General features: G+C 71.3%; 103 protein-coding genes and 7 tRNA genes (1 of these 110 only partly in view). 79 read left to right on the forward strand and 31 right to left on the reverse strand.

What is annotated here, in order from left to right:
• The 6 genes from STRBO_RS0115655 to STRBO_RS0115680 all read left to right on the forward strand — a co-directional run.
• Positions 1–485, forward strand: the 3' portion of a protein-coding gene (locus STRBO_RS0115655) for a sensor histidine kinase (RefSeq protein WP_020665556.1). Its footprint begins 652 nt before the window's first position; the window shows 485 of its 1,137 coding nt (coding positions 653–1,137); its start codon lies beyond the left edge, outside the window; its stop codon occupies positions 483–485.
• Between the two features lie 129 nt (positions 486–614).
• Entirely contained in the window at positions 615–1,736 is a 1,122-nt protein-coding gene (gene pheS, locus STRBO_RS0115660; protein ID WP_005485310.1) for a phenylalanine--tRNA ligase subunit alpha, read from the forward strand.
• A complete protein-coding gene (gene pheT / locus STRBO_RS0115665) occupies positions 1,736–4,249 on the forward strand; it encodes a phenylalanine--tRNA ligase subunit beta (RefSeq protein ID WP_005485312.1) in 2,514 nt (837 codons plus the stop codon). The genes pheS and pheT overlap by 1 nt, the downstream gene beginning before the upstream one ends.
• A 284-nt stretch (positions 4,250–4,533) precedes the next feature.
• The gene (locus tag STRBO_RS40155; protein ID WP_005485313.1) at positions 4,534–5,457 is read left to right on the forward strand and encodes a PP2C family protein-serine/threonine phosphatase; all 924 of its coding nucleotides are present in this window, start codon (positions 4,534–4,536) and stop codon (positions 5,455–5,457) included.
• Between the two features lie 219 nt (positions 5,458–5,676).
• Positions 5,677–7,017, forward strand: coding sequence for an NsdA family TPR-like regulatory protein (locus tag STRBO_RS0115675; RefSeq protein ID WP_005485315.1), 1,341 nt, complete (start codon positions 5,677–5,679; stop codon positions 7,015–7,017).
• Between the two features lie 98 nt (positions 7,018–7,115).
• The gene (locus STRBO_RS0115680) at positions 7,116–7,661 is read left to right on the forward strand and encodes an NUDIX domain-containing protein (protein ID WP_005485316.1); all 546 of its coding nucleotides are present in this window, start codon (positions 7,116–7,118) and stop codon (positions 7,659–7,661) included.
• Here STRBO_RS0115680 and STRBO_RS0115685 read toward each other — a convergent pair whose 3' ends face one another.
• The gene (locus STRBO_RS0115685) at positions 7,662–7,919 is read right to left on the reverse strand and encodes a hypothetical protein (protein ID WP_020114433.1); all 258 of its coding nucleotides are present in this window, start codon (positions 7,917–7,919) and stop codon (positions 7,662–7,664) included.
• 191 nt (positions 7,920–8,110) lie between these two features.
• Positions 8,111–8,986 carry a 3-hydroxybutyryl-CoA dehydrogenase gene (locus STRBO_RS0115690; protein WP_005485318.1) on the reverse strand — a complete coding sequence of 292 codons (876 nt, stop codon included), beginning with the start codon at positions 8,984–8,986 and terminating at the stop codon, positions 8,111–8,113.
• A gap of 194 nt (positions 8,987–9,180) precedes the next feature.
• Between STRBO_RS0115690 and STRBO_RS0115695 the strand changes: the two genes are divergently transcribed.
• On the forward strand, positions 9,181–10,419 hold the full coding sequence (locus STRBO_RS0115695; RefSeq protein ID WP_005485319.1) for a glycoside hydrolase family 10-like protein: 1,239 nt from the start codon (positions 9,181–9,183) through the stop codon (positions 10,417–10,419).
• Between the two features lie 22 nt (positions 10,420–10,441).
• On the opposite strand, the gene STRBO_RS0115700 is transcribed toward STRBO_RS0115695, so the two are convergent.
• Together STRBO_RS0115700 and STRBO_RS0115705 are read right to left on the reverse strand one after the other, a co-directional pair.
• Positions 10,442–10,639, reverse strand: a complete 198-nt coding sequence (locus STRBO_RS0115700) for a DUF1918 domain-containing protein (protein WP_005485320.1) — start codon at positions 10,637–10,639, stop codon at positions 10,442–10,444.
• A gap of 101 nt (positions 10,640–10,740) precedes the next feature.
• Complete coding sequence (locus STRBO_RS0115705; protein ID WP_005485321.1) at positions 10,741–11,748, reverse strand: DMT family transporter; 1,008 nt, start codon at positions 11,746–11,748, stop codon at positions 10,741–10,743.
• Between STRBO_RS0115705 and STRBO_RS0115710 the strand changes: the two genes are divergently transcribed.
• The 3 genes from STRBO_RS0115710 to STRBO_RS0115720 all read left to right on the forward strand — a co-directional run bounded on the left by STRBO_RS0115710 (position 11,747) and on the right by STRBO_RS0115720 (position 14,327).
• Positions 11,747–13,192, forward strand: coding sequence for an aminotransferase-like domain-containing protein (locus STRBO_RS0115710; RefSeq protein ID WP_005485322.1), 1,446 nt, complete (start codon positions 11,747–11,749; stop codon positions 13,190–13,192). The two genes, STRBO_RS0115705 and STRBO_RS0115710, sit on opposite strands and share 2 nt — an antisense overlap.
• A 17-nt stretch (positions 13,193–13,209) precedes the next feature.
• Positions 13,210–13,647: a GNAT family N-acetyltransferase gene (locus STRBO_RS0115715; protein ID WP_005485323.1), complete on the forward strand. Its 438-nt coding sequence runs from the start codon at positions 13,210–13,212 to the stop codon at positions 13,645–13,647.
• Positions 13,648–13,751: 104 nt separating this feature from the next.
• Positions 13,752–14,327 (forward strand): histidine phosphatase family protein, encoded by a 576-nt coding sequence (locus tag STRBO_RS0115720; protein ID WP_005485324.1) that lies wholly within the window; start codon positions 13,752–13,754, stop codon positions 14,325–14,327.
• 10 nt (positions 14,328–14,337) lie between these two features.
• On the opposite strand, the gene STRBO_RS0115725 is transcribed toward STRBO_RS0115720, so the two are convergent.
• Positions 14,338–14,787, reverse strand: a complete 450-nt coding sequence (locus STRBO_RS0115725; protein ID WP_005485325.1) for a DUF6314 family protein — start codon at positions 14,785–14,787, stop codon at positions 14,338–14,340.
• 152 nt (positions 14,788–14,939) lie between these two features.
• Between STRBO_RS0115725 and STRBO_RS0115730 the strand changes: the two genes are divergently transcribed.
• Positions 14,940–17,423: an alpha-L-arabinofuranosidase C-terminal domain-containing protein gene (locus STRBO_RS0115730; RefSeq protein WP_005485326.1), complete on the forward strand. Its 2,484-nt coding sequence runs from the start codon at positions 14,940–14,942 to the stop codon at positions 17,421–17,423.
• 161 nt (positions 17,424–17,584) lie between these two features.
• Here STRBO_RS0115730 and STRBO_RS0115735 read toward each other — a convergent pair whose 3' ends face one another.
• A complete protein-coding gene (locus STRBO_RS0115735) occupies positions 17,585–18,352 on the reverse strand; it encodes a LysR substrate-binding domain-containing protein (RefSeq protein ID WP_167336824.1) in 768 nt (255 codons plus the stop codon).
• 81 nt (positions 18,353–18,433) lie between these two features.
• Between STRBO_RS0115735 and STRBO_RS0115740 the strand changes: the two genes are divergently transcribed.
• Together STRBO_RS0115740 and STRBO_RS0115745 are read left to right on the forward strand one after the other, a co-directional pair.
• Entirely contained in the window at positions 18,434–18,838 is a 405-nt protein-coding gene (locus tag STRBO_RS0115740) for a DUF5997 family protein (RefSeq protein WP_005485329.1), read from the forward strand.
• A gap of 138 nt (positions 18,839–18,976) precedes the next feature.
• Entirely contained in the window at positions 18,977–20,503 is a 1,527-nt protein-coding gene (locus tag STRBO_RS0115745) for a hypothetical protein (protein WP_005485330.1), read from the forward strand.
• A gap of 23 nt (positions 20,504–20,526) precedes the next feature.
• On the opposite strand, the gene STRBO_RS0115750 is transcribed toward STRBO_RS0115745, so the two are convergent.
• Positions 20,527–21,267 (reverse strand): VOC family protein, encoded by a 741-nt coding sequence (locus STRBO_RS0115750; protein WP_005485332.1) that lies wholly within the window; start codon positions 21,265–21,267, stop codon positions 20,527–20,529.
• A gap of 153 nt (positions 21,268–21,420) precedes the next feature.
• Between STRBO_RS0115750 and argC the strand changes: the two genes are divergently transcribed.
• From argC to STRBO_RS0115775, 5 genes are read left to right on the forward strand one after another with little or no spacing between them, the layout of a single operon-like run.
• A complete protein-coding gene (gene argC / locus STRBO_RS0115755) occupies positions 21,421–22,452 on the forward strand; it encodes an N-acetyl-gamma-glutamyl-phosphate reductase (protein ID WP_005485334.1) in 1,032 nt (343 codons plus the stop codon).
• Positions 22,449–23,603 (forward strand): bifunctional glutamate N-acetyltransferase/amino-acid acetyltransferase ArgJ, encoded by a 1,155-nt coding sequence (gene argJ, locus STRBO_RS0115760; protein ID WP_020114439.1) that lies wholly within the window; start codon positions 22,449–22,451, stop codon positions 23,601–23,603. Before argC ends, argJ begins: the two co-directional genes overlap by 4 nt.
• Positions 23,600–24,508, forward strand: coding sequence for an acetylglutamate kinase (gene argB / locus STRBO_RS0115765; protein WP_005485336.1), 909 nt, complete (start codon positions 23,600–23,602; stop codon positions 24,506–24,508). Before argJ ends, argB begins: the two co-directional genes overlap by 4 nt.
• Positions 24,505–25,722 (forward strand): acetylornithine transaminase, encoded by a 1,218-nt coding sequence (locus tag STRBO_RS0115770; RefSeq protein ID WP_005485337.1) that lies wholly within the window; start codon positions 24,505–24,507, stop codon positions 25,720–25,722. The genes argB and STRBO_RS0115770 overlap by 4 nt, the downstream gene beginning before the upstream one ends.
• A 7-nt stretch (positions 25,723–25,729) precedes the next feature.
• Positions 25,730–26,266: an arginine repressor gene (locus tag STRBO_RS0115775; protein WP_005485338.1), complete on the forward strand. Its 537-nt coding sequence runs from the start codon at positions 25,730–25,732 to the stop codon at positions 26,264–26,266.
• Positions 26,267–26,552: 286 nt separating this feature from the next.
• On the opposite strand, the gene STRBO_RS0115780 is transcribed toward STRBO_RS0115775, so the two are convergent.
• The 5 genes from STRBO_RS0115780 to STRBO_RS0115800 form a co-directional block, all read right to left on the reverse strand.
• Entirely contained in the window at positions 26,553–27,347 is a 795-nt protein-coding gene (locus STRBO_RS0115780; protein WP_005485339.1) for an FAD:protein FMN transferase, read from the reverse strand.
• Between the two features lie 4 nt (positions 27,348–27,351).
• Entirely contained in the window at positions 27,352–28,431 is a 1,080-nt protein-coding gene (locus STRBO_RS0115785) for an FMN-binding protein (protein ID WP_005485340.1), read from the reverse strand.
• A 205-nt stretch (positions 28,432–28,636) separates the two neighbouring features.
• Complete coding sequence (locus STRBO_RS0115790; RefSeq protein WP_046916219.1) at positions 28,637–29,974, reverse strand: ferredoxin reductase family protein; 1,338 nt, start codon at positions 29,972–29,974, stop codon at positions 28,637–28,639.
• Between the two features lie 168 nt (positions 29,975–30,142).
• A complete protein-coding gene (locus tag STRBO_RS0115795; RefSeq protein ID WP_005485344.1) occupies positions 30,143–30,730 on the reverse strand; it encodes a pyridoxamine 5'-phosphate oxidase family protein in 588 nt (195 codons plus the stop codon).
• A gap of 237 nt (positions 30,731–30,967) precedes the next feature.
• Positions 30,968–31,813, reverse strand: a complete 846-nt coding sequence (locus STRBO_RS0115800) for a hypothetical protein (protein WP_020114440.1) — start codon at positions 31,811–31,813, stop codon at positions 30,968–30,970.
• Positions 31,814–32,014: 201 nt separating this feature from the next.
• Here STRBO_RS0115800 and argH point away from each other — a divergent pair, with 201 nt between their 5' ends.
• The 4 genes from argH (at position 32,015) to STRBO_RS0115820 (ending at position 36,772) form a co-directional block, all read left to right on the forward strand.
• Complete coding sequence (argH, locus tag STRBO_RS0115805; protein ID WP_005485346.1) at positions 32,015–33,445, forward strand: argininosuccinate lyase; 1,431 nt, start codon at positions 32,015–32,017, stop codon at positions 33,443–33,445.
• A gap of 187 nt (positions 33,446–33,632) precedes the next feature.
• The gene (locus STRBO_RS0115810; protein WP_005485347.1) at positions 33,633–34,604 is read left to right on the forward strand and encodes an aldo/keto reductase; all 972 of its coding nucleotides are present in this window, start codon (positions 33,633–33,635) and stop codon (positions 34,602–34,604) included.
• 81 nt (positions 34,605–34,685) lie between these two features.
• Complete coding sequence (locus STRBO_RS0115815) at positions 34,686–35,252, forward strand: TetR/AcrR family transcriptional regulator (RefSeq protein ID WP_005485349.1); 567 nt, start codon at positions 34,686–34,688, stop codon at positions 35,250–35,252.
• Positions 35,249–36,772, forward strand: coding sequence for an MFS transporter (locus STRBO_RS0115820; RefSeq protein WP_005485350.1), 1,524 nt, complete (start codon positions 35,249–35,251; stop codon positions 36,770–36,772). Before STRBO_RS0115815 ends, STRBO_RS0115820 begins: the two co-directional genes overlap by 4 nt.
• A 325-nt stretch (positions 36,773–37,097) precedes the next feature.
• Here STRBO_RS0115820 and STRBO_RS0115825 read toward each other — a convergent pair whose 3' ends face one another.
• Positions 37,098–37,772, reverse strand: a complete 675-nt coding sequence (locus STRBO_RS0115825) for a lysophospholipid acyltransferase family protein (protein WP_020114441.1) — start codon at positions 37,770–37,772, stop codon at positions 37,098–37,100.
• A gap of 331 nt (positions 37,773–38,103) precedes the next feature.
• On the opposite strand from STRBO_RS0115825, the gene STRBO_RS0115830 reads away from it, so the two are divergent.
• From STRBO_RS0115830 to STRBO_RS0115840, 3 genes are all read left to right on the forward strand, one after another.
• Positions 38,104–39,294 carry a glycerophosphodiester phosphodiesterase gene (locus STRBO_RS0115830; protein WP_202499977.1) on the forward strand — a complete coding sequence of 397 codons (1,191 nt, stop codon included), beginning with the start codon at positions 38,104–38,106 and terminating at the stop codon, positions 39,292–39,294.
• 107 nt (positions 39,295–39,401) lie between these two features.
• Positions 39,402–39,908: an RNA polymerase sigma factor gene (locus tag STRBO_RS0115835; RefSeq protein WP_005485356.1), complete on the forward strand. Its 507-nt coding sequence runs from the start codon at positions 39,402–39,404 to the stop codon at positions 39,906–39,908.
• Between the two features lie 45 nt (positions 39,909–39,953).
• Complete coding sequence (locus STRBO_RS0115840) at positions 39,954–40,451, forward strand: GNAT family N-acetyltransferase (protein ID WP_005485358.1); 498 nt, start codon at positions 39,954–39,956, stop codon at positions 40,449–40,451.
• Positions 40,452–40,542: 91 nt separating this feature from the next.
• On the opposite strand, the gene STRBO_RS0115845 is transcribed toward STRBO_RS0115840, so the two are convergent.
• Both STRBO_RS0115845 and STRBO_RS0115850 read right to left on the reverse strand, forming a co-directional pair.
• The gene (locus STRBO_RS0115845; RefSeq protein ID WP_005485359.1) at positions 40,543–40,980 is read right to left on the reverse strand and encodes a hypothetical protein; all 438 of its coding nucleotides are present in this window, start codon (positions 40,978–40,980) and stop codon (positions 40,543–40,545) included.
• Position 40,981: 1 nt separating this feature from the next.
• On the reverse strand, positions 40,982–41,341 hold the full coding sequence (locus STRBO_RS0115850) for a hypothetical protein (RefSeq protein WP_005485361.1): 360 nt from the start codon (positions 41,339–41,341) through the stop codon (positions 40,982–40,984).
• A 449-nt stretch (positions 41,342–41,790) separates the two neighbouring features.
• On the opposite strand from STRBO_RS0115850, the gene STRBO_RS0115855 reads away from it, so the two are divergent.
• From STRBO_RS0115855 to STRBO_RS0115890, 8 genes are all read left to right on the forward strand, one after another.
• Positions 41,791–42,834, forward strand: coding sequence for a methionine ABC transporter ATP-binding protein (locus STRBO_RS0115855; RefSeq protein ID WP_020114443.1), 1,044 nt, complete (start codon positions 41,791–41,793; stop codon positions 42,832–42,834).
• Positions 42,831–43,562, forward strand: a complete 732-nt coding sequence (locus STRBO_RS0115860; protein ID WP_005485363.1) for a methionine ABC transporter permease — start codon at positions 42,831–42,833, stop codon at positions 43,560–43,562. The genes STRBO_RS0115855 and STRBO_RS0115860 overlap by 4 nt, the downstream gene beginning before the upstream one ends.
• Positions 43,563–43,648: 86 nt before the next feature.
• Positions 43,649–44,482, forward strand: coding sequence for a MetQ/NlpA family ABC transporter substrate-binding protein (locus STRBO_RS0115865; protein WP_005485364.1), 834 nt, complete (start codon positions 43,649–43,651; stop codon positions 44,480–44,482).
• A 194-nt stretch (positions 44,483–44,676) separates the two neighbouring features.
• A complete protein-coding gene (locus tag STRBO_RS0115870; RefSeq protein WP_005485365.1) occupies positions 44,677–45,315 on the forward strand; it encodes a GNAT family N-acetyltransferase in 639 nt (212 codons plus the stop codon).
• Positions 45,316–45,442: 127 nt separating this feature from the next.
• On the forward strand, positions 45,443–46,654 hold the full coding sequence (cbiE, locus tag STRBO_RS0115875) for a precorrin-6y C5,15-methyltransferase (decarboxylating) subunit CbiE (protein WP_005485366.1): 1,212 nt from the start codon (positions 45,443–45,445) through the stop codon (positions 46,652–46,654).
• A gap of 346 nt (positions 46,655–47,000) precedes the next feature.
• The gene (gene cobT / locus STRBO_RS0115880; RefSeq protein ID WP_005485368.1) at positions 47,001–51,485 is read left to right on the forward strand and encodes a nicotinate-nucleotide--dimethylbenzimidazole phosphoribosyltransferase; all 4,485 of its coding nucleotides are present in this window, start codon (positions 47,001–47,003) and stop codon (positions 51,483–51,485) included.
• Between the two features lie 198 nt (positions 51,486–51,683).
• Positions 51,684–52,916, forward strand: coding sequence for a uroporphyrinogen-III C-methyltransferase (cobA, locus tag STRBO_RS0115885; protein WP_005485370.1), 1,233 nt, complete (start codon positions 51,684–51,686; stop codon positions 52,914–52,916).
• A 105-nt stretch (positions 52,917–53,021) separates the two neighbouring features.
• Positions 53,022–53,840, forward strand: a complete 819-nt coding sequence (locus STRBO_RS0115890; protein ID WP_005485373.1) for a TrmH family RNA methyltransferase — start codon at positions 53,022–53,024, stop codon at positions 53,838–53,840.
• A 16-nt stretch (positions 53,841–53,856) separates the two neighbouring features.
• On the opposite strand, the gene STRBO_RS0115895 is transcribed toward STRBO_RS0115890, so the two are convergent.
• Entirely contained in the window at positions 53,857–55,209 is a 1,353-nt protein-coding gene (locus tag STRBO_RS0115895; protein WP_005485375.1) for a serine/threonine-protein kinase, read from the reverse strand.
• A gap of 196 nt (positions 55,210–55,405) precedes the next feature.
• Here STRBO_RS0115895 and STRBO_RS0115900 point away from each other — a divergent pair, with 196 nt between their 5' ends.
• The 4 genes from STRBO_RS0115900 to STRBO_RS0115915 all read left to right on the forward strand — a co-directional run bounded on the left by STRBO_RS0115900 (position 55,406) and on the right by STRBO_RS0115915 (position 57,727).
• The gene (locus STRBO_RS0115900; RefSeq protein ID WP_028796681.1) at positions 55,406–55,645 is read left to right on the forward strand and encodes a hypothetical protein; all 240 of its coding nucleotides are present in this window, start codon (positions 55,406–55,408) and stop codon (positions 55,643–55,645) included.
• A 254-nt stretch (positions 55,646–55,899) separates the two neighbouring features.
• The gene (locus STRBO_RS0115905) at positions 55,900–56,100 is read left to right on the forward strand and encodes a hypothetical protein (protein ID WP_020114444.1); all 201 of its coding nucleotides are present in this window, start codon (positions 55,900–55,902) and stop codon (positions 56,098–56,100) included.
• A gap of 286 nt (positions 56,101–56,386) precedes the next feature.
• Entirely contained in the window at positions 56,387–57,334 is a 948-nt protein-coding gene (locus tag STRBO_RS0115910; protein WP_005485378.1) for a phosphotransferase family protein, read from the forward strand.
• Between the two features lie 87 nt (positions 57,335–57,421).
• Positions 57,422–57,727 carry a TFIIB-type zinc ribbon-containing protein gene (locus STRBO_RS0115915; protein ID WP_028796682.1) on the forward strand — a complete coding sequence of 102 codons (306 nt, stop codon included), beginning with the start codon at positions 57,422–57,424 and terminating at the stop codon, positions 57,725–57,727.
• Between the two features lie 78 nt (positions 57,728–57,805).
• Here the strand turns inward: STRBO_RS0115915 and STRBO_RS0115920 are convergent.
• From STRBO_RS0115920 to STRBO_RS0115940, 5 genes are all read right to left on the reverse strand, one after another.
• A tRNA-Val gene (locus STRBO_RS0115920) sits at positions 57,806–57,877 on the reverse strand.
• 34 nt (positions 57,878–57,911) lie between these two features.
• Positions 57,912–57,983: transfer RNA gene (locus tag STRBO_RS0115925), tRNA-Val, on the reverse strand.
• Between the two features lie 41 nt (positions 57,984–58,024).
• Positions 58,025–58,096: transfer RNA gene (locus tag STRBO_RS0115930), tRNA-Val, on the reverse strand.
• Position 58,097: 1 nt separating this feature from the next.
• Positions 58,098–58,171: transfer RNA gene (locus STRBO_RS0115935), tRNA-Cys, on the reverse strand.
• Positions 58,172–58,211: 40 nt separating this feature from the next.
• Positions 58,212–58,284: transfer RNA gene (locus tag STRBO_RS0115940), tRNA-Gly, on the reverse strand.
• A 157-nt stretch (positions 58,285–58,441) separates the two neighbouring features.
• Here STRBO_RS0115940 and STRBO_RS0115945 point away from each other — a divergent pair.
• From STRBO_RS0115945 to STRBO_RS0115955, 3 genes are read left to right on the forward strand one after another with little or no spacing between them, the layout of a single operon-like run.
• Positions 58,442–59,485, forward strand: a complete 1,044-nt coding sequence (locus tag STRBO_RS0115945; RefSeq protein WP_005485380.1) for a chorismate-binding protein — start codon at positions 58,442–58,444, stop codon at positions 59,483–59,485.
• Complete coding sequence (locus tag STRBO_RS0115950; protein ID WP_005485382.1) at positions 59,482–60,303, forward strand: aminotransferase class IV; 822 nt, start codon at positions 59,482–59,484, stop codon at positions 60,301–60,303. Before STRBO_RS0115945 ends, STRBO_RS0115950 begins: the two co-directional genes overlap by 4 nt.
• Positions 60,304–60,356: 53 nt before the next feature.
• Positions 60,357–61,181, forward strand: coding sequence for a GNAT family N-acetyltransferase (locus tag STRBO_RS0115955; protein WP_005485386.1), 825 nt, complete (start codon positions 60,357–60,359; stop codon positions 61,179–61,181).
• A gap of 93 nt (positions 61,182–61,274) precedes the next feature.
• Here STRBO_RS0115955 and STRBO_RS0115960 read toward each other — a convergent pair whose 3' ends face one another.
• The gene (locus tag STRBO_RS0115960; RefSeq protein WP_005485387.1) at positions 61,275–61,793 is read right to left on the reverse strand and encodes a DsbA family protein; all 519 of its coding nucleotides are present in this window, start codon (positions 61,791–61,793) and stop codon (positions 61,275–61,277) included.
• Between the two features lie 159 nt (positions 61,794–61,952).
• Between STRBO_RS0115960 and STRBO_RS0115970 the strand changes: the two genes are divergently transcribed.
• Together STRBO_RS0115970 and STRBO_RS43780 are read left to right on the forward strand one after the other, a co-directional pair.
• A complete protein-coding gene (locus tag STRBO_RS0115970) occupies positions 61,953–62,408 on the forward strand; it encodes a hypothetical protein (RefSeq protein ID WP_020114446.1) in 456 nt (151 codons plus the stop codon).
• Positions 62,409–62,607: 199 nt separating this feature from the next.
• Positions 62,608–62,760: a hypothetical protein gene (locus tag STRBO_RS43780; protein ID WP_005485389.1), complete on the forward strand. Its 153-nt coding sequence runs from the start codon at positions 62,608–62,610 to the stop codon at positions 62,758–62,760.
• A 109-nt stretch (positions 62,761–62,869) separates the two neighbouring features.
• Here STRBO_RS43780 and STRBO_RS0115980 read toward each other — a convergent pair whose 3' ends face one another.
• Both STRBO_RS0115980 and STRBO_RS0115985 read right to left on the reverse strand, forming a co-directional pair.
• Positions 62,870–63,439, reverse strand: coding sequence for a CGNR zinc finger domain-containing protein (locus tag STRBO_RS0115980; RefSeq protein ID WP_005485391.1), 570 nt, complete (start codon positions 63,437–63,439; stop codon positions 62,870–62,872).
• A gap of 299 nt (positions 63,440–63,738) precedes the next feature.
• Positions 63,739–64,152: an SsgA family sporulation/cell division regulator gene (locus tag STRBO_RS0115985; RefSeq protein ID WP_004002642.1), complete on the reverse strand. Its 414-nt coding sequence runs from the start codon at positions 64,150–64,152 to the stop codon at positions 63,739–63,741.
• 191 nt (positions 64,153–64,343) lie between these two features.
• Between STRBO_RS0115985 and STRBO_RS0115990 the strand changes: the two genes are divergently transcribed.
• The 7 genes from STRBO_RS0115990 (at position 64,344) to STRBO_RS0116020 (ending at position 72,173) form a co-directional block, all read left to right on the forward strand.
• A complete protein-coding gene (locus tag STRBO_RS0115990; protein WP_005485396.1) occupies positions 64,344–64,823 on the forward strand; it encodes a TIGR02611 family protein in 480 nt (159 codons plus the stop codon).
• 78 nt (positions 64,824–64,901) lie between these two features.
• A tRNA-Val gene (locus STRBO_RS0115995) sits at positions 64,902–64,973 on the forward strand.
• Positions 64,974–65,508: 535 nt separating this feature from the next.
• A complete protein-coding gene (locus STRBO_RS0116000; RefSeq protein ID WP_005485398.1) occupies positions 65,509–66,798 on the forward strand; it encodes an ABC transporter substrate-binding protein in 1,290 nt (429 codons plus the stop codon).
• On the forward strand, positions 66,798–67,796 hold the full coding sequence (locus tag STRBO_RS0116005; RefSeq protein ID WP_020114448.1) for a carbohydrate ABC transporter permease: 999 nt from the start codon (positions 66,798–66,800) through the stop codon (positions 67,794–67,796). The genes STRBO_RS0116000 and STRBO_RS0116005 overlap by 1 nt, the downstream gene beginning before the upstream one ends.
• Entirely contained in the window at positions 67,796–68,695 is a 900-nt protein-coding gene (locus tag STRBO_RS0116010) for a carbohydrate ABC transporter permease (RefSeq protein WP_005485401.1), read from the forward strand. Before STRBO_RS0116005 ends, STRBO_RS0116010 begins: the two co-directional genes overlap by 1 nt.
• Positions 68,696–68,707: 12 nt before the next feature.
• The gene (locus STRBO_RS0116015; protein ID WP_005485403.1) at positions 68,708–69,313 is read left to right on the forward strand and encodes a hypothetical protein; all 606 of its coding nucleotides are present in this window, start codon (positions 68,708–68,710) and stop codon (positions 69,311–69,313) included.
• A gap of 112 nt (positions 69,314–69,425) precedes the next feature.
• Positions 69,426–72,173 carry an exo-rhamnogalacturonan lyase family protein gene (locus tag STRBO_RS0116020; RefSeq protein ID WP_005485404.1) on the forward strand — a complete coding sequence of 916 codons (2,748 nt, stop codon included), beginning with the start codon at positions 69,426–69,428 and terminating at the stop codon, positions 72,171–72,173.
• A gap of 109 nt (positions 72,174–72,282) precedes the next feature.
• Here STRBO_RS0116020 and STRBO_RS0116025 read toward each other — a convergent pair whose 3' ends face one another.
• Positions 72,283–74,727 (reverse strand): SCO7613 C-terminal domain-containing membrane protein, encoded by a 2,445-nt coding sequence (locus STRBO_RS0116025; protein WP_237547660.1) that lies wholly within the window; start codon positions 74,725–74,727, stop codon positions 72,283–72,285.
• A 102-nt stretch (positions 74,728–74,829) separates the two neighbouring features.
• On the opposite strand from STRBO_RS0116025, the gene STRBO_RS0116030 reads away from it, so the two are divergent.
• The gene (locus STRBO_RS0116030) at positions 74,830–75,288 is read left to right on the forward strand and encodes an SRPBCC family protein (protein WP_005485408.1); all 459 of its coding nucleotides are present in this window, start codon (positions 74,830–74,832) and stop codon (positions 75,286–75,288) included.
• Between the two features lie 39 nt (positions 75,289–75,327).
• Positions 75,328–75,399, forward strand: a tRNA-Val gene (locus STRBO_RS0116035).
• Positions 75,400–75,437: 38 nt separating this feature from the next.
• On the opposite strand, the gene STRBO_RS0116040 is transcribed toward STRBO_RS0116035, so the two are convergent.
• On the reverse strand, positions 75,438–76,163 hold the full coding sequence (locus STRBO_RS0116040) for a 3'-5' exonuclease (protein WP_005485410.1): 726 nt from the start codon (positions 76,161–76,163) through the stop codon (positions 75,438–75,440).
• Between the two features lie 168 nt (positions 76,164–76,331).
• Between STRBO_RS0116040 and STRBO_RS0116045 the strand changes: the two genes are divergently transcribed.
• The 3 genes from STRBO_RS0116045 to thrS all read left to right on the forward strand — a co-directional run bounded on the left by STRBO_RS0116045 (position 76,332) and on the right by thrS (position 80,404).
• A complete protein-coding gene (locus STRBO_RS0116045) occupies positions 76,332–76,898 on the forward strand; it encodes a DUF4365 domain-containing protein (RefSeq protein WP_020114449.1) in 567 nt (188 codons plus the stop codon).
• A 215-nt stretch (positions 76,899–77,113) separates the two neighbouring features.
• Positions 77,114–78,325, forward strand: a complete 1,212-nt coding sequence (locus STRBO_RS0116050; RefSeq protein ID WP_209442974.1) for a hypothetical protein — start codon at positions 77,114–77,116, stop codon at positions 78,323–78,325.
• Positions 78,326–78,427: 102 nt separating this feature from the next.
• The gene (gene thrS, locus STRBO_RS0116055) at positions 78,428–80,404 is read left to right on the forward strand and encodes a threonine--tRNA ligase (protein WP_005485414.1); all 1,977 of its coding nucleotides are present in this window, start codon (positions 78,428–78,430) and stop codon (positions 80,402–80,404) included.
• Positions 80,405–80,439: 35 nt separating this feature from the next.
• Here the strand turns inward: thrS and STRBO_RS0116060 are convergent, their stop codons facing one another.
• Positions 80,440–81,096, reverse strand: a complete 657-nt coding sequence (locus STRBO_RS0116060) for a potassium channel family protein (RefSeq protein ID WP_005485415.1) — start codon at positions 81,094–81,096, stop codon at positions 80,440–80,442.
• 67 nt (positions 81,097–81,163) lie between these two features.
• On the opposite strand from STRBO_RS0116060, the gene STRBO_RS0116065 reads away from it, so the two are divergent.
• A complete protein-coding gene (locus STRBO_RS0116065) occupies positions 81,164–81,724 on the forward strand; it encodes an HIT family protein (protein WP_005485416.1) in 561 nt (186 codons plus the stop codon).
• Between the two features lie 97 nt (positions 81,725–81,821).
• Here STRBO_RS0116065 and STRBO_RS0116070 read toward each other — a convergent pair whose 3' ends face one another.
• Together STRBO_RS0116070 and STRBO_RS0116075 are read right to left on the reverse strand one after the other, a co-directional pair.
• Positions 81,822–83,492: a hypothetical protein gene (locus STRBO_RS0116070; RefSeq protein ID WP_005485417.1), complete on the reverse strand. Its 1,671-nt coding sequence runs from the start codon at positions 83,490–83,492 to the stop codon at positions 81,822–81,824.
• 267 nt (positions 83,493–83,759) lie between these two features.
• Entirely contained in the window at positions 83,760–85,967 is a 2,208-nt protein-coding gene (locus STRBO_RS0116075) for an elongation factor G-like protein EF-G2 (RefSeq protein ID WP_005485418.1), read from the reverse strand.
• A gap of 236 nt (positions 85,968–86,203) precedes the next feature.
• Between STRBO_RS0116075 and pgsA the strand changes: the two genes are divergently transcribed.
• The 16 genes from pgsA to STRBO_RS0116155 all read left to right on the forward strand — a co-directional run bounded on the left by pgsA (position 86,204) and on the right by STRBO_RS0116155 (position 102,674).
• Positions 86,204–86,944 carry a phosphatidylinositol phosphate synthase gene (pgsA, locus tag STRBO_RS0116080; RefSeq protein ID WP_020665557.1) on the forward strand — a complete coding sequence of 247 codons (741 nt, stop codon included), beginning with the start codon at positions 86,204–86,206 and terminating at the stop codon, positions 86,942–86,944.
• Positions 86,941–87,954: a phosphatidylinositol mannoside acyltransferase gene (locus STRBO_RS0116085; RefSeq protein WP_005485420.1), complete on the forward strand. Its 1,014-nt coding sequence runs from the start codon at positions 86,941–86,943 to the stop codon at positions 87,952–87,954. Before pgsA ends, STRBO_RS0116085 begins: the two co-directional genes overlap by 4 nt.
• The gene (locus tag STRBO_RS0116090; protein WP_005485421.1) at positions 87,951–89,111 is read left to right on the forward strand and encodes a glycosyltransferase family 4 protein; all 1,161 of its coding nucleotides are present in this window, start codon (positions 87,951–87,953) and stop codon (positions 89,109–89,111) included. The genes STRBO_RS0116085 and STRBO_RS0116090 overlap by 4 nt, the downstream gene beginning before the upstream one ends.
• 82 nt (positions 89,112–89,193) lie before the next feature.
• A complete protein-coding gene (locus tag STRBO_RS0116095; RefSeq protein WP_005485423.1) occupies positions 89,194–89,739 on the forward strand; it encodes a LemA family protein in 546 nt (181 codons plus the stop codon).
• 307 nt (positions 89,740–90,046) lie between these two features.
• Positions 90,047–90,961: a pyridoxal 5'-phosphate synthase lyase subunit PdxS gene (gene pdxS, locus STRBO_RS0116100; protein ID WP_005485424.1), complete on the forward strand. Its 915-nt coding sequence runs from the start codon at positions 90,047–90,049 to the stop codon at positions 90,959–90,961.
• 6 nt (positions 90,962–90,967) lie between these two features.
• Positions 90,968–91,576, forward strand: a complete 609-nt coding sequence (gene pdxT, locus STRBO_RS0116105; RefSeq protein ID WP_005485426.1) for a pyridoxal 5'-phosphate synthase glutaminase subunit PdxT — start codon at positions 90,968–90,970, stop codon at positions 91,574–91,576.
• Between the two features lie 49 nt (positions 91,577–91,625).
• The gene (locus STRBO_RS0116110) at positions 91,626–92,378 is read left to right on the forward strand and encodes a YebC/PmpR family DNA-binding transcriptional regulator (protein ID WP_013005004.1); all 753 of its coding nucleotides are present in this window, start codon (positions 91,626–91,628) and stop codon (positions 92,376–92,378) included.
• A 143-nt stretch (positions 92,379–92,521) separates the two neighbouring features.
• Positions 92,522–93,109, forward strand: coding sequence for a crossover junction endodeoxyribonuclease RuvC (gene ruvC, locus STRBO_RS0116115; protein WP_005485430.1), 588 nt, complete (start codon positions 92,522–92,524; stop codon positions 93,107–93,109).
• Positions 93,106–93,711: a Holliday junction branch migration protein RuvA gene (ruvA, locus tag STRBO_RS0116120; RefSeq protein WP_005485431.1), complete on the forward strand. Its 606-nt coding sequence runs from the start codon at positions 93,106–93,108 to the stop codon at positions 93,709–93,711. Before ruvC ends, ruvA begins: the two co-directional genes overlap by 4 nt.
• A gap of 85 nt (positions 93,712–93,796) precedes the next feature.
• Positions 93,797–94,867, forward strand: coding sequence for a Holliday junction branch migration DNA helicase RuvB (gene ruvB, locus STRBO_RS0116125; protein ID WP_005485433.1), 1,071 nt, complete (start codon positions 93,797–93,799; stop codon positions 94,865–94,867).
• A 174-nt stretch (positions 94,868–95,041) separates the two neighbouring features.
• Positions 95,042–95,551, forward strand: coding sequence for a preprotein translocase subunit YajC (gene yajC, locus STRBO_RS0116130; RefSeq protein ID WP_020114451.1), 510 nt, complete (start codon positions 95,042–95,044; stop codon positions 95,549–95,551).
• Positions 95,552–95,682: 131 nt separating this feature from the next.
• A complete protein-coding gene (gene secD, locus STRBO_RS0116135; protein WP_005485438.1) occupies positions 95,683–97,455 on the forward strand; it encodes a protein translocase subunit SecD in 1,773 nt (590 codons plus the stop codon).
• Position 97,456: 1 nt separating this feature from the next.
• Positions 97,457–98,554 (forward strand): protein translocase subunit SecF, encoded by a 1,098-nt coding sequence (secF, locus tag STRBO_RS0116140; RefSeq protein ID WP_005485440.1) that lies wholly within the window; start codon positions 97,457–97,459, stop codon positions 98,552–98,554.
• Positions 98,551–99,090, forward strand: a complete 540-nt coding sequence (locus STRBO_RS0116145; protein ID WP_005485441.1) for an adenine phosphoribosyltransferase — start codon at positions 98,551–98,553, stop codon at positions 99,088–99,090. Before secF ends, STRBO_RS0116145 begins: the two co-directional genes overlap by 4 nt.
• A 373-nt stretch (positions 99,091–99,463) precedes the next feature.
• Entirely contained in the window at positions 99,464–99,886 is a 423-nt protein-coding gene (locus tag STRBO_RS0116150) for a hypothetical protein (RefSeq protein WP_005485442.1), read from the forward strand.
• A 238-nt stretch (positions 99,887–100,124) separates the two neighbouring features.
• Positions 100,125–102,674 carry a RelA/SpoT family protein gene (locus STRBO_RS0116155; protein WP_005485444.1) on the forward strand — a complete coding sequence of 850 codons (2,550 nt, stop codon included), beginning with the start codon at positions 100,125–100,127 and terminating at the stop codon, positions 102,672–102,674.
• Between the two features lie 72 nt (positions 102,675–102,746).
• Here the strand turns inward: STRBO_RS0116155 and STRBO_RS0116160 are convergent, their stop codons facing one another.
• Together STRBO_RS0116160 and STRBO_RS0116165 are read right to left on the reverse strand one after the other, a co-directional pair.
• Positions 102,747–103,976, reverse strand: a complete 1,230-nt coding sequence (locus STRBO_RS0116160) for a DUF349 domain-containing protein (RefSeq protein WP_005485445.1) — start codon at positions 103,974–103,976, stop codon at positions 102,747–102,749.
• A 135-nt stretch (positions 103,977–104,111) separates the two neighbouring features.
• Complete coding sequence (locus STRBO_RS0116165) at positions 104,112–104,954, reverse strand: peptidylprolyl isomerase (protein ID WP_005485446.1); 843 nt, start codon at positions 104,952–104,954, stop codon at positions 104,112–104,114.
• A 170-nt stretch (positions 104,955–105,124) separates the two neighbouring features.
• On the opposite strand from STRBO_RS0116165, the gene STRBO_RS0116170 reads away from it, so the two are divergent.
• The 8 genes from STRBO_RS0116170 (at position 105,125) to alaS (ending at position 113,968) form a co-directional block, all read left to right on the forward strand.
• Complete coding sequence (locus STRBO_RS0116170) at positions 105,125–105,835, forward strand: MBL fold metallo-hydrolase (protein ID WP_005485447.1); 711 nt, start codon at positions 105,125–105,127, stop codon at positions 105,833–105,835.
• Between the two features lie 13 nt (positions 105,836–105,848).
• Positions 105,849–107,111, forward strand: a complete 1,263-nt coding sequence (gene hisS, locus STRBO_RS0116175; RefSeq protein WP_005485448.1) for a histidine--tRNA ligase — start codon at positions 105,849–105,851, stop codon at positions 107,109–107,111.
• A 146-nt stretch (positions 107,112–107,257) separates the two neighbouring features.
• The gene (locus tag STRBO_RS0116180) at positions 107,258–107,896 is read left to right on the forward strand and encodes a vitamin K epoxide reductase family protein (RefSeq protein WP_020114452.1); all 639 of its coding nucleotides are present in this window, start codon (positions 107,258–107,260) and stop codon (positions 107,894–107,896) included.
• Positions 107,897–107,986: 90 nt separating this feature from the next.
• Positions 107,987–109,342: a replication-associated recombination protein A gene (locus STRBO_RS0116185; protein ID WP_005485451.1), complete on the forward strand. Its 1,356-nt coding sequence runs from the start codon at positions 107,987–107,989 to the stop codon at positions 109,340–109,342.
• A 301-nt stretch (positions 109,343–109,643) separates the two neighbouring features.
• Positions 109,644–110,258 (forward strand): 30S ribosomal protein S4, encoded by a 615-nt coding sequence (rpsD, locus tag STRBO_RS0116190; RefSeq protein ID WP_005485453.1) that lies wholly within the window; start codon positions 109,644–109,646, stop codon positions 110,256–110,258.
• Between the two features lie 206 nt (positions 110,259–110,464).
• A complete protein-coding gene (locus STRBO_RS0116195; protein ID WP_005485454.1) occupies positions 110,465–110,914 on the forward strand; it encodes a DUF948 domain-containing protein in 450 nt (149 codons plus the stop codon).
• 7 nt (positions 110,915–110,921) lie between these two features.
• Entirely contained in the window at positions 110,922–111,296 is a 375-nt protein-coding gene (locus STRBO_RS0116200) for a hypothetical protein (protein WP_005485455.1), read from the forward strand.
• Complete coding sequence (gene alaS, locus STRBO_RS0116205) at positions 111,296–113,968, forward strand: alanine--tRNA ligase (protein WP_005485456.1); 2,673 nt, start codon at positions 111,296–111,298, stop codon at positions 113,966–113,968. The genes STRBO_RS0116200 and alaS overlap by 1 nt, the downstream gene beginning before the upstream one ends.
• Positions 113,969–113,984 lie beyond the last annotated feature (16 nt).

Below are 113,984 nucleotides of genomic sequence, written 5' to 3' on the forward strand. Positions count from 1 at the left end.
TCGAAGTGCGCAGGCAGCCCGTCGACATCGGCGCGGCCGTCGGACGGCACATCCAGGCGTACGTCGCCGCGGGACAGCCCGCCGACCGGTTCCTGCTCCGGATCGGGCAGCCGCTGCCCGATCTGTGGGCCGACCCGGACAAGATCGACCAGGTGCTGAGCAACCTGCTGGAAAATGCGGTGCGGCACGGCGAGGGAACGGTCACGATTGACGTCACGCCCACGGCGTCCCCCCGTGAGGGGGAGGACACCGGTACGTCGGTCACGGTGAGCGACGAGGGCAGTGGCATCCCGGAGGAGTCCATGAACCGCGTCTTCACCCGCTTCTGGCGGGGCAGCAAGCGCGGCGGCACCGGCCTCGGGCTCTACATCGTCAAGGGCATCGTCGAAGCCCACGGCGGCACCATCACCGTCGGACGCGCCCCCCTCGGCGGCGCCGAGTTCCGATTTACGTTGCCCGTGAGCGCTCCGGCCTACCTGGCCTGAGCAGCCTGCGGGCGCATCCGTTCACCTCCACCCCGTTAGACTCGGCCTTTGGCACCTTTGTGTCCTGCACACGGCCCTGAGCGCCGGTCACGGGGACCTTCAGTCAGCCAATCGGAAGCACGGGAAGAGATGTCGGCACCGAATAAGTCGTACGACCCGGTAGAGGTCGAGGCCTTGAAACCGGAAGAGATCGAGCGCATGCGGGACGAGGCGCTCGCCGCCTTCGCCGCCGCGGACTCCCTCGACGCGCTCCAGGAGGCCAAGGTCGCCCACACCGGCGGCACCTCCCCGCTGGCACTCGCCAACCGCGAGATCGGCGCACTGCCCCCGCAGGCCAAGGCCGCCGCAGGCAAGCTGGTCGGCCAGGCGCGGGGCGCGGTCAACAAGGGCCTCGCCGCCCGTCAGAGCGAGCTGGAGGCCGAGCGGGACGCCCGGGTACTGGTCGAGGAGGCGGTGGACGTCACGCTGCCCTACGACCGCGTACCGGCCGGCGCCCGCCACCCCCTCACCACCCTGTCGGAGCGCATCGAGGACGTCTTCGTGGCCATGGGCTACGAGGTCGCCGAGGGCCCCCAGGTCGAGGCCGAGTGGTTCAACTTCGACGCCCTCAACATCGGCCCGGACCACCCGGCCCGCGGCGAGGCCGACACCTTCTTCGTGCAGGGCCCCGAGGGCGGCACCGAGTCCGGTGTCGTGCTGCGCACCCACACCTCGCCCGTACAGATCCGCTCGCTGCTCGACCGTGAGCTGCCGGTGTACGTGATCTGCCCCGGTGTCGTGTACCGCACCGACGAGCTGGACGCCACGCACACCCCGGTCTTCCGCCAGGTCGAGCTGCTGGCCGTCGACGAGGGCCTCACCATGGCCGACCTCAAGGGCACCATGGACCACATGGTCCAGGCGCTGTTCGGCGAGGGCATGAAGACCCGGCTGCGGCCGAACTTCTTCCCGTTCACCGAGCCGTCCGCCGAGATGGACATGGTGTGCTACGTCTGCCGCGGCGAGTCCGTCGGCAACCCCGACCGCCCCTGCCGCACCTGCTCCAGCGAGGGCTGGATCGAGCTGGGCGGCTGCGGCATGGTCAACCCCAAGGTGCTCACCGCCTGCGGCGTCGACCCCGAGAAGTACAGCGGCTTCGCCTTCGGGTTCGGCATCGAGCGGATGCTGATGTTCCGCCACAACGTCGAAGACATGCGAGACATGGTCGAGGGTGACGTCCGGTTCACCCGGCCGTTCGGGATGGAGATCTGATGCGGGTCCCGCTTTCCTGGCTGCGGGAGTACGTCGACCTGCCGGCCACCCAGACCGGCCGTGACGTCCAGGCCAAGCTCGTCTCGGCCGGACTGGAGGTCGAGACGGTCGAGCAGCTCGGCGACGGCCTCAAGGGCCCCCTGGTCGTCGGTCAGGTGCTGAGCATCGAGGAGCTGACGGAGTTCAAGAAGCCCATCCGCTTCTGCACCGTCGACGTCGGCACCGCCAACGGCACCGGCGAGCCGCAGGAGATCGTCTGCGGCGCCCGCAACTTCGCCGTCGGCGACAAGGTCGTGGTCGTCCTTCCCGGCGCCGAACTGCCCGGCGGCTTCGCCATCTCCGCCCGTAAGACCTACGGCCGCAACTCGCACGGCATGATCTGCTCCAGCGACGAGCTGGGCATGGGCGACGACGGCACCAAGGGCATCATCGTGCTGCCGCCGGAGACCGAGGTCGGCAAGGACGCGATCGAGCTGCTGGAACTCGTCGACGAGGTCCTCGACATCGCCGTCACCGCCAACCGCGGCGACTGCCTGTCGATCCGGGGCGTCGCCCGCGAGACCGCCATCGCCTACGGCCTGCCGCTGCGCGACCCGGCGCTCCTCGACGTCCCCGGCCCGAACGCGTTCGGACACCCCGTCCAGGTCTCCGACCCGCTCGGCTGCGACCGCTTCACCGCCCGCACCGTCACCGGTCTCGACCCCGAGGCGCGCTCCCCGATCTGGCTCAAGCGCCGGCTGCAGAAGGTCGGCATGCGCCCGATCTCGCTCGCCGTCGACATCACCAACTACGTGATGATGGAACTGGGCCAGCCGCTGCACGCCTACGACCGCTCCCTGGTCCAGGGCACGATCGGGGTGCGCCGGGCCGAGGAGGGCGAGAAGATCGTCACCCTCGACGGCACCACCCGCACCCTGCACGCCGAGGACCTGGTGATCACCGACGAGCGCGGCCCCATCGGCCTCGCCGGGGTCATGGGCGGCGCCGACACCGAGATCGCCGACCACGACGATCTGGACAACGCCTCCAGCGACGTCGTCATCGAGGCCGCCCACTTCGACCAGGTCGCCATCGCGCGCACGGCCCGCCGGCACAAGCTGTCGTCGGAGGCGTCCCGCCGCTTCGAACGCGGCGTCGACCCGCTGGCCGCGGCGGCCGCCGCCCAGCGCACCGTCGACCTGCTCGTGCTCCTCGCGGGCGGCACCGCCGACGCGGGCGTCACCGAGGTGATCGCCCCGTCCGCGCCGCACACGATCAGCATGCCGGCGAATCACCCCGACCGGGTCGCGGGCGTCGAGTACGGCCGCGAGATCGTCGTACGCCGCCTCCAGGAGGTCGGCTGCGACGTCTACGGCCAGGACGACCTGATCGTCACCGTGCCGTCCTGGCGGCCCGACCTCACCGAGGTCAACGACCTCGCCGAGGAGGTCATCCGCCTGGAGGGCTACGAGAACCTGCCCTCCACCCTCCCCAAGCCCCCCTCGGGCCGGGGCCTGACCCACCGGCAGCGGCTGCACCGCCGCGTGGGCCGCGCGCTGGCCGGCGCCGGGTACGTCGAGGCGCCGAACTACCCGTTCATCGGCGAGCAGGTCTTCGACCAGCTCGGCCTGGACGCCGACGACCCGGCCCGCCGTGTCGTCAGGCTGACCAACCCGCTCAACGACGAGGAGCCCGCGCTCCGCACGTCGCTGTTGCCGGGCCTGCTGGGCGCGCTGCGGCGCAACGACGGCCGGGGCACGCACGACCTGGCCCTGTTCGAGACCGGGCTGGTGTTCCTCCCGCGTGGCGAGCAGCGTGTCGCCGGCGCGCTGCCGGTCGACCGCCGGCCCACCGACGAGGAGATCGCGTCGCTGAACGCCGCGCTGCCGGAGCAGCCGCGCCACGTCGCCGTCGTCGTCGCGGGGGCCCGTGAGCAGGCCGGCTGGTGGGGCCGGGGCCGTCCGGCCGACTGGGCCGACACCGTCGAGGCGGGCCGCGCCGTCGCCCGCGAGGCCGGTGCCGAACTGATCGTCCGCAAGGGCCAGTACGGTCCCTGGCACCCGGGCCGGTGCGCCGAGTTCCTGATCGTGGCGGACGGCGTCGAGCGGGTCGTCGGCCACGCCGGTGAGCTGCATCCGCGGGTGCTCAAGGCGCTCGGACTGCCGGCCCGTACCGCCGCGATGGAGATCGACGTGGACGCCCTGGAGCAGGTGGGGGACAGCACCCCGCAGGCGCCGCGCATCTCCTCGTTCCCGGTCGCCACGCAGGACGTCGCGCTCGTGGTCGACGCGTTCGTGCCGCACGCCGACGTGGAGGCCGCGCTGCGCGAGGGAGCGGGCGAACTGCTGGAGGGCATCCGGCTGTTCGACGTCTACGAGAACGCGGAGCAGCTCGGTGACGGGCGGAAGTCGCTGGCGTACGCGCTGCGGTTCCGTGCCGAGGACCGGACGCTGACCGTGGACGAGGCCTCGGCGGCCCGGGACGCGGCGGTCGCCCTCGCGGGCGAGCGCACCGGCGCGGTGCTGCGGAGCTAGACGCCTTCCCCGCGCCCCTGGACGAGTGCTCGGTCACCCGTCCAGGGGCGCGGAGGGTCACCTCACTCGTTCGGGTGACAATCTCGGGCGGACTCGCCTGACGGGCCGGCTGGTGGACAGAATCGGACCGGCCTCTGTGGGGCCTACGCGCTGTCCGGGCCTGATGGGGGGCCAACGGCATGATTCGAGTCAGGGCTGGGCTTCCTCGTAGGACATGGTCCCGGGGACGCGGGCTGTTCGGTCGGCGGTCCGCCCGTGTCGGGGCCCGGATCGCCGGTGGTGCCGTGTGCCTCGCGGCCGGCACCGGGCTGCTGCTGCACGCCAGGCAGGTGATGCTGCGGGAAGTGCGGCAGGCACGCGAGGCCGCGGGCGCCGCGCGGAGCGTGCTGCTCAGACCCCTGCCCGCGCGGATCGACGGACTGGCCACCGCCGCCGCGCAGCTCCCCGCCGACCGGGGCGCGAGGGTCGGCGGCGACCTGTACGAGGTGATCGCCACCGAGCACGGCGTCCGCGTGGTGATGGGCGACGTACGGGGGCACGGCATCGCCGCGGTCGGCACCGTCGCCGCCGTGCTGGGCAGCTTCCGCGAGGCCGTCCACGACGAGGCCGAACTGGCCGGGGTCCTCGCCCGCCTCGACCGCGCCCTCGCCCGGCACCTGCGCGACCGCGACCGCGCCCGGATCGAGGACACCGAGGACACCGAGGACACCGAGGACTTCGTCACCGTCCTCCTCCTGGAGATCGCCCCGGACGGCGTGCTCCACGCCCTGAACTGCGGCCATCCCTGGCCGTACCTGCTCGGTGTCGGCCGGGCGACACCGGTCGCCCGCGCCGACCCCATGCCCCCGCTCGGGCTCTTCCCCCTGCCCGCCGAACTCCCGCTCACCGCCTGCGGCCGGCTCCTCCCGGGCGAGGCGCTGTTCCTGCACACGGACGGCGTGGAGGACGCGAGGGACGGCCAGGGCCGCTTCTTTCCCCTGGCCGTCGCGCTGACGGAAGCCGTACGAGGCCGCCCGGTCCTCCCCCGGGCGGTACTCCGCGCGGTGTTCACCCAGCTCCTGCGCCACGCGGGGGGACGGCCCAAGGACGACATCGCGATACTGGTCCTTCGCAACGAACGTCCGCTCACCCTCAGGGGCGCGCGGAACGGCGCGACCGGGCAGGGACGACCCGCGGCCGACACCTCGCCCCTCGCTCCCACTCCTTAGCCCGGCGCCTCGAAAGGGGGCGTCCCGGCAGGGCCACCGCACTGTACGAGGGGGAGCCGGCGGCCCGGCCGGCCTCTTGCGAGGCATTTCAGTCAACCGGTCCGGAACTCTCCGCGACAGCGCGCGCACAGCCCGAATCCGGGCATTGCCTTCACACCCCGTGTGAAAGGGGAGGCGCTACGCTGCGATGCGCCGGCACCGAGCCACCGGAGGGCCCCCATGCAGCCCAACACCCTGCTCGACGCGATCCTCGACGAGGCCGGTGTCTCCCACGCCGGTCTCGCCGCGCATGTCAACCAGGCGGGGCGGGCCCGGGGGCTCGCGCTGAGATACGAACACACCGCCGTGGCCCGGTGGTTGAAGGGCCAGCGGCCGCGCGGGCAGGTGCCCGACCTGATCTGCGAGGTGCTCGCCGGGCGGCTGCACCGGACGGTCACCCTCGACGACATCGGGCTCGGCGTGCCCGGCGAGCTGATCTCCCAGCACGGAGCCGGCCTCTCCGGTTTCGTGGAGCGCGCCACCGCTCTGTGGCGCTCCGACGAGCAGCAGCGCCCGCACGTCCTCGGGGCCCCCGCCGTCACCGGCACACCCGCCGTGATGCCGGTCTGGGAGTGGGAGAACCCGCCGGAGGACGTCGACGTCTCCCGCGGCGGACGCCACCGCGTCAGCATGGCCGACATCGAGATGCTGCGCGCGGCGCGGGCGCACTACGAGCAGATGTACCGCAAGGCCGGGGGCGTCGCCACGCGCACCCGGATCGTCGGGTTCCTCAACGCGGAGGCCGCGCCGCTGCTGCGGGGCAGCTACACCGACGCCACCGGGCGTCAACTGCACCGGGCCACCGGGGGGTTGGTGGCGATCGCCGGGATCTGCGCGTACGACTCCGACGCCCACGGGCTGGCCCAGCGGTACTTCCACCAGGCGCTGCGGCTGGCGAAGGCCAGCGGGGACCGGGGGCTCGGCGCCTATGTCATCGCGCTCCTCGTCAACCAGTCGCTGTTCATGCGGGAGCACCGGCAGGCCGTCGCCTTCGCCGAGGCGGCGCTGCGGACCGCGGGCCGGCACATCACCCCGGCGCTCTCCTCCGACCTCTACGCGATGCAGGCGAAGGCGTACGCACACCTGGGCGACGGTACGAGCGCCCTGTCCTGCATCCGGCGGGCCGAGCAGGCCGCCGAGCACATCCGGCCCGGCCACGAACCGGATGAGACCGGCTATGTCCAACCCGGTCTGGTGAACGTACAGGTGGCGGAGGCGCTGCTCAGTCTCGGGGACCTGACGGCCGCGGCGGAGCACGCGACGGCGGCCGTCGACACCCCGGCGCACGACCGGGGCCGGGTGCACCGGCTCGCGATGCTCAGCCAGATCGAGCTGCGGCAGGGCAACGCGGACAAGGCGGTGGCCACCGCCGTGGAAATGGCCGAACGAGCACGGGGAATGGAGTCCATGCGCCTGCGGGACAGACTGCGGGCGGTGCGCGAGCACCTCGTGCGCAACGGCTGCGCGGGGACCTCGGAGGCCGCCGAACTCATCGACGGAGCACTGCGCGTACCGCTCTGACACCGCGCGCGGGGCGCGTCCGTGCACCGCCTGTGCGCCTGCTGTCCCCTAGCTCCTGCTGCGATATTGCCACTTACTCGGCGGAAGGTGGCAGAACCATGCAGTGGACGAAACAGAGCGAACAAACTGTGTACTCGAACCGCTGGTTCAGCGTCAATCTCGCGGATGTCGCGTTGCCGGACGGGCGGCGCCTGGACCACTTCCTGATACGGCTGCGGCCCGTGGCCGTGGCCACCGTGATCAACGAGGCCAACGAGGTGCTGCTGCTGTGGCGGCACCGCTTCATCACCGACAGCTGGGGGTGGGAACTCGCGGCGGGCGTCGTCGAGGACGGCGAGGCCGTGGCCGAGGCCGCCGCCCGTGAACTGGAGGAGGAGACCGGATGGCGGCCGGGACCCCTGCGCCACCTGATGAGCGTCGAGCCCTCCAACGGGCTCACCGACGCGCGGCACCACATCTACTGGGCCGACGAGGGCGCGTACGTCGGTCATCCGGTGGACGACTTCGAGTCGGACCGCAGGGAATGGGTTCCCCTCAAGCTCGTTCCCGACATGGTCGCCCGCGGCGAGGTTCCGGCCGCCAACATGGCGGCCGCCCTGCTCCTGCTGCACCACCTGCGTCTCGGGCAGGACGCCAGGTCCTAGCTAGCGGCCCAGCGCCTGCCAGACGGACACCACCAGGGCGCCCAGGGCCGTGAGAGCCGCCACCGCGGGCAGGGGCCAGCGGGCGTGCTCCAGTGTGACGACCCGGGTGTTCAGGTCGTCCAGTTCCTTGGCGCTCTGTTCGGCGCGGTGGCTCAGCAGGGTCAGCCCTCCTTCGACGCGTGTGTGCGCCACATCCAGGCGGCGGCGTAACTCTGCGAGTTCGCCGTGGTGCACGGGATGCTTTGGGTCGATGGCCACGAGTCCGCTCCTTTCTGTAGTCGTCCTCGTCCCTTGCGTGTGCAACGGAAGTCAACTCGCCAGGTGGGCGCGTGGGGAGAGTGTGCGAACGGCATATGCGTGTCCGCCGCGCACACGGTGTGTGAATACGACGGGCCCGGCACCTTTCCCGGTGCCGGGCCCATCGGAACGAGATGACTGACCGTCCGTAGTCAGGCGTACGAGTAGAAGCCCGACCCCGACTTCCGGCCGAGCCTGCCCGCGTCCACCATGCGCTGGAGCAGCGGGGGAGCGGCGTACAGCGGCTCCTTGTACTCCTCGTACATCGAGTTGGCGATCGAGACGATGGTGTCCAGACCGATCAGGTCGGAGAGCCGCAGCGGCCCCATCGGGTGGGCGCAGCCCAGCTCCATGCCGTTGTCGATGTCCTCACGGCCCGCGATCCCCGACTCGAACATCCGGATCGCGGAGAGCAGATACGGCACGAGCAGCGCGTTGACGACGAAGCCCGAGCGGTCCTGGGCGCGCACGGCGTGCTTGCCGAGCACCTTCTCGGCGAACAGCTGCGCCCGGCTGAGGGTGCCCTCGGAGGTGGTGAGCGCCGGGATCAGCTCGACGAGCTTCTGCACGGGGGCCGGGTTGAAGAAGTGGATACCGATGACGTGGTCGGGCCGCGAGGTGGCGACCGCGAGCTTCACCAGCGGGATGGAGGAGGTGTTGGAGGCGAGGATCGCGTCCGGGCGGGTCACCACCTGGTCGAGCACCTGGAAGATCTCCGTCTTCACCTGCTCGTTCTCCACGACCGCCTCGATGACGAGGTCACGGTCGGCGAACTCGCCGAGATCGGTGGTGAAGCTGAGGCGCGCCTGCGTCCCGTCCCGGTCCGCCTCGGTGATCTTGCCGCGCTCGGCCGCCTTGGACAGGGAGTTGAACAGCCGGGTACGACCGATCTCCAGGGCCTCGCCGCTGGTCTCGGCGACCTTCACGTCCAGTCCGGCGCGGGCGCACACCTCGGCGATGCCCGCTCCCATCTGGCCGCAGCCCACGACTCCGACTCGTGCGAGATCTGCCGTCGGGAAGTCCGTCACATCGTCCCTTTCACTGGTCCACGTGCGTGGCAGATACCTCCGGTGCGGTCCTGCGCCACACCCGCACGTTACCCGTGACGGCTACCGATCAGTATTCCGGGTGTCCCGTGGAAGGCTGGCCGGGAACCGGTCCGCGACGGTGCGGACACGCCAGAAGCGGTACGCGGAGGTGGGCGATGCATCGGAAGCCACGCATGTCACGACGGGCGTTCTGGGCGACCGCGGCGGCGACGCTCGTGGCGGCCGGGGGCGCGGCGGCCGGTACCGCCATCGCCGGTGGGTCCGGACCCCGCCGCAGGGCGGCCGAGGGCGAGATGCGCGGGATGTGGCTGGCGACCGTCGCGGGCCGGGACTGGCCCTCCGCGCCCGGCCTGACCGCCGCCCGACAGCGCGCCGAACTCCTCGCCCACCTCGACACCGCCGTGGCCCGCCGCCTCAACACGGTGATGTTCCAGGTCCGCCCCACCGCCGACGCGCTCTGGCCCTCCCCGCACGAGCCCTGGTCGCAGTACCTCACCGGTACCCAGGGGAAGGACCCCGGCTGGGACCCGCTCGGCACGGCGGTCGAGGAGGCCCACGCCCGGGGCCTGGAACTGCACGCCTGGTTCAACCCCTACCGGATCGCCCTCCACGCCGACCCGACCCGTCTCGTCGCCTCGCACCCGGCCCGCCGGAACCCGAGCTGGGTCGTCGCCTACGGCGGCAGGCTGCACTACAACCCCGGCATCCCCGCCGTCCGCGCCTTCGTGCGCACGGCCATGCTCGACGCCGTACGGAAGTACCCCGTCGACGCCGTGCACTTCGACGACTACTTCTACCCGTACCCGGTGGCCGGCCAGGTCTTCGACGACGACGCGGCGTACGACCGGTACGGCGGGAGCTTCCCCAACCGGGCCGCCTGGCGGCGCGACAGCGTCGACCGGCTGGTCCGGGAGACGGCGGCGGAGATCAAGGTCATCCGCCCCGGCACCCGGTTCGGGATCAGCCCCTTCGGGGTGTGGCGCAACGCGGAGACCGACGAGCGGGGGTCGGACACCCGGGCGGGCGTACAGACGTACGACGACCTGCACGCGGACACACGGACCTGGGTCCGGGAGAACTGGATCGACTACGTCGTGCCACAGCTGTACTGGAACATCGGCTTCGCCCCGGCCGACTACGCCAAGCTGCTGGCCTGGTGGGCGGAGACCGCCCGGGACAGCGGGACACGCCTGTACATCGGGGAGGCCCTGTACAAGGCGGGCGACCCCGCGCAGCCCGCGGCCTGGCAGGACCCGGCCGAGCTGTCCAAGCACCTCGCCCTCGCCCGTGACGTCCCGGAGGCACGCGGACACGTCTTCTTCTCGGCCAGGGAGGTCAGGACCGACGCGATCGGCGCGATGGCACGCGTGGTCACCGACCACTACCAGCGGCCGGCGAAGCCACCGCGCTGACGCGTGCGGACGGGGGCGATCGCTACCTCGGGTCCCCGGGGTGCCGGACGACCGTGTCCGGGCCCGGGGACATCAGTGCCTCGTGCCCGTCGTCCTCGAACCGGACCCGGTAGGGCGGGTTCCCGTCATGGCCGAGCACCTCCAGGACCTCGGCGGTCCGGTCGTGGTGCCCGACGGTCCTGCCGTGCACCAGCAGGGTGTCGCCTACAGTTGCCTGCATCGGGGGCCTCCTCGTCTCGCACGAAAGTGGCGGTCCGTGACCGCAGTCTATTGCGGGCGGCGCCGGTGGGACCGGTGTGCGCGACGGACTCTCAGACGCCCTCAGGCGGAGGAACGCTGGGTGACCGCGATGCAGACCAGCACGGCGGCGGCCGTCAGGGGCGCGGCCGGGGTGAGCTGCTCACCGAGGAGCAGCACCGACCACACCAGTGTGAGCAGCGGCTGCGCGAGCTGCAACTGGCTGGCCTTCGGTATGCCGATCGCCGCCATGCCCCGGTACCAGAGGACGAGCCCCAGGAACTGGGACCCGGCCGCCACCCACACCAGCCCGGCCACACTGTGCGCGGTCAGCTGTACCGGCTCGTGGGCCAGGGCCAGCAGGGCGCCCGGCACGCTCAGCGGCAGACACAGCACCAGGGCCCAGCCGATGACCTGCCAGCCGGGCATCACCCGGGCCAGCCGGCCGCCCTCGGTGTAGCCGGCCGCGCAGACCAGCAGGGCGCCGAAGAGATAGAGGTCGGCGGATGTCAGCGCGCCGCCGCTCTGTGTCACGGTGAAGGCGATGACGGCGGCGGCCCCGGCGAGGGCGGCGGTCCAGAAGGTGCGCGAGGGGCGCGTCCCCATGCGCAGCGCCGAGAACAGGGCCGTCGTCAACGGGAGCAGGCCGACCACCACGGCGGCGTGCGCGGTGGTGGAGGTCCGCAGCGCGAGCGTCGTCAGCAGCGGGAAACCCAGCACGACACCGGCGGCCACGACCGCGAGCCCCGCCCAGTGCCGACGGGCGGGTGGCCGCACCCGCAGAGCCAGCAGACAGCTTCCCGCGATGACGGCGGCGAGGACGCTGCGCACGGCCACGAGGGACCAGGGGCCGAAGCCCTCCAGTCCCCAGGCGGTGGCCGGAAAGGTGAGGGAGAAGGCGGTGACGCCGAGGGCGGCCTGGAGGGTGCCGCCGGTGCGGGGGAGGGGGCCGGGCGCGGCGGGGGCGGCCGACCGGGTCGCGGTGCGGGCCGCCGGTCGTGGAGCGGTGGGTCCCGGCGGTGGCTCACCGGGTGCCGCACTGCCGTCGACCGCTACTGAACCCGGGGCGATAGCGCTACTCTCTACTCTCATGCAAGAGCGTAGCAGCGGTGCGGAACTGGCGGAACAGCTGCGCAGGGAGCTGGACCGCTACTCACCCGGTGGAAAGCTGCCGTCGAGCCGGGCGCTCGTCGAGCGCTTCCGGGTGAGCCCGGTGACCGTCTCGCGGGCCCTGGCGCACCTGGCCGCCGAGGGGCTCGTGGTGACCCGGCCGGGAGCGGGCGCCTTCCGGGCGTGGCCGCGCGAGAGCCGGGCGGCGACCGTGGGGGACACCTCCTGGCAGGAGGTCGCGCTGAGCGCGGACGGCAGCGCCGAGCCGTCGCCCCGCACGGTGGACGCCTCCGGCGTGCTGGTCTCCCTCGCCTCCCCGCCGCCCGGCGTGATCGAGTTCAACAGCGGCTATCTGCACCCGTCCCTGCAGCCGGAGCAGGCCATGGGCGCCGCCCTGTCGAGGGCCGGACGCAGGCCCGGAGTGTGGGCCCGGCCGCCGGTCGAGGGTGTGCCGGAGCTGCGGGAGTGGTTCGCGCGGAGCATCGGCGGTGCGATCACCGCGGCCGAGGTGATCGTGGCGGCGGGCGGCCAGTCCGCCCTGACCACCGCCCTGCGCGCCCTCGCGCCGCCCGGAGCGCCGGTCCTCGTCGAATCGCCCACCTATCCGGGCATGCTGGCGATCGCGCGGGCGGCCGGACTCAGGCCCGTGCCGGTGCCGGTGGACGCGGACGGGGTCAGACCCGCCCTGCTCGCCGACGCGTTCAAGGCCTCCGGCGCCCGGGTCTTCGTCTGCCAGCCGCTCTTCCAGAACCCCACCGGCGCCGCCCTCGCGGTGGACCGCAGGGGCGAGGTGCTGCGGATCGCCCGGGAGGCGGGGGCCTTCGTCGTGGAGGACGACTTCGTGCGCCGGCTGGTGCACGAGGACGCCGGGCCCCTGCCCGAGCCGCTGGCGGCCGACGACCCCGACGGCGTGGTCGTGCACGTCTCCTCGCTGACGAAGGCCACCTCGCCCAGCTTCCGGGTGGGCGCCCTGGCCGCCCGGGGGCCGGTCCTGGAACGGCTGCGCGCCATCCAGGTCGTCGACACCTTCTTCGTCCCGCGCCCCCTCCAGGAGGCCGCCCTCGAACTCGTCGGCTCACCGGCCTGGCCCCGCCATCTGCGGGCGGTCTCCAGGGAGTTGCGCAACCGCCGGGACACGCTGACCGCCGAGCTGCGGATGCGGCTGCCCGAACTCGCCCTGCCCCACATCCCCTCCGGCGGCTACCACCTGTGGCTGCGCCTGCCCGACGGCACCGACGAGCCCGCCCTGGTCGCCGCGGCCCTCCGCGCGGGCGTCGCCGTCACCCCCGGCCGCCCCTACTTCAGCGCCGAACCCCCGGCCGGACACCTGCGGTTGAGCTTCGCGGGTGTCGCGGGGGCGGGGGAGATCACGGAAGGGGTGCGGCGGCTGAGGACGGCCGTAAACGGATCGACAGCGGGTCTGTGACCTGCGAACGTCCAGTCATGAGTGACGAGCCGGCCCTCCCCGAGGGCTATGAGATGTCCGACGACCCCGACCGTATCGACGTCGGACGGGTCCACCGGTGGCTGTCCACCGACGCGTACTGGGCCCTCGGCCGCTCCCGCGAGAAGCAGCAGAGCGCGGTCCGGGGATCGCTCAACTTCGGGGTGTACGACACGGGTTCGGGGGAGCAGGTCGCGTACGCGCGGGTGGTGACCGACCGCGCCACCTTCGCGTGGCTCTGCGATGTGTACGTCGACCCCGCGGTGCGCGGGAAGGGGCTGGGCACCGCTATGGTCGCGGCCGTGCGCGACCACCTGCTGCCGTACGGACTGCGGCGCGTCCTGCTCGCCACGCACGACGCGCACGGTGTCTACGCGAAGCTCGGGTTCGAGCCGCTCGCCCGGCCCGACCGGTGGATGGCGCTGGTGCTCGAGTGAGGTCCGGATGCGGTGACGACTGCTCGGGGCGTGCGGCGAAATATCCCGGTAACTCCTGAGTAACACCTCTTGACCTGCGCAGTCTCCCGTTCCACCATCGCCGCATGCCACTTCGGGTCACGTTCGTCGCCGCCGCGCGCTGCTCCTCGCTGCTCGCGGAACGTTTCGAGGACGACCGGCCGCTGGACCAGGCCGGCTGGGACGAAGTGCAGCGCGCCGCCCATGAGCTGGTGCCCCTGGCGGCGGCCGAGCTGCGCTACTGCTCACCCACACCCCGCAGCCGGGCCACCGGGGACGCCCTCGGCTACGCCCCGCTGGCCCAGCCCGCGCTGCGCGACTGCGACATGGGCCGCTGGCGCGGATTCACGCTCGGCGAGGCCATGGCGCGGGAGCCCTCGGCCGTGGACGCCTGGCTCACCGACCCGCGTTCCACGCCGCACGGCGGGGAGTCGCTGATCACCTTCATCTCCCGTATCGGCGGCTGGCTCGAAACCCGGCCCGCCGATGACGGCTGCCGTATCGTCGCGGTGGCCGAGCCGTCCGTGCTGCGCGCCGCCCTCGTCTACGCGCTCAAGGCCCCGCCCTCGTCGTACTGGAACATGGACATCGGTCCCCTGGCGACGCTCACGGTCGCGGGCCACGCGGGCCGCTGGAACCTGCGTCTGGGCGCCGCGCGGTAGGCGGGGCATCTCACGGTGTGCGTTCGCGGGTGAGGTCGGTGACCAGGAGCTGCTGCTTCGCGGGGCCGCCGACCCGCCAGACGGTCCGCCAGCGGTCCTCGTCGTGGACCTCGAACGCGCCCCGGTAGAGATCGGCGGCGCACGGGTGGTCCGTGCGCCACCGGCCGGAGGTCAGGTCCAGGTCGTGGAAGGGGCGGCCGTCGGCGAAGCGGACGTCCGCCGTGCCGGGGACGGGGCCCGGCAGGAAGCGCAGCGTGCGCTCGGCGGGACGGGGCGCGCCCTGCCACACGAAAGTTCCGGTCTCGCGGTGGAGCAGTCCCCCGTCGTTCAGCGGGCTGAAAACGGTCCTGCCGGTGAACTCCCCTTCCGCCCCGCTCGTCAGGTCCCGCACGGATCGCAGGACCCGCCAGCTTCCGGCGAGATACGCCAGGGCATCGCGAACTGGCAGGAAATCGCCCATCCGTCCCTCCCTTCCGGCCCGTCCGACACTTTTGGTGCTGTGCGACCCGTTGACGCTGATCAGCTCACCTCCCTATCTTGCCGTTCGATGTGCTGATCATTGTCTGATATTTCGAACCACTCCATGCCCCCACCCCGAGCCGCGGAGTATTCATGTCACGCAGCACCCGCACCCGTTGGAGACTCGGCCTCACCGCCACCGCCTTCCTGGTGGCCGCCGGCTCCGTCACGGCGCCCGCGCACGCCGAGGACGTCACCGACTACGCGATCACCGTCGACCCGTCCGCCCGGGGCGCGACGATCGGCGACACGATGTACGGCGTCTTCTTCGAGGACATCAACCGGGCCGCCGACGGTGGTCTCTACGCCGAGCTGGTGCAGAACCGGTCCTTCGAGTACTCGACCGCCGACAACCGCGCCTACACCCCCCTCACCTCCTGGACCGTCGACGGCACGGCCCAGGTCGTGAACGACGCCGGCCGGCTCAACGAGCGCAACCGCAACTACCTCTCCCTGGGCGCCGGTTCGTCCGTCACCAACGCCGGCTACAACACCGGGGTCCGCGTCGAGGAGGGCGAGAGGTACGACTTCTCGGTGTGGGCGCGCGCCGAGGGCCGTACGAAGCTGACCGTCACCCTCCAGGACGCCGACGGCCCTCTCGTCGAGGCCGACCAGGTCACGGTCAAGGGCGGCTGGGCCAAGTACAAGGTCCGTCTCGGCGCGACGCGGACCAGCTCCGCCGGCCGGCTGACCGTCGCCACCGCCGGGGCCGCCGCCCTCGACGAGGTCTCCCTCTTCCCGCGCGACACCTACAAGGGTCACAAGAACGGCCTGCGCGAGGATCTCGCCGAGAAGATCGCCGCACTGAAGCCCGGCTTCGTCCGCTTCCCCGGCGGCTGTCTCGTCAACACGGGCTCCATGCAGGACTACAGCGCGGCCTCGAACTGGGAGCGCAAGCGCGCGTACCAGTGGAAGGACACCATAGGCCCGGTCGAGGAGCGCGCCACCAACTCCAACTTCTGGGGCTACAACCAGAGTTACGGCCTCGGCTACTACGAGTACTTCCAGTTCTCCGAGGACATCGGCGCGATGCCGCTGCCCGTGGTGCCCGCCCTGGTCACCGGCTGCGGCCAGAACCGGGCCACCGACGACGAGGCCCTGCTCCAGCGGCACATCCAGGACACGCTCGACCTCATCGAGTTCGCCAACGGGCCCGTGACCAGCGAGTGGGGCAGGAAGCGGGCGGAGATGGGCCACCCGAAGCCCTTCCACCTCACCCACCTCGGCGTCGGCAACGAGGAGAACCTGCCGAACGAGTTCTTCGCCCGCTTCCAGAAGTTCCGGGCCGCCATCGAGGCGAAGTACCCCGACATCACGGTGGTCTCGAACTCCGGCCCCGACGACACGGGCACCACCTTCGACACCGCGTGGAAGCTGAACCGCGAGGCGGGCGTCGACCTGGTCGACGAGCACTACTACAACAGCCCCCAGTGGTTCCTCCAGAACAACGACCGCTACGACTCCTACGACCGCGGCGGCCCGAAGGTCTTCCTCGGCGAGTACGCCTCCCAGGGCAACGCCTTCAAGAACGCCCTCTCCGAGGCCGCGTTCATGACCGGCCTGGAGCGCAACGCCGACATCGTGAAGCTCGCCTCCTACGCACCGCTCCTCGCCAACGAGGACTACGTGCAGTGGAGCCCCGACATGATCTGGTTCAACAACCACGCGTCCTGGAACTCCGCCAACTACGAGACCCAGAAGCTGTTCATGAACAACGTCGGCGACCGCGTGGTGCCGTCGACGGCCACCGGCACGCCGGCGCTCTCCGGCCCCATCACCGGAGCCGTGGGCCTGTCCACCTGGGCGACGACAGCGGCGTACGACGACGTGCAGGTGACCTCGGCCGACGGCACGACCCTGTTCACCGACGACTTCGGCGGTGACGCCTCGAAGTGGACGCACACCGGCAGGGGCAGCTGGAGCATCCAGGACGGCCGGTACACCCAGACCGACGTGGCCGCCGAGAACACCATGGTCTCGGCCGGGGACGCCGCCTGGCACGACTACGACCTGAAGGTGAAGGCCACCAAGCAGGCGGGCAAGGAGGGCTTCCTCGTCGCCTTCGGCGTCAAGGACACCGGCAACTACTACTGGTGGAACCTCGGCGGCTGGAACAACACCACCAGCGCCGTCGAGCAGGCCGTGGACGGCGGCAAGTCCTTGCTGATCTCCAAGCCGGGCACGATCGAGACGGGTCGTACGTACGACGTCGAGGTCAAGGTGCGCGGACGGCAGGTGACCCTGCTGCTCGACGGCAAGGAGTGGGGCAGCTTCACCGACGACAAGCCGGCGGAGCCGTTCCGGCAGGTGGTGACCCGTGACGCGAAGACCGGCGAACTGATCGTCAAGGTCGTCAACGCACAGTCGACGGCGGCGCGTACGGCCATCGACCTCGGGGGTGCGCGGGTGCGCTCCACCGCTCACGTGACCACGCTGACGGCCGCGCCGGACGCGGTGAACACGGAGACGGCCACCCCGGTCGCGCCGGTGAGGTCCACGTTCGGCGGGGTGGCCGAGAAGTTCAGCTACACGTTTCCGGCGAACTCCGTGACCTTCCTGCGGATCAAGGAGCGGTGAGGGTGGGGGTGGGCCCGGGCCTGGCTCCGTGAGCCGGGTGCGGGTGCCGGTGCGGGTGTGCGGGGGCTGGTCGCGTGGTTCCCCGCGCCCCTGATCCAGGCCCCTGATCCAGGACCGGGGTCCGGGCCCGGGGGCCGGACCCGAGATCCAATGCAGGGCGTCTACGAGCGGCGGCGGGGCTTTCCGGGCCGGCCGCCGCTCTTGGCGCCTCTGCCGCCGGACGCGCCGCCCCGGGGGTTGCGGGCGGTCGGCTTGCCCGTCCCGGTGCCGGTTCCGGTGCGCTTGGGCTTCTGCTGCGGCTTCTCCTCCGGGGGCTTCGCGCGGCCCCGAGAGCTGTTGACCGTGCGGCCCCGGACGATGCCGATGAAGTCCTCGACCAGGTCGGTCGTCGCGTCCTGCGGCCAGGACAGGGCGACGCGGGACTCGGGGGCGTCCGTCACCGGGCGGTAGGTGAGGTCCTTGCGGTGGTGGAGCCGGGCCAGCGACTGGGGGACGACGAGCAGCCCGATCCCGGCCGCCACCAGCTCGATCGCGTCCGCCGTGGTGGCGGGACGCTCGAACGCCGGCTCTCCCGGCGGCCGCTCCCAGCCGAGCGTGTCGTCGAGGGGGTGCAGCACGACCTCGTCCGCCAGGTCGGCGGTGCTCACCTCGTCGACCGCCGCGACGACGTGGTCCTGGGGGACCACGACGACGGTGGTCTCGGCGTAGAGAGGGATCGCGCTGAGGTCGTCACGGTCCACCGGCAGCCGTACGAACCCGGCGTCCGCGCCGCCGTCCCGCAGCAGGCCGAACGCCTCGGCGGGGGACACCTGGAGGAGGGTCAGGGGGACGTCGGGCAACCGCTCGTTCCAGATCCGCACCCACTTGGTGGGCGTCACTCCCGGGACGTACGCGAGCCGGAACGAAGGGGATGCTTCCGAGCCTGTCACGGGACCAGGCTAACGGGCGGGGGCCCGGCCCCGGCACCGGCCGTGGTCGGAGGTCGGGCACACGGTCGATACCCTTGACCCATGACGTCGCACCAGACCACCCAGACCATGAAGCCCGCCACGGCGGCGAAGAAGCTGGGTGTGTACCTCCAGGCCACGCCCGCCGAGTTCCAGGAGGGCGTCATCACTCGCACCGAGCTGACCGCGCTCCAGACGAACCCGCCCGCCTGGCTGGAGGAACTGCGCCGCAACGGCCCGCACCCCCGCCCCGTGGTCGCCGAGCGGCTGGGCGTCTCCATCGCGGGGCTCGCCCGCGGCGGAGTCACCGAGGCCCTCACCACCGAGCAGATCGACGCCCTGCGGCAGGACAGCCCCGAGTGGCTCAAGAAGGAGCGCGCCACTCAGGCCGAGGTCCGCAAGGAAGGCGCCCGTCTCAAGAAGCGCGACGCGGAGCGGGCGGCCCAGTCGGACGACCGTCGTTCCTGACCTGCTCGCCGCTCGCCCCACGTCGGTGGCCGCTCGCCGCCGGCCCTCCGTCGGTGGCAGGTGGTCCTCCGGCTGCTGGGTTCCCGCGGGGCGGAAATTGGTGGGCCGTCCGGCCGGGCCCCGGGGCAGGATGCCCCCGTGGACCCACTCCTGTGCGGACTTGCCGCCAATCCGGCCCTGCCGACCGAGCTGGTGGACCGGCTGGTCGTGTCGGCGGACGACGACATCGACCACCACCTCGCCGGACGAGCGGACCTCAGCCGGGCGCAGACGCTCCGACTGGCCTCGCGGAGCGAGCTGAACGGTGTGCCTCTGGCGTACCGGGGCATGCTGACAGCCGCCGACGTCGACCCCGCGGCACAGCCGCTCGTCGCCCTCGCCCTGCTCGACGAGGAGGCCGGCGACCCCGAGTGGGCCCGCCGCCTGGCGGCGGATCCGGTGGTCGAGCACCGGGAGAAGCTGGCCGCCTGCCCCGGCCTGCCGCCGGACGTGGTGGAGACCCTCGCCGCGGACCGGGACGTACGGGTGGTCGTGGAGCTGGCCCTGTGGGCCGCGCCGGACACGGCCGCCCGGCTCGCGGCGCATCCCCACGCCGAGGTCCGCCGGGCGGCGGCGGCCAACGAGGCGACGCCGCCGGACGTGCTGGCCGCGCTCGCCAGCGGCGAGGGACTGCCGCCCGCGCGGCACTGCCTGGTGTGCGACCGCGAGGAGCCGCCGTTCACGCACAGCCCGAACTGCCCGCGGGACGACTGCGCTCTGCGCTCGGGCGCCTCCTGCGACGGCACCCACGAATCCACCGCGCTGGACATACTCGGGGCGGCCCTGGAGAACCCGGCCACACCGGTCCGGGCCGTCGCGGGCTTCGCCGGCCACCCCTCGATGGTCCTGCGCCGGGCGCTCGCCGTCCGCCCCGGTCTGCCCCCGCACGCGTACGCGAGGCTCGCCGAGGACCCCACCCCCGGCGTGCGCGCGGACCTCGCCGAGAACCCCGCGATCGACGCCGCCCTGATGCGCGGGCTTGCCGAGGACACCTCCCCCGACGTCCGGCGCGCGCTCGCGCACAACCCGCGGGTGCCGCTCGACGTGCTCACCCGCCTGGCCGCCACCACCAGGATCGGCAGCACCCCGCTGCCGCGGATCGCCACCGCCACGCCCGCCGAGGTGGAGGAGCTGGCGGGGTCGCCGAACGCGGTCGTACGCATGCTCCTGGCACGACGGCGTGATCTGCCGGACAGGGTCGCTGCCGTGCTGGCCGACGACCCCGACGCCAAGGTCGCCAAGTCCGTCGCTGCGCACCCCGGCCTCGGCGAAGCGCGGTTGCGGACCATGGTCGACCGGCACGGAGTCCAGGTCATCGCCCAGGTGGCCGCCAACCCGGACGCCACCCCGGCCCTGCTGGAGCACCTGTCCCGGCACAGCCCCCCGGCGCGGCGGGCCTTCCGCGAGATCGCCCGGCACCCCCGTGCGACGGCCCCGGCCCTGCTCGCCTGCCTGGCGGACGAGCGGGCGAGACCCCTCGCCGCCGGGCATCCGGCGCTCCCGCCCCAGGTCGTCACGGACCTGCTGACCGACCCCGACCCGCAGGTGGCGCAAGCCGCGGCCGCCAACCCCTCGCTCCCGCCCGCCGAGATGGAGAGGCTGGCGCGCGAGCGGGTGCCCCGGTGAACCGAGCCCACCTCGTCGCCGCGTCAGGATCGGGCGAGAACGCAGAACTCGTGCCCCTCCGGGTCGGCCAGGCACCGCCACGGGACCTCGCCCTGGCCGACGTCGAGGTCGGTGGCGCCGAGGGCCCGTAGCCGGGCCACCTCCGCCTCGTGGTCGTCGTCGGGAAACCGCAGCAGGTCGAGATGGACGCGGTCCGGCACGGTCTTCCTACCGGGCGTGCGGAGGAACTCCAGATAGGGGCCGGTGTCGTCGGCGGACCGCAGCACCGCGAGGTCGTCGGTCACCTCGCGCGGGGTCCAGTCCGTCGCCGCGCCCCAGAACCGCGCCATGGCCCGCGGGTCCACGCAGTCGACCACCACCGCCGCGACGGGCCCGGTGTCCCGGTAGATCTCCCGGGGCTCCAGCACGCAGAACTCGTTGCCCTCCGGGTCGGCGAGGACCGTCCACGGCACATCGCCCTGGCCCACGTCGGCGGGCGTCGCGCCGAGCGCCCGCAGGCGCTCGACCAGCTCCGCCTGATGGGCCGCGGAGGTGGTGGCGAGATCGAGGTGCACACGGTTCTTCGTCGCCGATCTCGCTTCCGGCACGGCGATGACGTCGACGCACACACCGACCGGTTCCCGCCAGTCGAAGCCGGCGGGCTTGGCGGCGGTCGCGCCCGATCCCGAGCCGGAGACACCCCAGCCGAGCGCCTGCGCCCAGAACCGGCCGATCGCCGAGTCGTCCACCGCCTTGATGTTCACCTGAACAGGTCGCAGAACCATGCCGACGATCCTATGCAACGCTCCGGGGTGGCCTCCGCGCCGTCGTCGGCCATCGACAGCGCGCTTTTCAGCCGCAGCATCCGCGCAACCTCCTCAAAGATTGCATAAACGTGCAGCGAAACGTATAGTCATGCCATCCAGGAGGAGGATTCCATGGCGGCGGTACGTGTGGCGGTGGCGGGAGCGAGTGGTTATGCGGGCGGCGAAGTGCTGCGCCTGCTGCTCGCGCATCCCGAGGTGGAGATCGGTGCGCTGACCGGCAGTTCGAACGCGGGCCGGCGGCTGGGCGGGCTCCAGCCGCATCTGCTGCCCCTGGCCGACCGAGTGCTCCAGGAGACGACCGCCGAGGCCCTGGCCGGGCACGACGTGGTCTTCCTCGCGCTGCCGCACGGGCAGTCCGCCGCCGTGGCCGAACAGCTCGGCCCGGACGTGCTCGTCGTCGACATGGGCGCCGACTTCCGGCTCAAGGACCCGGCGGACTGGGAGCGCTTCTACGGCTCGCCCCACGCCGGGACCTGGCCCTACGGCCTCCCCGAACTTCCCGGTGCCCGCGCCGCGCTGGAGGGGTCCAAGCGCATCGCGGTGCCCGGTTGCTACCCCACGGCCGTCACCCTGGCCCTGTTCCCGGCGTACGCGGCGGGCCTCGCCGAGAACGAGGCCGTGATCGTCGCCGCCTCCGGCACCTCCGGCGCGGGCAAGGCGGCCAAGCCGCACCTGCTGGGCAGCGAGGTCATGGGGTCGATGACCCCGTACGGCGTCGGCGGCGGCCACCGGCACACGCCCGAGGTGATGCAGAACCTCGGCGGAGTCGCCGGCGAGCCGGTCTCCGTGTCCTTCACGCCGACCCTCGCGCCGATGCCCCGCGGCATCCTCGCCACGTGCAGCGCGAAGGCCCGGCCCGGTGTCACCGCCGACTCCGTGCGCGCCGCGTACGAGAAGGCCTTCGCCGACGAGCCGTTCGTCCATCTGCTCCCCGAGGGGCAGTGGCCCGCCACGGCGTCCGTCTACGGTTCCAACGCTGTTCAGATCCAGGTCGCGTACGACGAGGCGGCGGGCCGCATCATCGCGATCAGCGCCATCGACAACCTCACCAAGGGCACCGCCGGTGGCGCCCTCCAGAGCATGAACATCGCCCTCGGACTCCACGAGACGACGGGGCTTTCCACGATCGGAGTCGCACCGTGAGCGTGACGGCAGCCAAGGGATTCACGGCGGCGGGCATCGCCGCCGGGATCAAGGAGAACGGCAACCCGGACCTGGCCCTCGTGGTCAACACCGGACCCCGACTCGCCGCCGCCGGCGTCTTCACCTCCAACCGGGTGAAGGCCGCGCCGGTCCTCTGGTCCGAGCAGGTGCTGAAGGGCGGCCAGGTCTCCGCCGTCGTCCTCAACTCCGGTGGCGCCAACGCCTGTACGGGCCCGAAGGGCTTCCAGGACACGCACGCGACCGCCGAGAAGGCCGCGGAGGTCCTCGAAGGCCACAACGCGGGCGAGATCGCCGTCGCCTCCACCGGCCTCATCGGCGTACTCCTGCCCATGGACAAGCTGCTCCCGGGCGTCGAGCAGGCCGCCGCGCAGCTCTCCGAGCACGGCGGTGAGAAGGCGGCCATCGCCATCAAGACCACCGACACCGTGCACAAGACGTCCGTCGTGACGAAGGACGGCTGGACGGTCGGCGGGATGGCGAAGGGCGCCGGCATGCTCGCGCCCGGCCTCGCCACCATGCTCGTCGTCCTCACCACCGACGCCGACCTGGAGAGCGACGCGCTCGACAGCGCCCTGCGCGCCGCGACGCGCACGACCTTCGACCGCGTCGACTCCGACGGCTGCATGTCCACCAACGACACCGTGCTGCTGCTCGCCTCCGGCGCCGCCCAGGTCACCCCGGGGTACGAGGAGTTCGCCGAGGCCGTCCGCGCGGTCTGCGACGACCTGGGCCAGCAGCTGATCCGGGACGCCGAGGGCGCCAGCAAGGACATCAGGATCGAGGTCGTCAACGCCGCGACCGAGGACGACGCCGTCGAGGTGGGCCGCTCCATCGCCCGCAACAACCTGCTCAAGTGCGCCCTGCACGGCGAGGATCCGAACTGGGGCCGGGTCCTCTCCGCGATCGGCACCACGTCCGCCGCCTTCGAGGCGGACCGGCTCAACGTCGCCATCAACGGCGTCTGGGTCTGCAAGAACGGCGGTGTCGGCGAGGACCGCGACAAGGTCGACATGCGCTACCGCGAGGTGCACATCGTCGCTGACCTCGCCGCGGGGTCCGAGACGGCCACCATCTGGACCAACGACCTGACCGCGGACTACGTCCACGAGAACAGCGCGTACTCGTCATGAGCACGACGCGCAAGCACACCGCCCTCCCCAAGGCCCAGATCCTCATCGAAGCCCTCCCCTGGCTGACCCGTCACAACGGCAGGACGGTCGTCATCAAGTTCGGCGGAAACGCCATGATCGACGAGGACCTGAAGGCCGCCTTCGCCCAGGACGTCGTCTTCCTGCGTCACGCCGGCCTCAACGTCGTCGTCGTGCACGGTGGCGGCCCGCAGATCAGCGCCGCCCTCGACCGCCACGGCATCGTCAGCGAGTTCCGGGCCGGCCTGCGCGTCACCACCGAGGACGCCATGGACGTCGTCCGCATGGTGCTCGCCGGACAGGTCCAGCGCGAACTGGTCGGCCTGCTCAACCAGCACGGACCGCTCGCCGTCGGACTGACCGGCGAGGACGCGCACACCATCACCGCCATCAAGCACCAGCCCGAGATCGACGGGGAGTTGGTCGACATCGGGCGGGTGGGCGAGATCACCGCGATCGACACGGGCGCGATCGAGGCACTGCTCGCCGACGGCCGCATCCCGGTCGTCTCGTCGATCGCCCGTAGCCAGGACGACGGACATGTCTACAACGTCAATGCTGATACGGCGGCTGCGGCACTCGCTGCTGCTCTTGACGCCGAAACCCTCATGGTCCTCACGGACGTCGAGGGCCTCTACGAGGACTGGCCCAACAGCGACGAGGTGATCAGCCGCCTCACCGCTTCCCAACTGGAGAAGCTGCTGCCGGACCTGGCCTCCGGCATGGTGCCGAAGATGCAGGGCTGCCTGCACGCCGTACGCAACGGCGTCCAGACCGCCCGGGTCATCGACGGCCGGGTCCAGCACTCCATCCTGCTGGAGATCTTCACCGACGAGGGCATCGGCACGATGGTCGTGCCGGATGCGGAAGAGGGAGACGCCGCATGACCGCCAACGAAGAGCTGAGCCGGCGGTGGCGGGGCTCGCTCATGAACAACTACGGCACCCCGCAGCTCTCGCTCGTCCGGGGCGCGGGAACCAAGGTGTGGGACGCCGACGGCAAGGAGTACCTCGACTACGTCGGCGGTATCGCGGTCAACGCGCTCGGCCACGCCCATCCGGCGGTCGTCGAGGCCGTCGGCACCCAGATCGCCTCGCTCGGCCACGTCTCCAACCTGTTCATCGCCGAACCGCCGGTCGCTCTGGCCGAACGGCTCCTGGAGCACTTCGGCCGCGACGGCAAGGTCTTCTTCTGCAACTCGGGGGCCGAGGCCAACGAGGGCGCCTTCAAGATCGGCCGGCTCACGGGGCGGACCCACATGGTCGCCACCGAGGGCGGCTTCCACGGCCGCACCATGGGCGCGCTCGCCCTCACCGGCCAGCCCGGCAAGCAGACCGGCTTCCACCCGCTGCCCGGCGACGTCACCCACGTCCCCTACGGCGACGCGCAGGCCCTGGCCGCCGCGGTCACCGAGGAGACGGCCCTCGTCATCATCGAGCCCGTCCAGGGCGAGAAGGGCGTGGTGGTCCCGCCGCCCGGCTACCTCAAAGCCGCGCGCGCCATCACGGCCGCCAAGGGCGCGCTCCTCGTCCTCGACGAGGTACAGACCGGCATCGGCCGCACCGGGCACTGGTTCGAGTACCAGGCGCACGAGGGCGTCCTGCCCGACGTCGTCACCCTGGCCAAGGGCCTCGGCGGCGGACTGCCGATCGGCGCGACCGTCGCCTTCGGCCGGGCGGCGGACCTGTTCCAGCCCGGCGGGCACGGCACCACCTTCGGCGGCAACCCGGTCGCCTGCGCCGCCGGACTCGCCGTCCTGGAGACCATCCAGGCCGAGGGCCTGCTGGAGAACGTCAAGCGGCAGAGCGAGAAACTGCGCGACGGAATCGAGTCCCTCGGGGACCCGATGATCGACCACGTCCGAGGCGCGGGCCTCCTGCTGGGTATCGTGCTCACCGAGCCGCTCGCGCCCCTGGCGCAACAGGCCGCACAGGACGCCGGCTTCCTGGTGAACGCGCCCGCCCCCGATGTCGTACGGCTGATGCCGCCGCTCAATGTCGCGGACGCGGAGGTGGACGCCCTTCTCCGGGCGCTGCCGGGCATCCTCGACGCGGCGCGGGCGGCCCATGAAGCCAGCGGGGACGGACGAGCCGGAGAATGAGACGACGATGAGCCAGGCGCAGGAGCACGACCAGGCGGGACCCGCCGTGCCGCAGACCCGCACCGCACGCCACCGGCGGATCGTGGACATCCTCAACCGGCAACCGGTGCGGTCGCAGAGCCAGTTGGCGAAGCTGCTGTCCGACGACGGGCTGAGCGTCACCCAGGCGACCCTCAGCCGGGACCTGGACGAGCTGAACGCGGTGAAGATCCGCAACAACGACGGCGACCTGATCTACGCGGTGCCGAGCGAGGGGGGTTTCCGGACCCCCCGGGTGCCGCTGGGCGAGTCGGCGAAGGAGGAGCGGATGCGGCGGCTCTCCGCGGAGCTGCTGATCTCCGCGGAGGCCTCGGCGAACCTGGTGGTGCTCCGGACCCCGCCGGGCGCGGCCCAGTTCCTGGCCTCGGCCATCGACCAGGCGGAGCTGCACGACATCCTGGGCACGATCGCGGGTGACGACACGCTGCTGCTGATCAGCCGGGATCCCGTGGGCGGGCAGGCCCTGGCCGACCACCTGCTGAGGTTGGCGCAGAACGGGCACTGAGGGGGCGGAGGGCGGGGAGTGACTCCGGGGGCGTCGGCGGAGGTGGAGCGGCCGTTCGAAGGGGATGCCCGGGGGAGTGGCCGACCGCGGGTTCGTCGTGGCCGCTCGCGCAGGTCCCCGCGCCCCTGAGAAGGGGCTTGGCCCCTTTCCCCGTCCGTTCCGACCTCGGGCCGTTCCGACCGCGGGCCGTTCCGACCGCGGGCCGTCGTGCCGCTGGGCCGGCACGGGTGGCCGCGGCGCGTCCCGCGCGCCCTTGACGGTTCCGCCCGGCCCGGCACCACCACGCTCAGCCCAGCCGCGCGGCCAGCCCTCCCGTGCAGCGGACCTCGTCGCCCGCCGTGATGAGGAGCGCTTCGGTGTCGTCGAGGGACTCCAGCCAGGCCAGGCCCTCGCGGGAACCCATCGCGAACGCGGCCGTCGCCCAGCAGTCCGCCCAGGTCAGACGGGGAGCCACCACCGTCACCGAGACCAGGTCGGTCACGGCGGACTTCCCGGTACGGGGGTCGACGATGTGCGCGCCCCGCTCGGCCGTGCCGGACGTGGCCACCGCCAGACGGTCCGCACCGGCGGCGGTGACGACCGCCGCGAGCCCTCCGGGCCGCAGGGGGTCCGCCACACCCACGCGCCACGGCCGTTCCGGCCCGGGGACACCGCACAACTGGACGTCGCCGCCCCCGTTCACGTTCACCCCGGTCGCCCCGGCCTCCACCAGCAGCCGGGCGGCCCGCTCGGTGGCCCACCCCTTCACGAGGCCGGTCGGGTCGAAGCGGCCCTCGTAGGTGGCGCTGAACCAGCCTCCGCTCAGCCGCTCGGCCTCGGCGCACAGTTCGAGCACCTCGCCGACCTCGGGAGCGCACTCCTCGATCGTCACCTCGCCCCGGGCGAGCCGGGAGATCTGACTGTGCTCGCGGTAGGTGCTGAACACCTCGTCCACGGCGTGCAGCCCGGCCACCGCCTCGTCGAGCGCGGCCCTGATCACGGCCGGCTCCCCTCCTCGGACGTCGAAGGAGAAGACGGTGCCCATGACCTCCTCGGCGTGCCGCAGCTGGGCGGACGCGGCGGCCCCGGCGGGTTCGGCCACCGGGTCAGCCGGCCTGGTCCAGGGCGGACTGGAGGGACTGCTTGTAGCCGCCGCTGGTGTATGTGGCGCCCGAGACAGCATCGATGTCAGCGCTCCCTGCCGAGACGGCGTTCTTGTTGAGCTGGGGGATGGCGGTACCGCTGATCTGGGTGGAGCGGCCGCCGGTGGGCTGCTGCAGCGCCTCGGCACCTGTGATCTTGCCGTCCGTGACCGTGACGCGGACCTGGACCGGCCCGTAGTCCGTCTTGATGGCCGAGCCCGTGAGCACCTGGGTGCCTGTCGACTGCCCGGCCCCGGACTTCTCGGCGTCGCCGCCCGTGTCCTGTGCGTCGCCGCCCGCCTCGACCTCGGTGCCCGAGTCCTGCGCCTTGCCGGCCTGGTCCAGGGCGGACTGCAGGGACTCCTTGTATCCGGCGCTGGTGTAGGTGGCGCCCGACACCGCGTCGATGTCGGCGCTGCCCGCCGCCACCGCCGCCTGGTTGAGCTTCGGCACCGAGTCGCCGGTGATCTGGGTGGAGCGGCCACCGCTCGGCGCCTGCACGGCCTCGGCGCCTGTGATCTTGCCGCCGCTGACGGTGATCCTCACCTGGACCGGCCCGTACTGGGTCTGGACGGCGCTGCCCGTGAGCACCTGGGCGCCCGCGTCCGGTGCCTTGCCGGCCTGGTCCAGGGCGGACTGCAGGGACTCCTTGTATCCGGCGCTGGTGTACGTGGCGCCGGACACCGCGTCGATGTCGGCGCTGCCGGCCGCCATCGCCGCCTGGTTGAGCTTGGGAATGGCGTCGCCGCTGATCTGGGTGGAGCGGCCGCCGCTCGGCTGCTGCACGGTCTCGGCCTTGGTGATCTTGCCGCCGTCGACGGTGATCCTGACCTGGACCGGGCCGTACTCGGTGTCGACGGCGGAACCCGTGAGGGTCTGCGCGCCGGCCGCCACCCCGCCCTGCGCCGAAGGTGCGCCCCCGGCCGCGCCGGCCTGCACCGATCCGGCGTCCGAGGCCGGCTTCAGCGACAGCAGCAGCACGATGCCGGACACGGTGGCGGCGGTGGCGAGCAGAGTCCGCCGGATGGGGTGGCTCTTCTTCATCGCTCCTTCAGCTCCTGAACTGTGAAGTCTCGCGGGGGAGACCCGTGGGGCGAACCCGTGGGGAAACCCATGGCCAGAAAGTCGGGGTGGGCAGGTCCTGGTGATCTGCCGCTGGGACGGTCCTGGGACCTACGGCTGGAACGTGCGGGGGACCACCGGCGGGTACGGCCGGTCGGGCGGGACCCGGGCCGGGCGGTCCCCTCGCTCACATCTCGAACGACTCGTGGTGGATACGGCGGGTCGGGACGCCCGCGCCGCGCAGTGCCTCGTACACACCCTGCGCGAAGCCGGGCGGCCCGCACAGGAAGACGTCATGGCTCTCGATGTCGGGGATCTTGCGGCGCAGCGAGTCCGGCGAGATGTCCGGACGCTCACCGTCCGGGCTGTTCACCGCGTACATCAGCCGTGCGCCGCGCTCCTCGGCGATCTGCGCCAGCTCGTCCCACAGCGCTAGGTCCTGGGTGCTGTTGGCCCGGTAGAGCAGCGTCAGGTCACCGGCCGCGCCGGGCAGCGTCTCGAACAGGGCCCGCATCGGCGTGATGCCCACACCGCCGGCCACCAGCAGCACCTTGCCCCGGCTGCGCTTGCCGGCCGTGAGCGCCCCGTAGGGGCCCTCCGCCCACACCCGGACACCGGGCTCCAGGTCGCGCAGGGCCGAGCTGTGGTCGCCGATCGCCTTGACCGTGATGCGCAGCATGTTGGGGCGGGGCGCCGCCGACAGCGAGTACGGGTGCGAGCTGAACCGCATGCCCGGGGCGAGGAAGCGCCAGCGGAAGAACTGCCCGGCCTCCGCACCCATCCGGTGCAGCTTGCGCCCGCTCATCAGCACCGAGACGATGCCGGGCGACTCCTCGATGACCGCCTCGACCCGCAGTCGGTGCTTCAGGTTCAGCTTGATCGGAGAAACGATCCGGTACCAGACCACCAGCGCGGTCACCGTGCCGTACAGCGCGTACCAGCCGGTCTTCGCGGCGGGTGTGGCGGCGAACTCGTTGCCGGTGGTGATCTGGTGCCAGAAGGTCAGGAACGTGGCCGCGTACGTCAGCAGGTGCGTGTGGTACCAGAGGTCGTACGGGATCCGCTTGCGCACCGGGCCGATCGAGATGAGCCCGATGAACACCAGCAGGCCGGTGCCGATGGCGGCCTTGCCCATGTCCGGCAGCTGGTTGATGGAGTCGATGGTCTGCTGGAGGATCGCGGTGTGGGTGAGGCCGGCCTGGAGGGCGTACCCGTACATCGTGAGGACGACGTGCGCGACGACCAGGCAGAGCGTGTAGCGGCCGGTCATCGCGTGCCAGCGGGCCACCCGGTCGGAGCCGACCCGCCTCTCCAGCGCGGGCACCCGGGCCATCTGGAGCACCACCAGGGCCATCAGGTACCCGCCGAGCAGACCCGTGATCCGCCCGGCGTTGACCATCTTGCTGCCCTGGTCCGCGATGGACGGGGTGTTGTCCCACCACAGCCACACCACCGCGGCCGCGCCCGCCCAGAAGGCGATGAGCAACGGGACGGCGGGAGAGCGGCGAGGTCGGATGCGGCGCATCGTCTGGCGGCGCGCGGCGCGACCTCCGGCGATCGTGGACACGGTTCCTCCGTGGTGGGCTGGACCCTTGGCCCACACGTACGTGCTGGGAGTGCCGTGTGTTCAACCGTGTGAACAACTCGCCGTGCGGAGGGACCGGTGGCGCGCGGAAGTCCCGCGGTTCGCGCGTCAGACGACGGAGGGAGGCAGCGGCAACGGCAGTCCGGGAAGCCCGTCCATGCTGGTCGCGATGTGCTCCTTGGAGCTGAAGTAGGCGCTGAGCGAGTCGTCGTCCTCGCGTGCGAAGCGCCGGCCGTGCAGGTCGCGGTCCTCCTCGTACGCCATGAACGGCACGGAGTAGCCGCAGCTGTCGCGGATGCGCTCGGCGCGGACGACGATGACGGCGCGCAGGCCGTGCGGGGCGGGGTCGATGTCGGGGAAGCGGGCGAGGAGTCCGGCGAAGCGCGGATCGTCCCGGAAGACGGCCTCGCCCGTGCCGTGCACCCGCACGATGGTGGGCGGGCCCTGGAAGGCACACCACATGAGGGTGATCCGGCCGTTCTCGCGCAGGTGCGCGATCGTCTCCGCGTTGGACCCCGCGAAGTCCAGGTAGGCGACGGTGAGTTCGTCGAGGATCACGAACGACCCCCGCAGACCCTTGGGGGAGAGGTTGACCGTGCCGTCGGCGGACAGGGGCGCGGTCGCGGTGAAGAACAGGGGCTGAGCCTCGATGAACGTACGGAGGCGGCCGTCTATGCGCTCGTAAGTCTTTCCCATGGCTAACGATTATCGACGGAAACGCTTCGCCTGTCTAAGGAATCGGCTGTCCGGGGAATCGGGTGCGGGAACACGAATTCCGGGTGGATCCCCTGGCTGGGATCCACCCGGAACCGGATGCGCCGTGGCCGCCCCGGCCGGCGCGCGGGGCGGCCACGGCTCCTGGTGCCCTCAGGGGGCGCAGGAGGTCACTCGCCGGACGAACGGGTCATCGCGAGAGTGCGTGGACGGTACGGACTACTGGTTGAGCTGGCAGGGGGCGAGCTTCTCCAGGCCCTCGGGCTTGGCGGCGGCGCGGCCGATCGCGGTCTCGATGCGGTTCAGCGCGGCGACGCGCTTGTCCTCCAGCGGGCCGAGGATGGCGTTGTCGACGAAGTTGGCACCGCCCTGGCCGACCGTGTCGATCAGGCGCTGGTTGGCTTCGGCGATCTGGGTGTCGAGGAGGGCGAGGTTGCGGTCGACCTCGGCCTGCGCGGAGGCGGGGATCGCGGGGAGGCTTCCCTCGACCGCCGGGCAGGAGATGGCGCCCGCGGCACCCGCGTTGCCCGCGTCCTCGGCGCCCGCACCGTCCTCGGCGCCCGCACCGGCACCGGCCTCGGCACCCGCACCGGCCTGCTCACCGGCACCGGCGGCGCCGCCCTGGTCGAGCTGGCAGGGGGCGAGCTTCTCCAGGCCCTCGGGCTTGGCGGCGGCGCGGCCGATGGCCGTCTCGATGCGGTTCAGCGCGGCGACGCGCTTGTCCTCCAGCGGGCCGAGGATGGCGTTCTGGACGAAGTTGGCACCGCCCTGGCCGACCGTGTCGACGAGGCGCTGGTTGGCCTCCTGGATCTGGGTCTGCAGCTGGGCGAGGTTGCTGTCGACCTCGGCCTTGGCGGAGGCGGGGATCGCCGGGAGGCTTCCCTCGACCGCCGGGCAGGAGATGGTGCCGGGGGAAGCGGCCCCGGCGGCGTCCTGGCCGCCGTTGTTGGCACCCTCACCGGCGAGAGCGGAACCCGCGATGACCGCTCCGGAGAGCACGACCGCGGCGGCGCCGCCGATGATCCCTACGCGACGCTTGTTGTACTTCGGAAGAGCCCTGGACATGCGGATGCCTCACTCGGGTCGGGTGTGGTCGGTGTGAACTAACGCGGCGCCTGCGTTCGGTGAGAGTTACGAGCAAGCGGTTTCATTTGTTCAAAGCTTTCTCCGCATCTCCCAAAGTTCTCTCAGATTGACGATTCATGCAGAGTTCTGCATACTCATGCATGACAGCGAACAGTGTGCGGAGATCTAGGAGCAACGCGAGTGAGCAGCAACAGCGGTGACGTACGGCTCTGGGGCGCCCGTTTCGCCGACGGTCCCGCAGAGGCCCTGGCGAAGCTGTCCGCGTCGGTCCACTTCGACTGGCGCCTGGCCCCGTACGACATCGCGGGCTCCCGCGCCCACGCGCGCGTGCTGCACAAGGCGGGCCTGCTCACCGAGGACGAGCTGAGCCGGATGATCGCCGGCCTGGACCAGCTCGAAGCGGACGTGGCGTCGGGCGACTTCGTCGGCACCGTCGCCGACGAGGACGTGCACACCGCCCTGGAGCGCGGCCTCCTGGAGCGTCTGGGCCCCGACCTGGGCGGCAAGCTGCGCGCCGGCCGGTCCCGCAACGACCAGGTCGCGACCCTCTTCCGGATGTACCTGCGCGACCACGCCCGCACGGTCGGCGGCCTGATCGCCGACCTCCAGGACGCGCTGATCGGACTGGCGCAGGCCCACCCGGACGTGGCGATGCCCGGCCGTACGCACCTCCAGCACGCCCAGCCGGTCCTGTTCGCCCACCACGTCCTCGCCCATGTCCAGTCCCTCTCCCGGGACGCGGAGCGGCTGCGCCAGTGGGACGAGCGCACAGCCGTCTCCCCGTACGGCTCGGGCGCCCTCGCGGGCAGCAGCCTCGGTCTGGACCCCGAAGCGGTGGCGAAGGACCTGGGCTTCGAGAACGGCAGCTCCGCGAACTCCATCGACGGCACGGCCTCCCGTGACTTCGTCGCCGAGTTCGCCTTCATCACCGCGATGATCGGCGTGAACCTCTCCCGGATCGCGGAGGAGGTCATCATCTGGAACACGAAGGAGTTCTCCTTCGTGACCCTCCACGACGCGTTCTCGACGGGCTCGTCGATCATGCCGCAGAAGAAGAACCCGGACATCGCGGAGCTGGCCCGAGGCAAGTCCGGCCGCCTGATCGGCAACCTGACGGGCCTGATGGCGACGCTGAAGGCCCTGCCCCTGGCCTACAACCGCGACCTCCAGGAGGACAAGGAGCCGGTCTTCGACTCCATCGACCAGCTGGAGATCCTTCTCCCCGCCTTCACCGGCATGATGGCCACGCTCACCGTCCACCGTGAGCGCATGGAGGAACTGGCCCCCGCCGGCTTCTCCCTCGCCACCGACATCGCCGAGTGGCTCGTCAAGCAGGGCGTCCCGTTCCGTGTCGCCCACGAGGTCGCCGGCGAGTGCGTGAAGGTCGCCGAGTCGGAGAACAAGGAGCTGAACGATCTGACGGACGACCAGTTCGCCAAGATCTCCGCCCACCTGACCCCCGAGGTCCGCTCGGTCCTCGACGTCCCCGGTGCCCTCGCCTCCCGCAACGGCCGCGGCGGCACCGCCCCGAGCGCGGTGGCGGTCCAGCTGGCCGACATCAAGCGGGACGTGACGGCCCAGCACGCCTGGGCGACCGCCAAGAAGGGCTGATCGACCGCCCTGAACGGGCCGCAGGCCCGTGTAGGGCGCGGGGAACTGCGCGACACGCCACGACGAGGCCGCATCCGCCCAAGAGCCCGTGCTCCCGAGCTCTTGGGCGCCCGGGCTGCCCGAGCGGAGCGCAGCCGCGGGTTACGTTGGTCGGAAGCCCCAAGGATCCGACCGAACGGAGCCCGCGATGCCCTTCGCCCGACTGGCCGCAGCGACCACCCCCACCTGCCATCTCGGACTCGGCCTCGCCGCAGTCGCCCGCCCCGGTTACATCAACCTCGGCCGCGACGCCGACCTCGGCGAGAACCGCACGGTCGACGCCCTGCGCACCCGCACCCACGAACTCCTCGACGCCGCCTACGCCCAGGGCGTCCGCTACTTCGACGTGGCCCGCTCGTACGGCCGCTCGGAGGAGTTCCTCGCCGACTGGCTGACGTCCCGCCCCGGCCTCGACGACATCGTCGTCGGCAGCAAATGGGGCTACACCTACACCGCCGACTGGACCACGGACGCCGAGCGGCACGAGGTCAAGGACCACAGCCTCCCCACGTACGAGCGACAGCGCGCCGAGAGCGCCGAACTGCTCGGCGACCGGCTCGACCTCTACCAGATCCACTCGGTGACCCCGGACAGCCCGGCCCTCACCGACAAGGAACTCCACGCCCGGCTGGCACAGGCCGCCGCCGAGGGCGTCACCATCGGCTTCTCCACCAGCGGCCCGGCCCAGGCGGAGGCCATCCGCACCGCCCTCGCCGTGACCGTGGACGGCGAACCCCTCTTCCGTACGGTCCAGTCGACGTACAACGCGCTGGAGACCTCCGCCGCGCCCGCCCTCGCCGAGGCGCACGACGCGGGTCTCACCGTGATCGTCAAGGAGGGCATGGCGAACGGCCGTCTGGCCGGCCCGCACGCCCCCGGGGCGCTCAGGGCCGTCGCCGAACAGACGGGACTCGGCTGCGACGCCGTCGCCCTGGCGGTGGTCCTGCGACAGCCGTGGGCCGGTGTCGTCCTCTCCGGCGCCGCCACCACCGGCCAGCTCGCCTCCAACCTGCACGCCGCGGTCGTCGACCTCGACGACGAACAGCTGACCGGCCTCGCCGACCTGGCCGAGGACCCGCGTACCTACTGGGAGAAGCGCGGACAGCTGCCCTGGCACTGACGGTCCCCCGCGGTACCCGCGCCATGAGACAGCCATGCCCCAGGTGAGACATGAATGTCCCACCTGGGTTATGGTTGTCTCATGGCCGTCGATCGTGAACACGTGCTGCGCAGCGCAGCCGCCCTGCTGACCCGCAAGTCCACCGCGACGATGGACGAGGTCGCGAAGGCCGCCGGGATCAGCCGCGCCACGCTGCACCGCCACTTCGCCGGGCGCGACGCGCTGGTACGGGCGCTGGAGGCGCTCGGCATCGCGGAGTGCGAGGCCGCGCTGGACGCGGCCCGCCCGACCGAGGGCCCGGCGCGCGAGGCCGTACGACGGCTGGTGCGGGAAATCGAGCCCGCCGCCGGCCTCCTCGCCTTCCTCTACACCGAGGCCCAGCTGTTCGAGGGCGAGCAGCAGCACGAGGGCTGGTCCCGGATCGACGACCGCATCGCGGCCCTCTTCAAACGCGGCCAGGCGGCGGGCGAGTTCCGTATCGACCTCACCCCGGCCTGGCTCACCGAGGCGCTGTACGGCCTGCTGGCCTCCGGCGCCTGGGCGGTCGCGGAAGGCCGTGTGGCCGCCAAGGACTTCACCTACATGACCGCCGAGCTGCTGCTCGGCGGCGCACTGCGTCATCCCGAACAACCGAGAGAGGAATCATGACCAGCACCCTGCGGCCGGCGCGCACCACGGAGACGGAGAAGAGGCCGGGCCGCTGGCTCGCGCTCTCCGTCCTCGTGCTCGCCGTGCTGCTGGTGGCCGTCGACGCGACCGTCCTCGGTCTCGCGACCCCCTACATCAGCGAGGACCTGCAGCCGTCGGGCACCCAGCTGCTGTGGATCGGTGACGTCTACTCGTTCGTCATCGCGGGCCTGCTCGTCTCGGCCGGCAGCCTCGGCGACCGCATCGGCCGCAAGAAGCTGCTGCTCATAGGGGCCACGGCGTTCGGCGCGATATCCGTGCTCAACGCCTATGCGACGACGCCCGAGATGATGATCGTCGCGCGGGCCCTGCTCGGTGTCGCGGGCGCCACCCTGATGCCCGCCACCCTCGCCCTGATCCGCAACCTCTTCGACGACCCGCGCGAGCGCAGCCTCGCCATCGGCATCTGGGGCGCCACGGCGTCCGCCGGCACGGCGGTCGGCCCGGTCGTCGGCGGGTTCCTGCTGGAGCACTTCTGGTGGGGTTCGGTCTTCCTGATCAACCTGCCGGTGATGGCGGTCCTCGTCCTCGTCGGCGTCAAGCTGCTCCCCGAGTCCCGTCACCCGAGCCCCGGCCCCTGGGACATGCTCAGCGTCGGCCTGTCGCTGGCCGGCATGCTCGGTGTCGTGTACGCGGTCAAGGAGACCGCCACCCACGGCCTCGACGGCAACGCGCTCGCCGCGGGCCTCCTCGGCCTCGCCGGACTGTTCTTCTTCGTGCGCCGTCAGCTGACGCTTCCGCACCCGCTGCTGGACATGCGCCTGTTCCGCAACCGGGGCTTCTCCGGGGCGGTCCTGGCCGACCTGCTGACCATTCTGGGCCTCTCCGGCCTGGTTTTCTTCCTCTCGCAGTTCCTGCAACTCGTCCAGGGCCGGGGCCCGTTGGAGGCGGGTCTCGCGGAGCTGCCGGCGGCCGTCGGCGCGGTGGTCGCGGGCCTGATCGCCGGAACCGCCGCCCGCCGCTTCTCGGTCCGTTCGGTGGTCGCGGGCGGTCTGGCGGCCATCGGCGTGGCCCTCGCCCTGCTCACCCTGGTCGACCGGACCACCGGCTACCCCCTGATCGGGGCAGCGTTGCTGATCGTCGGCGTCGGCGCGGGCTTCTCCTTCACCGTGACCGCCGACGTCATCCTCTCCAGCGTCCCCAAGGAACAGGCGGGCGCGGCCTCGGCCGTCTCGGAGACGGCGTACGAGTTGGGCGCGGCCCTCGGCATCGCGGTCCTGGGCTCGATCGTGACGGGCGTCTACCGCGACTTCCCGGCCCCGCCCGGCACCCCGGCCGAGGCCCACGAGTCGCTGGGCGGAGCGGTGGAGGCGGCGCGGACCATGCCGCCGAACACGGCACACGACATGCTCACCTCGGCCCAGGACGCCTTCGTCGACGGCCTGACCATCGCCGCAGCCGCAGGAGCGACGGTACTCCTGGCAACAGCAGCCACAGCCTGGTTCCTCCTACACACCCAACACCTGGACAACACCCCCTGAACCCACACGCCCACCCCAACCCCCCGCCCCGCCAGGGGCGCGGGGAACGGCGCGCCAAGCCCTCACGAACCCGCACCCGGCAAACGAGGGGAGCACCCCCTCAGGGGCGCGAGGAACGGCGCGACAAGCCCCCACTCACCCGCACCCGACAAACGACCGATCCACCTCAGGGGCGCGAGGAACGGCGCGACAAGCCCCCACTCACCCGCACCCGACAAACGACCGATCCACCCCAGGGGCGCGGGGAACGGCGCGACAAGCCCCCACTCACCCGCACCCGCACACGCCCCCGAGCCCCCAACCCCTCACCGCCGAACCAGCGGAGCTACGCCGCTTCCTTGGCCTTCGACGCGTACATATCCACATACTCCTGCCCCGACAACCGCATGACCTCAGCCATCACAGAATCGGTCACCGCCCGCAGCACATACCGATCCCGGTCCATCCCCTCGTACCGGGAGAACTCCATCGCCTCACCGAACCGCACCGTCACCCGATGCGGCCGCGGCACCCCCGCCCCACCCGGCTGGATCTTGTCCGTCCCGATCATCGCGAAGGGGACGACCGGCGCCCCGGTCATCAACGTCAGCCGGGCGATGCCCGTACGCCCCCGGTACAGACGGCCGTCGGGCGACCGCGTCCCCTCGGGGTAGATGCCGAACATCCGGCCCTCGTCCAGCACCCGCCGTCCGGTCATCAGTGCGGCCACACCGCCACGGCCGCCGTCACGGTCGACGGGGATCATGCCGACACCGGTGAAGAACCAAGCCATCAGACGGCCCTTGATCCCCTTGCCCGTGACGTACTCGTCCTTGCCGATGAAGACGACCTGCCGGTCGCAGACCAGCGGCAGGATCATCGAGTCGATGAAGGTCAGGTGGTTGCCGGCGAGGATCACCGGACCGTCTCCCGGAATGTGCTCGGCGCCCTCCACCCGGGGGCGGAACATCAGGCGCATGATCGGTCCGAGCACTGCCTTGATGAGCGCGAAGCGGGACAACAGGCCCTCCCATGTCAAGCGTTCCGGTACAAGTATGTGCAGGTGAGGACGATACTCCCGGTTCCGGGGCCGGCGCACACCGGGTTCACCGAGTGGATACCAAGTGTTGACGCTGTTTTACCTGCGGTGACGCGCGGGTGGCGGCCTGTCACCGGCCGGAAACATGTGACGGACATCGCGACCCCGATCCGACAGCCCGTCACATCACGCCGCTCGCGCGACACAAGGCGTCTTCCGCGTGTTCCGTCCCAGGTCTCCCGGCGGTCACCTCCGGACACCTACGATCGTCCCGCTTTGACAGGTGCAGGGCATCACGGTGGAGGAGCCGGTCATGGGGACGCAGGAGTCGCGACAGTCGCAGGACCCGAACGAGCAGGGACGCGGAGCGGGCCGACGGGCACTGCTCGGCGCCGCGATGCTCGGCGCGGGCGGAGCGGTCCTCGGACTGCCGGCCACGGCCGCGGCCGGTGAGGCCGCGTCGGGCACGAAGTCGGGCGGCGGGTACCGCAGACTCCCCGTGCCGACGATCATCGCGCACCGCGGGGCCAGCGGCTACCGCCCGGAACACACGCTCGGCTCGTACCAGCTGGCCCTCGACATGGGCGCGCACGTCATCGAGCAGGACCTCGTGCCCACCAAGGACGGCCACCTCGTCTGCCGTCACGAGAACGACATCACCGGCACGACCGACGTGTCGGCGCACCCCGAGTTCGCCGACCGGAAGGCCACGAAGGTCGTCGACGGCGTCACCTACACCGGCTGGTTCACCGAGGACTTCACGCTCGCCGAGCTGAAGACCCTGCGCGCCAAGGAGCGCATCCCGGGCAACCGCCAGGAGAACACCCTCTACGACGGCCGCTGGGAGATCCCCACCTTCGAGGAGGTGCTGCGCTGGGCCGACAAGGAGGGCAGGAAGCGGGGCGAACGGGTCTGGCTGCACGTCGAGACCAAGCACCCCACCTACTTCCGCAAGCTGGGCCTCGGCCTGGAGGAGCCGCTCGCCAAGCTGCTGCGCAAGTACGACCGGCACAAGAAGAACGCGCCGGTCTTCCTGCAGTCGTTCGAGCCGAGCAGCATCCAGCGCCTGAACGACCTGGTCGACAGCCCCCTCGTCGTCCTGCTCTCCGGCGCCGCCACCCGTCCCTGGGACTTCGTCGAGGCCGGCGACCCGCGCACCGTCGCCGACCTGGTCAAGCCGGCCGGGCTCGCCTGGATCGCCTCGTTCGCGAACGGCATCGGCCCCACGCTCGACCTGATCATCCCGCGCGACGCGGGCGGCAACCTGACCACGCCGACCACCCTCGTCGCGGACGCGCACGCCAAGAACCTGATCCTGCACCCCTACACCATGCGTAACGAGAACACCTTCCTCCCCGCGAACTTCCGCAGGGGCACGGACCCCAACGCCTACGGCGACGCCTTCGGCGCGTTCAAGGTGTACTTCGACACCGGCATCGACGGCATCTTCACCGACAACGCCGACACCGGCCTGCTGGCCCGCGCGGACTTCGTCGGCGACTGACGACCGCCCGACGGGCCGGGCCGTCAACGTCCGAGCCGTCGGCCCCGATTGGGGTGATTCCCGTCCGCCCCGGCAACCCCTGCCGGGGCGGCGTCGTCCCGGGGCATATGACACACGACATGCTCACCACCCTCCGCCCCCTGCTGGTCGCGGAGGTGTCGGCCGAGGCCGACGCGGCCGGCACCGAGGCGGGGGACCTGGAACAGGCGGTCTGGCTGCGCCTGCTGGAACGGATCGACGCCGACGGCCCGCCCGCCGACCCCGAGGGCTGGCTGCGCAGCGCCGTCCGCTTCGAGGCCCGCCTCAGCCGCCGTACGGCCCGGCGCGAACTGCCCTACAGCGCCGAACCCGCCGACGAGCACGCACCCGGCCCCGAACAGCAGGCCCTGACGGCCGCCCGCCGCCGCGCGCTGTACGCGGCCGTACGCCGGCTCCCGGGCCGGTGCCCCCGGCTGCTCGCGGCCCTGCTGTCCCCGAAGGACCTCACCTACCGCGAGATCGCGGGCGAGTTGGGTATCTCACAGGGCAGCCTGGGTCCGGAACGTTCCAGATGTCTGGGATGTCTTCGACGATTGCTGTCCGCGGAGGTTGCGGCGCACGAACCACGGGGATAGGAGTGAAGGACATCGGGTGAGCAGGTGAGCGGGAGGCGTGCACACATGGGCATGAGCGTGACCATCTCGGTGGCGACCGAGCAGGACGCCGAGCAGATCTTCAGGCTGCAGTACCTGTGCTTCCAGGGCGAGGCGGCCCTGTACGGCAACTACCGCATCGATCCGCTCGTCCAGAGCCTCGACTCCGTCCGCGAGGAGGTCGCCGCGGACTGTGTGTTCGTGGCCAGGCTGGGTGACGAAGTGGTCGGCTCCGTGCGCGGCGCCCTCGGCGCCGACGGCACCGCGGCCATCGGCAAGCTCTGCGTCCACCCGCGTCTCCAGGGCCACGGCATCGGCGCACGGCTCCTGCGCGCCGCCGAGTCCGCCCTCGCCGAGGAGCACGGCGCCACCAGGTTCCGCCTCAGCGCGGGCCGGCGCAGCGAGGGCAACCTCCGGTTGTACCGCCGGGTCGGCTACGAGACCGTGGGCACCAGCCAGGGCCGGGACGGCGTACCGATGGTGGTGCTGGAGAAGCCCGCGGCGGCGTACGCGACGACGGCCTAGAGCCGGGGCGCGCCCGACGCGCCCTCGGTGGGGCCCGAAGATCCGCACGACGAGCCACGACGGAAACCTCGGTCGCCTGACGACGAGACCCTCAGGCGGCCTGCCCCTGTCGCGCGCTCTTGCGCAGCCAGTACATCGCCGTGACCGGCAGGATCACGGGGATGAACAGGTATCCGATCCCGTAGTCCGACCACACGGTCTTGTCGGGGAACGCCGACGGCTCGACCAGCGTCCATGTCCCGACGACGAGGACGCCGGCCAGTTCGACCGCGCAGCAGATCCGCGCGGCCCGCCGGGCGAACTCCCCGCCCCGCACCAGCGAGTACGTGATGAACCCGTACACGACACCGGCCACCGCGGACAGCGTGTAGGCGAGCGGCGCGTGCTCGAACTCGGTGGAGATCTGCACGGCGGAGCGGGACACGGCCCCGACGACCATCACGCCGTAGAGCCAGACCAGCAGCATTCCCGGCCCGCTGATGAGCCGCGTCCGCCTGGTGTCCCGCGGTACGTCGTCCGTGGCGGTCACGTCAGCCTCCCCAGATGTCGTAGAGCCGCACCTGCAGCACGGCGAGCACCACGCCGCCGGCCGCGACGGTCACGCTGCCCCAGCGGGTGCGCTCCGCCAGGGACATGAACCCGGTGACCGGGACGCAGGCGAACGCCCCGAGCAGATAGGAGACGAAGATCGTGGTCCCCTGCTCCGGCTTCTCCCCGCGCGCCAACTGCACGATGCCGACGACCAGTTGCACCAGGGCCAGCACCGACACCGCGGCCATGCCGATGAAGTGCCAGTCCTTGGTCGGCTGATCGCGGTACGCGGCCCAGCCGCACCAGGCGGCGAGCAGAAGGGCGGCGACGGCGGTCGTCACCGTCAGGGGAACAAGCATGCCGCGACCCTATTACGGCCCAAAACCCCGCCGCGCCCGGCCCCGGCCCGTGAAACCCGAAGGCCGCGGATCGTGGCCTTGGCCACAACGGCCGTTGCCCACGCAGCGGACACCACCCCATCGCACCTGCGGAGATGCCTCCCTGGGCTGTCCGCATTGCGGACAGCCCGCTCTCACCTGCCGCATACATCTGTTTTACTGATCTCATGACCACGACGAGCTGCCGCACCCTTGCGACCGAGGCGACGATGACGCCCGGTGCTCGTTGTATGTGTCGAATGTGCGCCTAGTAGAAGGCCCCGCACGCCCTCGCGCGTGACGGACCGAGCCCCACGCGCATGTTCTCCCCCGGTTCCCTCGCCACCGCGAGAACCGTGTCGCGTCCCTGACAGCCTGCACCCGTGCCCGGGCACACCCACGCCCCCGCACACGACAGTGACGGAAATCCAGTGATCACCACATCGGGCCTGACCAAGGTCTACCGCGGTCGCGGCCGTGAGACGACCGCCCTCGACGGCGTCGATCTCCATGTACGCGAGGGCGAGGTGTACGGCGTGATCGGCCAGTCCGGCGCCGGCAAGTCCTCGCTGATCCGCTGCGTCAACCTCCTCGAACGCCCCACCTCCGGAACCGTGACCGTCGCGGGCCGGGACCTGACCGCCCTGGCCGGCCGCGGCCCCCGCGCCGGCCGGGAACTCCGCCGGGCGCGCGGCCGTATCGGCATGGTCTTCCAGCACTTCAACCTGCTGTCCACCCGCACGGTCCAGGACAACATCGAGCTGCCGCTCGACATCCTCGGCAGGTCCGGCAAGGAGCGGTCCCGCAAGGCCCTGGAACTGCTCGACCTCGTCGGCCTGGCCGACAAGGCCAAGGCATACCCGGCCCAGCTCTCCGGCGGCCAGAAGCAGCGCGTCGGCATCGCCCGCGCGCTGGCCGGTGACCCCGAGGTGCTCCTCTCCGACGAGGCCACCAGCGCCCTCGACCCCGAGACCACCCGCTCGATCCTGGCCCTGCTGCGCGACCTGAACCGCCGGCTCGGCCTGACCGTCCTGCTCATCACGCACGAGATGGACGTCGTCAAGACCGTCTGCGACTCGGCCGCCCTCATGGAGAAGGGCCGGATCGTGGAGTCCGGCACGGTCGGCGAGCTGCTCGCCACCCCCGGCTCCGCCCTGGCCGCCGCCCTCTTCCCGGTGGGCGGCGAGGCCACCGGCGAGGACCGCACGGTCGTCGACGTCACCTTCCAGGGCGAGGCCGCGACCCAGCCGGTCGTCTCCCGCCTGTCCCGCACGTACAACATCGACATCTCGATCCTCGGCGCCGCCATCGACACCGTCGGCGGCCTCCAGATCGGCCGGATGCGCCTGGAACTGCCCGGACGCTACGAGGACAACGTCGTCCCCCTCGGTTTCCTGCGCGAGCAGGGCCTGCGCGTCGACGTGGTCGGCCGGGACGCCCAGGCCTCCACGCCGGTGCAGGGGGGTGCCAAGTGACCTGGGACGAGATGCGGCCCCTACTGGAACAGGCGTGCGGGGACACCTTCTACATGGTCGGCTGGTCCACGCTCATCGCGGTCGTCGGCGGACTCCCGCTCGGCATCCTGCTCGTCCTCACGGACCGGGACGGGCTGCTGCGCAACGTCCTCGCCAACAAGGTCATCGGGCAGATCGTGAACGTCGCCCGCTCGATGCCCTTCATCATCCTGATGGTCGCGCTGATGGGCTTCACCCGCTGGGTCACCGGCTCGACCATCGGCCGTGAGGCCGCCATCGTGCCGCTCGCCATCGGCGCGATCCCGTTCTTCGCGCGTCTGGTCGAGACGGCGGTCCGCGAAGTGGACCACGGGCTCGTCGAAGCCGTGCAGGCCATGGGCGGCAACACCTGGACCGTCGTCCGCCGGGTCCTCGTCCCCGAGTCCCTGCCGTCGCTGATCTCCTCGGCCACCACGACCGTCGTCGCCCTCATCGGCTACTCCGCCATGGCCGGCACCGTCGGCGCGGGCGGCCTCGGCGACATCGCCATCCGGTACGGCTACCAGCGCTTCGAGACCGAACTGATGTGGATCACCGTGGCGGTCCTCGCGGTCGTCATCTCCGCCGTCCAGTTCGCCGGCGACTACGCGGCCCGCGCCCTGCACCGGCGCGGCGGGCGGTCCTCGGCCGCGCCCGTCCTGCGGCTGCTGAGGACCGGGGCCGCCACGACAGAGGGCACCAAGGCGTAGCCCCGGCGCCGGTACGCCAGGCATCCGACAGATTTCTCGTCCCACCCAAGACGGGACAACTCCACCCAAAAGGAAAGGCACTTTTCGTGCGTAACACCGTCAAGTTCACCACCGCCGCTCTCGCCGCCGGGGCCCTCACCCTCGGGCTCACCGCCTGCGGCGCGGACAAGGACGACAACGCGTCCGACACGAGCGGCCCGCTGGTGGTCGCCGCCAGCCCGACCCCGCACGCGGACATCCTCGGCTTCGTGAAGGACCATCTGGCGAAGGACGCGGGCCTGGAGCTGGAGGTCAAGGAGTTCAGCGACTACGTCCTGCAGAACCCGGCGACGCAGGACGGGTCCGTCGACGCCAACTACTTCCAGAACCAGCCCTACCTCGACGACTACAACAAGAAGAACGGCACCAGCATCGTGCCCGTCGTCACCGTCCACCTGGAACCGCTCGGCCTCTACTCCCGCAAGGTCAAGAGCAAGGACGGCCTCAAGAGCGGCGCGACCATCGCCGTACCCAACGACACGGTCAACGAGGCGCGTGCCCTCAAGCTCCTCGACTCCGCCGGGATCATCACCCTCAAGGAGGGGGTCGGCACCGACGCGACCCCCGCCGACATCACCGCGAACCCGAAGAAGCTCACGTTCAAGGAACTGGAGGCGGCCCAGACCCCGCGCTCCCTGGACGACGTCGACGCCGCGGTGATCAACGGCAACTACGCCCTCGAAGCGGACCTCTCGCCCGCCGACGACGCCCTCGCCGTGGAGCCCGCCAAGAACAATCCGAACGGCAACTTCCTCGCCGTCAAGGAGGGCAGCGAGGACGACCCGCGCGTGAAGAAGCTCGCCAAGCTCCTCACCTCCGACGAGGTACGGAAGTTCATCGAGGACAAGTGGAGCAACGGCTCCGTCCTCCCGTCCTTCTGACGGCTCCGCCGGCCGGCTCGCCGGCACGTATACGGCGTATCGCCACGCATGGGGTCCGCTCTCTCACGGGGTGGGGGTACCCCCACGCCCTTCGGGCAGTGGGGGAGGGCCCCATGGTGCGATTGAGTGCTTACATGCTGCATGCTGGGCAGTTCGGCAGGCTCTCAAAGTTCTCGAGCGTTACGGAGCGGCGCATGATGAGCACCTTTCCCGACATCTCCATCAACACGGATCGGTTGGTTCTGCGCCCGTTCGACGAGGACGACATCCAGGCGTTCACCGAGATGATGAACGACGAACAGGTGATGGCCTGGACCGATGTCCCGCAGCCCTTCACCGAACGCGAGGCGCGTACCTGGATCACCGAGTACGCGCCCACCGAACGCACCTCGGGACGCGGCCTCGACCTCGCGGTCACCGAGTTCCTCACCCAGCGCCTGGTCGGCGTCATCCAGTTGACGAAAACCGACTGGCACGTGCGTGCGACGGAACTCTCGTACGTCGTCGCCCCCTGGGCCCGCGGTGAGGGCTACGCCTCCGAGGCCGCCCTCGCCACCGCCCAATGGCTGTTCCGTGAGCAGAAGTTCGAACGCATCGAGCTGCGCACGGCCGCCGACAACACCGCCTCCCAGCAGGTCGCCCAGAAGATCGGCTGTATCAGCGAGGGCGTGCTGCGCAACGCCTGTATAGCGCGCACCCGCACCGCCGAGGACGGCTGGACCGAGGTCCGCACGGACTTCATCGTCTGGAGCCTCCTCCCGGAGGACATCGAGGGCGTCAGCCAGGAACTGGCCGACAGCGGCGGCTACGGGGCCTACTCGGACTGGAACTGAACCACCCACGGGCACACGCGCGGCCGCGAACCCGGCCGCCGGGGCCCACGACGTCACCAGGTAGTCTCACGGGACCCCGTGCGGGCATTCCCGACGACCTGCGAAGACCCTCTGGAGACTGACGACGATGGCCGACCGGGTCACCGTGATCGGCTGGGACGGCTCCCCCCTGACCGCCGCGGCACGCTCCGCCCTCGCCGCCGCCACACTGGTGGCCGGCGCGGCCCACCACCTCGCACTGCCCGAGGTGCCCCCGCCCGCCGAACGCATCCGTCTCGGCAGCGTCGCCCTCGCCGCCCGCCGCATCGCCGGCCATCGGGGCACCGCCGTGGTCCTCGCCGACGGCGACCCGGGCTTCTTCGGTGTCGTGCGCACTCTCAGGTCCCCCGAGTTCGGCCTGGAGGTCGAGGTCGTCCCCGGCGTCTCCTCCGTGGCCGCCGCCTTCGCCCGCGCGGGCATGCCCTGGGACGACGCGGAGGTCGTCGTCGCCCACCGCCGTACGCTGCGCCGCGCGGTGAACGTGTGCCGCGCCCACACCAAGGTCGCCGTCCTCACCTCGCCCGGCGCCGGACCCGCCGAACTCGGCCTGCTCCTCGACGGAGTGCACCGCACCTTCGTGGTCTGCGAGGAACTCGGCACGGAACGCGAGCGGGTCACCGTCCTCACCTCCGACAAGGCCGTCGACCGCACCTGGCGCGACCCCAACCTCGTCATCGTCATCGGCGGCCACGCGAGCGCGGCCGAGGGCGGCGGCTGGCTCGCCGGGCGCGACCCCGGCGGCGGACCGCGCGGCTGGGCCCTGCCCTCCGCCGTCTACGGCGGCGCCCTGGGCGAGGGCGAGGCCGAACTGCTGCGCTCCTCCCAACTGGCCCGCCTGGGACCGCGCGTGGGCGACCTCGTCTGGGACATCGGCTCCGGCAGCGGCGCCTTCGCCACCGAGGCCGCCCGCTGCGGCGCCGCCGTCATCGCCGTCGACCGCGACCCCGAGGCCTGCGGCCGCACGACCCTGGCCGCCCGCCGCTTCGGCGTCCAGCTCCAGGTGGTCCACGGCGCCGCCCCGCACGTCCTGGAGAACCTCCCCGAACCCGACGTCGTACGCGTCGGCGGTGGGGGAGCGGCCGTGGTGTCCGCCGTCGCCGACCGCCGCCCCCGGTGCATCGTCACCCACGCCCTGACCCGCCCCGCCGCCGAGCGCGTGGGACGGGACCTGAACGAGCACGGGTACGAGGTCCGCTGCGACTTCGTCCAGTCCGTGGAACTCGATACAAGGGCCTGGACGGAGCGGGAACGAAGCGTCGCCTTCCTGCTCAGCGGGACCCTGCCCGAACATTCCCTGTGATCCGGTTGTCGTACCGGCGCGGTAAGCTGGCGGACTGTTGTACCGCACTTCGACATCCGGCACTTCGTCGGTCAATGTCCTAAAAGCACGCCCGTTTTGAGGGCGTGTGTGGTACGGCGAAACGGGGAGGACGCGCAACGTGGCGCAGTCCACAGCGGACCGGCGCGGATCAAGCTGTCGCGACGGGGGGACGACCGGGACAATGGCCCTTCAATGGCTTTGTCGACATGCAGCCGGGTCGTCACGTGCCGCTGGGCACGCACGCTCGTTCTTCACAGTGGGGCGGTAGGTGCGCCGTCCCGGGCCAGCTGGCATGGAGGCACTAACCGATGGGCGAGGGGTACGCATGACCGACACCGGCCAGGTCCCGGGCGAGGGACTGCCGGAGAGCGCAGGCATGGTGGAGCAGCCGGGCGTCCCTGCGCCGGGTGCGTACACCTACCTCTCCGAGACCGCCGCCGAGGACGAAGACCTTCTGCTGCCGGGTGCCCAGGGCGCGTGGGGCAACGAGATGCCGCCGCCCGCGCCCGAGCCCGTGGTCCAGGTCGTCCACGAACCCGTCCACGAGCCGGGCCCGCACGAGATGTCCGGCCGGGACAGCGGCTCGCTCGACCTCGGCGCCGTCCGTACGCCCGTCGCGACCCCCGTCCCGCAGCCGCCGGTGGCCCGTCGGCCCCTGCATCTCGGCCCGCCCACCCCCGACGCCTCCGCCAGCCCGGTCCGCTCCCTCGCCGACCGCGGCCCGGCCGGTGCCCCCGTCCCACCCGGCGCCGGGCGCCACTCCGGCCCGCCCACCATGGGCCCCGAGTATCTCGACGTGCCCCAGCAGCCCGTGTCGCAGTGGGTCGGGGCCCCTGCCCAGGCCGCCCCCGGGGTCGTCGCCGGGGGAGCGGCCGCAGAAACGGTCGTTCCGCAGGAGGCGCAGCTTTCCGTGGCGGTGGCGGAGACACCGCTGAGCGAGGAGGCGCCGCAGTCCGCCGACGCGCCGGAGGAGATCCAGGACGCCGAGGCCCTGCACCAGGCCCAGGACGCCGCGTACGCCCTGGCCCAGGAGGCCGCGGCCGCGCAGTTCCGCAACCCGGAAGCCGTGGGGACGCCGGTCGCCGCGCAGTTCCAGGCCCCGGAGGCGGTCGAGCCCCGGACTGAGGCCCCGGAGGTCCCGGAGGCCGTGGACGCGCCGGTCGCCGCCGAGGAGCAGTTGCCCGGCGAGGCCGAGGCGCCCGCCGCCGAGCAGGCCGAGGTCTCAGAGGCGCCCGAGGCGCAGGCTCACGCCCCGGAGGCGGCCGAGGCACCGGCCCCCGTCGACACCGAGGTGCCCGAACCGGCCGAGGTGCCCGAACCGGCCGAGGTGCCGGCTGCTGTGCGGGAAGAGGCCCCCGCGGCCGTCGACGCGCCTCCGGCCCCCGAGGCCGCCGAGATCGCGTCCGGCGTCGAGCACCCGCAGGCCGTGGCTCCGCAGGCGGTGGCTCCGCAGGCCACCGACCCGGTGGAGGCGGCACCCGAGGCGCAGGCCTTCGACGAGGCCGCGCCCGTCGACCCGGCCCAGCAGACGCCGGACGCGACGGCCCTCCCTCCGGCCGCCCAGGACTCAGAGCCGGTCCCGGTCCAGACCGCCGCCGAGCCCCAGGGCCTGCCTCAGGTCCCGCAGGAGCCCGAGGCGGCCACCGCGCCCGGCGACGCGTCCGCTCCGGCCGCGCTCGACGAGGCGGAGACGCTGCCGCCGGCGGACCACGCCGGGCCCGCGGTGTCCGTCGTGCCCGTAGCGCCCGTGCCGGCCGACGAGGCCGTGGCGGAGGACATGATCGAAGCGCAGGACACCGAGCAGCCCGCCGAGCAGCACGCAGCCCCCGGGCCGCAGGCGCCGACCGACGAGGCCGATGCCCAGGCGGCCCCCGCCGCGCCCGCCGAGGAGCCCCCCGCTTCCCCGCAGGAGCCCGCCGCCGAGAACGTCACGGACACCGCTGCGGAGCCCGCCCCTGCGCAGGAGCCCCAGCAGCCGGTGAAACCGCCGGTCGCCGAGGAGCCCCAGCAGCTCACGGAGACCGCGGCGGTCCCGACGCCGGACGTCCCCGCGGAGGGCGCGCCCGAAACCGGAGCCGCGGACTCCCGGCCGCTGGAGCCCGTACAGCCGGAACCCGGGCCCGTACCGCAGGACCCGCAGGCCACCGAGCCGGTCGCACTCGTAGCGGACCAGGACCAGGACCAGAACCAGCACCAACCCGAGCACCGGAGCGAGGCCCAGGACCGCAGCGAGCAGGACGACCAGGACCGGAACGAGGAAGCGGAGCAGTCGGCAGCCGAACAGGCCGCCGCCGACACCGTTCCGCAGCCGGAGACCCCGCAGGCACCCGTCCCCGCCGAAGCCGTCGTCGAGCCCGAGGTCACGTACGTGAACGCGGCGGACCGGTCGGCCGGCGGTACGGATGCCCAGGAGCCCACGCCTTCGGACGAGGCGACCGTCGAGGCTCCGGCCGAGCCCGCGGCCGACTCCGCGGCCGTGACCCGCGAGATCGCGGACCCCCCGGCTGCCGAGCCGTCCACGGCCGAGGCTCCGATTCCCGCGGCCGCCGCGATCGACGCCCCCCAGGGCGCGGTGATCCAGCCCCCGGCCGAGCCCGCGTCGGACACCCCGCTCGCCGGCACCACCGAGGAGCCCGCAACCGGCGCCGGTCGTACGCCGGCCCCGTTCGTGCCCCTCCTCGGCTCCGTGCCGACCGCCCCGCACCCGGCCACGACCCCGCCCCACGGGATGGTGGTCCCGCCGCTGTCGGAGCAGGACCGGGCGACCCCCGTCGCCGCCGAGTTCCCGCCGACCGAGGGCCAGACGGAACCGGCCGGGACCGGGCCCGCGGTCCCGGCGCCCCGGGACTCCGAGGCCGAGACGGTGCTCGTGCCGCAGCCGCTCGCGGCGACCGGCGCGGACCCGGAGGTCGTCCAGAGCGCCGAGGACCTGGCCACCCGGGCCGCCGACCAGGAGGACGGCGAGGCGCCGGAAGCGGAAGCAGTGGAAGCGACAGCCGAAGAAAGCACGGCCCCGGTGGACGAGACAGCCGAAGACGCACCGGCGGACGTGCGGGAGGAGGCCCGGCAGCCCACGGGCCCGGCCGCGCCGCCCTACGACGACGCCGAACGCGAGGCCGTCCTCAAGGTCATGCGCGAGCGCCGCGACATCCGCAACGGCTTCCGCAGCGACCCGATCCCGCACGACGTGCTGCTCCGCGTCCTGGAGGCCGCCCACACGGCACCCTCCGTCGGCCACTCGCAGCCCTGGGACTTCGTCGTCATCCGGTCCGCCGAGACGCGCCGCACGATGCACGAACTCGCCCAGCGCCAGCGCGAGGCGTACGCGAAGTCGCTGCCGAAGGGCCGGGCGAAGCAGTTCAAGGAACTGAAGATCGAGGCGATCCTCGACACCCCGGTGAACATCGTCGTCACCGCCGACCCCACCCGGGGCGGCCGGCACACCCTGGGCCGCCACACCCAGCCGCAGATGGCCCCGTACTCCTCCGCCCTCGCGGTCGAGAACCTCTGGCTCGCGGCCCGCGCCGAGGGCCTCGGCGTCGGCTGGGTCAGCTTCTTCGACGAGCGCGAGATGGTCCGTGCCCTCGGCCTGCCCGAGCACCTGGAGGTCGTGGCGTACCTGTGCGTCGGGTACGTCGACGAGTTCCCGGCGGAGCCCGAGCTGATGCAGGCGGGCTGGGCCAAGCGCCGCCCGCTCTCCTGGGTCGTCCACGAGGAGACGTACGGCCGCCGCGCCCTGCCCGGCGCCGAGCCGCACGACCTGCTCGCCGAGACCGTCGCCGGCATCCGCCCGCTGGACGCCAAGGCGCTCGGCGAGGCGTGGGAGCGCCAGAAGCGCATGACCAAGCCGGCCGGCGCCCTCGGCATGCTGGAGATCATCTCCGCCCAGCTGTCCGGCCTGTCCAGGCAGTGCCCGCCGCCCATCCCGGAGCCCGCGGCCGTCGCGATCTTCGCGGGCGACCACGGCGTCCACGCCCAGGGCGTCACCCCCTGGCCCCAGGAGGTGACGGCCCAGATGGTCGCCAACTTCCTGGGCGGGGGTGCCGTCTGCAACGCCTTCGCCGCCCAGGTGGGCGCCGAGGTCTGCGTCGTGGACGTCGGCGTGGCGAGTGACCTCCCGGCCACCCCGGGGCTGCTGCCGCGCAAGATCCGCGCCGGTACGTCCGACATGACCACCGGCCCCGCGATGACCCGCGAAGAGGCAAAGCAGGCCATCGAGGTGGGCATCGAGACGGCCCGCGACCTGGTCGCGGCCGGCAACAAGGCGCTCCTCACGGGCGAGATGGGCATCGCCAACACCACCGCCTCCGCCGCCCTGATCTCCGTCTTCACCGGCGCCGACCCCTCCGAGGTCACCGGCCGGGGCACGGGCATCAACGACGAGACCCTCGCCCGCAAGACGGACGTCGTACGCCGCGCCATCGAGCTGCACGAGCCCGACCCGGCCGACCCCATCGGCGTCCTGGCGGCGATGGGCGGCTTCGAACACGCCGCCATCGTCGGTCTCCTCCTCGGCGGCGCCTCCCTGCGTACGCCGGTGATCCTCGACGGCGTCAGCGCCGGCGCCGCCGCGCTGGTGGCCCGTGCCATCGCCCCCGAGGTCCTCGCCGCCTGCATCGCCGGCCACCGCAGTGCCGAGCCCGGCCATGTGGCCGCCCTGCAGAAACTGGGTCTGCGCCCGCTGGTCGACCTCGACCTCCGCCTCGGCGAGGGCACCGGCGCCCTCCTCGCCCTCCCGGTCGTCCAGAGCGCGGCCAGGGCGATGCACGAGGTGGCGACGTTCGACTCGGCGGGGGTGACCGAGAAGTAGCAGGGGGAAGCGGGCGCCGGGCGCGCCACCGGCCCGGGGGCGGTCGCGCCCACCGGCCCGCATCCCGCTCCGGCGGCTCAGCCGGTGCACCTGCTGAGCCCCACTCCCCGTCCGCCCCTTAGAATCCGCACGTCAGGGCACACTCCAAAGCCGCAGTGGCCCGCCTCGCACGCCGCCAGCCCGAGGAGCCGCACCCTCATGGCCGAACACCCCGCCTACCCCGTAGGCCTCCGCCTCACCGGCCGCCGAGTGGTCGTCATCGGCGGCGGCCAGGTCGCCCAACGCCGCCTCCCCGCCCTCATCGCGGCCGGCGCCGACATCGTCCTCGTGTCCCCGAGCGCCACCCCCTCCGTGGAGGCGATGGCGGACGCGGGCGAGCTGACCTGGGAGCGGCGCAGGTACGCGGAGGGCGACCTCGCCGAGGCCTGGTACGTCCTGATCGCCACCGGCGACCCGGTGGCGAACGCCCGCGCGTCCGCCGAGGCGGAGCGCCACCGCATCTGGTGCGTCCGCTCCGACAGCGCGGAGGAGGCCACCGCCTGGACCCCGGCGACCGGCCACAGCGAGGGCGTCACGGTCGCCGTGCTCACCGCCAACGCCCAGGAGCGCGACCCCCGCCACACCGCCGCGATCCGCGACGCGGTCGTCGAGGGCCTGCGGGACGGCACCCTCGTGGCCCCCCACCACCGCACCCGCACCCCCGGTGTCTCCCTCGTCGGCGGCGGCCCCGGCGACCCGGACCTGATCACCGTGCGCGGCCGCCGCCTCCTCGCCGAGGCCGATGTCGTCATCGCCGACCGCCTCGGCCCCCGCGACCTCCTCGCCGAACTCCCGCCGCACGTCGAGGTGATCGACGCGGCGAAGATTCCGTACGGCCGCTTCATGGCCCAGGAGGCGATCAACAACGCGCTGATCGAGCACGCCAAGCAGGGCAAGTCGGTCGTGCGCCTCAAGGGCGGCGACCCGTACGTGTTCGGCCGCGGCATGGAGGAACTGCACGCGCTCGCCGAGGCCGGCATCCCGTGCACGGTCGTCCCCGGCATCTCCAGTTCGATCTCCGTCCCGAGCGCGGCCGGCATCCCGGTCACCCACCGGGGTGTCGCGCACGAGTTCACCGTGGTCAGCGGCCATGTGGCCCCCGACGACGAGCGCTCCCTCGTCGACTGGCCCGCCCTCGCCCGGCTGACCGGCACCCTGGTGATCCTGATGGGCGTCGACAAGATCGGCCGGATCGCCGAGACCCTGGTGGCGCACGGGAGGTCCCCGGACACCCCGGTCGCCCTGGTCCAGGAGGGCACCACGGCCGCCCAGCGCCGGGTGGACGCCACCCTCGCCACGGTCGCCGAGACGGTGCGTGCGCAAGGGGTCAAGCCGCCGGCCGTGATCGTGATCGGCGAGGTCGTGAAGGTGGGGCCCGGGCCGGACGCATGACACCGGGCGATGACCCCGGACCGTGCGGAGCGGAACCGTAACCACCGGTAACCCGACCCGTCCCCAGCCGTTGGCACCACACCCAGGACAAGGCAGTATCACCCTGTGGCCGATCTCATCACCGTTGACGACCCCGACGACCCGCGCCTGCGCGACTACACCGGCCTGACCGACGTGGAGCTGCGCCGACGGCGCGAACCCGCCGAGGGCCTGTTCATCGCCGAGGGCGAGAAGGTCATCAGACGGGCCAAGGAAGCCGGCTACGAGATGCGCTCCATGCTGCTCTCCGCCAAGTGGGTCGACGTCATGCGCGACGTCATCGACGAACTCCCGGCCCCCGTCTACGCGGTCAGCCCCGAACTCGCCGAACAGGTCACCGGGTACCACGTGCACCGCGGCGCCCTCGCCTCGATGCAGCGCAGGCCCCTGCCGACGGCCGACCAACTCCTGGGCGCCGCCCGCCGGGTCGTCATCATGGAGTCGGTCAACGACCACACCAACATCGGCGCGATCTTCCGCTCGGCCGCCGCCCTCGGCATGGACGCGGTCCTGCTCTCCCCGGACTGCGCCGACCCGCTCTACCGCCGCAGCGTCAAGGTCTCCATGGGAGCGGTCTTCTCCGTGCCCTACGCCCGCCTGGACGCCTGGCCCAAGGGCCTCGACGCGGTCCGCGACGCCGGCTTCACCCTGCTCGCCCTCACCCCGGACGAGAAGGCGAAGTCCCTCGACGAGACCGCCCCGCACCGCATGGACCGCGTCGCCCTGATGCTCGGCGCCGAGGGAGACGGCCTCTCCACCAAGGCCCTCATGTCCGCCGACGAATGGGTCCGCATCCCCATGGCCCACGGAGTCGACTCCCTCAACGTGGGCGCGGCGGCGGCAGTGGCCTTCTACGCGGTGGCGACGGGACGGCCGCGGAACTAGCGCCCCGGGCCGGGTCCTAGGGGACCAGGGCCGACCCCGCCGAACCCCCGCCGTCCCGCTCCACGACCGGCTGCTCCTGGCGGACGCCGTCACCGAGCCCCCGGGACGGCCCCTGGCACCCCTGCGCCGTGGCGATCCCGAGCGCGGCGAGCAGCGTCACCACGACGAACACGAAAAGCCGCTGCCGCAGCAGCCGCGGATTGGCGGGCCGTCGCCCGGTCCCGTTGGTCCGGGGCCCCGGCCGCCCCGCGCCACTGCGCGGAGCGGGCCGCTTCCCGGACCCCGTGGTGTTGCGCGGTGGCAGGGGACGAGCCCCCGAACGCGCCCCGCCGGCCCCCGTCCGCGCCCCGCTCCCACCCGCCCGGGAGCCGCCCCCGGTCCGGGGAGCCTGTGCACCGGCCGTGCCCGGCCTGCCGGGCTGTGTCCCCCGCGGCTCCGGCGGCTGGCGCAGGGTGCGCTGCTCGACGTACTGCTCCGCGAGCCGCCCCGAGGAGCGGTCCGGATCCGTGCGCGGCGCGGGCGGCCGCATGTCGGACAGGCCCTGTGCCTCACGGGCGGCGATCTCCTTGAGCCGCAGCGACAGTTGCAGCGTGCTGGGCCGCTCCTCCGGGTCCTTCGCCAGACAGGCGCGGACGAGGGGGGCGAGCGCGTCGGGCACCCCGCGCAGCTGCGCCTCCTCGTGCACCACCCGGTAGAGCATGACCTCCGAACTGCCGTGTCCGAAGGGCGAGTCGGAGGTCGCCGCGTAGGCGAGCGTGGCGCCGAGGGAGAAGACGTCGGTGGCCGGCGTGACGGCGGCCCCGCGCACCTGTTCGGGCGCCAGGAAGCCGGGCGACCCCACGGCCGTACCGACATGGGTCAGGGTCGAGGCCCCGGTCGCCCACGCGATACCGAAGTCGATGATCCGCGGCCCCTTGGGGGACAGCAGGATGTTGGAGGGCTTGAGATCACGGTGTACGACACCGGCCTCGTGCACGGCCACGAGCCCCTCGGAGAGGGCGGCGCCGACGGCGGCCACGTCGGCCGCCGACATGGGCCCCTCATCGGCGACCTTGTCGTGCAGCGAGGGCCCCGGCACGTACTGCGTGGCGAACCACGGCCGGTCCGCGTCCAGATCGGCGGCGACCAGCCGGGCCGTGCACCCGCCCCTGATCCGCCGCGCCGCCGACACCTCGCGCGCGAACCGGGACCGGAACTCCTGATCCTCCGCCAGGTCCGGCCGGATGACCTTGAGCGCGACGCGCTGTCCACGCCGGTCGGAGCCCAGGTAGACGACGCCCATTCCCCCCGCGCCGAGCCGTCTGTGGATCCTGAACGAGCCGACGACGCGCGGGTCCTCGCGCCTCAGGCGCATCATCGCCATGTTCATCCCCGCTGCCCGTTCCGTCTGACGAGCCACAGCTTACGTTTCCACGGCCGGGCGTGCGCAGAGGCCGCGCCCTCACGACCCGACGGATTGTCAGTGCCGAATGAGAAACTTGAAGAGGAGTCAGGGAACAGGAGTTCGGGGCGTTGTTGGGCTCCCCTTGATCCCAACCAGCCACCGCAGAAGGGGGATTGAACCCGTGAAGGGTGACCGAGTGGAGATCGTCGTGGACGCCGGGGACACGACGCGCACGTACGAGGTGATCGCGAGCAGGGCGGGCCGCCGGGTGGAGACGGCGGTGCGACGGGGCGTGGTGGAAGTGAGCGAAGTCACCCGGAACGGCTCCGTGGTGCGGACGGCCCGGTTCATGGCGAACCGGGTCCTCGCGCTGGTCGAGCAGCCGGTGCCCCGCGAGGACGGCTCGGAGCGGAACGGGTAGCAGATGGGGCAGACCGGGCGTCCCCTCCGGGAAGACCCCGAGACCTGGGACCCCGTCTCCACCCTGGGGAGTACACCGAGGGTCCTCGCTCATCCTCCGGGAGGCCCGGCAATCGGTACGAGGGCATGACGACCCCGACCCGCCACCCGCCTAGATTTGAGGTCAAGCGGCGGGTGCAGCACTCGTCCCCCGAGGTCAGACACCCGCCGCTGCCAACGACAAGCAACATCGACAAGAAGGTCAGAGGAGGGACCATGGCCCACACGGCACCGCGGACCGCGATCCGCACACGGGAGCGCAGGACGTTCACCGCCGACCGTCGTCCGGGCCGTCGTCACCCCTTGGTGGCGACCGCGATGGTCCTCCCTCTGGCGGCCCTGCTCGTGTACGCCTTCGGCGGCTGGGAAGCAGTGGTCACACAAGCGTCGTCCGTGGGTGTGATGCTGGGGCGCTGAGCGGCGACCCCAGGCCCGGAAGAGCGGTCCGGGCGGGGACATCCATCCATGAAACCCCGTGGGGACGGGGGTGCGGCGGACGGCAAAAGACGCCCGCGCAGCTGGGGAGCTGCGCGGGCGTTGCCTTTTTCCGGAGCCCCCCACCGAGAGCGCTCGTGCCGACGGGTCAGGGCGGGCACGACGGCTCCTCGTGACCACCGGGCCCGGAATCCTCTCCCGGCCCCTCCGGCCGGGCGCACCGGGGCCGTAGGCTCACGTGCAGCGCCGTAGCCGAGCAGGGGGACCCATGACGACCACAGCCGACGCCGGCGTGCTGCCCGCCCTCAGGGCCAGGGTGCGCGGCACGGCCCACCCCGGGTCCGCCCCCTGTTCCCACCCGGACTCGGTCCTCGCGGAACGCCCCGACGGCACGGTCGTCCGTCACGCCGACACCGTGGCCAAGGCCCACGCCCCCGGCACCGACCCCGCCCACCTGACCCTCCGCCTGACCGTCGCCGCGGCCCACCCGGACACCCTGCTCGCCCCACTCCGTCCGACCCCGGCCGCCCTCCACGACCGCCTCGTCACGTTCTGGCCGTACGGCACCCCGGTCGACCCCGAGGCCCCGGAGGCCGCTCCCTGGGAGGCGGCGGCCACCCTCCTCGCCCGCCTCCACCGGCAGCAGCCGCCGCCGGGCCTGCCGCCCATGCGCGGCCCGGCCAAGGCCGCCCAGGCCGTCGCCCGCCTGAAAGCCACCGCACCCCACCACCCCGCCACGCCCTCGGTACTGCGCGCCTGGCGCACCCTTCCCGCCTGGGCCAGGGCCGAGGCCCCCATGCCCGGCACGGGCACCCTCTGCCACGGCGATCTGCACCTCGGCCAGCTCGTCCGGCATCCCGCGGGCACGGGCCCCTGGCGGCTCATCGACGTCGACGACCTGGGCGTGGGCGTCCCCGCCTGGGACCTCGCCCGCCCCGCCGCCTGGTACGCCTGCGGCCTCCTTTTGCCCGAGGAGTGGACCCGCTTCCTGAGCGCCTACCGGGGGGCCGACGGCCCGGCCGTCCCCGCGCACGGCGACCCCTGGCCGGTACTGGACGTGCCGGCCCGCGCACTCACCGTGCAGACCGCGGCCCTGGCGCTCGCGAAGTCCACGGCGGCAGGCCGGCCCCTCGACGACGCGCAGCGGTCCGTTGTGGACGCATGTGACCGAATGAATGGCATCCCGCCGGAGTTGGACGGCCCTTTCCCGAAGTAGGGTGCAACCGACCGCGGCCGGACAGTGTCTGTCCAGGCGTAACGCGAAGCAGGACCGAACGCCGAGGAGTTGATCCGAACCATGCACATGCAGTGTCCCAAGTGCCATGCGCCGATGCACACCTACAACCGCAGTGGCGTCCAGATCGAGCAGTGCAGCGGCTGCCGGGGGATCTTCCTCGACTACGGCGAGCTGGAGGCTCTGACCCGTCTGGAGGGCCAGTGGGGCGGCGGTCCGGCCGTTCCCCCGCCGCCGGCGGCTCCGCAGTACCCCTCGGGCGGCGGTCACAGCGCTCCCGCCTGGGGCGCTCCGCAGGGCGGTCACCACGGAGGCCATCACGGCGGTCACGGACACCACAACCGCGGCTTCGGTCACATGCTGTTCTCCAGCTGAGCCGTGGGCAGGGTGCGTCCGCGCCCTGCCCACGACGAAGCCCCCGGCCGTACGAGACGGCCGGGGGCTCGGTGCGTGTGGACGATACTGGGATTGAACCAGTGACCTCTTCCGTGTCAGGGAAGCGCTCTCCCGCTGAGCTAATCGTCCTCGGGATCACAGCACCACGGGTGCTGATCCTGCGTGCGCGATACTGGGATTGAACCAGTGACCTCTTCCGTGTCAGGGAAGCGCTCTCCCGCTGAGCTAATCGCGCGGGGTCGAAGCCTCACGGCTCCGGAAGCCCTCAGGCCTCAGTGGACGATACTGGGATTGAACCAGTGACCTCTTCCGTGTCAGGGAAGCGCTCTCCCGCTGAGCTAATCGTCCTTGGAGGTGGAGACGGGATTTGAACCCGTGTAGACGGCTTTGCAGGCCGTTGCCTCGCCTCTCGGCCACTCCACCAGGAGTGCGGGGGTTCGGGAAGATCCCCCACGTTCCTGCGAGCGGACGACCAGGTTCGAACTGGCGACCTCAACCTTGGCAAGGTTGCGCTCTACCAACTGAGCTACGTCCGCTTGTCGTTTCCAGCCCGCTTGCGCGACCCGGCGACGAGTTGAACTCTAGCGGATTCCGGGGCCAGCACAAAAACGCGTTTGTGCAGCGTGCTGCGTTGCGTCCAGTCCGAGACCCGTCCGGGACCGCCCGCGGGGCGCCCGTCCTAGACTCGACCGTGTGCCCGACCTCCCTCCCCTCGCCCGCTTCGGCAACCTCGTCGCCACCGGTCTCACCGATGTGACCAGCGACGCCGCCGCCCTGGACTCCTCCGGCTTCTGGGCCGTGTGCGCCAACTACGAGGGTGATCCGGTGTGCGCGCGCTTCAGTGACGTACGTCGCGAGCCCGCGCCCGCCCCGGTGCCGGGGGAGTGGCGCGGGCCGGGCGTCGGCGACTGGACGTCGTCCCTCGACCGCGCGGGGTACACGGCGGGCGTTCGCCGCATCCGCGAGCACATCGCCGCCGGCGAGGTGTACCAGGCGAACCTCTGCCGGGTACTGTCCGCGCCCGTCGCCCCCGACGCCGACGTGGACGCCCTGACCGCGCTGCTGGCCCGCGGTAATCCGGCACCCTTTGCAGGAACGATTCGCCTCCCAGGGCACGGCGTCGAGATCGCCACCGCCTCACCCGAACTCTTCCTGCGCCGCGACGGCCGGGTCGTCGAGTCGGGCCCGATCAAGGGCACCGGACGCACCGAGGCGGACCTCCTGGAGAAGGACTACGCCGAGAACGTCATGATCGTCGACCTGGTCCGCAACGACATCGGGCAGGTCTGCGCCACCGGGTCGGTGACCGTGCCCGACCTGTGCGTCGTCGAGAAGCATCCGGGACTCGTGCACCTGGTGTCGATGGTGCGCGGCGAACTGCGCGACGGCGCCGGCTGGCCGGAGCTGCTCGCCGCCGCCTTCCCGCCCGGCTCCGTCACCGGCGCGCCGAAGTCGAGCGCCCTGCGCATCATCGACGCCCTGGAGACCGCGCCGCGCGGCCCGTACACCGGCGGCATCGGCTGGGTCGACGCCGACCGGGGCACGGGCGAGCTGGCGGTCGGGATCCGTACCTTCTGGATCGACCGGGCCGCGGGCGAACTGCGCTTCGGCACGGGCGCGGGCATCACCTGGGGGTCGGACCCCGAGGCCGAGTGGCGGGAGACCGAGCTGAAGGCCGCCAGACTGCTCGCGGTAGCGTCGGGAACGTACGAGGCGAGTGGGAGGACCCTTACGTGAAGATCTGGCTCGACGGCGGACTGCAGGACATCGACTCCGCCCGTGTCTCCGTCCTCGACCACGGACTGACCGTGGGCGACGGCGTCTTCGAGACCGCGAAGACGGTCGACGGCCGGCCGTTCGCGCTGACCCGCCATCTCGACCGCCTGGCCCTCTCGGCCCGCGGACTCGGTCTGCCCGAACCCGACCTCGACGAGGTGCGCCGCGCCTGCTCCGCCGTGATCGAGGCCAACCCCGTGGCGCTCGGCCGGCTCCGCATCACCTACACCGGCGGTGTGTCGCCGCTCGGCTCCGACCGGGGCGACCACGGCCCGACCCTCGTCGTGGCCCTCGCCGAGACCGCCCGGCGCGCCGACTCCACCGCCGTGATCACCGTCCCGTGGACCCGCAACGAGCGCGGCGCCCTCACCGGCCTGAAGACCACCTCGTACGCGGAGAACGTCGTCGCCCTGGCCCGCGCCCACGAACAGGGCGCGACCGAGGCACTGTTCGCCAACACGGTGGGCCGGCTCTGCGAGGGCACGGGCTCCAACGTCTTCGTCGTCCTCGACGGCGAGATCCACACCCCGCCGGTGGCCTCCGGCTGTCTGGCGGGCATCACCCGCGCCCTCGTCGTCGAGTGGACCGGCGCCCGCGAGACCGACCTGCCGCTGGACGTCCTGGACCGCGCCGACGAGGTGTTCCTGACGTCGAGCCTGCGCGACGTGCAGTCCGTGCACCGCGTCGACGCCCGTGAACTCTCCCCCACCCCGGGCCCGGTGACGGCCAAGGCGATGCGGGTCTTCGACGAACGGTCCGGCGACGACCTCGATCCGTGACGGCCGCGGAAATTCGGCAGACTCCGCGCGCAGTGGCGGGTAGAACACCCCTGATGACCACCACCCTGCGGCCCATCGAGCCGCTTCAGCACGCCGCCGACGGAGCCCGTTCGCGCCGCTACCAGGTGTGCGTGAACAGCCGTCCCGCAGGCGAGATCCACCTCGGTACCCGCCCCGGACCCGGCTCCTCGGCCGCCCGGATCCTGAATCTGCGCATCGACGAACCCGACCGGCGGCGCGGCCGGGCCACGGTGGCCGCGCTCGCCGCCGAGGAGGTGGCCCGGGGCTGGGGCTGCCGGCGGATCGAGGCGTCCGTCCCGGCGGACGCAGAGCCCGCGCTGCGCCTGACCCAGGCGCTCGGCTACGTCCCGCGCAACCGCAGCATGCGCAAGCCCCTCGACGGCACCCCGCCCGCACTGCCCGAGGGCAGCCGGGGCCGGCCCATGACCGAGGCCGAGTACGAACCCTGGAAGGAGGCCGGGCTGGAGGGCTACGCCCAGGACCTGATCACCCGTGGTGTGCCCGAGGCGGAGGCGTACGCCAGAGCAGCCGATGACTACGTGCGGTGCCTGCCGCGCGGAGTGGCCTCCGCGCACAACCTGTGCAGCGTGCTGGAGCACGAGGGCACGAGGGTCGGCACGCTGTGGCTGTCGCTGGCCGACGACGCCGCCTTCGTCTACGACGTGGAGGCGGACGCCGCGCACCGGGGCCGCGGCCACGGCCGCTCGCTCATGCTGCTGGCCGAGGCCCAGGCCGTGGCGGCCGGGAAGACCGCCATCGCACTCAACGTCTTCGCGGGCAACGCCCGGGCCGAGTGCCTGTACGACTCCCTCGGCTACGAGACGACGGCCCACCACCTGTCCAAGCCCCTGATCTGACGGCGGTGGGGTGCGGGCGCGTGGCGGCGGGGGCGTCGGCGGACACGGAAGCGCGCCGCCGGATCTTCGTGGGGTCCTCGCGGCGGGCCGGGGTCAGGCGTCCCCGGCCAGCAGCCGGTCGGCGATCTCCTCGATCCGCTCGCGCAGCCCGGCCTGGCTCTTGCCGCCGTCGAGGCGCTCGCCGCCGATGACGTACGTGGGGGTGCCCGTCACACCGATCGCCTTGCCCTCGGCCTGGTCGGCGTCGACGATCAGGATGTGCCGGCCGTCGATGAGCGCGGTGTCGAACTCCTCGGCGTCCAGACCGAGTTCCCGGGCGACCTCGACGAGGAACGGCTCTCCGGTCCGGTCCAGCTCCTCGACCCGCCCGAGCACGGCCTCGACGTACGGCCACGCCCGCCCCTGCTCCGCGGCCTCCTCGGCGGCCTGCGCGGCGGCGAAGGCGTGCTTGTGCTTCTCCAGCGGGAAGTGCCGCAGCCGCACGTCCAGCCGGTCGCCGTAGCGGGCCCGCAGTGCGCGGATGTCGTCGAGGGCGCCGCGGCAGTCCGAACACTGGAGTTCGCACCAGACGTCCAGGACGACGGCGGTCGGCAGGGGGGAGGAGTCGCTCATGGAGATCAGTCTTCCAGCTGCCCGGAGCCGGGGCCGACCCCGAGGGGACCCGGAGATGTCCCTGAGGTCTCCCCGGACCATGGCATATCGGACGCGTGGCGGTGCAGGATGGAAGGGACGCAACGAGACCGACCGACCGCGCACCGCCTGGAGGACCGGATGATTGCCGAGACCGTCTGTGCCGCCGTCTCCGCGGCAGGCCTGGGCATCGCCGCGATCACGGCGTACCGGAAGCGTTTCCTCAGGGCGGCCCGTATCGCCGCCTACTCCCTGGTACCCCTCGGTCTGGTGATGACCGGGGTCGTCGAGTGGCTGGCCGACACCGCGTTCAGCCCGACCGCGTGGGCCGGTTTCGGAGTGCTCGGCGCCGCCTGGTTCCTGTTCATGACCACCCGCGCGGTCGAGCGGCGCCGCCTAGCTTCCGGGAAGGACCGCAAGGAGGCCAAGGCGTCCCGCACGGGTGCGATAGCCCCGGCGGCCTCGGCGCCCTCGCTGGGGCAGGGGTCACGGCCGGCGGCCCGTCCGGCGGCGGCGCCCCGGGCCGGTGGCTCGGGTGCGGCGGCGGGGGACGACTTCAGCGACATCGAGGCGATCCTGAAGAAGCACGGCATCTGATCCTGGGGAGGGTGGCGTCCGGCCACCGAAGGGGCTCCGCAACGAACCGGGGGCCCCGGACCGAAACGACACGGTAGGTCGGGCGGCGACCCCGAAGTGATCACGTTCGCTCCGTACGTTGTGGATATTGGCGAACTCTCCGTCATTCCGGGTGGATTGATCGCGCGGAGGGTCTCCGCTGCGTCATCATCGCGGCGAGATGCTGGACACACCACAGAGCGACACCGTCGCTCCACCCAAGGAGCGGCGAGGTTGTCTCTTCGCGCTCTCCCAGCCACCGCTGATGATCTTCCTAGCGGTGATCGGCTGCCTGCTGCTCATGGCGTCACTGCACGACCTGCTGATGCTCTGAGCCGTAAACGGAGCCCCTGGCGTCATCCGTCGAGGGCTCCGTCAGTCTCCGTCCCCGTGCTCGACCCCGGTGTCCTTGCCGATCTCGGCGTTCGGGGCCGACCGCCGACTCAGCCGGCCGCCTCCTTGCGGCGAGCCCGGTAGGCGGCCACGTGCAGGCGGTTTCCGCAGGTGCGGCTGTCGCAGTAGCGGCGGGAGCGATTGCGCGAGAGGTCGACGAAGGCGCGCCGGCAGTCGGGAGCCTCACAGCGACGCAGCCGCTCCTGCTCCCCGGCGACCACGAAGAAGGCCAGCGCCATGCCGCAGTCGGCGGAGAGATGGTCGGCGAGGGACGCGCCGGGCGCGAAGTAGTGCACATGCCAGTCGTAGCCGTCGTGGTCGGTGAGGCGGGGTGTGGTGCCCGCCGCGGCGATCAGCTCGTTGATGACCGAGGCGGCCGAGGCCGCGTCGGCAGCCTCGGCCGCCGCGAAGATCTCCGCGAACCGGCCGCGGACCCGGCGCACGGCCGCGAGGTCGAACTCGGACAGCACCCCGACATCGCTGATGTCGTGCTTTCGTACGAAGTCGGCGAGCGCCACGACGGTCGCGAGCTCGTCGGTCGCCGTCTCGTCGTCCGGCGCGGTGTTCACCAGATCCACCACGGCATCGAGGGAACACCGGGTGTCGTGGGTGATCAGCACGTTTCGCTCCCTGGCCTGCGTGGGTCGGGCGGGCGCCCGCCGATGCTGGCCGATGGTAATCGCTCGGCGAGGCGGTGAGCCGATGCGAACCGGCCCGGAGCACCCGGGCACGAGTGGAACGGGCCAGGGACCCGTTTCGTGCCCGGCTCGCGTCACACTCGGTGACGACACCAGGACGCCGCCGCGCGGAGGTCCGCGACGACGGCGTCGTTGGGTCGGCCTGAAGCCGTATTCGGTTGTCTTGGCCCGAGCCGTCTCCCCGAGTGGACGGCGCCGGGCGGCTCTGTGGGGGCCTCGCCCTAGCTTTCGGCCAGGATGTGCGAGAGCTCCTGATCGAGGTCGAAGTGCCGGTGCTCCGTGCCGGGTGGCACGGCGGCGTCTGTGCGCTTCAGGAAGGACTCCAGGGCTCGCGCCGGGGCTTCGAGGAGGGCTTCGCCCTCCGGGGAGCTCAGGGCGATGCACACGACGCCCTGGCCGTGACTGCGGGACGGCCAGACACGGACGTCGCCGGTGCCGGTGGGCCGGTGCAGGCCCTCGGCGAGGAGGTCGCGGGCGAACACCCACTCGACCGTTTCCTCTGCTCCGGTGTGGAAGGTGGCGTGCACGGCGTAGGGATCGGCCGTGTCATACCGCAGTCCCGCGGGAACAGGCAGTGAGGACTCGCTCGACACAACGAGGCGCAGGTGCAGCTCGCAGCTGACCGTGGTGTTCATAAGCGCCAAGGCCTTTCGCTCAGTGTGCGCTCGGGGATTCGCACGTCGGCGAAATCGACATGCCACCTACGGTGCCGTTGTAAACCCCTCTGGGAGTTTTGCGTTGCTTTTGGTAGCTCATCCGGCCGAGACCGTCTTCGGTGGGTACGACCATTCCGGTGACCGGTTTCTCTCCGGTAGGGTTTGGCTGTATGGACACGGGGAGTCACGGAACGGGGGAGGCCGGTGTGGCGGCCGACGGAACGAAGAGTGACACGGATGTAGCGAACTGTGAGGCCGATGTGGCCAAGAACGAGGCGCCGCTCGGATCTCGTGCGCCGGAATTCGTCAGGGCGCGGCGGATGCTGCACGTGAGCTGGCAGGTGGCTGTCTTCGTCGTCGGCCTCGCGGTGGTGGTCGCGGGAGTGATCATGCTTCCGCTGCCCGGCCCCGGCTGGCTCGTGATCTTCGGGGGCATGGCGATCTGGGCGACGGAGTTCGTCTGGGCCCAGCTGGTGCTCCGCTGGACCAAGCGGAAGGTCTCCGAGGCCACCCAGCGCGCCCTCGACCCCAGGGTCCGGCGCCGCAACATCATTCTGACGTCGATCGGCCTGGTGATCGTGGCCGTGCTGGTCGGTTTCTATGTCTGGAAGTTCGGCTTCGAGATGCCCTGGAACATCAAGGACCAGTGATCGGCGGCGAGCCGGCGCGGTGGCGGCGAGCGTGGTCGGGGGTACCCGCTGACATGGGGTAATGTTCTTCCTGCGTCCGGGCGATTAGCTCAGTGGGAGAGCGCTTCGTTCACACCGAAGAGGTCACTGGTTCGAACCCAGTATCGCCCACCGGATGATGGCGGCCCGGTCCATGGAAACATGGACCGGGCCGCTTTTCGTTGTGGGTACACATGCCTGTCGGCACCTGTGTGAGCAGTAGGGATGGTGGAGGCCGGGGGGCGGTCCGGGGCCGTTCGACGGGTCCGGGCGGCTGCGGTGGCGCCCTCGGTGGAGTTCGAATTTGGCCGGATCCAGTTCCTCCTCGCCCTCGGCCGGGGGCGGTGTCCGGCCGGTCCGCCATGGTCTCGGGTGGGTTCGGCGAGAAAAGCCCGGGGTCGCCCCACTGACTCCTTTCAGTCTCTCCGGTTCACCGCTCCTCGACGTCCGTCGTGTTCGGCCCGTCGGTCGCAACTCCCCGACCTGCGCTTACGGTTGACCGACCGTCACCTGCGACCTCGGCGCCGCGGGTGCTGGAGCGAGGCCGCTTTCCATCAATTCCTGTCCGAATCATTGACGTCTCCTGAGGCTCTCCGTACCTTGTGCCAGCAAGCGCTTACTTGAAACGATTCATGGCGCGGACGCAACGTCGCGGGGAGGCTCAACCATGCAGCAGAACAGGAACGTTGAGAGGCGGACGGTCCTCAAGGCGGCCGGAGCCTCACTGGCCGTCGCGGGGCTGGGGGCGACCGCCACGGCCTGCGGCGGCGGCAGTGGCGCGGGAGACGGGACGGTGACGATCCGTTACGCCTGGTGGGGTGCCGAGGACCGCGCGGAGCGCATCAAGAAGACCATCGCGCTTTTCGAGAAGAAGTACCCGAAGATCAAGGTCAAGACCGACTTCCAGCCCTATCCCGACTTCTGGAAGAAGTTCAACACCCAGGCCTCCGGTGGAAATCCGCCGGACGTGTTCCAGAATGCCATCGGATTCCTCCGGAAATACGACGCGAAGAATGTGCTGCTCGATCTCGGCCCACAGGTCGAAGCGGGCCACCTGTCGTTGGAGGGCTTCAGAGCGGGCCTGGAGAAGTTCGGCGAGGTCGACGGAAAGCTGCTCGGAGTGCCGGTCGGGTCCAACTCGATGGCCCTGGTGATCGACAAGCCCGTCTACACCAAGTCCGGGGTGAAGCCGGAGCAGGGCTGGACCTGGGACGACTTCGACGCCGGGATGAAGAAGATCCGCGACAAGACGGGCCGCGCCGGCGACAGCGGCATGTACGGCGTCATGTACCTCTACGACCTCTACCTGCGCCAGAACGGCAAGGCGTTCTTCACCGAGGACGGGCTCGGCTTCACCGAGGCGGATCTGAAGCAGTGGTGGACGAAGGCCAGGAAGGGCATCGAGGAGGGCCTCTACGCCGACCCGAAGAAGGTCGCGCAGATCAAGCCCAAGTCGGCTGTCGCCGCGGAACTCGCCGCCGGTGAGTTCACCTGGGACAACTTCACCGTCCGTTACACCGCCGAGGGCAAGAGCGAGTACGGGCTGGCCCCCATCCCCACCACCGACGGCAAGAAGACCGGCCAGTACCTCGGCTCCCTCATGCTCAGCGCGTCCAAGCGCACCCAGCACCCCAAGGAAGTCGCCCAGTTCATCGACTTCATGGTGCACGAGCCCGAGGTCGCCAAGATCATGGGCTACGACCGCGGGGTGCCCGCGACCCAGGCCCAGTACGACGCGTTCAAGCCGACCGACCCGGTCAACAAGGCGATCGCCGCGTACGAGGAGTCCCTCGTCGCGTCAGGCGTCCTGGAGCCCATCACTCCGCACCCGAACGGCGCGGACATCTGTGAGGCCGCGTTCCTGCGCATCGGCGAGGAACTCGGCCTGGGCACGCGCTCGGTGGACGACGCCGTCAAGCAGTTCTTCACCGAGTCGAAGACGGCTCTCGGCAGCTGATGGGAACCGCCGTGACACACGCCCCTGCGACGGAGGACCTGGCCAAGGACTCCGAGCCGCGGCACCGTCCGGCCAAGGCTCCCCGCCCCGCCGCACTCAAGCGGCGGGGCCGCCGGGAGAACCTGGCCGGCTATCTCTTCATGTCCCCCTGGATCGCCGGTTTCCTGCTGCTCACGGCAGGCCCGATGATCGCCTCGCTCTACTTCGCGTTCACCGACTACAACCTGTTCGACGCGCCCAGGTGGATCGGCCTCGACAACTTCTCCGAGATGTTCGCCGACCCACGCTGGCGCCACTCGGTGCGGGTCACCCTCTGGTACGTCGTCGTCGGCACACCGCTGAAACTGATCGCGGCCCTCGGCGTGGCGCTGCTCCTGGCCCAGAAGCGGCGTGGACAGGCCTTCTACCGGGCCGCTTTCTACGCGCCGTCGCTGATCGGTGCCAGCGTCTCCATCGCGATCGTCTGGAAGGCGATCTTCTCCGACGACGCGATCGTCGACCGCACGCAGCAGATCTTCGGCATCGACGTCGGTGGCTGGACCGGCGACCCGGAAATGATCATCTACAGCCTGGTGGCGCTCACCGTCTGGCAGTTCGGCGCCCCCATGGTCATCTTCCTCGCCGGTCTCAAGCAGGTCCCGCGTGAGCTGTACGAGGCCGCCGAGGTCGACGGGGCGGGCCCCTGGCGGCGGTTCTGGAACATCACCCTGCCGATGATCTCCCCGGTCCTCTTCTTCAACGTCCTGCTGGAGACGATCCACTCGTTCCAGATCTTCAGCTCGGCGTACATCGTCGGCGGCGGCGCCGGAGGCAATGCCTGCGGTCCGGCCGACGGCTCCATGGTCTACACCTGTTATCTGTACGTCCAGGGCTTCGAGAACAGCCGGATGGGTCTGGCCTCCGCCATGGCCTGGCTGCTGCTGGTCGCGGTCGCCCTGGTGACGGCGGTGCTGTTCTGGTCCCAGAAGCGCTGGGTGCACTACGAGGAGGGTGCCTGATGAGCGCACAGGCCACCGAGATCACCCCGGCCCCGGGACCCTCCGCGAGAACGGGTGCCCTGCGTCGCAGGCTGCCCGGCTCGCTCGCCTGGCACATCGGGTCGCTCGCGATCCTCGCGGTGATCCTCTACCCGGTGATCTGGGTCGTCGGCGGCTCGTTCAAGAAGAGCGAGGACATCGTCGGCAGTCTGGATCTGCTGCCGAGCGATCCGATCATCGCGAACTACACCCGGCTCTCCGACGGCATCGCCGACATCCCGATCTCGACCTTCTTCCTCAACTCGCTCACGCTCGCCGTGGGTTCGGTGGTCGGGATCCTGGTGTCCTGCTCGCTGACGGCCTACGCCTTCTCGAAGATCAAGTTCGCCGGACGCAATCTGCTCTTCACGCTGATGATCGGCACGCTCCTGCTGCCGTACCACGTGCTGCTGATCCCGCAGTACGTGCTGTTCCGCAACATGGAACTGATCAACACCTACACCCCCCTGCTGCTGCCGAAGTACCTGGCCACGGAGGCGTTCTTCGTCTTCCTGATGGTGCAGTTCATGAGGAACCTGCCCAAGGAGCTCGACGAGGCGGCGCGGCTCGACGGCTGCGGGCACTTCCGGATCTACTGGTCGATCGTGCTGCCGCTGTGCCGGCCCGCGCTCATCACCAGCGCGATCTTCACGTTCATCAACTCCTGGAACGACTTCATGGGCCCGTTGATCTATCTGAACGAGCCCGACAAGTACACCGTCTCGCTCGGGCTGAAGATGTTCGTGGACCAGGACGGGGTCGCCAACTACGGCGGCATGATCGCGATGTCGCTGGTGGCGCTGCTGCCGGTGCTCGCCTTCTTCCTCGCCTTCCAGCGCTATCTGATCGACGGCATGGCCACCTCGGGACTGAAGGGCTGAGGTGAGCTGACCATGGCCCAGGCCCGTGCCCGTGCGAAGGCCGCCGCGCCCCGCGGGGAGTCCGTGCTCGCCGAACGGTTCGCGCTGTTCGCCGAGTGCCTGCTCACCGGGGTATGGATCGCGCTGGCCTCGTTGCCGCTGGTGACCTACCCCGCCGCGTTCGCCGCCGGCTCCCGGCACCTGCGGCGCCGCACGGCCCATGAGGGCGGCGGCTGGCGGGAGTTCTGGGCCGACGTCCGGACGGCGGTACGCGGCGGCTGGCTCGTCGGGCTCGCCGGATGGGGGGCGCTCGCGGCGGTGTGGGTGGACGTGCAGGCCGTACGCGCCGGGATTCCGGGCGGGCCGCTGGTCGGCGCGGTCGGTGTCCTCGCGCTGATCGGGGCCGTGGTCGCCGGACTGCGCGCGGCGGCGGTCTGGCGGCCCGGCGCCACCTGGCGGGCGCTGCTCGGCGCGGCCGGGCGGCGGACCGTGCTCGACCCCGCCGGGTCGTTTCTGCTCGTCGGCGGACTGGCCGTCGTGGTCTGTTCCGCCTGGTTCGTCGCGCCGCTGGCGATCCCGGTGCTCGGGGCCGTCGCGGCGGCGGCCGTCGCCGTGGAGGAGCGGTACCGCCACCGCTGACCGCGGCGGGCGGTGCCGTCCGTTCAGGTCGACGCCCCGGAGGCGTCGTACCTCTCTCTGTCATGCCCCTGACCATCAGCACGCAAGACTTCCCGTACGGAAAGGAAAGGCCATGTCCCCCATCGACCGCAGGTCCCTTCTCAAGGCGGCCGCCGTCGCAGGAGCCGCAGCGCAGGTCAGCTGGGCTCTAGGGAGTTCGAACGCGCAGGCCGCGCCCCTGGCCGAAGCGGCGGAGGCGGATCCGGTCACCCTGGACTGGCTGGAGGACGGCGGGCTCGGAGCCGCCCCCGGTTCGACCGTGGGGGTGCCGTGGCCGAAGGGCGCGTACGAAAAAGAACAGTCGTTCTCCCTGACCGACGGCGACGGCAAGGCCGTGGCCGTGCAGTCCTGGCCGATCGGCTACTGGCCCGACGGCTCCCTGAAGTGGACCGCGCACGCGGTGGGCGCGGGGGCCGGCTCCGGAAAGCTCACCCTCGCGGCGGGCACGCCGGCCGCGCCGGAGAAGAAGGTCACCGTCGACAAGCGCGGCACGACCATCGACGTGTCGACCGGTGTCATCACCGCCAAGATCGGCAAGTCCGGCTCCACGCTGGTGAAGTCCGTGCTCCGCGGCTCCACCGAGATCGCCCACCACGGCCATCTGGTGCTGCTGCGTCAGCCCGAGATAGAGGACGGCGACCAGGGCACCGAGAAGTTCCAGCGCTACGAGAGCCTCATCGACGAGGTCGAGGTCGAGCAGGAGGGCCCGGTGCGTGCCGTGGTCCGCATCGACGGCAAGCACCGCAAGGGAAGCCACAGCTGGCTGCCCTTCTCGATCCGCCTCTACTTCTACGCGGGCGCCGAGTCGTTCCGCATGGTGCACACCATCACCTTCGACGGCAACCAGGAGCCCGGAAAGGCCGGCGGCGACTTCGTCCGCGGCATCGGCGTCCGCTTCGAGGTGCCGATGCGCGACGCCGCGTACGACCGCCACATCCGGATCGGCGGCGAGGGCAATGGTCTGCTGCGCGAGGCGGTCAAGGGAGTCACGGGCCTGCGGCGCGACCCGGGGACGGCCGTGCGCACCGCCCAGTTCGAGGGGAAGAAGCTGCCCGACCCGTCCACCTGGGACCAGCGCGTCACGACCCGCCTGCAGTACATCCCCGAGTGGGGCGACTACACGCTCTCGCAGCTGTCCGCCGACGGCTTCGGTGTCCGCAAGCGCACCAAGAAGGGCCACGGCTGGATCCCGGCCGGCGGTGGCCGGCGGGCCAGCGGCTTCGGCTACGTCGGTGGCGCGTCCGGCGGGTTCGCCTTCGGCCTGCGGGACTTCTGGGAGAAGTTCCCCGCCCAGCTCGACATCCGCGACGCGCAGACCGACACCGCCGAGGTCACCCTCTGGCTCTGGTCGCCCGAGGCGCGGCCCATGGACCTGCGCTTCTACCACGACGGCATGGGCCAGGACACCTTCCCCGAGCAGCTCGAAGGCCTCAACATCACCTACGAGGACTATGAGCCCGGGTTCGGCACCCCCTACGGCATCGCCCGCACCAGCGAACTCCTCTTCTGGGCCCATGAGTCCACCCCGGGTGCCGAGGACATGGCCAAGCAGGTCGAGGCCGTCCGCACGCCCCCGCAGCTCGCCGCCCCGCCCAAGCAACTCGTCAAGGCGGGCGTCTTCGGCAGGCTGTTCGCCGAGCCGGACCGCTCCACCGCCGCCAAGGCGAAGATCGAGAACCACCTGGACTTCCTCTTCACCTACTACAAGGACCAGGTGGAGATGCGCCGGTGGTACGGCTTCTGGGACTACGGCGACATCATGCACACCTACGACCCCAGCCGTCACCAGTGGTGCTACGACATCGGCGGCTACGCCTGGGACAACTCCGAACTCTCGCCGGACCTGTGGCTCTGGTTCGCGTACATGCGCTCCGGCCGCGCGGACATCTTCCGCTTCGCGGAGGCCATGACCCGCCACACCGGCGAGGTCGACGTCTACCACCTCGGCAAATGGGCCGGCCTCGGCACCCGGCACGGCGTCCAGCACTACGCCGACAGCGCCAAGCAACAGCGGATCGCCAACACCACCTACCGCCGCTACTACTACTTCCTCACCGCCGACGAACGCGTCGGCGACCTCATGCACGCCAACGTCGACTCCGACGAGACGTTCCTCGTCCTCGACCCCATCCGCAAGATCCGCACCGAGCCCTACACCCCCGACCGCAAGGCGCTGTCGATCGGCTTCGGCACCGACTGGTCCGGGCTCGTGTCGGCGTGGCTGACCGAGTGGGAGCGGCGCGGCCCCAAGTGGGAGAAGGCCAGGGCGCGCGTCCTGTCGACCATGGAGACGATCGCCGCCCAGCCCAACGGCTTCGTCCAGGGCACCGGGCTGTACGACCTGGACACCGGGAAGTTCGCCGTCGCGGACAAGCCGGTGGTCGGGGTCTCGCATCTGTCGGCCATGTTCGGGCTGGTCGAGATGTGCGCGGAACTCCTCGACCAGATCGAGATGCCCAAGTTCAAGGAGGCCTGGCTGGACTACTGCCGCTACTTCAACGCGACGAAGGCGGAGCAGGCCGCGCGCTACGGCTCCAACTTCGGCAGCCTGTTGCTCTTCCAGGGCCATTCGCGACAGGACGCCTACGCCGCCGTGCAGTTGAAGGACGACAAGCTCGCGGCCCGTGCGTGGCGGCAGTTCTACAACAGCGCCGACACCTGGGACTACAAGGAGTCGACCGACTGGACCACCAAGAAGATCGAGGGGCCGACGGCGCTCGTGCCGGGCAGCGAGGCGGCGTGGGTGTCGACCAACGCGACCGCGCTGTACGGGCTGGCGGCGATCCAGAACCTGGCGCTGGTGGGCGACAAGATGCCGTAGCGCTCCGCCGGGTAGAGCGGAGGGCTTGTGGTGGCTGGGGTGGGTGGGGAACCGCGGGATCGTCGTGGCTGGGCGCGCGGTTCCCCGCGCCCCTGACGGCGCGCGCGCCTCAGCTCAGCCTTCCCAGGAGGTCCCGCACTCGTCGTGCGTCGCGCAGGCGCTGTTCGTAGGTGGCGCCCGCCGCCAGCAGGAGCAGGCCCGCGAGGGCGGGAGGCGCCCAGCGGGGGAGGGCGTCCACGACCTGGGCGATGTAGGGGGCCAGTTCGTGCAGGGTGACCAGGGTGAGCGTGCCGCCGCCGAGGAGCAGGGGAGCCTGGAGGCGGTGGCGGGCGCCCAGGAGCGTGATCAGCAGGGCGGCGGCGCCCAGCACCAGGGGGCGGAGCCAGTGCGCGTCGCCCCAGGCCGCGACGAGGCTCGGGACGAGCGTGACGGCGAGTCCCGGGCCGTACGCCGTCCAGGACGAGGCGGTCAGGTCCCGGCGCCGACGCAGGTGGCCGACGAGCAGGGCCGGGACGGTCACCGGCAGGGTGTACGCCTCCGGGGAGCCGACGTCCCAGACGGCCAGCCGTACCCAGGAGGCCAGCACGAAGAGGACGGTGGCCGCGTAGCCGAGCCGGTGGCGGTCCGGCCGTAGGGCGGTGCCCGTGGTGATGACTCCGCAGAGCGCGAGGGTCAGGGCCAGCAGCGGTGGGTGTGCGGCACAGAGGGCGAGGGCCACGAGGCCGGCCGCGGCGCCGGTCGCCTCGACGGGGATCGTCAGGGGAGAGTCGCCGAGGCGGGCCGCGAGCAGGGCCGCGACGGCCGGCACGGCGAGGACGAGCAGGGCCGTGTGCTGCGGCTCCCAGTCGGCGGAGGCGCCGATCGCGCAGGTCAGGGCGGTGGCGTGGGCGAGGGAGACGGGGGCGGTGAGGGGACCCAGGTCGTCGCGCCGGGCGGCCGCCGCCGCGAACACGACGGTCGAGGCGGCGAGGACGGTGAGGGTGGCCGGCTCGGTGGCCAGGGAGTGCAGGGCCAGGCCCAGGGCGGTGACGAGGGCCAGGACGGCGCCGGTGAGGGGCAGTGGTGCCTGGAGGCGCCCGGGTTCCGCCGGCCGCACGAGCGCGGCGAAGCCCAGTGCGGCCACGACCAGGAGACCCTGCGCCACCAGCCCGGCTGTGAACGGCAGTTCGAGGACCGGGGGGAGTACCAGGACCGTCGCCCAGCTGAGGACGAGGGCGCCGACCAGGGCCGGGGTCCGCCATCTCACGGTGCGCGCGGTCACGGTCAGCACGCCGGCGACGACGGCGAGCACGAGGGGCACGGTGGCCGTGTTCGGCGGCCAGGGCGCGTCGAGCGTCACCGCCGCGCGGGCGTCCACGGGCGCACCCGACCAGACCCGCTCGATCCGGCCGACCGGGCCGAGCAGCGCGATGGCCACGGTCGGCAGCGCGGTGGCCACGGCGAGGCCCTGGACCACGGCGCAAGCGTGCCCGAGGCCCCGGCGTACGGGCCCGGGGGCCTGCGTGCGTACGGCCGCCGACAGGGCGATTCCGCACAGGAGGTGGGCCGGGACCGTCCACACCTCGGGCAGGACCGAGCGGGCCATGCCACCGGCGCCGACGACCACGAGGAGCCCACCGGTGAGAGCGGTCCCGAGGGCCAGGGCCCGCTTGGGCGTGAACCAGGCGGTGGTCAGGGCGATCGCCGCGCCGAGGGCGAGGAGCGCCGCCGCACGGGCGGCGGCGCTCGGGCCGGCGGCGGCCCACGAGAGCCACCCGGCCGCCAGTACACCCCAGGCACCCCAGCCGAACGCGCCCACCACAGCGACGATCCGCACCGGCTTGAAGGGCGCCCGGAGCGCGATCGCGGTGTCGGCCGCCGCTGTCACCAGCAGCACGGCCGTGACCGTCTCCACGCCCGCGTTCATCGCGAACGACCAGAGGAACAAGGGGAGTTGAGCGGCGACGAGGGCGAGGGGAAGCGGCAGAGCGAGGGCGGTGCGGGTGATCGCCGCGTCGGTGTCAGCCGCTCGGGGCGCCTGCGCGCCGAGCCCCAGCCCGTACGCCGCCCACAACGCCGCCAGCACCGCCGACGCGGCAGCCGCGTACCCCGTCGCGTCCGCCCCGGTGAACGCGACCTCGTGGAGAGCGTACGCGTCCAGGACCGTCAGGGCGAGGCCGAGACCGGCCACCGCCTCGGCGGTCGAGCGCAGGCCGCGACGCAGGAGGGGCACCGGGGTGCCGAGCGCGGCCACGGTCACCGCGCCGAGCACCAGGGACCGGCCCGCGATTCCCATGTATCCCCAGCTGACCAGCGTGAACGCGATCGCCGCGACGGTCAGCAGGACGCCCCCGAGGATCAGCAGCACGTTCTGGACCCCGGGCCCCGTCGCCTCGGGGCGCCGCCCGTGCGTCGCCGCGGGCGCGGACGCGGACGAGGGTGCGGACGAGGGTGCGTACAGGACGTGCACCAGCCAGGCACGGCGCGTCAGCAGGAAGGCGCGGCGGGCGTCGAGCTGCCGCAGCTCGGAGTCGAGGACCCGCAACTCCTCGGCCGGGGACGGAAAATGCGTCATGCCCGGAGTGTGGTCCGGGTCACGCCGGATGGGCATGAGTGCCGGTACTCAGGAGGTACTCAGATCCCGTGCCAAGGACCCCGGAGCGGGCAGAATCCGACCATGGACTGGTGTCACTACCGCTTCCGCAGCCTCTGGAGGCTGCCCGCGCCGCCCGCCGCCGTGTACGACGCGCTCCAGCGGGCCGACGACTACCCGCGCTGGTGGCCCCAGGTCCGCGAGGTGATCCGGATCGACGCCACCACCGGCATCGTACGGATCCGTTCGGTCCTGCCGTACGACCTCGCCTTCACCGCCCGCGAGGTACGGCGCGACGCGGCGGCCGGGATCCTGGAGATCGGCATGACCGGCGACCTGGACGGCTGGGCCCGCTGGACACTCACCCCCGACGGGGCCGGCACCCTCGCCCGCTACGACCAGGAAGTCGACGTCACCAAGCCCCTGCTGAGACGGCTGGCCGTACCGGGACGGCCCGTGTTCCGCGCCAACCACGCCCTGATGATGCGGGCAGGACGACGAGGACTCCTCGCGTACCTCACGGAACCTGGCCAAGCGGTTTGAACCAGACCCGTCGGGACCTGTATTGTTCAGTCCGTTCCCGGGCGATTAGCTCAGTGGGAGAGCGCTTCGTTCACACCGAAGAGGTCACTGGTTCGAACCCAGTATCGCCCACCGGGTAGAGCCGGTCCGCATACGCGGACCGGCTTCTTTCATGCCGCCGCGGGCATGTCCGGACGCAACGGCCACGCCGGGTCCACCGCCTCGTCCGTGCCGCTGCGCGCGAACCAGGCCTCCAGGCCGCGCGCCTGCGCCGCGTGCCACACGGCCTGCAGCGTGTGCAGTTCGGCGGGGGAGAGACGGGCCAGCCGGGTCGCGAACCGGCGCCCCACCGCGCGGACGACGTCCATCGCCGCCTGCGCGTCGGCTCCCGCGTCGTGCGCGCCGTCCAGTTCGACCTCGTAGTGCGCGCACAGGTCGGTGAGCGTGCGCCGGCCCTTGCGGTAGCGGTCCAGGTGCTTGTCCAGGACCCGTGGGTCCAGGACCCGCAACGGCGTGGCCTCGAACCAGTGGTCCAGCGACGAGGCGCGGTGCCGCCGCAACTCACGGTCAAGCAGCGTCAGATCGAACGGCGCGTTCATGACGACCAGCGGGCGGCCGCGCACCGCCTGCTCCGCCAGCGCCCTGGCTATCTCCTCCATCACCGGCGCCGGCCAGCGGCCGTCGCGCTGCAGATGCTCGTCCGTCAGCCCGTGCACCGCCGTCGCCGCGGCGGGCACCGGCACGCCCGGGTTCACCAGCCACCGGGTCACCCGGGGGCGGGTGCCGGGCGCGTCCTGGACGACCACGGCCGCCGAGACGATCCGGTCGGTCTCTACGTCCACACCCGTGGTCTCCGTGTCGAACGCCGCCAAGGGCCCCTCGTACCAACACGTCATGTGTCCACAACTCCTCGTTCACCCACGGCAGCTGACGTCCCGTCTTCTGCCAGTTTGGTGATACCCGGGCTGTTTGCGCCGTACGCCGGAAGGAGACAACAGAAGTACGGGTCTGCGCAGTTCAGCGGCTCGGTACGGGGAAACACCAGCACTGGAAGGCTGTTGGTCATGGCCATAGCGCAGCCCGAGCGGGGCGGGCTGCTGCCCGAGCACGCGGCACCGCTCCGCGGCTCCCTCGCCACCACCGCCTGCATGGAGACTTTGCAGGTGGGCTATCTGCACGCGGTGGCCGCCGCGGCCGGCTGCTCGCTCTCCCAGCCCTTTCCGGACAACGGCATCGACTGGCACGTCAGCCACGGCTCGCCCGGTCACACGGTCGACGACGAGGTCACCATCAAGGTGCAGCTCAAGGCCACCTACCAGCTCGCGCCGAACCCGGCCGGCCGGTCCTTCTCCTTCACCCTCGACAACCAGCACCTGGCGAAGCTGGCCCGCACCCCCGTGTCGGTGCACAAGATCCTGGTCGTGATGATCGTCCCCCGCTCGCAGGAGCAGTGGCTGCGGGCCGGTCACGACCGTCTGGACCTGCGGCACTGCTGCTACTGGATCAACCTCGCCGGACACCCGATCACCGGTAGGCACCGCACCACCGTGCGCATACCGACCTCGCGCATCTTCGACGACCGAGCGCTCTGCGAGATCATGACGCGGGTCGGAACGGGAGGCAGACCGTGACCCACGGCCCCATCGACGACGACGGCTCCGGCACGCGCCGCTACGACGAGGGACCCGGCCGACGGCCCTACGACGACGCGTCCGCCCGACGCGCGCGAGGTGCCGACACGTCGGACCGGCGTCCCTACGCCGAGGACGGGACGGCGAGCCGTCCGGGTGGCGAGGACGGCCGGGCGCCGCGTCCCGACGCGGAGGGTGCGGCCGTACGCCGTCCCATCGGGGAGCCCGTACGCCCGGTACGGTCCCACCCCGTCGAGCCCACCTGGACCCGGCCGCCCGACCCCGACCAGGTCGACCCCGGGGTTCTCGGCGCCCTGCTGCGCCGGCACGGCTGGCAGCGGCGCGGCGGAGCCACCGGGCGGTACGGCCGCTGGACCCCGCCGGGGCCGGCCGGGCGGGGCATGAGCCTGCTCGTGCCCGAGAACCGGGCCTTTCCCGACAGCGACGACCTGCTCGGCGAAGCCCTCACGGCCCTGTCCCGGAGCGGCTCGCCCGCCGCGCGGGACGTGCTGGTCGCGCTCACCGTGCCCAGCGACGAGATCCACTGGTGGCGGGACGTGCCCACCGGCCCACTGGGCACCGCCTCCTGGGGTGTCGAGGACCAACTGCGTTCGGCCGCCCGCCAGATGCTCCTCGCGGCGGCGCTGGCCACCCGCGCGCGTGCCGGGTACTACGGCGCCCGGCACCGCCTGCCCGCCGCCGCCTGTCTGGACGGCGTCCTCGTCGGCGCCGCCCCCGGCGGCCGCCACCTCACCGCCTTCGTCCCCGTGGCCGGCGGCCGCCCCCTGGCCCTGCGCCTGCACCAGGCCCTCTACGCCGCCCGCGAGGCCATCGACTACCAGCGGGCCACCGGCGGCATGGAGGCCTTCGACGGCGCTGTCGAGGCCGGGGTCAGCCATGAGCTGACCGAGGCGCTCGTCGCCCTCGTCCGCGGCACCGAGGGCGCCCGGGTCGCCGTGGACTGGGCACCCGCCGCCGGGGTCCCCGAGGGGGGCACGGCGCCGGCCGAGCCCGTCGAGTTCTCCCCGGGCGACCTGCCCGTGCTGCGCGAGGCCGGCGCCCGGTATCTGCGCGAGGAGCCCTCGATCCCGGTACGCATCACCGGGGCCGTGGTCCGGATGCGCCGGTCCGCCGGGCGCGGCGAGGGCACCGTACGGCTGCGGGTCCTCGCCGGCGCCGAGGTGCCGCACGTGCGTATGACCCTGGACGAGGAGTCGTACCGGATCGCGGGCCAGGCCCACCTCGTGGGACTGCCGGTCCGGGTGCGCGGGAGGCTGGAGAGCCGCGGCGGGTTCCGGCGGCTCACGGACGCCGACGGCATCGCGCCCGTGCAGGTCGACGAGGCGGAGCGGGACCGGCTGATGAAGTCGCTGCAGGAGACCGCGGAGATCACGGCCTTCTTCGAGGAGGCCTGCGGAGGGGACTGAGGTATCTGTTTCGCGAGGAGCACCCCGGGCTCGGTACGATCCTTCCCAATGGCCCTGGCCGCAGCAGACCGACCGGGCCGCCCCTTCAGGTAGGAGAAACCGGTGTCCGACGTCCGTGTGATCATCCAACGCGATTCCGAGCGGGACGAGCGCGTGGTGACGACGGGCACTACGGCCGCCGACCTCTTCGCCGGCGAGCGTACCGTCGTGGCCGCTCGCGTGGCCGGAGAGCTGAAGGACCTCGCGTACGAGGTGCGCGACGGCGAGACCGTCGAGGCCGTGGAGATCTCCTCCGAGGACGGCCTCGACATCCTGCGCCACTCCACCGCGCACGTCATGGCGCAGGCGGTGCAGGAGCTGTTCCCGGAGGCGAAGCTGGGCATCGGTCCGCCGGTGCGGGACGGCTTCTACTACGACTTCGACGTGGAGAAGCCCTTCACGCCCGAGGACCTCAAGGCCGTCGAGAAGAAGATGCAGGAGATCCAGAAGCGCGGCCAGCGCTTCTCGCGCCGCGTCGTCTCCGACGAGGCCGCCCGCGAGGAGCTGGCGGACGAGCCCTACAAGCTGGAGCTGATCGGCCTCAAGGGCTCGGCTTCCTCCGACGACGGCGCGGACGTCGAGGTCGGCGCCGGCGAGCTGACGATCTACGACAACCTGGACGCCAAGACCGGTGACCTGTGCTGGAAGGACCTCTGCCGCGGTCCCCACCTGCCCACCACCCGCAACATCCCGGCGTTCAAGCTGATGCGCAACGCCGCCGCGTACTGGCGCGGCAGCGAGAAGAACCCCATGCTCCAGCGCATCTACGGCACCGCCTGGCCCTCCAAGGAGGAGCTGAAGGCGCACCTCGACTTCCTCGCCGAGGCCGAGAAGCGCGACCACCGCAAGCTGGGCAGCGAGCTGGACCTGTTCTCCATCCCGGAGCAGATCGGCTCCGGCCTCGCCGTCTTCCACCCCAAGGGCGGCGTCGTCCGCCGGGTCATGGAGGACTACTCGCGCCGCCGGCACGAGGAGGAGGGCTACGAGTTCGTCTACACCCCGCACGCCACGAAGGGGAAGCTCTTCGAGACCTCGGGCCACCTGGACTGGTACGCCGACGGCATGTACCCGCCCATGCAGCTCGACGAGGGCGTGGACTACTACCTCAAGCCCATGAACTGCCCGATGCACAACCTGATCTTCGACGCGCGCGGCCGCTCGTACCGCGAACTGCCGCTGCGTCTCTTCGAGTTCGGGACCGTGTACCGGTACGAGAAGTCCGGCGTCGTGCACGGCTTGACCCGCGCGCGTGGTTTCACCCAGGACGACGCGCACATCTACTGCACCCGTGAGCAGATGGCGGACGAGCTCGACAAGACGCTCACCTTCGTGCTGAACCTGCTGCGCGACTACGGTCTGACCGACTTCTACCTGGAGCTGTCCACCAAGGACCCGGAGAAGTTCGTCGGCTCCGACGAGGTGTGGGAGGAGGCCACCGAGACACTGCGGCAGGTGGCCGAGAAGCAGGGCCTCCCGCTGGTCCCGGACCCGGGCGGCGCCGCCTTCTACGGGCCGAAGATCTCCGTCCAGACCAAGGACGCGATCGGCCGCACCTGGCAGATGTCGACCGTGCAGCTCGACTTCAACCTGCCGGAGCGCTTCGACCTGGAGTACACCGGTCCGGACGGTGCCAAGCAGCGCCCGGTCATGATCCACCGCGCGCTGTTCGGCTCCATCGAGCGGTTCTTCGCGGTGCTCCTGGAGCACTACGCGGGCGCGTTCCCGGCCTGGCTCGCACCCGTCCAGGCGGTCGGTATCCCGATCGGTGACGCGCACGTGGACTACCTGCAGACGTTCGCCGCCGAAGCGAAGAAGAAGGGGCTGCGCGTCGACGTCGACGCCTCCTCCGACCGTATGCAGAAGAAGATCCGCAACGCCCAGAAGGCCAAGGTGCCGTTCATGGTCATCGCCGGTGACGAGGACATGGCGGCCGGTGCCGTCTCGTTCCGCTACCGCGACGGCTCGCAGGAGAACGGCATCCCGGTCGAGGAGGCCATCGCGAAGATCGCGCAGGTCGTGGAGGACCGCGTCCAGATCTGAGGCGTACCCGCGCCGAGGCGGGGCCCCCGGAGAGTTCAGCTCACCGGGGGCCCCTGCTCGTCCTCCCGCGCGAACACCTGGAGCAGCCACGTCCCGAACGAACCCGTCACCGTGCCGAGCAGGGCGAGACCGCAGGCCATCAGGAACACGGCGATCGTCCGGCCCATCGGCGTCACGGGCGTGACGTCCCCGTACCCCACCGTGGCGAGCGTGGCGCAGGTCCACCACACGGAGTCCCCGAACGTCAGGATCGTCGCGTCCGGTGCGTCGTGTTCCTGCTGGTAGACGGCGAGGGCGCCGGTAAAGCCGAGCAGGGTCACGGACAGGCCCGCGTAGACGGCCACGCGCGCGTGCAGGGAGAGCCGGGGTCGTTCGTGGCGGCGCTGCACGGCGTCGTGGATCTGCACCACCCGCAGGGGGCGCAGCAGTGGCAGCACGAGCACGATGGTGTCCAGCCAGTGGACGCGCACGAACTTCGGGCCCAGTCCGCTCAGCCGCCAGCGCACCGCGTAGTCGAGGACGAAGATCGCCCAGCACGCCATGGTCACCGCCAGACAGAGGTCGAGCCAGACCTGGGGGAGGCCGAGGGCGAGCACCCGTACCGCGTACGAGGCGAGGAAGAGGGCCGACGCCCCGGCGAGGACGCGTCCGGTGCGCTGCTCCCAGCGGAGCGTGCGGCTGTCGAGGTCCATCGCCTCAGCTTGGGCCCGCCGGTCGCGCCCGGGTACCCGCCGACACGCCGCGAACGGGCGAAGCAATATGCTGCACTGCATGACGAGTGAGCCGGAGCAGCAGATCGGAGTGGGGACGCAGGACGCGTTCCAGCGCCTGTGGACGCCCCACCGGATGGCGTACATCCAGGGTGAGAACAAGCCGACCGGTCCCGGGGCCGGCGACGGCTGTCCGTTCTGCTCGATCCCGGCGATGTCGGATGAGGACGGCCTGGTCATCAGGCGCGGCGAGCATGTGTACGCGGTGCTCAACCTGTACCCGTACAACGGCGGCCACCTCATGGTCGTGCCCTTCCGGCACGTCGCCGACTACACGGACCTCACCGGGCCGGAGACCGCCGAGCTGGCCGAGCTGACCAAGCAGTCCATGACCGCCCTGCGTACCGCCTCCGGCGCGCACGGCTTCAACATCGGCATGAACCAGGGCACGGTCGCGGGCGCCGGCATCGCGGCCCACCTCCACCAGCACATCGTCCCCCGCTGGGGCGGCGACACCAACTTCATGCCGGTCGTCGGCCACACCCGGATCCTGCCCCAACTCCTGGCCGACACAAGAAAGATGCTGGCCGAGGCCTGGCCGACGCACTGAACCTGGCCTCGGCGGTCCTTCGCCCGCGGGCCCCCACCCACCCGCACCCGAGAACGCCACCGCCCCCCGCACCCCCCGGCCCAGGCCGGCGCAGCGCTCACGCGTCGTAGAGGTCCGCCTTCCGCGGCGACACGTCCTGTACCGCCCCGCTGAGGAACCCGGCCCGGGAGCCGAACTTCTCGGTGTCCACGCCGTTGTCCTTGAGGACCTTGATCGCGGCGTTGTGCACCACGCGGAGCACGGGTGTGGCGGCGCGCAGCGCGTCGTCGGCCATGAAGCGGTGCCGCCAGGGCTGGTCGGCCCAGGCGTGCCGCAGACCGAACGGCTCGGGCAGGCCGATGGAACCGCCGAGCCAGTTGAGCAGCGGCGGGTACCAGGTCAGCGGGGCACGCGCGGCGAGGCGTACGACCTCGTCCGCGTCGACGAGGGGGAGCTTCACCTTGCGGGTCTCCCAGAACCTGAGCGACTTCTGGACTTCCTTCTCCTTGGCCGCCGGCCCGGTCGTGAACAGTCCGTGCACCGGGCCCAGGGCGTGTCCGGTCACCTCGATGCGGAGCGTCTGGTGCAGCACGGTGACCGTGACCATCATGGTGATGATCAACTGGCCGTCCCAGAGCGTCCACTGGACCCCCAGGTAGTGCCGGTTGCCGCTGCCGAAGTGCTGCTTGTTGCAGATCTCCTGTATCGCGTGCGACTTGAACTGGTAGGCGTCCACGTCGGTGCTGTCGGGGCGGGCCACGGCGCCCGCGCCCTCGCCGATGGGGCTGACGATCCAGTGCTTGATGGAGGGCGCCGTGAAACCACCGGTGTTGAGGGGGGTGCGCTCCAGCATGCGCAGCTGGTCGTGGATGGCGCGTATGACGTCCCAGCTGCGGAACGGGTGGATCTCCTTGCCCGCCTCGGCCGGCACGAGGTCCTCCGCGAGCTGCCAGGCGCCCCAGCGGGTGCCCATGCCGAGGATGCCCTTGGGACCGGCGTAGAAGACGAGGTTGGAACGCTGCTCGGCGCTGAGCCGGGCCAGTTCCTTGCGCAGCTGCTCGGCCTTGGTCTCGTTGGGACTGCCGGGCACGGCCTCGGGGATCTTGGCGCCGACGCCACCGCCGGCCAGCAGACCGGACCAGCGGTCCCGCAGGTCCGCGGCGGCGCGCTCACAGATCTGCTTCGCCCAGAACCAGCCGACCACGGGCAGCACCACGCAGGCGCGTGCGTACCAGCCCCAGATGCCGTCGAACGGCATCCTCAGCAGGAAGATCACGGCGAGGGCGCCCACGGCGAACAGCAGTGTGGTGCCGAGGACGCCGGCGCGCTTGTCAAGCTTGGCGACCGTGGTGCGGATCTGGAAGACGAGCAGCCACAGCAGCAGGCCGGGCAGGAAGAGCAGGCCGCACAGGACCATCACCGCCGAGAGCCAGTTGTCGCGCTCCCGGCGGATGTTGTTCGCCGCGAGGCAGTGCTCGACGACGACCTGCGGTTCCATGCCGAAGGACTGGATGAGGGGTTTGCGGCCCGCGCCGACCATCCGGTCCCGCACCGCGAGGGAGAACGCCTCCCCGAGGTTCGGCCGGAAGATGGTCGCCCACTTGCGGCCGGGTTTCACCGCCGACTTGTGCCAGTCGTTGTTGGCCTTGAGGATCTCCGCGATCTCGTTGTCCCGGTAGGCCGCGGACGCCAGGGCGTACGTCGCCGCCGTCTGGCCCGCGGTGCCCGTCAGCGGCACCTGTGCCCCGGGAGTGAAATCGAAATTGTCCGCCACCGCCGCCGCCCCCATCGCCGCACACTCGCTCCTGCGGCTCTTCCCGACTTCCGTGCTCCGCACACCTGTTGATCAGGTCATAACCCGATCCGGGCCCGATCGAGCCATATTGTCGATCAGGTGATCAGCGTATCCGCAGCGGTGGACACCGCGCGGTGCGAAGAACGGACATTCACGGAACCCACCGGCCGTGAAACGGCGTTGCCCCGCCCACGGTCCCTCGGCGAACGGCCGGGGCCGTTCGCCGACAGAGCGCCGGGACCTCGCTTCCGCCCCGAACCGTCAGTGCTCCTTGATCTGTTCGCGAACCCTGTCGGCCACATGGGAGGGCATCGGCTCGTGCCGTGTGTACCGGCGGCCGAAGCGCGCGGTGCCGTGGGAGAGGGAGCGCAGATCGACGGCGTACCGGTCGATCTCGATCTCCGGCACCTCCGCGCGGACCAGGGTGCGCCCGCCGCCCGCCTGCTCGGTCCCGACGACCCGGCCGCGCCGCCCGGACAGATCGCTCATCACGGGGCCCACGTACGAGTCGCCGACGAGGACCGACACCTCTGCCACCGGCTCCAGGAGGTGGATCTTCGCGTCCGTCGCGGCCTCGCGCAGCGCCAGCGCGCCCGCCGTCTGGAACGCGGCGTCCGAGGAGTCCACCGAGTGCGCCTTGCCGTCCCGCAGTGTGATCCGCACGTCGATGAGCGGATAGCCGGCCGCGACGCCCTTGGCGGCCTGGGCCCGCACCCCCTTCTCGACGGACGGGATGAACTGCCTCGGCACGGCTCCGCCGACCACCTTGTCGACGAACTCGATGCCGGAGCCGCCGGGCAGCGGCTCCACCTCGATCTCGCAGATCGCGTACTGCCCGTGGCCGCCGGACTGCTTCACGTGCCGGCCGCGCCCGGCCGACCTGTCGGCGAACGTCTCGCGCAGGGAGACCCGGTGCGGTACGACGTCGACCTGGACGCCGTACCGGCTGCGCAGCCGTTCCAGGGCCACGTCCGCGTGCGCCTCGCCCAGGCACCACAGGACGACCTGGTGGGTGTCCCGGTTCTGTTCGAGCCGCATGGTCGGGTCCTCGGCGACCAGCCGGGCCAGCCCCTGCGAGAGCTTGTCCTCGTCGGCCTTGCTGTGCGCCTGGACGGCGAGGGGGAGCAGGGGGTCGGGCATCTCCCACGGTTCCATGAGCAGCGGGTCGTCCTTGGCCGAAAGCGTGTCCCCGGTCTCCGCGCGGCTCAGCTTCGCGACACAGGCCAGGTCGCCCGCGATGCAGTGCGTGAGCGTCCGCTGCTGCTTGCCGAAGGGCGCGGACAGGGCGCCGATCCGCTCGTCCGCTTCGTGGAGGGCACGGCCCTCGTGCCCCCGGTCGGCGAGGCCGTGCCCGGACACGTGCACCGTCGCGTCGGGTCGCAGGGTGCCGGAGAAGACCCGTACCAGCGAGATACGGCCCACGTAGGGGTCGCTGGCGGTCTTGACGACCTCGGCGACCAGCGGTCCGTCGGGGTCGCAGGTCGCCTTGATCTCGCGGGGCGTGCCCTCGGGGGTGGTGACGGCGGGCGTCTCGCGCTCCAGGGGGGTGGGGAAGCCGCCGGTGATCAGTTCGAGGATCTCGACCGTGCCGAGGCCCTGTTTCGCGCCGTCGGCGGCGGGGGCGGCGGCCAGCACGGGGTGGAAGACCCCGCGGGCGACGGCCCGTTCCAGGTCGTCGACGAGGGTCGTGACGTCGATCTCCTCACCGCCGAGATAGCGGTCCATGAGGGTCTCGTCCTCGCTCTCCGCGATGATCCCCTCGATGAGCCGGTTCCGGGCCTCCTCGATCGCCGGCAGCTGATCGGGGCCCGGCTCGGACTCCTTGCGCTCGCCGGAGGAGTAGTCGAACAGCTTCTGCGACAGCAGCCCGGTCAGCCCGGTCACGGGGGCGTGCCCGTCCGGACCCTGCGGGCCGCGCAGCGGCAGATAGAGCGGCAGTACGGCGTCGGGGTCGTCCCCGCCGAACGTCTGCGCGCACGTGCGGGTCATCTCCTCGAAGTCCGCCCGCGCGGCCTCCAGGTGCGTCACCACGATCGCCCGGGGCATGCCGACCGCCGCGCACTCCTCCCACACCATGCGGGTCGAGCCGTCGACGCCGTCCGAGGCCGAGACGACGAAAAGGGCCGCGTCCGCCGCTCGCAGACCGGCCCTGAGTTCCCCGACGAAGTCGGCGTATCCGGGGGTGTCCAGCAGATTGATCTTGTACCCGCCCCATTCGACGGGGACGAGGGAGAGCTGCACCGAGCGTTGCTGACGGTGCTCGATCTCGTCGTAGTCGGAGACGGTGCCGCCGTCCTCCACACGGCCCGCCCGGTTCACCGCTCCCGCTGTCAGCGCGAGAGCTTCCACCAGGGTCGTCTTGCCCGAACCGGAGTGGCCGACCAGCACCACATTCCGTACGGACGCGGGGTGGTCGGCCGCCGTAGCCCTGCCGGCGGCTCCGGAATGTGGGTTCGCCTTGTCGCCCATGGTCCTGCCTCCCGTGCACGGTGAGGTCACTGTGGGCGCGGACACGCGGATCCTCCCCGTCAGGGGGACCCTCAGCGGTGTCGACTCCGGTGACGCCCGCGGTGTCTTTCGAGCTTTCCACTCGCGTCACCGCGCGTCCATACGAGGGACGGGATCGCTCCCCACGGCCCGGGGACACGGCGGGCTGGTGCCCGACGGTCGTACACGCGCGCGCGTGGCTACGATGGGCCAGCCGGATGGCCAGCAGGGGCCACGCGGCGACACCGACCCTCGGGAAGGCCATGCTGAACAAGTACGCGCGTGCATTCTTCACGCGTGTCCTCACACCGTTCGCCGCGTTTCTGATCCGCAGGGGGGTCAGCCCCGACACGGTCACCCTCATCGGAACCGCCGGAGTGATCGCGGGCGCGTTGGTCTTCTACCCCCGGGGCGAGTTCTTCTGGGGCACGATCGTCATCACGCTCTTCGTCTTCTCGGACCTCGTCGACGGCAACATGGCCCGTCAGATGGGCCGTTCCAGCCGATGGGGCGCCTTCCTCGACTCCACGCTCGACCGGGTCGCCGACGGCGCGATCTTCGGCGGCTTCGCCCTCTGGTACGCGGGCAAGGGCGACGACCTCGCGCTGTGCGCCGTGTCGATCTTCTGCCTGGCGAGCGGCCAGGTCGTGTCCTACACCAAGGCACGCGGGGAGTCGATCGGCCTGCCGGTGGCGGTCAACGGACTCGTGGAGCGTGCCGAGCGACTGGTGATCTCGCTGGTGGCGGCCGGTCTCTCCGGTCTGCACGCGTTCGGCGTGCCGGGCATCGACGTCCTGCTGCCGATCGCCCTGTGGATCGTCGCCGTCGGCAGTCTCGTCACCCTGATCCAGCGCGTCGTCACCGTCCGTCGCGAGTCCGCCGAGGCGGAGGCGGAGGCGGCCGCCGCGACCGCACAGGAGACGCCGGACAGCGCCCGGAACAGCGAGGCGACCCCGTGAGCGCTCTGCGGGAGCGGGCAACCGACGGGCTCTACGGCCTCGGCTGGGCCACCGTCAAGAAACTCCCGGAGCCCGTCGCCGTACGCCTCGGCCGGACGATCGCCGACGCCACCTGGAAGCGGCGCGGCCCCCTCGTACGCCGTCTGGAGGCCAACTACGCGCGCGTGGTGCCGGGCGCGAGCCCCGAACGCCTCGCCGAGCTGTCCCGCGCGGGCATGCGCTCCTATCTGCGCTACTGGATGGAGTCCTTCCGTCTCCCCGCCTGGAGCGAGGAGCGCATCGGGAGCGGCGTCACCGTCAAGGACCTGCACCTCCTCACCGACGGCCTCGCCGCCGGCCGGGGTGTCGTCCTCGCGCTGCCGCACCTGGCCAACTGGGACCTCGCCGGCGCCTGGCTCACCACCGAGATCAAGATCCCGTTCACGACCGTCGCCGAGCGGCTCAAGCCTGAGACGCTCTACGACCGCTTCGTCGCCTACCGCGAGGGCCTCGGCATGGAGGTCCTGCCGCACAACGGCGCCTCCGCCTTCGGCGCCCTCGCACGGCGGCTGCGCGACGGCGGCGTGGTCTGCCTGGTCGCCGACCGCGACCTGTCCGCGTCCGGCGTGGAGGTCGACTTCTTCGGCGAGCCCGCCCGGATGCCCGCCGGACCGGCCCTCCTCGCCCAGCAGACCGGCGCGCTGCTGCTGCCGGTGACCCTCTGGTACGACGACTCGCCCGTGATGCGGGGACGCGTGCACGCCCCGATCGAGGTACCCGGGACAGGTACCCGCGCCGAGAAGACGTCTGTCATGACACAGGCGCTGGCGGACGCCTTCGCCACCGGCATCGCCGACCACCCGGAGGACTGGCACATGCTCCAGCGCTTGTGGCTCGCGGACCTGGACCCCGCGAAAAGCCCCGACGGCCCCGGGAGAGCGGCGCCGGATCCCGCGCCGGGTCCCGCGACCGACCTCGGGCGGGGCGCCGCGCCGGACGTCGAGAGCGGTTCCGGGAAGGGACGCGCGTGAAGATCGGGATCGTCTGCCCGTACTCCTGGGACGTGCCCGGGGGAGTCCAGTTCCACATCCGCGACCTGGCCGACCACCTCATCCGCCTCGGCCACGAGGTCTCGGTCCTCGCCCCCGCCGACGACGACACGCCGCTACCGCCGTACGTCGTCTCGGCGGGCCGCGCGGTGCCGGTGCCGTACAACGGCTCGGTGGCCCGCCTGAACTTCGGCTTCCTGTCGGCGGCGCGGGTGCGGCGCTGGCTGCACGAGGGCACGTTCGACGTGATCCACATCCATGAGCCTGCCTCCCCCTCGCTCGGCCTGCTGGCCTGCTGGGCGGCCCAGGGACCGATCGTCGCCACCTTCCACACCTCCAACCCGCGCTCCCGGGCGATGATCGCGGCGTACCCGATCCTGCAGCCCGCGCTGGAGAAGATCAGTGCGCGGATCGCCGTGAGCGAGTACGCCCGCCGCACCCTGGTCGAACACCTGGGCGGCGACGCGGTCGTCATCCCGAACGGCGTCGACGTCGACTTCTTCGCCCGCGCCAAGCCCAACCCCGACTGGCAGGGCGACACACTCGGCTTCGTCGGTCGCATCGACGAACCCCGCAAGGGCCTGCCGGTGCTGATGAAGGCCCTTCCGAAGATCCTCGCCGAGCGCCCCCGGACCCGGCTGCTGGTCGCCGGGCGCGGGGACGAGGAGGAGGCGGTGGAGAAGCTGCCCAAGGAACTGCGCTCCCGCGTCGAGTTCCTCGGGATGGTCAGCGACGAGGACAAGGCCCGCTTCCTGCGCAGCGTCGACGTCTACGTCGCCCCCAACACCGGGGGCGAGAGCTTCGGCATCATCCTCGTCGAGGCCATGTCCGCCGGAGCCCCCGTCCTCGCCTCCGACCTCGACGCCTTCGCCCAGGTCCTCGACCAGGGCGGTGCGGGCGAGCTGTTCGCCAACGAGGACGCGGACGCCCTCGCGACGGCCGCCGTACGCCTGCTCGGCGACCCGGACAGGCGCGCCGAACTCCGCGCCCGTGGCAGCGCGCACGTCCGGCGTTTCGACTGGTCGACCGTCGGCGCCGACATCCTCGGCGTCTACGAGACGGTCACGGAGGGGGCGGCCTCGGTGGCGGCGGACGAACGGGTGGGGCTGCGGGCCCGGTTGGGGCTGGCCCGGGACTGAGTACGCCGCGGTCGCGGGGGCCCTCGGGCGGCTTTCACCTCGTATGCGGCGTTGATGGGCACCGGTAGTAGCCTTGCCGCCCGTGACTTCCACACTCATCTGGATCGCTGTCGTCCTCTTCGCGATCGGTCTCTATCTGAGCTGGACCGCGGGACGCCTCGACCGACTGCACGCGCGCATCGACGCCGCCCGCGCCGCGCTCGACGCGCAACTGCTGCGCCGGGCGTCGGTCGCCCAGGAACTGGCCACCTCCGGGGTGCTGGACCCGGCCGCCTCGATCGTCCTCTACGAGGCGGCCCACGCGGCGCGGCAGGCCGAGGAGGAGCAGCGCGAGGTCGCCGAGAGCGAGCTGAGCCAGGCGTTGCGGGCCGTGCTCGCGGAGGCGCAGCAGGTGGAGGTGGTGCGGGCGGCGCCGGGCGGGGAGGACGCCGCGAACGAGCTGGCGCAGGCCGTGCGCCGGGTGCCGATGGCCCGGCGTTTCCACAACGACGCGGTGCGGGCGGCACGTGCGCTGCGGCGGCATCGCACGGTGCGGTGGTTCCGGCTCGCCGGGCACGCCCCGTTCCCGCTCGCCTTCGAGATGGACGACGAGCCGCCGACGGCGTTGGCCGACCGGCCCACGACCTGACTTCTGGGCGCTGCATGGCTCGGGGGCGCCGGGTTCGTCGGCGGGCGCGTGTGCGTGAGGGCTTCTCGCGCAGCCGCTCGCCCCTGAGAGCAGGGGCTGCGCCCCGTGCTTCCAGGCCCGCAGCGCCTAATTTCAGCGGCGCGGGGAACTGCGCGAGAAGCCCCACCGGCCCTCGGACGGACGAGTCCCCACCGAAAATGAGCCACCGCCTCCCCATTGGCCCTTGCAGTGGCCTGTTCCCCTCGCGTTTCCTCGGTGATTGCAGAAACCCTCCTTCCCCGAGCTTCCCCCGAGCGAGGTCAAACCCGTGTCCAGCACCCTCTCCCCCTCCGCCCAGACCCCCGAGACCGGCACCGCCCGCGTGAAGCGCGGCATGGCCGAGCAGCTCAAGGGCGGTGTGATCATGGACGTCGTCACCCCCGAGCAGGCCAAGATCGCCGAGGACGCGGGCGCCGTCGCCGTCATGGCCCTGGAGCGGGTCCCCGCCGACATCCGCAAGGACGGCGGCGTGGCCCGGATGTCCGACCCGGACATGATCGAGGGCATCATCGAGGCCGTCTCCATCCCGGTCATGGCCAAGTCCCGCATCGGCCACTTCGTCGAGGCCCAGGTCCTGCAGTCCCTCGGCGTGGACTACATCGACGAGTCCGAGGTCCTCACCCCGGCCGACGAGGTCAACCACAGCGACAAGTTCGCGTTCACGACCCCGTTCGTCTGCGGCGCCACCAACCTGGGCGAGGCCCTGCGCCGCATCGCCGAGGGCGCCGCGATGATCCGCTCCAAGGGCGAGGCCGGCACCGGCAACGTCGTCGAGGCCGTCCGCCACCTGCGCCAGATCAAGAACGAGATCGCCCGCCTGCGCGGCTACGACAACAACGAGCTGTACGCCGCGGCCAAGGAGCTGCGCGCCCCCTACGAGCTGGTCAAGGAGGTCTCCGAGCTGGGTAAGCTCCCGGTGGTCCTCTTCTCCGCCGGTGGTGTGGCGACCCCCGCCGACGCCGCGCTGATGCGCCAGCTCGGTGCCGAGGGCGTCTTCGTCGGCTCCGGCATCTTCAAGTCCGGCGACCCGGCCAAGCGCGCCGCCGCCATCGTGAAGGCCACCACCTTCTACGACGACCCGAAGATCATCGCGGACGCCTCCCGCAACCTGGGCGAGGCCATGGTCGGCATCAACTGCGACACCCTCCCCGAGGCCGAGCGCTACGCGAACCGGGGCTGGTAAGCACCCATGAGCGACACCCCCGTCATAGGCGTCCTGGCCCTCCAGGGCGACGTACGGGAGCACCTCGTCGCCCTGGCCGCGGCCGACGCCGTGGCCAGGGCGGTGCGGCGCCCCGAGGAACTCGCCGAGGTGGACGGCCTCGTCATCCCCGGCGGCGAGTCCACCACCATCTCCAAGCTGGCCGTGCTCTTCGGTGTGATGGAGCCCCTGCGCGCGCGCGTGCGCGACGGCCTGCCCGTCTACGGCACCTGCGCCGGACTGATCATGCTCGCCGACAAGATCCTCGACCCGCGCTCCGGCCAGGAGACGATCGGCGGCATCGACATGATCGTGCGCCGCAACGCCTTCGGCCGGCAGAACGAGTCCTTCGAGGCGGCGGTCGACGTCAGGGGCGTCGAGGGCGCCCCCGTCGAGGGCGTGTTCATCCGGGCCCCCTGGGTCGAGTCCGTGGGCGCCCGGACGGAGGTGCTGGCCGAGCACGAGGGCCACATCGTCGCCGTACGCCAGGGCAACGCCCTCGCCACGTCGTTCCACCCGGAGCTGACCGGCGATCACCGGCTGCACGCGCTGTTCGTCGAGATGGTGCGCGCGAACAGGGCGGCGGAGTCCTTGTAGGATCTCTGGGGTTCGTTGCAGAGATGGGTTACGCGAAGGAGACAGGCAGATGTCCGGCCACTCTAAATGGGCTACGACGAAGCACAAGAAGGCCGTGATCGATGCCAAGCGCGGCAAGCTCTTCGCGAAGCTGATCAAGAACATCGAGGTCGCGGCCCGGATGGGCGGCGTCGACATCGAGGGCAACCCGACTCTGTACGACGCCATCCAGAAGGCGAAGAAGCAGTCGGTCCCCAACAAGAACATCGACTCCGCGGTCAAGCGCGGTGGCGGCCTCGAGGCCGGCGGCGCCGACTACGAGACGATCATGTACGAGGGCTACGGACCGAACGGTGTCGCGGTGCTCATCGAGTGCCTCACCGACAACCGCAACCGCGCCGCCTCCGACGTCCGTGTCGCCATGACCCGCAACGGCGGCTCGATGGCCGACCCGGGCTCCGTGTCGTACCTCTTCAACCGCAAGGGCGTCGTCATCGTCCCCAAGGGCGAGCTGTCCGAGGACGACGTCCTGGAGGTCGTGCTCGACGCGGGCGCCGAGGAGGTCAACGACCTGGGCGAGGCGTTCGAGGTGCTCAGCGAGGCCACCGACATGGTCGCGGTCCGCACCTCCCTCCAGGAAGCCGGGATCGACTACGACTCCGCCGAGGCCAACTTCGTCCCGACCATGCAGGTCGAGCTGGACGAGGAGGGCGCCAGGAAGATCTTCAAGCTGATCGACGCCCTGGAGGACAGCGACGACGTGCAGAACGTGTTCGCCAACTTCGACGTGAGCGACGACGTCATGGCCAAGGTCGACGCGTAGGTCTCCGCCAGGAGCCGGACGAACTCCGGGGCCACAGGGCTTCGACGGGCCGACGGGACATACCCCGTCGGCCCGTCGCGCTGTCGGCCGTTGTCAGTGGCACCCGATAGCCTGCACAAACAGGTGGTCGATGGGAGGGGCGCGTGCGCGTACTGGGGGTGGACCCGGGGCTGACCCGTTGCGGTGTCGGGGTCGTGGAAGGCGTCGCCGGACGGCCGCTCACCATGCTCGGCGTCGGTGTCGTCCGTACGCCCGCGGACGCGGAGTTGGGGCACCGCCTCGTCGCGATCGAGCAGGGCATCGAGCAGTGGCTCGACGAGCACCGCCCCGAATGCGTCGCCGTGGAAAGGGTGTTCAGCCAGCACAACGTGCGCACGGTCATGGGCACCGCCCAGGCCAGCGCCGTCGCCATGCTCTGCGCCGCCCGCCGCGGCATCCCCGTCGCCCTGCACACCCCGAGCGAGGTCAAGGCCGCCGTCACCGGCAGTGGCCGCGCCGACAAGGCCCAGGTCGGGGCCATGGTCACCCGCCTCCTCCGGCTCGACGCACCCCCGAAGCCCGCGGACGCGGCCGACGCCCTCGCCCTCGCCATCTGCCACATCTGGCGGGCCCCCGCACACAACCGCCTCCAGCAGGCCGTCGCCCTGCACGCGACCAGGACGCCGAGCGCGTCGAATCCGCCGCGTGCGGCAAAGGCGGCACCGAACGCACTGAAAGGCCGTACGGCATGATCGCCTTCGTCAGCGGCACGGTCGCCGCACTCGCCCCCGACACAGCCGTGATCGAGGTGGGCGGGGTCGGCATGGCCCTGCAGTGCACGCCGAACACCCTGTCCACCCTGCGGCTCGGTCAGCCGGCCAAGCTCGCCACCTCCCTCGTCGTACGGGAGGACTCGCTCACCCTGTACGGCTTCGTGGACGACGACGAACGCCAGGTCTTCCAGCTGCTGCAGACCGCGAGCGGGGTCGGCCCGCGCCTGGCCCAGGCGATGCTCGGGGTGCACGCCCCCGACGCACTGCGCCGGGCCGTGGCCACCGGTGACGAGAAGGCGCTGATCGCCGTCCCCGGCATCGGCAGGAAGGGCGCCCAGAAGCTGCTGCTCGAACTGAAGGACCGCCTCGGCGAGCCCGTCGGCGCCCCCGCGATCGGCGCCCCGGTCACCCAGGGCTGGCGCGACCAGTTGCACGCCGCCCTGATCGGCCTCGGGTACGCCACCCGCGAGGCCGACGAGGCCGTGGCGGCCGTCGCCCCCCAGGCCGAGGCCGCCGAAGGCACGCCCCAGGTCGGCCAGTTGCTGAAGGCCGCACTCCAGACCCTCAACAGAGCGCGCTGACCGGCATGTTCGAGGCCCCGTACCCGTCCCGCACGACCGGTACGGCCCACCCGCTCCCTTCGACCGCGACCGCGAGGCACACGCAATGAACTGGGACGACACGACCGACGACACCGCCGCCGAGCGGCTGGTGGGCTCTGTCGCCGACCGTGAGGACCAGGCCGTCGAGGCCGCCCTGCGCCCCAAGGACCTGGACGAGTTCATCGGTCAGGAGAAGGTCCGTGAACAGCTCGACCTCGTCCTGCGTGCCGCACGCGCGCGCGGGGCCACCGCCGACCACGTGCTGCTCTCCGGCGCCCCCGGCCTCGGCAAGACCACCCTCTCGATGATCATCGCGGCCGAGATGGGCGCCCCCATCCGGATCACCTCCGGCCCCGCCATCCAGCACGCCGGCGACCTCGCCGCGATCCTCTCCTCCCTGCAGGAGGGCGAGGTCCTCTTCCTCGACGAGATCCACCGCATGTCCCGGCCCGCCGAGGAGATGCTGTACATGGCGATGGAGGACTTCCGCGTCGACGTGATCGTCGGCAAGGGCCCCGGTGCCACCGCGATCCCCCTCGAACTGCCGCCCTTCACCCTGGTCGGCGCCACCACGCGCGCGGGGCTGCTGCCGCCCCCGCTGCGCGACCGCTTCGGCTTCACCGCGCACATGGAGTTCTACGAGCCCGCCGAGCTGGAGCGGGTCATCCACCGCTCGGCGAGCCTCCTCGACGTCGAGATCGACCCGGCCGGTGCCGCGGAGATCGCGGGCCGCTCGCGCGGCACCCCCCGTATCGCCAACCGCCTGCTGCGCCGCGTCCGGGACTACGCGCAGGTCAAGGCGGACGGCTTCATCACGCGCGACATCGCCGGGGCCGCCCTCGCCGTCTACGAGGTGGACGGCCGCGGCCTCGACCGCCTCGACCGGGGAGTCCTCGAAGCCCTGCTCAAGCTGTTCGGCGGCGGACCCGTCGGCCTGTCCACCCTCGCCGTCGCCGTGGGGGAGGAGCGCGAGACCGTCGAGGAGGTCGCCGAGCCCTTCCTCGTCCGCGAGGGACTGCTCGCCCGGACCCCCCGCGGCCGGGTGGCGACCCCCGCCGCCTGGGCCCACCTCGGACTCACCCCGCCACGCGGCACGACCGGCGGAAACGGACAACAGGACCTGTTCGGGGCGTGACCCTCTCGTGACGGCGCGGTACTCGCCCGGCATGGAACCCCGGTGACATGCTGTGCGTTGTTCCATCACGGCGGACTCGCTTAGACTCCGCCGATGCCGCCCCTGTCGGCAGCGCACATACCCCCAACCATCAGGCCGCTCGCCATCGCGGTCGTGTGAAGGAAGTTCCGACCCGTGAGTCTCGTGACCCTCCTCCCGTTCATCGTGCTCATCGGGGCCATGATCCTGATGACCCGATCGGCCAAGAAGAAGCAGCAGCAGGCCGTCGACATGCGGAACCAGTTGCAGCCCGGTTCCGGCGTCCGCACGATCGGGGGCATGTACGCGACCGTCAAGGAGGTCAGCGAGGACACTCTCCTCCTCGACGCCGGGCCGGGCGTCGAGCTGCTGTTCGCTAAGAACGCCATCGGTGCCGTCCTCAGCGACGAGGAGTACAACCGGATCGTCCACGGCATCGAGCACGACCTGAAGTCCGATGTCGTCCCCGACGACGCCTCCGCCCTCACCGAGACCGACGAGCCCTCCGACGACGCTTCCGCCGCTTCCGACGACAAGCCCATCGACCTCGGCAAGAAGGACGCGTCCGACGACGCGACCGACGAGACCGCCGAGGCGAAGGACGACGACACCAAGTCCGTCGAAGCAGAGCCGAAGAAGACCGACGGCGAGTCCGACGCGAAGTAGTCACGTCCCGGGAGTGCGAGCGAGAACCGCCCGCGCCCCGGGAACGTGCCGTTTTCGCCCGGATTCCCGACACCAGTCATGGCCGCCCCCGCGCTGACCCCGCCCGGCGGCCCGAGAGGGAGTACGAGAAGGTGGCAGCACCGAAGAAGGGCCGGAGCGCGAGTGCCCAGAGCAAGCCTGGGCGCGCGCTGGCCCTCATCCTGATCGCCCTTGTGGCGCTCACCGGGGGAATGTTCGCCTCCGGACACACCACTCCGCGTCTCGGCATCGACCTCGCCGGTGGTACGAGCATCACGCTCGAGGCGAGGAGCGGCCAGGAATCGGCGATCAACAAGACCAACATGGACACCGCGGTCGAGATCATGAACCGCCGTGTCAATGGTCTGGGTGTCTCCGAGGCCGAGGTCCAGACCCAGGGCGATCGCAACATCATCGTCAACATTCCCAAGGGCACGAACTCCGAGGAGGCCCGGGACCAGGTCGGCACCACCGCGAAGCTGTACTTCCGTCCGGTCCTGCAGAGCCAGGTCGGCACCGGCGCGACCCAGGAGCCGAGCACCTCGGCGAGCCCCAGCGGCAAGAGCAGCGGATCGCCCAGCCCGTCGGGCTCCGACGGCAAGGACGAGGCCACCGAGCCCGGGGCCGGTGACTCCGCCAGCCCGTCGTCCTCCGCCACGTCCCAGGGCCGCGCGGTCACCGACGCGCTGAAGGCCGACCCCACGCCCTCGGGCAGCGGGTCCGCGTCCGCCAAGGCCACCGGCAGCGCCTCGCCGCCGGCGAGCCCGAGCGTCGACCCGGAGACCCAGGCGCTCCAGGCCAAGTTCGCCGCCCTGGACTGCAGCGATCCCAAGCAGCGTGCCAAGGCCGGCAAGGGCAAGAGCACCGACGTCGTCGTGGCCTGCGGCCAGGACAACGGCGCCTGGAGCAAGTTCGTGCTCGGCCCGGTCGGGGTCGACGGCACCGAGGTCGACAAGGCCCAGGCGCTGCTCGACACGCAGAGCGGCACCGGCTGGCAGGTCGTCATGGACTTCAACTCCAAGGGAGCGAAGAAGTTCGCCGACATCACCGGCCAGCTGGCGACCCAGACCTCTCCGCAGAACGAGTTCGCGATCGTCCTGGACGACGAGGTCGTCTCCCACCCCTACGTGCGCGCGGCGGTCACCGGCGGCAACGCCGAGATCTCCGGCAGCTTCACGCAGGAGGAGGCCCAGAACCTCGCCAACATGCTGTCGTACGGTGCCCTCCCGCTCACCTTCAAGACGGCGAGTGTCACCACCGTCAGCCCCGCGCTCGGCGGTGACCAGCTGCAGGCCGGTCTGATCGCCGGTGCGATCGGTCTGGCCCTGGTCATGATCTACCTGATCGTCTACTACCGCGGCCTGTCGCTGATCGCCATCGCCTCGCTGCTGATGTCGGCGGCCCTGACCTACGTGCTCATGGCACTGCTCGGTCCGGCCATCGGCTTCGCGCTGAACCTCCCGGCGGTCTGCGGCGCGATCGTCGCGATCGGCATCACGGCGGACTCGTTCATCGTGTACTTCGAACGCGTACGGGACGAGATCCGCGAGGGCCGCACGCTGCGCCCCGCCGTCGAGCGGGCCTGGCCGCGCGCCCGGCGCACCATCCTGGTCTCCGACTTCGTGTCGTTCCTCTCCGCCGCGGTGCTCTTCGTCGTCACCGTCGGAAAGGTCCAGGGCTTCGCGTTCACGCTCGGTCTGACGACCGTGCTCGACGTCGTGGTCGTCTTCTTCTTCACGAAGCCGCTCCTGACGCTGCTGGCCCGCACCAAGTTCTTCGGTAACGGACACAGCTGGTCCGGTCTCGACCCCAAGCGCCTGGGAGCCCGGCCGCCGCTGCGCCGCACCCGCCGTCCCGCCGTCCCCGCCGACCCGAAGGAGGCCTGAGATGTCGAAGCTCGGTGACCTCGGAGCCCGACTCCACCGCGGCGAGGTCGGTTACGACTTCGTCGGCAACCGCAAGATCTGGTACGGCGTCTCGATCCTGATCACCATCACGGCCATCCTCGGCCTGGCGGTGCGCGGCCTGAGCATGGGCATCGAATTCCAGGGCGGCGCCGTCTTCACCACGGAGCGGACGAGCGTCTCGGTCACCCAGGCCGAGGAGTACGCGGAGAAGGCCTCCGGCCACGACGCGATCGTGCAGAAGCTCGGCAACGACACCCTGCGCATCCAGATCTCCGGTGTGGACACGGCCAAGTCCGACGAGGTCCAGAAGGAACTCGCCAAGGACCTCAAGGTCGACGCGGACACGATCAACGCCGACCTGGTCGGCCCCAGTTGGGGTGAGCAGATCGCCACCAAGGCCTGGCAGGGCCTCGCGATCTTCCTGGTCCTCGTGGTGATCTACCTGGCGATCGCGTTCGAGTTGCGGATGGCCATCGCCGCGTTCGTCGCCCTGATCCACGACATCACCATCACGATCGGCATCTACGCCCTCGTCGGCTTCGAGGTGACGCCGGGCACGGTGATCGGTCTGCTCACGATCCTCGGCTACTCGCTCTACGACACGGTCGTCGTCTTCGACAGCCTCAAGGAGCAGACCAAGGACATCACCAAGCAGACCCGCTGGACGTACGCCGAGATCGCCAACCGTTCGATCAACAGCACCCTGGTGCGGTCGATCAACACCACGGTGGTCGCGCTGCTGCCGGTCGCCGGTCTGCTGTTCATCGGTGGCGGTGTCCTCGGCGCGGGCATGCTCAACGACATCTCGCTGTCCCTGTTCGTCGGCCTCGCGGCCGGCGCGTACTCGTCGATCTTCATCGCCACGCCGCTCGTCGCCGACCTCAAGGAGCGCGAGCCGCAGCTGAAGGCCCTCAAGAAGCGCGTCCTCGCCAAGCGGGCCCAGGCCGGGCACGAGGGCCCGGAGCCGGCGGACGACGGCCCGTACGACGACGAGCCGGCTGAGGCCACCCCCGCGGTGGTCGGGCCGCGCACCCAGTCCGGTGGCCGCAGTCGCGGCCGGGGCGGCAAGCGGCGATGACCGATATCAAGGAGCTGCTGCTCAGCCGTATCCGTGACGTCGCCGACCACCCCGAGCCGGGGGTGATGTTCAAGGACATCACCCCGCTGCTCGCCGACCCGGCGGCGTTCACCGCGCTGACGGACGCGCTGGCGGAGCTGACCGTCCGGCACGGCGCCACGAAGATCGTCGGCCTGGAGGCCCGGGGCTTCATCCTGGGCGCCCCGGCCGCGGTCCGCGCGGGCGTCGGCTTCATCCCCGTACGCAAGGCCGGCAAGCTCCCCGGGGCCACGCTCAGCCAGGCGTACGACCTGGAGTACGGCTCCGCCGAGATCGAGGTGCACGCCGAGGACCTGATCGAGGGCGACCGTGTGATGGTCATCGACGACGTCCTCGCGACCGGCGGCACGGCCGAGGCGTCCCTGCAGCTCATCCGGCGGGCGGGCGCAGAGGTCGCGGGCGTGGCGGTGCTGATGGAGCTGTCCTTCCTGGCGGGCCGGCAACGGCTGGAGGCCGTACTGGACGGCGCCCCACTGGAGTCGCTGATCCGGGTCTGACCGGATTTGTGTGAACGGGGTCGATCCTCAGGGGCCGATCCTGACCGGCTGGATCCGAACGGGTTCGAGAGCGTGTCCACGGTGCCTCCCACCGAGCGCCGATCGCGGCGCACGGCGGGAGGCACCGTTCGCCTTTCTCCCTCCCCCTCCCCGCGCGGCGCGGGCCCGGCCGCCGACCGAGATCACTTCCGGTCTAGGTTGACATGCGCTGGTCATTAGGGTCAGATGATCATGCGCCACATCGACCACTTGACCTCTGGTCCGGGCGCAGGGGGAACGGCCGACCATGCGAAGTGCGCCTCGCCGAGGCGTGCCTTCGTGTTCCCCCGACGGACTGGTGGCCACGGAACACACGGAACACAGGGGGATTTTCATGCGTCTGCGCACTCTGCCGATCATCACCGCCATCGCCGCCGCCACCTTCGTCGGTGCCGCGGCGAGCCCCGCACAGGCGGGCACGGGGCTGCTCCTGGCCGTGCAGATCAACAACTTCCAGGACTGGGGCAACTTCAACCAGGACCCGGTGGACCACCCCGGCAGCAGCCAGGACGTTCCCGGCGACGCCATCCGCGCCTGTGACTTCACCGCGGACCGGTGGGGCGTGACGGTCTGGCTGGACGTCAACCGCAACGGCACCTGGGACCGCACCTCCACGACCGCCGGCAACCCGTCGGACTACTGCAGCGACTGGGTGACCGGCAACCTCACGGAGGGGACCCGGGTGACCCTCAAGGCCTGCAACACCAAGGCCGGGTTCGCGCCGAAGAACTGCAAGGAGGACGACACCGTCGCATGAGCGGCGGGGGTGCAGGGTGACACGGTCGTCACCACCGGGCCCGTCGGGCCCGACCGGTACCCGTGACGACCCTGGCATCGCACCGAGGCGGGCCCCCGAGGAATCAGGGGCCCGCCTCTGGTGTTTCACCAGTACACAGCCCTCTCGATGGCCTGAAGGCGATCCCGGGACGCGGGATAGCTACCATGGGTGCTCCGGAGCCTGACCGGGGGACCCGGATCGCGCACGAGGAGTCCTCTTGGCAGACGAGGCCCAGCACCTGACCGCCGCCAAGCCCGAGTCCGCCTCGGGCCCCGCGGCCAAGCCCGCGCAGGACACGACCAAGCCCGCGAACCCCGCGACGGCACAGTCCGCGCAGAGCCCGGTCGAGCACGCCCAGTCCGCGCCCGCCGACAAGGCCGCCGACTCCTCGCGCCCCAAGCCGGACCCGGCCGACAGCCCCGCCCCGGCCCCCGCACCCCGCCCCGCGGCCACGGGCCAGCCCGCGCGCTCCGGCTCCTCCAACCGCGTGCGCGCCCGCCTCGCCCGCCTCGGCGTGCAGCGCTCCAACCCCTACAACCCGGTCCTGGAGCCGCTGCTGCGGATCGTGCGCGGCAACGACCCGAAGATCGAGACGGCGACGCTGCGCCAGATCGAGAAGGCCTACCAGGTCGCCGAGCGCTGGCACCGCGGCCAGAAGCGCAAGAGCGGCGACCCGTACATCACGCACCCCCTCGCGGTGACCACGATCCTCGCCGAGCTGGGTATGGATCCGGCCACCCTGATGGCCGGTCTGCTGCACGACACGGTCGAGGACACCGAGTACGGCCTCGACCAGCTCCGCCGCGACTTCGGCGACTCCGTCGGCCTCCTCGTCGACGGCGTCACCAAGCTGGACAAGGTCAAGTTCGGCGAGGCCGCACAGGCCGAGACCGTGCGCAAGATGGTCGTGGCCATGGCCAAGGACCCACGCGTCCTGGTCATCAAGCTCGCCGACCGCCTGCACAACATGCGCACCATGCGCTACCTCAAGCGCGAGAAGCAGGAGAAGAAGGCGCGCGAGACGCTGGAGATCTACGCGCCCCTCGCCCACCGCCTGGGCATGAACACCATCAAGTGGGAGCTGGAGGACCTCGCCTTCGCGATCCTCTACCCCAAGATGTACGACGAGATCGTCCGCCTGGTGGCCGAGCGGGCACCGAAGCGCGACGAGTACCTGGCCATAGTGACCGACGAGGTCCAGCAGGACCTTCGGGCCGCCCGCATCAAGGCGACCGTCACCGGCCGCCCCAAGCACTACTACAGCGTCTACCAGAAGATGATCGTCCGCGGTCGCGACTTCGCGGAGATCTACGACCTGGTCGGCATCCGCGTCCTGGTGGACACGGTCCGCGACTGCTATGCGGCCCTGGGCACCGTCCACGCCCGCTGGAACCCGGTTCCGGGGCGGTTCAAGGACTACATCGCGATGCCCAAGTTCAACATGTACCAGTCGCTGCACACGACGGTCATCGGACCCAACGGCAAGCCCGTCGAACTCCAGATCCGGACGTTCGACATGCACCGCCGCGCCGAGTACGGCATCGCCGCGCACTGGAAGTACAAGCAGGAGGCGGTCGCCGGCGCCTCCAAGGTGCGGTCGGACCAGCCGAGGACCACCGGCAAGGACGACCACCTCAACGACATGGCGTGGCTGCGCCAGCTCCTCGACTGGCAGAAGGAGACCGAGGACCCCGGCGAGTTCCTGGAGTCCCTGCGCTTCGACCTGTCCCGCAACGAGGTCTTCGTCTTCACGCCCAAGGGCGACGTGATAGCGCTGCCGGCCGGCGCGACACCGGTGGACTTCTCGTACGCGGTGCACACCGAGGTGGGCCATCGCACCATAGGGGCCCGCGTCAACGGACGTCTCGTCCCGCTGGAATCGACCCTGGACAACGGCGACCTCGTGGAGGTCTTCACGTCCAAGGCGGCCGGAGCCGGACCGTCCCGGGACTGGCTGAACTTCGTCAAGTCCCCGAGGGCCCGCAACAAGATCCGCGGCTGGTTCTCCAAGGAGCGGCGCGACGAGGCGATCGAGCAGGGCAAGGACGCCATCGTCCGCGCCATGCGCAAGCAGAACCTGCCGATCCAGCGCATCCTCACCGGCGACTCGCTCGTCACCCTCGCCCATGAGATGCGCTACCCGGACATCTCCGCCCTCTACGCGGCCATCGGCGAGGGCCATGTCTCCGCGCAGAGCGTCGTGCAGAAGCTCGTCCAGGCGCTCGGCGGCGAGGAGGCGGCCACCGAGGAGATCGACGAGTCCGTACCGCCCACCCACGGCCGCAGCCGCAAGCGCCGCGGCAGCAACGACCCCGGTGTCGTGGTCAAGGGCGTCGACGACGTCTGGGTCAAGCTCGCCCGCTGTTGCACCCCCGTCCCCGGCGACCCCATCATCGGCTTCGTCACCCGCGGCAGCGGCGTATCGGTCCACCGCAACGACTGCGTCAACATCGAGTCGCTCTCACGTGAGCCCGAGCGGATCCTCGAGGTCGAGTGGGCGCCCACCCAGTCCTCGGTCTTCCTCGTGGCCATACAGGTCGAGGCCCTGGACCGCAGCAGGCTGCTGTCGGACGTCACCCGCGTCCTGTCCGACCAGCACGTCAACATCCTCTCCGCCGCCGTCCAGACCTCCCGCGACCGCGTCGCCACCTCCCGCTTCACCTTCGAGATGGGCGACCCGAAGCACCTGGGCCACGTCCTGAAGGCCGTACGCGGTGTCGAGGGCGTCTACGACGTGTACCGGGTGACCTCGGCGCGCAGGCCGTAGGTCCGGCCTGGCACAGACGAGAGGGGCTCCCGCACGAATCGTGCGGGAGCCCCTCTCGTCTGTGCCTCGGTGTCAGCCGCCGAACTCCTGCAGACCCTTCAGAGCCTGGTCCAGCAGGGCCTGACGGCCGTCGAGCTCTCGCTGGAGCTTGTCGGCCTTGGCGTTGTTGCCCTGGGCGCGGGCGGCCTCGATCTGGCTGCCCAGCTTGTCGACGGCGGCCTGGAGCTGGCCCGTGAGACCGGCGGCACGGGCGCGGGCCTCCGGGTTGGTCCGGCGCCACTCCGCTTCCTCGGCCTCCTGGATGGCACGCTCGACGGCGTGCATCCGGGCCTCCACCTTCGGGCGGGCGTCGCGCGGGACGTGGCCGATGGCCTCCCAGCGCTCGTTGAGCGAGCGGAAGGCGGCACGCGCCGACTTCAGGTCCGTCACCGGCAGGATCTTCTCCGCCTCCCCGGCCAGCTCCTCCTTGAGCTTGAGGTTCTCCGACTGCTCCGCGTCACGCTCGGCGAACACGGAACTGCGGGCGGCGAAGAAGACGTCCTGGGCACCGCGGAAGCGGTTCCACAGGTCGTCCTCGTGCTCGCGCTGGGCGCGGCCGGCGGCCTTCCAGTCGGCCATCAGCTCGCGGTAGCGCGCGGCCGTGGGGCCCCAGTCGGTCGAGCCGGACAGACCCTCGGCCTCCGCGACCAGCTTCTCCTTGACCTTGCGGGCGTCCTCGCGCTGCGCGTCGAGCTGCGCGAAGTGGGCCTTGCGACGCTTGGAGAACGCCGAGCGGGCGTGCGAGAAGCGGTGCCAGAGCTCGTCGTCGGACTTGCGGTCCAGCCGGGGCAGACCCTTCCAGGTGTCCACCAGCGCCCGCAGCCGCTCACCGGCGGACCGCCACTGGTCGGACTGGGCCAGCTCCTCCGCCTCGGTGACCAGGGCCTCCTTGGCGTGCCGGGCCTCGTCGGACTGCTTGGCCCGCTGCTGCTTGCGCTCCTCGCGGCGCGCGTCGACCGTCTCGACGAGCTTGTCCAGCCGGACCTTCAGGGCGTCCAGGTCACCGACCGCGTGATGCGCGTCCACCTGCTCGCGAATGTGGTCGATCGCGACCTGAGCGTCCTTGGCGGACAGGTCGGTGGTCTTCACCCGCTTCTCGAGGAGGCCGATTTCGACGACCAAGCCCTCGTACTTGCGCTCGAAGTAGGCCAGCGCTTCCTCAGGGGAGCCGGCCTGCCAGGAACCGACGACCTGCTCGCCGTCGGTCGTACGCACGTACACGGTCCCCGTCTCGTCGACGCGGCCCCACGGGTCGCTGCTCACAGCGCCTCCTCCACATGATGCCTGCAAGGGGCCTCAGCGCCCCCGGGCATCGTCCACAGTTTCGTCACGGCCAACATAGGCGACCGGCGGGTTGCCTGTCCGCATCCCGCGCGACCGAAATTTCGCTGTTGGGGGTCAGGACTTCTTGACAGTCGCCTTGTTGATCACGACGGTCGCGTTGGGTGCTCCGTCACCCATGCCGGTGCTCTCGCCGGCCTTGGCGATCTTCGTCAGGACCTTCATCCCCGCCTTGGTGATCGTGCCGAACGGTGTGTAGTTGGCCGGCAGCGGACTGTCCTGGAAGACGAGGAAGAACTGGCTGCCGCCGCTGTTCTTGCCCTCGCCCGTCTGCCCGTTGAACTGGTTCGCCATCGCGACCGTGCCCGCCGGGTACGTATCGCCCTTCAGGCGCGGGTCCTTCAGGTTCTCGTCGGGGATCGTGTAGCCGGGACCACCCATGCCGGTGCCCTGCGGGTCGCCGCACTGCAGCACGTAGATACCCTGCGTGGTGAGACGGTGGCACTTGGTGTGGTCCAAGTAGCCCTTGTTCACCAGGAAGTCGAACGAGTTGACCGTGTGCGGGGCCTTCGCCGCGTCCATCGTTATGGGGATGGAACCGCAGGTGGTCCGCAGATCCATCGTGTACTTCGCGCTCTTGTCGATGGTGAGCGCGGGTTCCTTCTTGAAGGTGAGCTTCTCCACCTTGCCCGCGGCCGGCTTCTCGCACGGATCCGGCGCCTTGCTGGCACTGGGCGACGGGCTCGGCGACACCTCCGCGCCCGCGTTGTCCTTCTTGTCGTCACCCTTGAGCACGTCGGTCGTGTACAGCGCCACGCTGCCCACCAGGATCACACCGAGCACCGAGGCGATCACGGCGTTGCGGACATGGGCCTTGCGCCGCGCGGACGTACGCCGCTGCTGCTGCCGCAAGAACTTCTCCCGGGCGAGCTGACGCCGCCGCTGATCCTGGCTGACCACGGGGTTCTCTCCTCATACGTCTCGTCCGCCGACAGGTGCGTCGCGCGTCCGTCGAGTCGACTGTTTACGTGTGACCCGTACCGTATATGGGTTCGCTGGGGAAACGGCAGCGCCGGTAGGCTCTGATCCACAGCAACCCACCACTCTCGTACGCCACAAGAAGGACGATCGTGCTCATTGCCGGGTTCCCCGCCGGGGCCTGGGGGACCAACTGTTATCTGGTCGCCCCCGCCGCCGGTGAGGAGTGCGTGATCATCGACCCGGGCCACCAGGCCGCCGAGGGAGTCGAGGAGACGCTGAAGAAGCATCGGCTCAAGCCCGTCGCCGTCGTCCTCACCCACGGCCACATCGACCATGTGGCCTCGGTCGTCCCGGTGTGCGGCGCGCACGACGTACCCGCCTGGATCCACCCCGAGGACCGGTACATGATGAGCGACCCCGAGAAGGCGCTCGGCCGTTCCATCGGCATGCCGCTGATGGGCGAGCTGACCGTGGGGGAGCCGGGTGACGTCAAGGAGCTGACCGACGGCGCGAAGCTGGAGCTGGCCGGTCTGGAGCTGGCCGTCTCGCACGCGCCCGGCCATACCAAGGGGTCGGTGACCTTCCGGATGCCCGAGAACGCGGAGATCCCTTCCGTGTTCTTCTCCGGGGATCTGCTGTTCGCCGGCTCCATCGGACGCACCGACCTGCCCGGCGGCGACATGGCCGAGATGCTCGACTCGCTGGCCCGCGTGTGCCTGCCGCTCGACGACTCGACCGTGGTGCTGTCCGGCCACGGCCCCCAGACGACCATCGGCCAGGAGCGCGCCACCAACCCGTATCTGCGGCAGGTGGCCGCCGGCGGCCAGGGAGCCCCTTCGGCTCCCCGACGAGGAATGTGACGAGAGACCTTCCGTGAGCACCTTTCAAGCCCCCAAGGGCACGTACGACCTGCTGCCCCCGGACAGCGCCAAGTACCTGGCCGTCCGCGAGGCCATCGCCGCGCCGCTGCGCGACTCCGGCTACGGCTACATCGAGACGCCCGGCTTCGAGAACGCCGAGCTGTTCGCACGCGGTGTGGGTGAGTCCACCGACATCGTGACCAAGGAGATGTACGCCTTCGAGACCAAGGGCGGCGACCAGCTGGCCCTGCGTCCCGAAGGCACCGCCTCCGTCCTGCGCGCCGCCCTGGAGGCCAACCTCCACAAGGTGGGCAACCTCCCGGTCAAGCTCTGGTACTCCGGCTCCTACTACCGCTACGAGCGCCCCCAGAAGGGCCGGTACCGCCACTTCTCCCAGGTCGGCGCCGAGGCGATCGGGGCCGAGGACCCGGCCCTGGACGCCGAGTTGATCATTCTGGCGGACCAGGCGTACCGCTCGCTGGGCCTCAGGAACTTCCGCGTCCTCCTCAACAGCCTGGGCGACAAGGAGTGCCGTCCCGTCTACCGGGCCGCCCTGCAGGAGTTCCTGCGCGGCCTGGACCTCGACGAGGAGACCCTCCGTCGCGCGGAGATCAACCCGCTGCGCGTCCTCGACGACAAGCGCGGCGACGTCCAGAAGCAGCTCACCGACGCCCCGCTGCTGCGCGACTACCTCTGCGACGCCTGCAAGGCGTACCACGAGGAGGTGCGCGAGCTGATCACGGCGGCCGGCGTCGCCTTCGAGGACGACCTCAAGCTGGTCCGCGGGCTGGACTACTACACGCGTACGACCTTCGAGTTCGTCCACGACGGCCTCGGTTCCCAGTCCGCGGTGGGCGGCGGCGGTCGCTACGACGGCCTCTCCGAGATGATCGGCGGCCCCGCCCTGCCGTCGGTCGGCTGGGCCCTCGGCGTCGACCGCACCGTCCTCGCCCTGGAGGCGGAGGGCGTCGAACTCGAACTCCCCGCCACCACCAGCGTGTTCGCCGTACCGCTCGGCGAGGAGGCCCGCCGCCTGCTGTTCGCCAAGGTCACCGAACTGCGCAAGGTGGGCATCGCGGCCGACTTCGCCTACGGCGGCAAGGGCCTCAAGGGCGCGATGAAGAACGCCAACCGCAGCGGCGCGCGCTACACGGTCGTCGCCGGGGAGCGCGACCTCGCCGAGGGCGTGGTCCAGCTCAAGGACATGGAGTCCGGTGAGCAGGTCGCCGTCGGCGTGAACGAGATCGTGGCCGAGCTGGAGGCCCGGCTCGGCTGAGTCGAACCCTTGTCGCCCCTGCCGCCCTGTACGGGTGGCAGGGGCGACATTTACGTCCGGCGAACGGTCCGGGCGCGAGGGTGTACGGCACAATGACCGTGCCCCAGTGGCCCCTTCGACGCTACGGAATCGACGGAATCGACGTGATGAGCAAGACGACAGTCAGCAACGTCTCGACCACCGATCGCGAACACACCGAGGCCCCGCGCACGGTGGGCGGCAGTCGTGCCTTCGCCATCCTGCTGCTGATCACCGGCGCGGCCGGACTGCTCGCGTCCTGGGTCATCACGCTCGACAAGTTCAAGCTGCTGGAGGACCCGAACTTCACCCCCGGATGCAGCCTCAACCCGGTCGTCTCCTGCGGCAACATCATGAAGAGCGACCAGGCGTCCGTCTTCGGGTTCCCCAACCCGATGCTCGGCCTCGTCGCGTACGGCATCGTCATCTGCGTCGGCGTGAGCCTGCTCGCCCGCGCGACCTACCCGCGCTGGTACTGGCTGACCTTCAACGCGGGCACCGCCTTCGGCGTCGGCTTCGTGACCTGGCTGCAGTACCAGTCGCTGTACAACATCAACTCGCTCTGCCTGTGGTGCTGCCTCGCCTGGGTCGCCACGATCCTGATGTTCTGGTACGTCACGTCCTCCAACATCCGCAACGGCCTCCTGCCGGCGCCCGGCCGGCTCAAGAGCTTCTTCGGCGAGTTCACCTGGGTCCTGCCCGTGATGCACATCGGCATCATCGGCATGCTGATCCTGACCCGCTGGTGGGACTTCTGGACCAGCTGACCGGCTTGCGCCGGACGGCGGCCGGTCCCGGGTCCCGGGCCTGCGGCGGTCCCGGCCGGACTGTCGGTGGCGTGACATAGGGTTTTCGGTGTGGAGCCCGATCTGTTCACCGCCGCAGCCGAAGAACGCCAGGAGAAGGACCCCTCCGCCAGCCCCCTGGCCGTACGGATGCGTCCGCGCACCCTCGACGAGGTCGTGGGCCAGCAGCATCTTCTGAAGCCCGGCTCGCCCCTGCGCCGACTGGTCGGCGAGTCCGGCGGCGGACCGGCCGGCCCCTCCTCGGTGATCCTCTGGGGCCCGCCCGGCACCGGCAAGACCACCCTGGCGTACGTCGTCTCCAAGGCCACCAACAAGCGTTTCGTGGAGCTCTCCGCGATCACCGCCGGAGTCAAGGAGGTCCGCGCGGTCATCGAGGGCGCCCGCCGCGCCACCGGCGGCTACGGCAAGGAGACCGTCCTCTTCCTCGACGAGATCCACCGCTTCAGCAAGGCCCAGCAGGACTCCCTGCTCCCGGCCGTCGAGAACCGCTGGGTCACCCTGATCGCGGCGACCACGGAGAACCCGTACTTCTCGGTGATCTCCCCCCTGCTGTCCCGCTCCCTCCTCCTCACCCTCGAACCCCTCACCGACGACGACCTGCGCGGCCTCCTGCGGCGCGCCCTGACCGACGGGCGCGGCCTCAAGGGCGCCGTCAGCCTTCCCGAGGACACCGAGGGCCACCTCCTGCGCATCGCCGGCGGTGACGCCCGCCGGGCGCTGACCGCCCTGGAGGCCGCCGCCGGTGCCGCCCTCGACAAGGGGGAGGAGGAGATCGCACTCCAGACGCTGGAGGAGACCGTCGACCGCGCCGCCGTGAAGTACGACCGCGACGGCGACCAGCACTACGACGTGGCCAGCGCCCTCATCAAGTCCATCCGCGGCTCCGACGTCGACGCCGCGCTGCACTACCTGGCCCGCATGATCGAGGCCGGGGAGGACCCCCGGTTCATCGCCCGCCGCCTGATGATCTCCGCCAGCGAGGACATCGGGCTGGCCGATCCGAACGCCCTGCCCACAGCCGTCGCCGCCGCCCAGGCCGTCGCCATGATCGGCTTCCCGGAGGCCGCGCTGACCCTCAGCCACGCCACGATCGCCCTCGCCCTGGCCCCGAAGTCGAACGCCGCGACGACCGCCATCGGCGCCGCCATGGAGGACGTGCGCAAGGGCCTGGCCGGCCCGGTGCCCCCGCATCTGCGGGACGGGCACTACAAGGGCGCGGCCAAGCTCGGGCACGCCCAGGGGTACGTGTATCCGCACGACCTCCCCGAGGGGATCGCCGCCCAGCAGTACGCGCCGGACGAGATCCAGGGGCGGGAGTACTACACCCCCACCAGGCACGGCGCCGAGGCCCGGTACGCCGACGCGGTGGAGTGGACCAGGAAGAACCTCGGTCGGAAGCAGTCCTGAAGCCCCTGTAGACTCCTCCCCAGTGCTGCGTCCCGTGTCCGGCTCCGGTCGGCGCCTCAGGCGGGACATCCAGCCGGATCTTCATGATCCAGGAGCGTCGCGCACCGTCGTAGGTGTCGCGGGCAGCCCACCACCACTCGGAATTCCGGGACCGGTCGGTGGGCCGTTCGTGTGCTGCACGTATGTGCCCAGACCAGGGGAGCGGCTACCCGACAGGTTCCCAGCGGACCCGACGGGATTCCCCGGCTGCGGATGCGACCTCCCGTAACCCTGAGGCAGCCGAAGAGGAAAAGGAAAAGAAGTGGCGAACCAGTCCCGCCCCAAGGTCAAGAAGTCGCGTGCCCTCGGCATCGCGCTGACCCCGAAGGCCGTCAAGTACTTCGAGGCCCGCCCGTACCCGCCCGGCGAGCACGGCCGCGGCCGCAAGCAGAACTCGGACTACAAGGTCCGTCTGCTCGAGAAGCAGCGTCTGCGCGCGCAGTACGACGTGTCCGAGCGCCAGCTCGTCCGCGCCTACGAGCGTGCCTCCAAGGTCCAGGGCAAGACCGGTGAGGCCCTGATCATCGAGCTCGAGCGTCGTCTCGACGCGCTGGTCCTGCGGTCGGGCATTGCCCGCACGATCTACCAGGCCCGCCAGATGGTCGTCCACGGCCACATCGAGGTCAACGGCCACAAGGTCGACAAGCCGTCCTTCCGCGTCAAGCCGGACGACGTCGTCATGGTCCGTGAGCGCAGCCGCCAGAAGCCGCTGTTCGAGGTCGCCCGCGAGGGTGGCTTCGCCGCGGACGGTGAGACCCCCCGCTACCTGCAGGTGAACCTCAAGGCCCTGGCGTTCCGCCTGGACCGCGAGCCCAACCGCAAGGAAGTTCCGGTCATCTGCGACGAGCAGCTCGTCGTCGAGTACTACGCCCGCTGATCGTCCTTCGACGGACGTAGCACACACGCACCGAGCGTCGGCCCGTCGTCCCCCCGCCTTCCGGCGGGCGGGGCGGCGGGCTCTCGCCGTACTGCGGCAGGCACTGCGGCAGGCATTAATGCGGTACTGGGCGATCGCTCCGGCGCGATAGGCTCGGGACACGACTTTTCGACGTTCAGGCATGTTCCAGGGAGCGGGTGCAGACAGTGTCCGGTGGAGAGGTGGCCGGGATCCTGGTGGCCGTCTTCTGGGCGATCCTGGTCTCCTTCCTCGCCGTCGCGCTGGCGAGGCTGGCCCAGACGCTCAGGGCGACCACCAAGCTCGTCGCGGACGTGACCGACCAGGCCGTCCCCCTCCTCGCCGACGCGTCCACCGCGGTCCGCTCCGCCCAGACCCAGATCGAGCGCGTGGACGCCATCGCGTCGGACGTCCAGGAGGTCACGTCGAACGCCTCGGCGCTCTCCACGACCGTCGCGTCCACCTTCGGCGGCCCCCTCGTCAAGGTCGCCGCCTTCGGCTACGGCGTACGCCGGGCCATGGGGGGCGGACGCCGTGAGGGCGAGCCCGCCGAGCGGGGCGGCCGTACCGTGATCGTGGGGCGCACGGTTCCCGGCACCCGCCGGAGCAGGCGTGACACCCGTGGAAAGAAGGACTGACCGAGCGATGTTCCGCCGTACGTTCTGGTTCACCACAGGCGTCGCCGCCGGCGTGTGGGCCACCACCAAGGTCAACCGCAAGCTGAAGCAGCTCACCCCGGAGCACCTCGCCGGCCAGGCCGCGCACAAGGCGGTCGAGGCGGGCCACAAGCTCAAGGACCGGGCGGTCGGCTTCGCGCTCGACGTCCGCGACCACATGGCCCAGCGGGAGGCAGAACTGGGCGAGGCACTCGGCATCGAGGCCAACCCCGACAGCTACCCGGAGCTGCCCGCTCCGAGGCGTGTCGTCGCCATCGAGAACAGCAACACCCCGAAGTACAGCAGGAATCCGAGGTACGTCGACAGCTCGTCGTACCCGTACAACCGGAATGAGGACCACTGATGGAGTCGGCCGAGATTCGTCGCCGCTGGTTGAGCTTCTTCGAGGAGCGCGGTCACACCGTTGTCCCTTCGGCGTCGCTCATCGCGGACGACCCGACTCTGCTCCTGGTCAACGCCGGCATGGTTCCTTTCAAGCCGTACTTCCTCGGTGAGGTCAAGCCCTCCTTCGCCCGCGCCACCAGCGTGCAGAAGTGCGTGCGTACGCCGGACATCGAAGAGGTGGGCAAGACCACCCGCCACGGCACGTTCTTCCAGATGTGCGGCAACTTCTCCTTCGGCGACTACTTCAAGGAAGGCGCCATCAAGTACGCCTGGGAGCTGCTCACCAGCCCCCAGGACAAGGGTGGTTACGGCCTGGAGCCGGAGAAGCTCTGGATCACCGTCTACAAGGACGACGACGAGGCCGAGCGCATCTGGCACGAGCAGGTGGGCGTCCCCAAGGAGCGCATCCAGCGCCTCGGCAAGAAGGACAACTACTGGTCCATGGGCGTCCCCGGCCCGTGCGGCCCGTGTTCCGAGATCAACTACGACCGTGGCCCGGAGTTCGGCGTCGAGGGCGGCCCGGCCGTCAACGACGAGCGGTACGTGGAGATCTGGAACCTGGTCTTCATGCAGTACGAGCGCGGCGAGGGCACCTCCAAGGAGGACTTCGAGATCCTCGGCGAGCTGCCCAGCAAGAACATCGACACGGGCCTCGGCCTGGAGCGCCTCGCCATGATTCTGCAGGGCGTGCAGAACATGTACGAGATCGACACCTCCATGGCCGTCATCGACAAGGCCACCGAACTCACCGGTGTCCGCTACGGCGACGCCCACGAGTCCGACGTCTCCCTGCGCGTGGTCACCGACCACATCCGCACCGCCGTGATGCTCATCGGTGACGGCGTCACCCCCGGCAACGAGGGCCGTGGGTACGTCCTGCGCCGCATCATGCGCCGCGCCATCCGCAACATGCGCCTCCTCGGCGCCACCGGCCCGGTCGTCCAGGACCTCATCGACGTCGTCATCGCCATGATGGGGCAGCAGTACTCCGAGCTGATCACCGACCGCGAGCGCATCGAGAAGGTCGCCCTCGCCGAGGAGAACGCCTTCCTCAAGACGCTGAAGGCCGGCACCAACATCCTCGACACCGCCGTGACGGAGACCAAGGCCGGGGGTGGCCAGGTCCTCGCCGGTGACAAGGCGTTCCTGCTCCACGACACCTGGGGCTTCCCGATCGACCTCACCCTGGAGATGGCCGCCGAGCAGGGCCTGTCCGTGGACGAGGACGGCTTCCGCCGCCTGATGAAGGAACAGCGGGACCGCGCCAAGGCCGACGCCCGCGCCAAGAAGACCGGCCACGCCGACCTCGGTGCCTACCGTGAGATCGCCGACGCCGCCGGGGAGACCGAGTTCATCGGCTACTCGGACACCGAGGGCGAGTCGACGGTCGTCGGCATCCTCGTCGACGGGCTCTCCTCGCCCGCCGCCACCGAGGGCGACGAGGTCGAGATCGTCCTCGACCGCACCCCGTTCTACGCCGAGGGCGGTGGCCAGATCGGTGACACCGGCAGGATCAGGATCGACTCCGGTGCCGTCATCGAGATCCGCGACTGCCAGAAGCCGGTGCCCGGCGTCTACGTCCACAAGGGCGTCGTCCAGGTCGGTGAGGTGACCGTCGGCGCCAAGGCCCAGGCCTCGATCGACGGACGCCGCCGCACGGCCATCGCCCGCGCTCACTCGGCCACCCACCTCACCCACCAGGCCCTGCGGGACGCCCTCGGTCCGACGGCCGCCCAGGCCGGTTCCGAGAACCAGCCCGGCCGCTTCCGCTTCGACTTCGGTTCCCCCTCCGCCGTTCCGACGGCCGTGATGACCGACGTCGAGCAGAAGATCAACGAGGTGCTCTCCCGCGACCTGGACGTCCACGCGGAGATCCTGAGCCTCGACGAGGCCAAGAAGCAGGGCGCCATCGCCGAGTTCGGCGAGAAGTACGGCGAGCGGGTCCGTGTCGTCACCATCGGCGACTTCTCCAAGGAGCTGTGCGGTGGCACGCACGTCCACAACACCTCGCAGCTCGGCCTGGTCAAGCTGCTCGGCGAGTCGTCCATCGGCTCCGGAGTCCGCCGTATCGAGGCGCTGGTGGGCGTCGACGCCTACAACTTCCTCGCCCGTGAGCACACGGTCGTCGCCCAGCTCCAGGAGCTGATCAAGGGCCGTCCGGAGGAGCTTCCGGAGAAGGTCTCCGCCATGCTCGGCAAGTTGAAGGACGCCGAGAAGGAGATCGAGAAGTTCCGCGCCGAGAAGGTGCTGCAGGCCGCCGCCGGTCTCGCCGAGTCCGCCAAGGACGTGTCCGGCGTTGCCGTGGTGACCGGTCAGGTCCCGGACGGAACCACCGCCGACGACCTGCGCAAGCTGGTGCTCGACGTGCGCGGACGCATCCAGGGCGGCCGGGCCGTGGTGGTCGCCCTCTTCACCGCCGTGAACGGCAAGCCGCTGACGGTCATCGCCACCAACGAGGCCGCCCGCGAGCGCGGACTGAAGGCCGGCGACCTGGTCCGCGCGGCCGCCAAGACCCTCGGCGGCGGCGGTGGCGGCAAGCCGGACGTCGCCCAGGGCGGTGGCCAGAACCCGGCCGCCATCGGCGAGGCCGTGGACGCGGTCGAGCGCCTGGTCGCCGAGACGGCCAAGTGAGCACGACGGATCACAC

Source organism: Streptomyces bottropensis ATCC 25435, from assembly GCF_000383595.1.
Lineage (GTDB): Bacteria > Actinomycetota > Actinomycetes > Streptomycetales > Streptomycetaceae > Streptomyces > Streptomyces bottropensis.

What these genes read in the sequence shown, in the direction of transcription:
- pheS (WP_005485310.1), top strand. Translation starts at nt 615, where the DNA reads ATGTCGGCACCGAATAAGTCGTACGACCCGGTAGAGGTCGAGGCCTTG.
- pheT (WP_005485312.1), top strand. Translation starts at nt 1,736, where the DNA reads ATGCGGGTCCCGCTTTCCTGGCTGCGGGAGTACGTCGACCTGCCGGCC.
- STRBO_RS0115675 (WP_005485315.1), top strand. Translation starts at nt 5,677, where the DNA reads ATGCAGCCCAACACCCTGCTCGACGCGATCCTCGACGAGGCCGGTGTC.
- STRBO_RS0115680 (WP_005485316.1), top strand. Translation starts at nt 7,116, where the DNA reads ATGCAGTGGACGAAACAGAGCGAACAAACTGTGTACTCGAACCGCTGG.
- STRBO_RS0115695 (WP_005485319.1), top strand. Translation starts at nt 9,181, where the DNA reads ATGTCACGACGGGCGTTCTGGGCGACCGCGGCGGCGACGCTCGTGGCG.
- STRBO_RS0115700 (WP_005485320.1), bottom strand. Translation starts at nt 10,639, where the DNA reads ATGCAGGCAACTGTAGGCGACACCCTGCTGGTGCACGGCAGGACCGTC.
- STRBO_RS0115710 (WP_005485322.1), top strand. Translation starts at nt 11,747, where the DNA reads ATGCAAGAGCGTAGCAGCGGTGCGGAACTGGCGGAACAGCTGCGCAGG.
- STRBO_RS0115705 (WP_005485321.1), bottom strand. Translation starts at nt 11,748, where the DNA reads ATGAGAGTAGAGAGTAGCGCTATCGCCCCGGGTTCAGTAGCGGTCGAC.
- STRBO_RS0115715 (WP_005485323.1), top strand. Translation starts at nt 13,210, where the DNA reads ATGAGTGACGAGCCGGCCCTCCCCGAGGGCTATGAGATGTCCGACGAC.
- STRBO_RS0115720 (WP_005485324.1), top strand. Translation starts at nt 13,752, where the DNA reads ATGCCACTTCGGGTCACGTTCGTCGCCGCCGCGCGCTGCTCCTCGCTG.
- STRBO_RS0115725 (WP_005485325.1), bottom strand. Translation starts at nt 14,787, where the DNA reads ATGGGCGATTTCCTGCCAGTTCGCGATGCCCTGGCGTATCTCGCCGGA.
- STRBO_RS0115730 (WP_005485326.1), top strand. Translation starts at nt 14,940, where the DNA reads ATGTCACGCAGCACCCGCACCCGTTGGAGACTCGGCCTCACCGCCACC.
- STRBO_RS0115740 (WP_005485329.1), top strand. Translation starts at nt 18,434, where the DNA reads ATGACGTCGCACCAGACCACCCAGACCATGAAGCCCGCCACGGCGGCG.
- STRBO_RS0115750 (WP_005485332.1), bottom strand. Translation starts at nt 21,267, where the DNA reads ATGGTTCTGCGACCTGTTCAGGTGAACATCAAGGCGGTGGACGACTCG.
- argC (WP_005485334.1), top strand. Translation starts at nt 21,421, where the DNA reads ATGGCGGCGGTACGTGTGGCGGTGGCGGGAGCGAGTGGTTATGCGGGC.
- argB (WP_005485336.1), top strand. Translation starts at nt 23,600, where the DNA reads ATGAGCACGACGCGCAAGCACACCGCCCTCCCCAAGGCCCAGATCCTC.
- STRBO_RS0115770 (WP_005485337.1), top strand. Translation starts at nt 24,505, where the DNA reads ATGACCGCCAACGAAGAGCTGAGCCGGCGGTGGCGGGGCTCGCTCATG.
- STRBO_RS0115775 (WP_005485338.1), top strand. Translation starts at nt 25,730, where the DNA reads ATGAGCCAGGCGCAGGAGCACGACCAGGCGGGACCCGCCGTGCCGCAG.
- STRBO_RS0115785 (WP_005485340.1), bottom strand. Translation starts at nt 28,431, where the DNA reads ATGAAGAAGAGCCACCCCATCCGGCGGACTCTGCTCGCCACCGCCGCC.
- STRBO_RS0115790 (WP_046916219.1), bottom strand. Translation starts at nt 29,974, where the DNA reads ATGCGCCGCATCCGACCTCGCCGCTCTCCCGCCGTCCCGTTGCTCATC.
- STRBO_RS0115795 (WP_005485344.1), bottom strand. Translation starts at nt 30,730, where the DNA reads ATGGGAAAGACTTACGAGCGCATAGACGGCCGCCTCCGTACGTTCATC.
- STRBO_RS0115800 (WP_020114440.1), bottom strand. Translation starts at nt 31,813, where the DNA reads ATGTCCAGGGCTCTTCCGAAGTACAACAAGCGTCGCGTAGGGATCATC.
- STRBO_RS0115810 (WP_005485347.1), top strand. Translation starts at nt 33,633, where the DNA reads ATGCCCTTCGCCCGACTGGCCGCAGCGACCACCCCCACCTGCCATCTC.
- STRBO_RS0115815 (WP_005485349.1), top strand. Translation starts at nt 34,686, where the DNA reads ATGGCCGTCGATCGTGAACACGTGCTGCGCAGCGCAGCCGCCCTGCTG.
- STRBO_RS0115820 (WP_005485350.1), top strand. Translation starts at nt 35,249, where the DNA reads ATGACCAGCACCCTGCGGCCGGCGCGCACCACGGAGACGGAGAAGAGG.
- STRBO_RS0115830 (WP_202499977.1), top strand. Translation starts at nt 38,104, where the DNA reads ATGGGGACGCAGGAGTCGCGACAGTCGCAGGACCCGAACGAGCAGGGA.
- STRBO_RS0115835 (WP_005485356.1), top strand. Translation starts at nt 39,402, where the DNA reads ATGACACACGACATGCTCACCACCCTCCGCCCCCTGCTGGTCGCGGAG.
- STRBO_RS0115840 (WP_005485358.1), top strand. Translation starts at nt 39,954, where the DNA reads ATGGGCATGAGCGTGACCATCTCGGTGGCGACCGAGCAGGACGCCGAG.
- STRBO_RS0115850 (WP_005485361.1), bottom strand. Translation starts at nt 41,341, where the DNA reads ATGCTTGTTCCCCTGACGGTGACGACCGCCGTCGCCGCCCTTCTGCTC.
- STRBO_RS0115870 (WP_005485365.1), top strand. Translation starts at nt 44,677, where the DNA reads ATGATGAGCACCTTTCCCGACATCTCCATCAACACGGATCGGTTGGTT.
- cbiE (WP_005485366.1), top strand. Translation starts at nt 45,443, where the DNA reads ATGGCCGACCGGGTCACCGTGATCGGCTGGGACGGCTCCCCCCTGACC.
- cobT (WP_005485368.1), top strand. Translation starts at nt 47,001, where the DNA reads ATGACCGACACCGGCCAGGTCCCGGGCGAGGGACTGCCGGAGAGCGCA.
- cobA (WP_005485370.1), top strand. Translation starts at nt 51,684, where the DNA reads ATGGCCGAACACCCCGCCTACCCCGTAGGCCTCCGCCTCACCGGCCGC.
- STRBO_RS0115895 (WP_005485375.1), bottom strand. Translation starts at nt 55,209, where the DNA reads ATGAACATGGCGATGATGCGCCTGAGGCGCGAGGACCCGCGCGTCGTC.
- STRBO_RS0115905 (WP_020114444.1), top strand. Translation starts at nt 55,900, where the DNA reads ATGGCCCACACGGCACCGCGGACCGCGATCCGCACACGGGAGCGCAGG.
- STRBO_RS0115910 (WP_005485378.1), top strand. Translation starts at nt 56,387, where the DNA reads ATGACGACCACAGCCGACGCCGGCGTGCTGCCCGCCCTCAGGGCCAGG.
- STRBO_RS0115915 (WP_028796682.1), top strand. Translation starts at nt 57,422, where the DNA reads ATGCAGTGTCCCAAGTGCCATGCGCCGATGCACACCTACAACCGCAGT.
- STRBO_RS0115955 (WP_005485386.1), top strand. Translation starts at nt 60,357, where the DNA reads ATGACCACCACCCTGCGGCCCATCGAGCCGCTTCAGCACGCCGCCGAC.
- STRBO_RS0115960 (WP_005485387.1), bottom strand. Translation starts at nt 61,793, where the DNA reads ATGAGCGACTCCTCCCCCCTGCCGACCGCCGTCGTCCTGGACGTCTGG.
- STRBO_RS0115970 (WP_020114446.1), top strand. Translation starts at nt 61,953, where the DNA reads ATGATTGCCGAGACCGTCTGTGCCGCCGTCTCCGCGGCAGGCCTGGGC.
- STRBO_RS43780 (WP_005485389.1), top strand. Translation starts at nt 62,608, where the DNA reads ATGCTGGACACACCACAGAGCGACACCGTCGCTCCACCCAAGGAGCGG.
- STRBO_RS0115985 (WP_004002642.1), bottom strand. Translation starts at nt 64,152, where the DNA reads ATGAACACCACGGTCAGCTGCGAGCTGCACCTGCGCCTCGTTGTGTCG.
- STRBO_RS0115990 (WP_005485396.1), top strand. Translation starts at nt 64,344, where the DNA reads ATGGACACGGGGAGTCACGGAACGGGGGAGGCCGGTGTGGCGGCCGAC.
- STRBO_RS0116000 (WP_005485398.1), top strand. Translation starts at nt 65,509, where the DNA reads ATGCAGCAGAACAGGAACGTTGAGAGGCGGACGGTCCTCAAGGCGGCC.
- STRBO_RS0116005 (WP_020114448.1), top strand. Translation starts at nt 66,798, where the DNA reads ATGGGAACCGCCGTGACACACGCCCCTGCGACGGAGGACCTGGCCAAG.
- STRBO_RS0116010 (WP_005485401.1), top strand. Translation starts at nt 67,796, where the DNA reads ATGAGCGCACAGGCCACCGAGATCACCCCGGCCCCGGGACCCTCCGCG.
- STRBO_RS0116015 (WP_005485403.1), top strand. Translation starts at nt 68,708, where the DNA reads ATGGCCCAGGCCCGTGCCCGTGCGAAGGCCGCCGCGCCCCGCGGGGAG.
- STRBO_RS0116020 (WP_005485404.1), top strand. Translation starts at nt 69,426, where the DNA reads ATGTCCCCCATCGACCGCAGGTCCCTTCTCAAGGCGGCCGCCGTCGCA.
- STRBO_RS0116025 (WP_237547660.1), bottom strand. Translation starts at nt 74,727, where the DNA reads ATGACGCATTTTCCGTCCCCGGCCGAGGAGTTGCGGGTCCTCGACTCC.
- STRBO_RS0116030 (WP_005485408.1), top strand. Translation starts at nt 74,830, where the DNA reads ATGGACTGGTGTCACTACCGCTTCCGCAGCCTCTGGAGGCTGCCCGCG.
- STRBO_RS0116040 (WP_005485410.1), bottom strand. Translation starts at nt 76,163, where the DNA reads ATGACGTGTTGGTACGAGGGGCCCTTGGCGGCGTTCGACACGGAGACC.
- STRBO_RS0116045 (WP_020114449.1), top strand. Translation starts at nt 76,332, where the DNA reads ATGGCCATAGCGCAGCCCGAGCGGGGCGGGCTGCTGCCCGAGCACGCG.
- STRBO_RS0116060 (WP_005485415.1), bottom strand. Translation starts at nt 81,096, where the DNA reads ATGGACCTCGACAGCCGCACGCTCCGCTGGGAGCAGCGCACCGGACGC.
- STRBO_RS0116065 (WP_005485416.1), top strand. Translation starts at nt 81,164, where the DNA reads ATGCTGCACTGCATGACGAGTGAGCCGGAGCAGCAGATCGGAGTGGGG.
- STRBO_RS0116070 (WP_005485417.1), bottom strand. Translation starts at nt 83,492, where the DNA reads ATGGGGGCGGCGGCGGTGGCGGACAATTTCGATTTCACTCCCGGGGCA.
- STRBO_RS0116075 (WP_005485418.1), bottom strand. Translation starts at nt 85,967, where the DNA reads ATGGGCGACAAGGCGAACCCACATTCCGGAGCCGCCGGCAGGGCTACG.
- pgsA (WP_020665557.1), top strand. Translation starts at nt 86,204, where the DNA reads ATGGCCAGCAGGGGCCACGCGGCGACACCGACCCTCGGGAAGGCCATG.
- pdxT (WP_005485426.1), top strand. Translation starts at nt 90,968, where the DNA reads ATGAGCGACACCCCCGTCATAGGCGTCCTGGCCCTCCAGGGCGACGTA.
- STRBO_RS0116110 (WP_013005004.1), top strand. Translation starts at nt 91,626, where the DNA reads ATGTCCGGCCACTCTAAATGGGCTACGACGAAGCACAAGAAGGCCGTG.
- ruvA (WP_005485431.1), top strand. Translation starts at nt 93,106, where the DNA reads ATGATCGCCTTCGTCAGCGGCACGGTCGCCGCACTCGCCCCCGACACA.
- ruvB (WP_005485433.1), top strand. Translation starts at nt 93,797, where the DNA reads ATGAACTGGGACGACACGACCGACGACACCGCCGCCGAGCGGCTGGTG.
- secF (WP_005485440.1), top strand. Translation starts at nt 97,457, where the DNA reads ATGTCGAAGCTCGGTGACCTCGGAGCCCGACTCCACCGCGGCGAGGTC.
- STRBO_RS0116145 (WP_005485441.1), top strand. Translation starts at nt 98,551, where the DNA reads ATGACCGATATCAAGGAGCTGCTGCTCAGCCGTATCCGTGACGTCGCC.
- STRBO_RS0116150 (WP_005485442.1), top strand. Translation starts at nt 99,464, where the DNA reads ATGCGTCTGCGCACTCTGCCGATCATCACCGCCATCGCCGCCGCCACC.
- STRBO_RS0116180 (WP_020114452.1), top strand. Translation starts at nt 107,258, where the DNA reads ATGAGCAAGACGACAGTCAGCAACGTCTCGACCACCGATCGCGAACAC.
- STRBO_RS0116200 (WP_005485455.1), top strand. Translation starts at nt 110,922, where the DNA reads ATGTTCCGCCGTACGTTCTGGTTCACCACAGGCGTCGCCGCCGGCGTG.
- alaS (WP_005485456.1), top strand. Translation starts at nt 111,296, where the DNA reads ATGGAGTCGGCCGAGATTCGTCGCCGCTGGTTGAGCTTCTTCGAGGAG.